This is a genomic window from Ahrensia sp. R2A130 (assembly GCF_000179775.1).
Classification (GTDB): Bacteria; Pseudomonadota; Alphaproteobacteria; order Rhizobiales; family Rhizobiaceae; genus Pseudahrensia.
This window is the reverse complement of sequence record NZ_AEEB01000001.1, coordinates 57,672-173,014: the sequence shown is the minus strand read 5'-3', so window position 1 is coordinate 173,014 and position 115,343 is coordinate 57,672. Positions and strand designations below refer to the sequence as shown.

The window sequence follows — 115,343 nt, the reverse complement described above, 5'->3', positions numbered from 1 at the left end:
ACCCAGCATACCGCCTGCGTCCGTCAGCGCCTTCAGCACCTCGTGCGATTTGTTGCGCAGTGCCGGATGCCAAGCGTGAGGGTTCGCATGGGTAATCGCGATGGGCCGCGCAGAGAGCTCGATCGCTTCCAGCGTTGAGCGGTCGGCGGAATGGCTCATGTCGATCACCATGCCGACACGGTTCATCTCGGCAATCGCCTGCTTGCCGAAGCGCGTAATGCCCGGGTCTTCCGCCTCGTAACATCCCGTCGCAAGCAGCGACTGATTGTTGTAGGATAGCTGCATGAACCGCCCGCCAAGCCGGTGCAGAATTTCGATCAACCCGATATCATCTTCCATCGGCGATGGGTTCTGAAATCCGAACAGAATCGCGGTCACGCCGTCGCGTTTTGCAGCGCAGACATCGTCTGCCGTGTAGGCCATGCGGATGAGATCGGGGTAGCACTCGAACCAGCCGTTCCACTGTTCGATATTCGAGACCGTCTCACGAAACTGCTCGTGGTAGGCGATGGTGACATGCACAGCATCCACCCCGCCCTCACGCATCTGACGGAAAATCTTTTCCGACCAGTTGGCATATTGTAGATTATCGATGGTGAAATGGCTGGTCATGGCAAATTTCTAGCACGGTTTTCGCCCGGCTTCGATACGCGATCACGACATGGCTTTGCCAGTCGCGACCCAACCCCTTATGTATAAATTCAATCGATACAAAGGAACCTTCGCCCCATGTCAGAAATGTCTAAAATCGCTCTCGTCACCGGCGCTTCATCCGGGATTGGCCGCAACGCAGCATTGAGCCTGTGCAAAGCAGGTTGGACCGTTATTGGCACGGGTCGTCGTCAGGATGCGCTGGATGAAACGGCAGCTCAAGCAAGCGGCGGCGAAATGGTCGGCATCGCAGCAGACGTGACCAACGAAGCCAGCGTGGACAATTTGTTCGCGGAAATCGCCAAGCGTTTTGGAAAGCTGGATTTCGTCTTCAACAATGCCGGCAACAACGTACCCGCCACCAATTTCGGCGATCTGACGCTGGATCAGTGGAACACTGTCATGTCGGTGAACCTCAACGGCGCATTCCTGATCGCCAACCGCGCCTACGCCATGATGCGCGACCAGAAGCCGAGCGGCGGCCGCATCGTCAATAACGGTTCGATTTCCGCCCATGTACCGCGCCCCGGCTCCGCGCCTTACACCGCGTCCAAGCACGCGATCACAGGCCTGACGCGATGCATCTCGCTGGACGGTCGCCCGCTGGGCATTTCCTGCGGCCAGATCGATATTGGCAACGCAGCGTCCGACATGACAGCGCGCATGAGCGGCGGTGTTCCACAGGCCGATGGAACCATGAAAAGCGAGCCAACAATGGATGTGCAAAATGTCGGCGACGCCGTCGTTCACATGGCAAGCCTTTCGCCAGACGCAAACATCCTGTTCATCACCGTAATGGCCAACGAAATGCCATTCGTCGGCCGTGGCTAACTTGTGGTGTTGTCCGTTCCGGGCTGGTGAGCGCAGCGAACGACGGCGAAAAGCCGTCCGGCGAGCAATCCCGCCGCCCTCGCGGAGCGATTGGCAACGCCAAACTGCGTGAGCGCAAGAAAATCCAATGGCCAAAGGCCATTGGTGGGTCTGGAGGGACTCGAACCCCCAACCAAGCGGTTATGAGCCGCTGGCTCTAACCATTGAGCTACAGACCCTGCACGGCTCCGATAGCGCACAGTGCAGGTTTCAACAAGCATCGGTTTGGACACATTTCAGCTTTGCCATATTTCGTGCGGCATTTTGCTCATTGATGCGCACAATTGAAAAACAGGAAATTTCTTATGCGCACACTTTCCATTGCAGCCATCATTCTGGCAGCGACCGCATCCATTCCAGCTATTGCCGAAGACACAACGCCTAAGCCCGGCGTGATTTCTGTATCCGCCACGGGCAATGCAGATGTAGCGCCAGACATGGCGATTTTGAATTTGATGGTTATGCGCGAAGCCGAAACCGCACGTGCAGCGCTTGATGCCAACACGCAGGCAATGGCAGCGGTGCTGACAGATATGAAGGCCGAAGGAATCGACGAGCGCGATTTGCAGACATCGAACTTCAACATAAATCCGCGCTATTTCTATCCGCCACGCAAGAATGACGGAACGCAAAAGCCGCCGCGCATTGTTGGCTATGTCGTGACCAACGGTTTGACGGTGCGCGTGCGTGATCTGGGCAAGCTTGGCACGATCCTTGATCGATCAGTGACGCTTGGCGTCAACAGCGGCGGTAACGTTCGGTTTGCGAACGATGATCCGGCAGAAGCCATCAATCAGGCCCGCAAGAACGCGATGGAAAATGCCATCGCTAAAGCCACGATGCTGACGGAAACCGCAGGCATTGGTCTGGCGCGCATCACGCAAATCAGCGAACAGAATCGCGGGCGTCCCCGGCCGCAGGCAATGGCCATGGCACGCTCTAAAATGGCTGCAGATGAAGCGGCACCTGTGCCGATCGCGGCAGGCGAAAACAGCTATAGCGTGACGGTGAATGTGACTTGGGAGTTGGCGCAGTAGGCCAAAGCCACACATTTCTGAGCGCCTGCAACCTAATTTCTCTAAGCGGGCAAAGCACCAACTCAGCTTCAGCACGAAGGGCACCGGCACCCAAGAAAAAGGGGCACCCTTTTTCCAAACAAAAAAAGTCCCGCCGGGCACGGCGGGACTCTCTTCGGGTGATGCTCGTCAGGCGGTCAGGCCGGGCGAATCGTTGTTGCCAGAGTTACCGGGCACGAACGAAACGCACCGGGCAAGACCGATGACGACCGAAGCCGATGACCACGCGGTCGCCCCACTGGCGGCCTGCAACCACAAGGCCACGACGGCCCTGACGGATGACATGTGCGCGGCGAATGCCGTTACGACGGGCCTTGCGCAGTGCGCGGGCCGGGCGGCAAGAACGAGCGTGGCGAGGACGGTAGCGATCATGGCGGTAGCCGCGATCGCGACGGAAACCGCGGTCGCGATTACCGACGTGAATGCCGACACCGGGACCACCGATGGAAACGCCGAAACGAACGTCGCCAGCCTGTGCTGCAGTAGTGGTTGCTGCCGTTGTTGTGATTGCGCCAAGCGCGATTGCACCGGCGACGAAAGCGGATTTCAAAGATGACATCATCATGGGAACTCTCCTCATTCAGTCGCCGCTGGGTGAATTTGAAGCGGGTGGGCAACCGATGAAGACAGGTTTAGAGGCGCAGCGCTGAACCGAACCGGAACAGCGCATTCATGTGACGTTCAGCTTGAGAGAAAGGCGGACTAACCGCCTCGCAATTAGCCCATAGGCGCGCGCAGAACCTTTGTCGGCACAGCGTCGAATACCTCATCAGGTACGAAGAAATCCGCCACCAACTGCCCGCCGGGCTCGTGGGCATAGATATCAAAATCGGAGACGCCTTCTTCGCGCAGCACTTGTTCATCGATGAAAAACTGGCCGGTGGTCTCTTTCGAATCGCGCGTCAGAACAGCGTGGGCAGCATCAGCCATAATCTCAGGCTTGCGGCTCATCTTCGCCATGGAGTCACCGCCCAACAGGTTGCGAACCGCTGCTGTGTCGATTGCCGTCAGCGGCCAAAGCGAGTTGACCGCGATACCCTGCTTGGCAAATTCTGCGGCCATGCCCAGTGTGCACATGGACATGCCGTATTTCGCCATCGTGTAGGCAACGTGCGGCGCGAACCATTTCGGGCTCATGTCCAATGGTGGCGCGAGGTTAAGGATATGCGGGTTAGTGCCCTTCGCCAGATGCGGCAAGCACAGTTTGGAAACGAGGAACGTGCCGCGCGTGTTGATCTGATGCATCAGATCGAAACGCTTCATGTCTGTCATCGGCGTGGGTGTCAGTTGAATAGCGGACGCATTGTTGATGCAAATATCAATGCCGCCAAATTTCTCAATCGTGGCATCCACCGCGGCCTGCACGATGGCTTCGTCACGAATATCGCAGACGACCGGCAGTGCTTTACCGCCAGCAGCCTCAATCTCTTCAGCAGCGGTATAAATTGTTCCCGGCAATTTTGGATGCGGCTCGGTCGTCTTCGCCGCGATCACCACATTCGCTCCGTCGCGGGCAGCACGCAGCGCAATTGCAAGGCCGATGCCACGCGAACCGCCGGACATGAAGATGGTTTTGTCTTTGAGATTGGCGGTCATAGCGGAACCTGAAGCGAAATGGATGGAACAGCGCTTTCGTAGCGGATCGGCACGGGCGGCGCACCCTTCATAAGCGCGGTTTTATGAAGCGCCGCAACGCCATTCGCGCATTCCAGCTCCAACCGCCAGTGACATGCATCACCAGCAAAATGATCAAAACCATCTCCAGCATCCGTGAAGAATGCAGATGAGCGCGTGACACCGTCTACGGGATAGCACCGCAGCAAAACCTCCGTCGCGTCGTGGGGTGAATTTATCTGCCATCCTACAGCTTGCGGCAGCACCGTGCCGCCACGAATGAAGACGGGTAAGAGGTCGAGTTGAACGGAAATAGTGATTGTCTCACCGCCCGTAAAATACTCGCCGGTCGCAAAATCAAACCAACCTTCTTCAACGGAAGGGAGATACACGTGCACTTGTCGAGCGCCCTCTTCCACCACTGGCGCCACTAGCACGTGTTCGCCAAGCATAAATGCATCATTGCCTGCACGACAGGCTTCATCGTTGAAATAGAAGAAGGTCGGCGCGATCATTGGCGCGCCTGTCGTGTGGCACTCGTAGGCCAGCGTGTAGAGCAACGGCATGAAGCGGGCACGCAGATCCATAGCGGCTTTGATCGCCGGAAACGCATCCTCATGCATCCAGGGCAAGTTTGGAATGTTGTCGAACTGCGCCTTCCATGAATTCATCACGCAACGCGGGTGCAGCGCCATCATTTGAAACCACCGTACCAACAATTCGGACTCAGGTGGAGGACCATCGAAACCACCAATATCATGGCCTGTGAACGGGAAGCCGGACAGCGACATCGAAAGCCCCTGTCGCAGGTTCCACTTCAGCGTGTGCCACGATGTGCGATTGTCACCGGACCAACTTTCTCCGTAGCGCGCTATGCCAATCGGTCCGGCTCGCGAAATTCCCCAAGGCCGCTGTGAAGGTGCATGGGCTGTCATTGCATCGCGGCTGGCGCGGGTCATAAGCAGTGCATGGACAGGCCGCGTTTCCATGCCAGGCAGCGGCGAGCTGAACCCATCAATAGTGGCAGTTTCGTCCCAGAGCTCGGCCTCGTTGTTATCGTTCCAGACGATGTCGAAACCCGGTCCCAGCACCTGCTCCGCGACATTGCGCTGCCACCATTGGGAAGCTTCCGAATTGGTGAAATCCAACTGCGCACCGTGTCCGCCCCAGAACATCTCGATTGCGGGCGATCCATCGTCGCGCTTTACAAACCAGCCGTCTGACGCTGCCTGTTCAAACGCATTATGGCCGGTCAACAGGACCGGCTTTACATTCGCCGCAGTGCGATAGCCCATGGCGCGAAGTTGTTTGAAAAATGCGAGCCGGTCGGGGAAACGTCCCTCATTCCAGTTGAAAACGTAACGCAGACCATCAGCACCAGCGGTGTAGCCAGACCCCAGATGTATCTGCGACAGCGACAGCCCGCGCTCGCGTGCCTCATGGGCAAAGTTGAGGATCACCTGCTGTGCCTGTGGGTGGTCGGCATGGTGCATGGTGGTGAAACCAAAACCCAATGCATGGCGCGGGGGCATGGCGGGCATGCCGGTAAGCCGGTGCAAGTTAGCTACCGCTTCCCCAACGCTCGGCCCCGCGAGCACGTAAAGCACGCAGCCCTTCTCGTTCATTTCCACATGGCGAAAGCGTTCGAAATAGTTGGAGTGTTCCGCCCCCAGATCGAACACTGTCTCGGCCATCGTGTCGTAAAGCAGTCCAGCGGAAGCATCTGGATTAGACACGATCACCCAAGGCGCATGTTTATAAAGCGGATCGGACGTCTCGGCGTTGTAGCCCAGCGCATCGCTTTGCAGGCATCTTAGGCGACGCCCCGTCCGGTCGAGCGGACCGGATTTATCGCCCAATCCGTAGTGGGCTTCGTCTTCGCCAAGAGCTTGAAAATGTTTGAGCTGACCGCTCTTTTCGAACCACTGCCAAGCCCCATTGGCGCGGTCGCGAAACAGGTTGCGCCACTCGACATCCACAAGTTGTTCCACCTGCATTTGCAGTGGACCATCGGTAGCAATCACAGACACTCTTAGTTGGCGCTTATCGGCTTCATGGGCGGGGTAACCGTAAGTTGAAAGCCGGTCCCGTCCTTCCACTTCAACATCGCCTTCGGGGGAGATCATCCATGTGCGATCCACGGTCAAACCTTCGCTGGGAATGACAGCAATGCGGACGATATCCGACGCAAGATAATCGACTGAAAGCCGAAATCCTTCGCTCAGTTCTGAGGTGAAACCTGCCGGTGTGGAAACCGGCTCGCCAATTGTTCGTAAAATACCCATGACCTTACGATTGCAGAGCAGAAGACCTCACGCAATCAGGGGGCTACGTCTTCTTCATCATCGCTGGACAGCGCCCTTGCTGTACCCCCGACTACGGCCTTGGTGCCGCGATAGGCCAGCTTGCCAGCGCCAACAGTGCCTTTAACGGCCAGCTTTGCTGCGCCGACAGTCGTGCCCACAACGGCGCCGGTGACGACGGCAGCCGCGCAACCGTGGAGCGCAAACGCGCTGCATAAAACGACCACTTTAATGATCACGTTGAAGTGTGATGATCTGCCTGCCATGGGGTGTTTCCTGTCGTGATCTTCCCCACCTTTACGCTTAGGGGTGAAGATCGCCTTAGCGAACCACAATCGAGCCCAAACTATGCCCACAGACCAAGCAGACGTAGCGATTATCGGTGCTGGCCTTAGCGGCTTAGCCTGCGCCTTACGGCTTCATCAGGCAGGGCTGAAAATCACCGTACTGGAAGCAGCATCACGCCCCGGTGGGCGCATCGGGGTCTTTGCGGACGCAGAAGGCACAACAATCGGCGATCTCGGTCCAACATGGGTCTGGCCGCGAGCCCAAGCGACCGTAAGTCGATGGGTAGACGAATTTCGTGTGCAACCTCTCCCCCAATATGAAACAGGCGATGCTGTCGTGGAAACCCGCCGCGATGAGCCGCCGCGCAAAACGCCACTACCGGGCCAATGGGGCATGACGCGGCTTGTGGGCGGGCCTTGGTCGTTGATCAGCGAGATTGTGAATTTGCTACCGCCGGAGACTGTTCGGACCAACGAACCAGTCACGGAATTCTGCGACATAGGCGGACATTTAGAAGTGAGCGGTAAAACAGGTTCCGTCGCGCAGGCGCGGCAAATTGTGGTGGCCACACCGTTGCGCATCGCAGCAGCAAACATGAAATTTCACGGCATGCTGGACAGCAGCACACTTCAGTTGATGGCCGCAGCACCCACTTGGATGGCCACGCAGGCCAAAGTGGTGATCGGCTACAAACAAGCGTTCTGGCGCGAGGCAGGTCTATCCGGACGCATAGCCAGCCATGTTGGACCAATGGTGGAAGTGCACGACCATTGCGGACCTGAAGCATCACCAGCAGCACTTTTCGGCTTTCTCGGCGTGCCGCCGGAAGCCAGGCAGAACAATCGCGACGAGTTGCGCACCGCAATAATCGATCAATTGATCAATTGCTTCGGCCCGGCCGCATCGGAACCAAAGCATTTGCATATCGAGGATTGGGCACAGAACCCGTTCATATGCGCCGATCAAGACGGGAATGGACCGGGCAATCATCCCAGCGTTTTGACACCTGCATTGCGTGGAGGCTTTGCAGGAAATCGTATTCGGTTCGCCGTGGCAGAGACAGCAACACAGTCGCCGGGACTGATTGATGGCGCACTTGAAGCTGGCCAAAGAGCAGCAGCGCAAGTACTGGAGCAGTTGGCTTAAGCCAAGTGCAAAACGATCCGCCTGCTATGCGGGCGGTGACGGTGTTCGAATAGAAACAGGCCCTGCCAGGTGCCGAGCATCATACGTTTGTCATTCACGGGCACCGTCAACGAAGTCTGGGTCAGCGCAGCACGAATATGGGCTGGCATGTCGTCCGGCCCTTCCATCGTGTGACGCATCCACGCCATCGACGGATCATCGCCGTCCGGTGCAATACGTCGGAAATACTCGTTGAGGTCCAACGGCACATCAGGGTCAGCATTTTCCTGAATGAGCAGCGAGCATGAGGTATGTTGGACAAATGCCGTAAGAAGCGCAGGGCCATCAGCGCTTTTGGCCACGAAATTGGCGGCGGCACGGGTGAACTCTATAAGCCCCGGGCCCTGCGTCGCGATTTCGATAGTGGTTTGCGATGCGGGCACGAAAGTAGCCTAGTTGCTCGCCAGAAATGCGCGGACCTCTGCCGCAAGCGCCCTCACCTCATCGGCACCTTTGGAACTTCGCTCACTTTCCGTAATCGTCAGTCCGCTGCCCATTGAGGATGCAAAACCTGTCCGGTTACCCAATCGCGTTTCGGCCAGGTTGGCAGATAGCTCCTGGAGTGCTTCGGCGATCTCGCCCGTCAGCTTCGCACGGGGCGGCACACGGGTCAGCACGATAAGCACCGGAACACGTTCCAGCTTGGCAATTTCCAGCGTGCGGCTGGTCGCCCAAAGGTCCACCGGCGTCGGTTGAACCGGCACGATGACGAGATCAGCAGCACCCAGCGCGGGCCGCACATCCATTTCCGCTTTCGGCGGCGTATCGACAACGACCATATCGTGATCACGGCCCAGCGCGCGTATTTCGCGCCGCACGCCCCAGCCGGAAGATGTGCGAAATCCAAGCCCGGCTTTTTCTTCGCCAAAGCGTTCTTCGCGGGCTTCGAACCATTCGCCGAGCGAACCCTGCGGGTCGGAATCGAGAAGCCCGACAGACGTCTTTCCGCCATCGGCCAGTGCAACGGCAAGATGGGCCGACAACGTAGTTTTGCCTGCTCCGCCCTTTTGTTGGGACACCGTGATGACGGTCGCTTCGTCGCTCATGTAAAAAATCTCCGCCGCTGGCCGCGATGCCGGAGCATCGTGGGCCAGTCAGCGAAAGAATCAAGGGGAGCAGATGGTTACCCGCAGGCAACATCAGGCGCGATTAGCTAAAAATCCGGTCGCCCTGCTCGTCGATCACCTGCCGTGCTTTGCGCGAAAAGGCGGCATTGCACTGGTCTTTATCGGGAAACAGGTCAGCGCGAATAAGCTGATGCGTCTTCTCACCCTTGCTGATTTTGCCGGCCAATCGAAACTGACCACCTTCCGGCATCGGCGCAGGACGCAGCTCGAAATCCTTGTAAATTTCGGCTTCTACTTCAGGCGCGGCGGCATCGCCGCCGCCCCCGAAAAGTTTGCTCCAGAACGACATATCGCCCCCTAGCTATCCAAGAACGAGCGCAGTTTGCGGCTGCGGCTTGGGTGCTTGAGCTTACGCAGCGCCTTAGCTTCGATCTGGCGAATACGCTCACGCGTCACCGAAAACTGCTGGCCAACTTCTTCCAGCGTGTGGTCGGTGTTCATGCCGATACCAAAGCGCATACGCAGCACGCGCTCTTCACGCGGGGTGAGAGATGCGAGCACGCGGGTGGTCGTTTCGCGCAGGTTCGACTGAATTGCCGCATCGATAGGCAAGATCGCATTCTTGTCCTCGATGAAATCGCCGAGATGCGAATCTTCCTCGTCGCCGATCGGCGTTTCGAGGGAAATCGGCTCCTTGGCGATTTTCAGCACCTTGCGAACTTTTTCCAGCGGCATGGCGAGTTTCGTCGACAGCTCTTCCGGTGTCGGCTCGCGGCCGATTTCGTGAAGCATCTGGCGCGATGTCCGAACGATCTTGTTGATCGTCTCGATCATGTGCACCGGGATACGGATGGTCCGCGCCTGATCGGCGATAGACCGCGTGATAGCCTGACGGATCCACCACGTTGCATAGGTCGAGAACTTATAACCACGGCGATATTCGAACTTATCGACCGCTTTCATCAGGCCGATATTGCCTTCCTGAATGAGGTCGAGGAACTGCAGACCGCGGTTCGTGTATTTCTTGGCGATGGAGATGACGAGGCGAAGGTTTGCTTCGACCATTTCCTTCTTGGCGATGCGGCTTTCGCGCTCGCCTTTTTGAACCTGATGCACGATGCGGCGGAATTCGCCAGTGTCGAGGCCAGTCTCATGCGACAGCATTTGAATGTCTGCGCGCAATTCCTTGATTTCAGGCTTTTCGTTGGCGCAGAATTCTTTCCAACCCTTGGCACCCAGATTGGCAATACGGCGGATCCAGTTGGGATCGAGTTCCGCACCGCGATATTCTTCGAGGAACAATTCGCGGGCAACACCGTGCTTTTCGGCAAGGCGCATCAAGCGGCCTTCCGACTGCACGAGGCGCTTGTTGATGTCGTAAAGCTGTTCGACCAATGCTTCGATACGGTTGAGGTTCAGTTCCAGTGATTTGACCGAAACGACAATCTCTTCCTTGAGCGCAACGAGGCGTTTTTCCTGGCTCGGCGACAGCTTCTCGTTGAGCATACGCTTTTCAACGTATGTGTCCTGAAGTTTCCGCAGCTTTTTGTAGTTGCCAGCGATGGAGTCGAAGATTTCAAGAACCTTCGGCTTCAGCTCGGCTTCCATCGCGGCAAGGGACAAAGCGGCTTCATCGTCCTCGTCGTCATCATCATCGTCGGTCTTGTTTTCGCTGGAGGTATCGTCGCCGGCTTCCGGACCTTTGAGCGCTTCGACAGCGGCTTCAGGATCGGTGCCGTCTTTTTCAGCTTTGCGACGCGCAATGGCTTCGGGCGAATGTTCGCCGCCGGAACCCTGGCGCACAGCTTCGGCAACAGATGCCGGAGCGTTCGGGTTCACCGGCACGTTCTGCTTGGCATCGGGGCCAGCATAGGTGGCTTCCAGGTCGATGATGTCGCGCAGAAGAATGTTCTCTTCCAGCAGCTCGTCGCGCCAGATGATGATCGCCTGGAACGTCAGCGGGCTTTCGCACAGGCCCGCAATCATGGTTTCGCGGCCAGCTTCGATGCGCTTGGCAATCGCGATCTCGCCTTCGCGGGACAGCAGTTCGACCGAGCCCATTTCGCGCAGATACATGCGGACGGGATCATCGGTGCGGTCCGTCGGCTCTTTCTTGGCGACAGTGGCGACGGCTTTCTTGCCGGCTTCAACGATTTCGGTAGAAACCTCTTCCGGTGCCTCTTCGCTTTCTTCTTCTTCCACCACGTTGATGCCCATTTCAGACAGCATGGACATGGTGTCTTCGATCTGGTCCGGCGACACTTCGTCGGACGGCATAACCGCGTTCAACTCATCGACCGTAACAAAGCCGCGCTTTTTGGCGGCCTTGATCATTTTCTTGACCTTGTCGTCGTTCAGGTCGAGCAATGGCCGGTCTGCTGCAGCCTGTTCAGGCGTTTGCGGGGTCGGCTTTTTGGCGGTGGCGGCTTTGGCCATGGATTGTATTCTCCGTTACATGCCGCGTGCAGCGCATCGAAACCGGACGTTCCGAAAGCCTGCGGCGGTACGAAAATCGGCGGACCGATACGCTAGAAATTTATTTTGATGAAACGCTGCGTTTCATTCGCGAATCGGCAAACCCTCTCGCGCTCATTATACAATGAACGGTGTAAACTTCCGATTAACCCTGTCTCGGTTCATGACCATGCAGGCGCTCAAGGCCTCGCGGGTGACAGCGGTTGCCGCAATATGTGATTCGATACCAATGACTTCAAGGGAAATTTGCAGGGTTTCCGCCCTGAAACGTTAAAAACTGCGCGATGGACGCCCTGAAGACAGTCCAAATCCCTCGATCAACGCTTCCGTGCCGGTTTCGCTCGCCAATTCCTGCTTCAGCGCCATCAAACGTTGAAGTGATTCTTCATCCCAATTCTCGGCAAATGTGCGCTCGACCGCCTTCAACCCAGCAGCTAACGAACGCGCGCGGTTGTGCAACGCGAGTCGAGAAGATCAGCCAAACTGTTGTCGTCCATGGAACGCTCTAATTTCGACGTCCAATTCCAAATCTTTTTGAGCGTTGTCATCTTTCATTTGATGAAAAATCTCAATTTTTCTTAGGTGTAACGCAACATCGGTTGCGGAGTCGTAAGTTTTCAACTCCAATTCCAGCCTTCCAATGACATACTGGTCCAGAAGCAACTGAAAAACCTCATGAACAAGCCTGAGTGGCATGTCGGGACTCCACATTGGAAAACGCTTTTTGAGATTGTGCCCCATCATACCCGAATAAGTGTAGTGTTGGGTAAGCGCCACTTCAAAAGGCTTTCCATGTACCTCCTCCAGAACGTCGTGAAAGTCCTCGGAAAGTAATTTGTAAATTTTCGCAACATCTAAATCGTCGAATTCATCGCTAAGTCGTAATAGTTCATGGCAGAACGTTTGATAGCGATCGTCCACCATAGCAATTTCTCCAATTGACTCGTAAAATTCATACAGGACACTAGGATGATGAACAGCTAACCCCAAAATAATAGCGTCGCGGGTCGCTGGTTGATTTTGAAATTCAGAAACTAAACTTGGAGCAGGCGGCAGCTTTGAGTCGGAATTATAAAAAACGTTTGCGAGATGAGTTCGCACATACATCCGCAAATGATGCTGCATTCCTTTATCTTCGATTGAATAAACATCGGCCAAAATTGCTCGCTCAATTGCTAACTTTTCTTCGGGCTTACCAATTGGCGCATTAAACAGTCGCCGACTTATCAGAAAATCACTAGACGGCATGGCATGTGTAATAAGAGTTTTGAAGGATTGAGCGCCACGCTTTTTAACGTAGTCATCGGGATCTAGTCCGCTTGGTAGGTTCACGAATTGCGCTGATTTTTCATCCGTTAGCGTTGGTAGAATTAAGTCCATTGATCTTGAAGCCGCGCGGATACCTGCTTCATCACCGTCGAAACAAAGAACGGGCTTTGGGCCAACCTTCCAAGCTAGACCAAGTTGCTGCTCCGTAAGCGCGGTCCCTAGCGGCGCAACTGCGTTTTCGATACCAGCAGCGTGGAGAGCAATAACATCCATATAGCCCTCGCAGACCAGTAAATTACCATCCCGAGGAACAGCCTTCCGCGCCTTCGCGTAATTGTAGAGTACATTGCTCTTCGAGAAGAGTTCGGTCTCGGGCGAGTTCAGATATTTCGCAGGCACATCAGCCGAAAGCGCCCTGCCCCCAAAAGCGATGGGACGCGAACGGGCATCGAGAATCGGGAACATGATGCGGTCGCGGAACCGGTCGTAGGACACCGGAATATCCGGCCCGTGCACCACAAGCCCGCAGGCTTCGATCTGGTCTTTCGGCACATCTTTTGACGCTAGATATTCCTTCAACGCAGACCGGCTCGAGGGCGCATATCCCAACCCGAATTCGTTTTGCACGGATGTCGAAAGCCCGCGATCCCGCAAATAGGCCCGCGCCTTCGCACCGCCCGCCTCCTGCAATTGCTGGCGGAAGAAATCGACGGCCAGCTGCATCACATCGTGCAGCGTCGCCTTTTCCTTGGCGCGTTCCGCCGCTTGCGGGTCGACGGCTGGCATCGGAACGCCAGCTTCATCAGCAAGCCGCTCCACCGCTTCGGGAAAGCTGAGACCGTCCAACTCTGTCAAAAACCGGAAATGATCGCCGGAAACGCCACAACCGAAGCAGTGATAGCGGCCCTTGGAATTCTCGCAGTGGAAGGACGGTGATTTTTCGCCGTGGAATGGGCAACAGGCCCAAAAATCGCCCTTCGCCTGATTGGACTTTTTGCGGTCGAACGTAACCCGACGGCCGATGATATCGGCAATCGGGATACGGTCACGGACCTCGTCCAGAAAGGCAGGGGTAAAACGCACGATTGGCCTTAGCTGTCAGCGTGAAACAAGCCATTTCAAGCTATAGACAATTTGTCTAGCCGTCACGAGGGAACATAACAGTTAGCGACTAACCCAGCAGTTCTTTGACCACCTTGCTCGCCTGACCAACATCGAGTTGGCCGGGATAGCGGGCTTTGAGCGCGTTCATGCACTTGCCCATGTCGCGCAGGCTTTCGCCGTTCACTTCGCCCACAACGTCCTTGCAGGCGGCACGAACTTCTTCCTCGCACATTTGCTGGGGCATATATTCGCGGATGATCTCCATCTCCTCGCGCTCTTGAGCGGCGAGTTCGAGACGGTTCGATTCTTCATATATGCGCGCAGATTCTTCGCGCTGTTTGATCATCTTACCGAGGATCTGCAGGATTTCGTCGTCGCCGACCCGTTCCTTGCCGCAACCACGGTTGGAAATATCACGGTCCTTGATCGCAGCATTGATAAGCCGCAGCGTGCCAAGCTTGCGCTTTTCACCGGCTTTCATAGCGGCCTTCATGCCGTCTGTAAGTTCGTTACGCATCATCATTCTCCTGCGTGTCGAGCCGGGGCATCACACCCATCGCGGCAGTCGGTTCAAAACGGGCAAATCACATGCCCATGCTACGCAAGTGGCCTGATCTATCTGATCAACCGCAAACGCGCAATTTGATTTAACGAAGCCGCAAAGGACATTTTGCTGCAGCAATCATGTGCAACAGCGCCACTGCTCTCTTGGTGAACCGCAAATGGGTGCTATATGCCGCCCATACAACAGTCGCGACCTGCAGCAGCTGCAACCCTGCCATTCGGGTGGGAATGATGCGCGACGCTTAAAAAGGTGACCGCCATGACGACCCCAGCCCCATGGACCAAAACCAAGACCACCGCACTTTTGGTGCTGGCAGATGGCACGGTGATCGAAGGCGTCGGCGCCGGCGCGACCGGCGCAGTGGAAGCCGAAGTCTGCTTCAACACTGCGATTACCGGCTATCAGGAAATCCTGACGGACCCGTCCTACGCGGGTCAAATCGTCACTTTCACCTTCCCCCACATCGGGAATGTCGGCGCGAACGACGATGACGTCGAAACGCTGGATATGGAAAAAACCGGCGGCGTAGCAGGCGCGATTTTCAAAGAACCGGTGACCGATCCATCAAATTATCGTTCAGCAAGCCATTTCAATGACTGGATGACATCACGCGGCATAATCGCGTTGCACGGTATCGATACACGGGCGCTCACCGCACATATTCGTGAAACAGGCCTCGCCAACGCAGTGATCGCGCACGAGCCTTCCGGCGAATTCGATATAGACGCGCTGAAAAAGCGCGCCGCGAACTGGTCGGGCCTAGAAGGCACCGACTTGGCCCCTGGCGTCACGTCATCAGCACAAAACGAATGGTCGCAAAAGCCGTGGGTTTGGGATGAAGGCTATTCCGACACAGATGGCAAAGCGCACCACATCGTCGCCATGGATTTCGGCGTGAAGCGCAACATCCTGCGTCTCTTCGCCGGTCTCGACTGCAAAGTGACCGTGGTGCCCGCCAGCACATCTGCTGACGATATTCTGGCGCTCAAGCCCGACGGCATCTTCCTGTCCAACGGACCGGGCGACCCTGCAGCCACCGGCGACTACGCGGTGCCCGCAATTCAAGGCTTCATCGAATCAGGTCTGCCGATCTTCGGCATCTGCCTAGGCCACCAGATGCTGGCGCTCGCGCTGGGCGGCAAAACCGTGAAAATGCACCAAGGTCACCACGGCGCGAACCACCCCGTGAAGGACCACACGACCGGCAAGGTTGAGATCGTGTCCATGAACCATGGCTTCGCGGTAGATGGAGAAAGCCTGCCCGCTGGCGTCGAAGAGACACATATCAGCCTCTTCGACGGCACGAATTGCGGCCTTCGCGTTACCGGCAAGCCGGTCTTCGGTGTTCAGCACCACCCCGAAGCCTCACCAGGCCCGCAGGACAGCCACTACCTGTTCCGTCGCTTCGTGAACCTCATCCGCCAAACGAAGGGCGAAGCGGCTCTTGCTGAAAGCGCCTGACGGCTAGGGCCAGAAAGCGCCTAACCTCTTATCCGAAAATCTGCGTGTCGCACTGGTTCAGCTTGCCGCTTTCGTAACCGCGGTTGAACCATGTGCGGCGCTGTTCAGAAGTGCCATGGCTGAAGCTTTCCGGCACCACATAGCCCTGCGTACGCTTTTGAATCGTGTCGTCACCGATTTGCTGTGCAGCATTCAAAGCTTCATCAATGTCGCCAGCTTCCAACAGTCCCTTTTGATCGGTGTAGTAAGCCCAAATACCGGCAAAGCAGTCGGCTTGCAGCTCCACCCGAACAGACATGGCGTTCGCTGCTTCTTTGCTCATCTGGCCGCGCTGACGGTTGAATTTCGGCAAAACGCCGATCACATTTTGAACGTGGTGCCCAACCTCATGCGCGATAACGTAGGCTTGAGCAAAATCACCGGACGCGCCGAAGCGTTTAGCCAGCGTGTCGAAGAATGATGTGTCCAAATAAATCTTGCTGTCACCGGGGCAGTAGAATGGGCCGGAGGCGGAACTGGCCGTTCCACAAGCCGAACGTACCGAGCCGGTAAACATCACAAGCTTCGGTTCAGGATAATCCCGTCCCTGCTGTTGGAAAATACCGTTCCAGACATTCTCGGTTTCCTGCAGAACGACACCAACGAACTGACCCATGTCGTCAGTCGCACCGCCGGTGCGCGGTGCCTGATTCTGTGTCGTTTGCGGCGCGATTTGCGGCTGTTGCCCACCGCCACCTGCTAGAATCGCCATCGGGTCGATCCCGCATGCTTTAAGCAGGAAGAACGCGACCACCAACAAAATTATCGTACCGAAGCCACCGCCGGAAGCACGACGTATGCCGCCACCGGGAATGCGGATGCCACCGCCACGCCCGAAACCCGTGTTGCGACGACCTGCACCACCTTGGCTGCGAATATCCTCGATATTCGAGCTTTCCTTACGACCGCGCCAGCGCATTGGCGTCTCCCTTGTATAAATCTAACGTTTTAGTGCAGCTTTTGCCGCGATTTAGTCTTTAACGACCAACCTACGCCGCCCGTTCCTTTCCGGCAACGTGTTGGCAATGCAACGCGATAACGAAATTCCTGTCAGCAACCTGCCAAGCCGCACCAATGGGGTTACGCAGCCGCCCGCCCTTCCCTATAGAAACGCTTTAAGCAGTCCTTTTCTCCCCAACGTCGGCACCCGCGAGAGTGACGACGCGCTTACCCGCGAGCCTCCCATGCCAAAACGCGACGATATAGACAGCATCCTCATCATCGGGGCCGGCCCCATCGTGATCGGTCAGGCTTGCGAGTTCGACTATTCCGGTACTCAGGCATGCAAGGCACTGCGGGCCGAAGGCTACCGCATCGTGCTGGTGAACTCGAACCCTGCCACGATCATGACCGACCCGGAATTGGCGGATGCGACCTATATCGAACCGATCACACCGGAAGTTGTCGCCAAGATCATCGCCCGCGAGCGCGCAGCCTTCCCCGACGAAAAAATGGTGCTTCTGCCCACCATGGGCGGGCAGACTGCCCTGAACACCGCGCTGTCGCTTGAGAAAATGGGCACGCTGGAAGAACACGACGTCGAAATGATCGGCGCAAAGGCCGAAGCCATCGACAAGGCGGAAGACCGCGAACTGTTCCGCAACGCCATGGACAAGATCGGCCTCGCCACCCCGCGCTCCGCTTTCGTGAACACGTCCGAATTGAAGAAGAAATTCGAAGCCACACAGAAAGAGCATTTCGCCAAAGGCAGTGACCGCGCGGCCTTGCAAAAAGAATGGGACGACGGCGAGGAAATGCGTGCCGAACGTCACCGCCTCGAAGCGAAAATTCAGGCGCTCGATGCGCTGGAACGCACCGGCCTACCCGCGATCATCCGCCCGTCCTTTACAATGGGCGGCCAAGGCGGCGGCATCGCTTATACAAAAGAAGAGCTCTACGAAATCGTGCTCTCCGGCGTCGACGCCTCACCCACCAACGAGGTGCTGGTGGAAGAAAGCGTGCTCGGCTGGAAAGAGTACGAGATGGAAGTCGTGCGCGATAAGGCCGACAACTGCATCATCATCTGCTCCATCGAAAACGTCGATCCCATGGGCGTCCACACGGGCGACTCCATCACAGTCGCACCGGCGCTTACGCTGACCGACAAAGAATACCAGATCATGCGGAACGCCAGCGTCGCTGTGCTGCGCGAAATCGGCGTAGAAACTGGCGGTTCCAATGTGCAATTCGCGGTGAACCCTGCTGACGGTCGGTTGGTCGTGATCGAAATGAACCCCCGCGTATCTCGGTCATCCGCACTGGCATCGAAAGCCACGGGCTTCCCGATTGCAAAGGTCGCAGCACGTCTGGCCGTCGGCTACACGCTGGACGAGCTGGACAACGACATCACCGGCGGCGCGACGCCTGCCTCGTTCGAACCCAGCATCGACTACGTGGTAACAAAAATCCCACGTTTCGCGTTTGAAAAATTCGGCGCAGCCTCCGACACGCTCACCACATCCATGAAATCCGTCGGCGAGGTCATGGCCATCGGCCGGACCTTCAACGAGAGCCTGCAAAAGGCCCTGCGCGGTTTAGAAACCGGGCTGTCCGGCCTCGACGATATCTGGATCGACGGCTTTGAAAAAGGCGGCAACGACAACGAAAACCGCGACGCCATCCGCGCCGCTCTCGGCACCCCGCGCCCCGACCGTTTGCTCAAGGTCGCACAAGCCATGCGGGTCGGCACGTCGCTGCAAGAAATTCACCAATACTGCCGCATCGACCCCTGGTTCCTGCGCGAGATGAAAAACATAATCGACGCAGAGGCTCGCGTCATCGCCCACGGCCTGCCTGATGATGTCGACAATATGCGGATGCTAAAAGCCATGGGCTTTTCCGACAAACGCCTCGGCGCACTGGCGAACATGGAAGAGCAAGCAGTCATGGACGCGCGCAAGGCGCTGAATGTCCATCCGGTGTTCAAACGCATCGACACATGCGCTGCCGAATTCGCCTCGCCCACCGCCTATATGTACTCGACCTACGAAGTGCCGTTTGCGGGCAAGCTGCACAGCGAGACGGAGGTTTCCGACCGCCGTAAGGTGATGATCCTCGGCGGCGGACCAAACCGTATCGGCCAAGGTATCGAGTTCGATTATTGCTGCTGCCACGCCGCATTTGCGCTTGCCGATGCGGGCATCGAAAGTATCATGGTGAACTGCAATCCCGAGACCGTTTCCACCGATTACGACACATCCGACCGCCTCTATTTCGAACCACTGACCGGCGAAGACGTGCTGGAAATTATCGCTGCTGAAAAAGCCAAAGGCGACTTTGCAGGCGTCATCGTTCAGTTCGGCGGGCAAACACCGCTCGGCCTAGCAGCACGGTTGGAATCCGCTGGCGTGCCCATTCTCGGTACCGAGCCGGACAAGATCGATCTCGCCGAAGACCGCGACCGTTTCCAACAATTCCTGAATGATCTCGACCTGAAACAACCCGTCAACGGAATCGCCCGGTCCGTTGAAAACGCACGGGAAATCGTAAAACAGGTCGGCTATCCCGTTGTCATCCGACCGTCCTACGTTCTCGGCGGTCGCGCCATGGAAATTGTGCGCGATGACAGCCAGTTCGAACGCTACATCACCGAAGCTGTCGTCGTATCCGGCGACACGCCGGTGCTCATCGACAGCTATCTGACCAACGCGGTCGAGGTCGATGTCGACTGCATCTGCGATGGCGAGACCGCCCACGTTTGCGGCATCATGGAACACATCGAAGAGGCAGGCATCCACTCCGGCGACTCTGCTTGCTCCCTGCCCACCTACACGCTCGACGACGACATGCTGGACGAGCTTGAACGCCAGTCGAAAGCCATGGCCATGGCGCTCGGCGTTGTCGGTTTGATGAACGTGCAGTTCGCCATCAAGGACAGCACAATCTACGTGCTGGAGGTTAACCCGCGTGCCAGCCGCACCGTGCCATTCGTTGCCAAAACCATCGGCGCGCAGATCGCCCGCATCGCTGCCCGTGTGATGGCTGGCGAGAAGATCGCAGCCGTCTGGCCGAACCGCCCCAACAGCCGCGACCTGAAACACGTCGCCGTAAAAGAAGCCGTCTTCCCCTTCGCCCGTTTCCCGGGTGTGGACACTTTGCTTGGCCCGGAAATGCGGTCCACTGGCGAGGTCATGGGTCTCGACGATACGTTCGCGCTGGCCTTCGCCAAGGCCCAGCTTGGCGCATCCAACGACCTGCCCAAACGCGGCACCGTGTTTATCTCGCTGAAACAGGGCGACAAAGAACGCATCATCCCGTCTGCCAAAAAGCTGACCGATCTCGGCTTCACCATTCTCGCCACCGGCGGCACCCAGCGCGTGCTGGAAGAAGCGGGCATAGCCTGCACCCGCATCAATAAGGTGCTGGAGGGCCGTCCCCACATCGAAGACGCCATCCGCAACCGGCAAGTGGACCTCATCTTCAACACCACAGAGGGCGCGAAAGCACTGTCCGACAGTCGCTCGCTGCGCCAGGCCGCGCTGATGAACAAGGTGCCGTACTACACCACAGTCTCCGGCAGCATCGCCGCCGTGGACGCAATCGAAGCGATGATAAACGGCGAGATCGACGTGCGGCCCCTGCAGGAATATTTCGCAGCGTGACCGCCGGTCCTACAGCATCGGAGATCGCAGCAGCCCGCGAACAACTCGGCAAACGCATTGTTGCAACGCCGACTTTGGAACTGAACGCTTCGCGACTGGAAGGCTGGTTGCCCGAAGGCGCGACTGTCTTCATGAAAATGGAGCTGTTCCAGCAGGCCGGTTCCTTCAAAGCCCGTGGCGCAACGCTGGCCGTCGACGCGCTGACGGACGATGAACGCACCCGCGGCGTCACTGCCGTATCAGCAGGCAACCACGCACTCGCCGTGTCTTGGGCAGCCGCTCAAGCGGGTGTGTCCGCGAAAGTCGTGATGCCGGAAACTGCCGATAATATCCGCGTCGATGGCTGCAAAGCGTTGGGTGCTGAAGTCGTTCTGGTTGCTAACGTCGAAGAAGCCTTCCGCGAAGTTGCCCGCCTTCGCGACGAAGAAGGCCGCGCTTACCTCCACCCGTTCGACAGTCCATTTATGACGCTTGGCGCTGCAACAATCGGCGATGAGCTGGCAACTGCAGCGGGTCATCTCGATGCAGCCATCATCCCCGTCGGCGGCGGTGGCCTCATCTCCGGCATGGCACCTGCCATCAAGGCGCTGAACCCCGATTGTGAGATTTTCGGCGTCGAGCCGGAAGGCGCGGATTCCATGCACCGCAGCTTTGCAGCAGGCGAAGCGGTGACATTGGAGAAGGTGAACACAATCGCCGACAGCCTTGGTGCGCCCATGGCAATGCCAGATACATTCGCCCTCACCCGCGCTCATGTGGATGAAATAATCCGCCTGCCAGACACGGCATTTCCGCCCGCGATGGAAGCGCTCTACCACGCGATGAAAATAATCGCCGAGCCTGCCTGCGCTGCAACCCTGGCAGCACTTGCCGGACCGTTGAAAACGCGGCTTACCGGCAAGCGTGTCGGCATCATCGCTTGCGGCTCCAATATCTCCCGCGCCAAATTCGAGCGATTGTGCAGCATATAAATCCTTGTTGACCGCAAGAATTTAGCCCCCATATACTTAGGCGAACCCGGAGGACCGGCGCGTTCCGCATTTCGGTTCGCCCGACGATCATCCGACACAACCTAACAATCTGCCCGGCACGTTGCGGCACACGTCGCGACCCGGTGGGCTTTTGTGCTTACGAAGGGAGAACCGCCATGGAAAAGGTTCCCATGACAAAACCCGGCCACGCCGCATTGGAAGCCGAATACAAGCGCCGCACCAGCGAAGACCGCCACCGCATCGTGGCCGCTATTTCCGAAGCACGCGAGCACGGCGATCTGTCGGAAAACGCCGAGTACCATGCTGCCAAAGAGCAGCAGAGCCACAACGAGGGCCGCATCATGGAACTCGAAGATGTTATCGCCCGTGCGGAAGTGATCGATATTTCCAAGATGTCCGGCGACACGATCCGCTTCGGCGCAACGGTGAAGCTCGAAGACGAGCAGAACGGTGAAGAGAAGCACTATCAGATCGTCGGCGATCAGGAAGCCGATGTGGCCTCCGGTAAAATCTCGATCTCGTCCCCCATCTCCCGCGCCCTCATCGGCAAGGAAGAAGGCGATTCAGTCGAGGTCGCAGCACCCGGCGGCGCACGCGCCTACGAAATTCTGTCGGTGCAATACGTCTGATAGCCTCACGGCAATCTTGTCAGCCAAACACTCCAAGCGCGCCTCCCCGGCGCGCTCCCTAGGCAAAACCGGCAAGCGAAGCGGCGTGTAAACAAACTCAAGCGAAGCGGCGTATAAACAAAACCGAACGCAGTGAGGCGAGGCAAAGCAATGATCGATTTTTATACGTTTGGCACGCCCAACGGCCGTAAGGTATCCATCGCGTTGGAAGAAATGGGGCTGGACTACGAAACCCGCTCCATCGATATCACCAAGGACGAGCAATTCGATCCGGCGTTTCTTGCCATTTCGCCAAATAACAAAATTCCCGCCATTTTCGACCGCGAGACAGGCGTGTCGATGATGGAGTCCGGCGCGATTCTTTACTATCTCGCCACCAAGACCGGCGATTTCCTTCCCAATGATGCCCATCATCACTGGCAGGCCATCGAATGGCTGAACTGGCAGATGGGCGGCTTTGGCCCGATGCTGGGTCAGGCGCACCATTTCCTCCATTTCAACCCCGGCAAATCCGACTACGCCGAACAGCGCTTCGGACAGGAAACCCGCAGGCTCTACGGTGTTCTCGACCGGCAGTTGTCCGACCGAGAATACGTCGCCGGCACTTACTCCATCGCCGATATGGCAATTTGGCCTTGGGTGTCACGCTACGAATTCCAAAAGGTCGATCTGACAGAATTCCCCAAAGTGTTACGCTGGTACCAAGCCATTGCCGCTCGGCCTGCGGTGATCGCTGGCTATTCGGTACCGAGTGCTAGCGACATCCCAATGCCAACGTCTGCATAGGCGACACGCGCCGTGCGGGTTCTCATCCTTACCGACGGCAAGGCAGGCGACGTGATGCAGTGCCGCGGCGTTGCGCTCAATCTGGCAAAGGAGAGCGGCACGGTAGAAGAGCGTGTTGTGGACTATCGCCCGTGGCACGCTCTGCCCTTCATGCGTCCATCCCCACCGCGGGACTTGAAAGAGTTCGATGTCGTCATCGCATCGGGCCGGCGAGCTGCGCCCATCTTGTGCAGCATTGCATGTGCGAAAGATGGCCCCTTCACCGTCTTCTTGAAAACACCGCCGTGGGGCCATCGCTCGATGGACATCATCTGGGTGCCGTCCCACGACGAGTTCCGCAGCCGCAGCGCCATCGACACCATTACCGGCCCCCACCCTATCACGGCTGATGCCCTTGCAGATGAAAGACCGTCCGCCCTGCGCCGTTTCGGCAATCCGACGAACGCCGTCGGTGTACTGCTCGGTGGCAATTCCGGTTCTGTCAGTTGGACAGCGGAGGCATCCGCCAAATTTGCAGAAGAGCTAAAAGCGCTGGTCTGCAACCGCCCCACCTTCATCGCCGCATCGCGCCGCACACCGCAAGTTCTTCTCGACGCGGTGGCGAACAACGGCTGGTGGATCTGGGACGGCACAGGCGACAACCCCTACCGTCAAATCCTCAGCGTCTGCGACACGCTGGTGGTCACAGGCGATAGTCACAATATGGTCTCCGAGGCGGTATCAGCAGCACAGCAAGTCCATGTTTTCCGCCCCCCCGGGTTGGCTACAAAATTTCAGAAGTTCCTCGATGCGCTCGACGCGAAGGGCGCAATTCGCCCGATGAATGATGAACGCCCCTTCGCGCAGGGCTTCGAGTGTGACGCTGCCGCCATCATTGCAGATGAAATCCGCAAACGGATGAAGTAGTCCCCGCCTAAGACGTTCAGCCATCTCGAAATTGCTCTCTCGAAGTGCCACGTTGTTTTCAACAAGACGAGGCGAACATTATGACCCATTACCACACCAAAGTTCTCATCATAGGCTCCGGCCCCGCCGGTTACACCGCAGCAATCTACGCAGCGCGCGCGCTGATGGAGCCCATTCTCGTGGCCGGCCTACAGCAAGGCGGGCAGCTTACGATCACGACGGACGTCGAAAACTACCCCGGCTACGCCGATCCCGTGCAGGGGCCGTGGATGATGGAGCAGATGCTCGCACAGGCGAAGAATGTCGGCACCGATGTCCGCAACGACATCATCACCAAAGCCGATTTGAACGCCCGCCCATTGCGCTTCGAAGCTGACAGCGGCGACGTTTATACCGCCGACACCGTCGTCATCTGCACCGGCGCTCAGGCCAAGTGGCTGGGCCTGGAGTCAGAAATGACGTTCCAGGGCTTCGGCGTTTCCGCCTGTGCCACCTGCGACGGCTTCTTTTACCGTGACAAACCGGTGGTCGTGGTCGGCGGTGGCAACACCGCAGTTGAAGAAGCGCTTTACCTGTCCGGCCTCGCTTCCAAAGTGACGCTCATCCACCGCCGTGATGAATTGCGCGCCGAAAAAATATTGCAGGACCGCCTCTTCAACAAGAAGAACGTCGAGATAATCTGGGATAGCGAAGTGACAGAGATCACCGGCAAAGTCGGCCTCATTTCGTCCGCCGACGGCGTGAATATTCGCAACCGCAAGACCGGCGAAGAAGGTCGTGTGGATGCGGAAGGCATCTTCATCGCAATCGGCCACTCGCCCGCGACAGAACTCTTCAAGGATCAATTGAAGCTGAAAGATTCCGGTTACCTTTGGACCGCACCCGACAGCACCGCGACCGAAATTCCAGGCGTTTATGCAGCAGGTGACGTGACCGACGATACCTACCGCCAGGCCGTCACCGCCGCCGGTATGGGTTGTATGGCGGCTTTGGAAGCGGAGCGTTTTGTGGCTGAAATGGAAACCGACGACGAAACCGAAGTCGCAGCATAAACCTACCACACCACTTCCGGGGCGCGGAAAAGGAACACTGCCATGCCCATGGATTGGGACAAGTTACGCATCTTCCACAAGGTCGCGAATGCCGGGTCGTTCACCCGTGCATCCGAGGTCTTGAACCTGTCGCAATCGGCTATCTCGCGCCAGATTTCCGCGCTGGAGGGTGAGGTCGGCGTTCCCCTGTTCAACCGCCATGCGCGTGGATTGATTCTCACCGAGCAGGGCGAAATTCTGTTCGGCGCGACGGAAGGCATCACCGGCACCTTGGAGAAGGTCCACGTCGAACTGACCGACTTCAAAGGCACTCCACAGGGACCGTTGCGGGTCACAACCACCGTGGGTCTTGGTTCTGCTTGGCTCGCCATTCGCATGCACGAATTTCTAGACAGCTATCCTGATATGCAGGTCGAATTGATGTTGGAAAACAACGAACTCGATTTAGGCATGCGGCAGGCGGACTGCGCTATCCGTCTGCAGCAACCACAGCAGGCAGACATTATCCAACGCCGTTTGTTCACCGTGCATTTTCATGTCTACGCTGCGCCGAATTATCTTGAATCGCACGGGACGCCGGAAAAAATCGAGGATTTGGACAACCACAGGCTTGTTGCATGGGGCGACGGAACACCTGCCTATCTAGGCGATCTCAATTGGTTGCTGAGCGCAGGCATGCCACTGGGCAAGCTGCGCACGCCTGCATTGAAGATAAATTCGATCCTCGCCATTCAACGCGCAGCGGTCAGAGGTGCAGGCGTTGCATTGCTTCCAGACTATGCTGTTGGCGTGAACTCACCGCTCGTCAAGGTAATGGAAGATGTCGAAATCCCGTCTTTCGACACATATTTCGCCTATTCGAGTGAACTGCGCCGCTCGGCGCGACTTGAGGCGTTCCGCGATTTTCTGTTGGAGAAGGCCAAGGAGTGGCGCTTTTAGGCAACGGTCGCCAAGTTTAGCCCTGCGTTAAACGCATAGCTGCTTTGATTGATGGCGCATTGTGCAGCGCACCAAAAAGACCAATATTAGACCAGACGGGCAGCGCGATAACCTCCTCCCAATCGCCCTGCTCATCCCAGTGACACAACGGGTCATCCTCCCAGACCCCTGTCATTCTGAGCCGGATCTTTTGATCCGGCTCTTTTTTTGTCCAAAATCCGTTCTTTCTTCAAAAGCAATCGGACGGCGAAACGGTCAATATTCCAAAGCGCCTACAACTGTATCTTTTGACGGTATCTAACAAAAAAGGCCGCGCTCTGGAGAGCACGGCCTCTTCAATAGTCGTTAGCAGCGGAAGCTAGCTCATATTACCGCAAAAGCGCTGAATGCGTTCACAAGCATTGCGCAGGGAGTCTGTGTCCGTTGCGTAGGAGATGCGGAAGTTGGGGCCGAGACCGAAGGCTGAACCGTGAACAACAGCGACGCCCTCTTCTTCCAACAATGCGGTGACGAAATCCTCGTCAGTTTCCAACAACTTGCCGCCTTTGGTGGTTTTGCCCAATAGCCCGGCGCATGACGGGAATACATAGAACGCCCCGTCCGGCTTTGGACAATGAAGCCCGCTGGCTTGATTGAGCATCGACACGACAAGGTCGCGGCGGTCTTCAAAAATCTTGCGGTTGTCAGCGAGAAAACCCTGAGGGCCGTTGAGCGCTTCCACAGCGGCCCACTGGGTGATCGAAGACGCACCGCTGGTCTGCTGCCCTTGGATCATGTCCATGGCCTTAATCAGCTCCAGCGGACCACCGGCGTAACCAAGACGCCAGCCGGTCATGGAATAAGCCTTGGAGACACCGTTCATCGTCAGCGTACGGTCGTAGAGGCCGGGTTCGACCTGAGCAGGCGTGCAGAATTCGAAATCACCATAAACGAGATGCTCGTACATATCGTCGGTCAGCACCCAAACGTGCGGGTGCTTCATCAGCACATCCGTCAACGCCTTAAGCTCGTCCCATGAATAGGCAGAACCCGATGGGTTGGAAGGCGAGTTGAACAGGAACCATTTGGTTTTCGGGGTGATCGCAGCTTCCAACGCTTCGGCTGTGACCTTGAATTCGCTTTCGGTCGACGTTTCGACGAAGACATTCTCACCGCCGCAGATCGCCACCATCTCCGGATAGCTCACCCAATAGGGAGCCGGGATGATGACCTCATCGCCCGGGTTCAACGTCGCCATGAAGGCGTTGAAGAGAATCTGCTTGCCACCAGTACCAGCGATGCACTGTGCCGGGGTGTAATTGAGACCATTCTCACGCTTGAACTTTTTCGAGATTGCCTCGCGCAATTCGGGAATACCAGCGACAGCGGTATACTTGGTCTCACCGCGATCAATCGCGTCCTTTGCAGCCTGTTTGATATGGTCAGGCGTATCGAAATCCGGCTCACCGGCACCGAGGCCTATAACATCGACACCCTTTGCTTTGAGCTCGCGAGCCTTCTGGCTCACAGCGATGGTTGCAGATGGTTTGACGCGCGAAAGACTATCGGCAAGGAACGCCATGGGTCCGGTCTCCTGATCGGGAAATGCGCCGGTAAACTGCCACCGGCAAGCGGCGCGACCGTAGTTTCGCAGCTATCGCAAAACAAGAGCGGAATGCGGTTTGTACCGTTGCCGTAAGAAGGTCGTCACCATGCTCACACTTTATTCGATGCCATCATCCGGAAATTCCTACAAAGTTCGGCTGACATTGGCCCATCTGGCCATTCCCTTTGAGCATGTGACAACCGAATGGGATGAGGGCCGCGAACTGACGAAACAGGCCGATTTTTTAAAGCTGAATCCAGCTGGCAAAGTGCCATTGTTGCGTTTGGAGGATGGTCGGACTTTGTCTGAGTCCAACGCCATCGTCCTCTATCTAGCGGAAGGTTCAGAACTCGTTCCCCATAACAGTTTCAATCGGGCAAAGATGTTCGAGTGGATGTTCTTCGAACAATACAGCCATGAACCCGCAGTCGCTGTGAGAACAGGAATTGTGCACACCTACAAGAGCCGCAATCCAAATCCTGACGCGGCCCTTTTGGCCGACTTGCTTACTCGCGGCGACAAAGCGCTGGACGTCATGGAAGCCCGCCTTTCGCAATCGCCATGGTTGGCTGGAGATCAGTTTTCAGCAGCAGATATTGTTCTGTACGGCTACACCCACAAGGCAAGCTTAGGCGGCTTCGACCTGAGCAAAAGGCCTGCAATATCTAAGTGGCTGGACCGCTTCGCAGCTCTTGATGGTCACGTTGACATGGGTTGGCCTGAAAACGCCCCAATCTGATCCAGATTGGAACATCCGTTAACCGCTCGTTTACCATAAATCTCCGTTCCGCCCCATTTCGCACCCAATTCCACCCCGTTGTGGCGGGATAAGGGAAGCATAAGGAAACCCGGGCAAGGGAGACGATTATGGCCTTCGACAATCAAACAACAGCAGATCAGATTCGCCGCCATACCCGTGCGCGTGCAGCTGGCGATATGCGGCTCATACTTTCCGTCGCTCTTTTCGCCGTTTTCGCATCTGCTGTGGCAGGTGTGATGGTGGTCACCACCACAATTTGAGCTTGCCATCTTCCGTGGGCGACCTGCGCTAACAGTTGACCTGACACCCATCAATCACATAACGCACGCTCATGATTTGGCTGCAGCGCATACTTGGGTTTTTCGTAGGTTTTGGCTGCCTTTTGGGAGTGGCATTTCTCGTGGCAACCACCTTTGGCTGGGATCGAATCTGGGAACAACTCGCAGGCCCTGCAGATCTTGGCATTGTAGAATTCGAGGGGCTGAGCAAAAACAGCTCACCCAATCAGGCTTTGATTTGCCCCGACGGTGTTTGCAAAGACGATGATCGCGATCTCGCCAGCCCGCTTTACTCAGTTGACGCACAACAATTGCGGGCACGCATGATTGATGCAGTGGCGCAAACCACAGATGTCGAACGATTGGACGATGACAGCGACCCGCTGCGTCTGCGTTATCTCGCACGCTCCCGCCTGATGCGCTTCCCCGACACCATCGATATGGCTTTCTACAATATGGGCGACAGTCGCTCGACACTGGCAATCTATTCCCGCGCCCAAGTCGGTAAAACGGATTTTGGGGCAAATCTGGCACGTGTGAAAAAATGGCTTGCAGCCATCCGCGACATCTCCATTGAAGAGACTGCGACCAAACCTGAGAAATAGGCTGCGATAAGCGCTAAGCTGGCAGCGTTACGGTGACCAGTAACCCACCCAGCATCTCGCTTCGTCCCAGTTCAATCGACCCGCCGTGCAGCAGTGCGATATCTCTTGCGATCGATAGCCCAAGGCCGGTTCCGGTCTCATCGAGATTGCGGGCTTCGTCCAAGCGCACAAAGGGTCGGAAGACCTCTTCATACTTATCCTTGGGAATACCTGTGCCGTCGTCATGAACTTCGATCACGACGTCACGAGCGCGCCGTTCGCCTACAACCTCAACGTTCTTGGCATAACGAAATCCGTTGTGAACAAGATTGCCTACAAGCCGCCCGAAACTTACGGGTCGCACTTGAATGATGGCCTCGCCATCAAAAAAATATGTGTAGCCACGGTTTTGCGCATCAGCTGCGCTTGAGAGCCCTGACAACACCTCAAGAATATCGGTATCGACGGCCTCTTCGCCAGCGTCTCCCTGAGCAAAATCAAGATAGCCTTGCAGCATGGACTGCATGTCATCCACGTCCCCGGACAGTGCTTCCAACTCTCTAGTTTGCGGCAGAAACGCAAGCTGCAGACGGAAACGCGTCAACACCGTGCGAAGGTCGTGAGACACTCCAGCCAGCATCGCAGTGCGCTGTTCGACCGTTCGTTCAATCCGCTCTCTCATTGCAAGGAAAGAGGCTGTCGCTTGACGAACCTCAGTCGCGCCTCTTGGCCGCAGCTCATCGCTGATCGAATGGCCTTTGCCAAAGCTTTCTGTAGCTTCGGCAAGTTTTTGAATTGGGCGAATTTGATTGCGCAGAAACGCAATCGCGATACCAATTAAAACCAGTGATGCACCTGCCATCCAAAGCAGGAATATATGTGTGTTGGACGCATAAGCCCGGTTACGTTTCACAAAGACACGCAACGCCTGTTCTTCCAGCCTGATGCGAATTTCCAGAAGTTTCGAATCTCCGACAGTATCTATCCAGAACGGCTTACCCACTTGGTCGGCAAGTTGGCGGGACAGTGCCGCATCAAGGATTGAAAAGAACGGCTTTGGCCGCGGTGGCGGAAGCTCGGTATCCGGCAGAAGCGAAATCGTCAGATTGAAACGTTCCCGCGCGATCCGCGTAATCGTCTGAAAATCTGCGTCCTGCGGGTAAGTCTCAATAACATCCACGATACCGGAAATATCGCGCACCACCGCTGCCGACAGACGGTCGGTTGTGCGCTGCCAGTGGCGCTCCATGAAAACGAACGCAACAACGAATTGCAGCAAGATCATAGGAGCGATGATGATGATGAGAGAACGGCCAAACAGGCCTGTTGGCATGGATTTGCCAACGCTGCGCGCAAAGCGGCGCCATGTTCGGCGGATGAGAGAGTAGCGTTTTCTGCGGGCGTAATCCGACGAACCGCCATCAGCGACCTCAAGCCCTTGCCCGGTTCCTGCAGTCTCTTCGCTCACCGTCGTCATACCCCGCTCACCGATTTGGCTCGAGCCGATACGGTACAGCTTGGCAGGCTATTCGATATGAAGTTTGTAGCCAATGCCTCGCACAGTCTGCAGCCAGTTTGGATTACCCGGGTCTGACTCGATTTTACGACGCAGACGGTTGATCTGGACATCAACCGTGCGTTCGTTGGCTCCTGTGTCTTCGCCAACGAGCTCCATTCTGGGCACCACGTCACCAGCAGATTGGGCAAACAGCACCATAATCTCGCGCTCACGGTCCGTCAGCTTCACCACCTCGCCTTTGCATTTCAGCTCACGCGATGGAATCGAGAACGTGTAGGGGCCAAACATCACCTGTTCTATGCCCGGCAACTCTTCGGTCTGCACACGCTTCAAAATAGCGTTGATACGCAACAGCAATTCGCGTGGGCTGAAAGGCTTGGCGAGATAGTCATCAGCCCCAGCCTCAAGTCCCGCAATGCGGCTGTCGGTTTCGCCCAAAGCTGTCAGCATCATAACCGGCACGTCGAGATCTTCGCGAATAGAACGGGTAAAGTCTGTGCCACGCTCGCCAGGCATCATGACATCGACGATCAGCAGATCGAACGACAGGCCCTGCAATTGCCGCCGCGCTTCAGAAGCATCAGAAGCCGATGACACACGGAAGCCCTGCTCAGCGAGATATCGCGTCAGCAGTTCACGAATGCGGCTATCGTCGTCGACCACCAGAATGTGCGGTGCATCGTCTGTGAGTGAAATCATATCGTCGTTGATGGGTCGTTCCGCCAAAGTCTCGAAGCGTTGCTGCATGATGATGCACCATCTGTTGGCCCAAGGGAATGAAGAGAAATTCAGTCCCGCTTCTGCATTAACTCGTCCACCACATCTCGTTCTTCCGGCTCGATCATGCCGAGCAGAAAGTCTTTGATGCTGTCACGGTCACGGTTTTGCAGGCCTTCAATGGCTCCCTTGATCCGTCGCGACTGAATGTGAGTTAATTCGATAGACAGATTGCGGCCCTTTTGGGTCGGGTAGAGAAGCCGTTGGCGTCGGTCGGAAGGTCCGGCCTGCTGCACCAACAACCCGCTATCCACCAATTGACGCAAAACAGGACCGAGTGATTGCTTGGTTATCCGCAGAATATCCAACAATTCCGCCACCACCATGCCGGGTTGGCGATTGACGAAATGCAGCACCCTGTGGTGCGCACGACCCATGCCATAGGCCTCCAGCACCTCGTCTGCATCAGCGATGAAATCGCGATAGGCAAAAAAGAACAGCTCGATAAGAGGAAAGTCGAGGCCCTCCTCTTCCACAAGAGGATCGGTGACGACAGCGCGTTCGTCCCCGCCCTGCATTTCAACCGTGGTGCCACCGCTCGCGGACATATGGTTCCAATTCCGGAAAATAGGTAAGGAGGGTTGACGTATTTTTTAGAGCAAGCCATGATTGCTCTCCCAACTGAATAGGACTGGCGGAAGCACAAGACAACCGCGGTCTTTTTCATCAACTCAAAGCAAAAGGTGCACCATGGCTGGCGTCCCCTTCGATCAACTGGATGGCGACATCTGGTATAACGGTGAATTCGTCGAATGGGGCAATGCGCAGGTGCATGTGCTGACCCACGGTCTTCACTATGCAAGCTCCGTTTTTGAAGGCGAGCGCGCCTATGGCGGCGAGATCTTCGAGCTGACCAAACACACCGAGCGTCTGTTCTTTTCTGCCGAGCAACTGGGCATGGAAATTCCTTACACCGTCGATGAAATTGACGAAGCGTGCCGCCAGACGCTTAAGCGTCAGGGGCTTTCCAACGCATATCTTCGTCCTATCGCATGGCGTGGTTCGGAAATGATGGGCGTCTCGGCACAGGCTAACCGCATCAACGTGGCCATCGCTTGCTGGGATTGGCCGTCCTATTTCGATCCCGAACAGAAGATGAAGGGCATCCGCCTCGACATTGCAGACTGGAAACGCCCTGCCCCGGATACGATACCGTGCAAAGCAAAGGCTGCCGGCCTCTACATGATCTGCACACTGTCGAAACACGCAGCAGAAGCCAAAGGCTATGCAGACGCACTTATGTTCGACTATCGCGGCCGCGTTGCAGAATGCACAGGCGCCAACGTCTTTTTCACCAAAGACGGAGTCATCCACACGCCCGATCCGGATTGTTTCCTCGACGGCATCACACGTCAGACAGTGATTGCGCTCGCTGAAAAGCGTGGCATGGAAGTTGTCGTTCGCACAATTATGCCGGAAGAAATGGCAGATTTCGAAGAATGCTTCATCACAGGTTCTGCTGCAGAAGTGACGCCGGTTTCGGAAATTGGCCCTTACAGTTTCGTGCCGGGCCCGATTTCGAAGGCGCTCGTTGATGATTATACAAAGGCCGTAACGCCTGGCGCTTGAAGGCATCTATTCCCCAGTCATACGCGCTAAGCTGTTGACTCATAAAGCTCTGACAAGCCAAATCGCGCGCGCCCGCAGCTAAAGCGGGCGCGGGGCATCGAGGAGAACAGAACCCATGGAAGCACTACTTCCCATCATTATTCAGGTCGTATCCGGCGTAGTCGGCGGCGGCGCTGTTGGATCAATAGTAAAAAGCGCAGCTATGGGTATGTTGCCCAAGCTTCTGGCTGGCGGCATCGGCGGTTTAGCGGGTGGCACAGCACTTGGCCCGATCATTGGCGGCCTCATGGGCGCAGCTGGTGGCGATGCCGCTGGCGGCCTCGACGTTGGCAGCTTGCTCGGTGACGCAGTCGGCGGCGGTGCCGGTGGCGCAGTCCTGACCGGCCTTGTCGGCATGGTCATGGGTAAAATGAAGGGCTGAAACTCAGCAATTCTTTAGGATTTCAGACGGGCGGTCTCTCATGGAGATCGCCCGTTTTTGCTTTCAATCGCGAACTGCGTCTGAAATGACCATCACAGCGAAAATTCCGCAACGCTGCAGGAGAAGACCTTGGGAAAACTGAACATCCAAATCGTACCCGTGACCGCGTTCCAACAGAACTGCACATTAATTTGGGATGCTGACACGAATACAGGCGTGGTTATCGATCCCGGCGGAGATGTTGGAAAAATTCGCAAAGCGATCGAGGACAGCGGCATAAAGGTGGAAGCGATCTGGCTGACCCATGGCCATATCGATCACGCCGGTGGCGCGATGGATCTGAAGGATGCTCTCGGCATCGACATTATCGGTCCCCACGAAGCCGATATACCGCTGCTGTCGCAGCTTGAGAAGCAAGCTCAAATGTTCGGTCTAGACGACGAAGTGCGCAACGTCACGCCTGATCGGTGGCTCACATCAGGTGAAACACTATCAATTGGCGAACACGATTTTACGGTTTCCCATTGCCCGGGTCATGCACCCGGCCATGTTGTCTTTTACAACGAAGCTAACGGCTTCGCTCATGTGGGGGATGTGCTGTTTGCCGGTTCAATCGGCCGCACCGATCTGCCCGGCGGCGACCACGAGACGCTGCTTAATTCAATCCGCACAGTGCTTATGGAATGGCCTGACGAAGTGCAGTTCATGTGCGGGCATGGCGCGCCCAGCACAATCGGTCAGGAACGAGCATCAAACCCATTCCTGACCTGATTTTTCGTCAGTAGTTAGTTCGCAACGTAAGCGCTGATAGCGCCATCAAGCAGCGCGTATTCGCGGCAAGCGATGCCGCACTGCTTTTCGATTGCAGCAAGTTGTTTGCGCGCTTCGCCAACACGGCCCTGCTGCAAAAACGCTTCGCCCATGTAGCTCATGACCAGCGTGTAATCAGGATCAGCCTTCAGCGCGGCGCGATAGTAGCCGAGCGCTTCATCCACGCGGCCCAGTTTACGGGTCGCGAAACCGCGATAATTGAGAATGCGTGGGTCGCTCTGATCGGCGGCAAGCGCCAGCAGTTCCAGCGTTTCGCCGTAACGGCCGTTATAGGCCAGATCGCGGGCACCCTCGTAAATGTTGTCATCAGAAAGACTGGAAGACTTCTTCACCTTCACGCATTTGCGCTTCTTCTTGTCCCAAACCATCGCCTTTTTGCACGTCGGTGTGGCGACCGTGGAGCCGCCATCGCTGGCCGCGTGAGCAGGGACAGACACTGCACCGGCGGTGAGCAACGTGGCAAAGGCTAGAGCCAGGGTGGTCTGGCGAGATCCGAGTGTCATTATGTAGTCTCCGTTGTTGCGTTTTGCCGATAATTTACGATGCCGTGGGACATGAAGTTTCAGGCGATTATATGTGCACGCGTTCATATGAACCGGCGATGAATAACAACTTGCAACCGATGCAATGCCACGCCAAGCCAATTTCGAACACCAGTGAGTGAATACACCATCTGAAAAGTTGCGTCTGAGATGAATCGCACAACCGCCAACCTCCTGCTTCTTTTCGCCGGCCTCATTTGGGGCGGCGGCTTCGTCGCCCAACAAACCGCAATGGAAGACATCGGCCCCTTCGCCTTCATGATGTTGCGCTTTGGTGTGGCGGGTTTGGCAGTTCTACCTTTCGCCATCTGGGAAGCACGCCGCCACAACGCCCGCCCGATCAATGCGAAAACATGGCGGAATGCCACCGCTGTTGGCCTGTTCTTTTTCGTAGCAATGGCATTGCAACAGATTGGCATTCTGGGAACCACCGTCACCAATGCAGGCATTCTCACCGGTCTTTACGTGGTTCTGACGCCCATCATTTTGCGCGTTCTGTTGGGCGAAACGCAGCAATGGATTATTTGGCCCGCGGCACTAATGGCGTTTTGTGGCATCTACCTTCTCGGCGGCGGCGGCTTGGGCGAACTCACTTGGGGTGATGGCGTCATTATCATCTCAGCAATCTTCGCGGCAGGCCACGTCATCGCAATGGACCGCGCTGTTACAGGCGCAGACAGACCAGGAGCGGTAGCCTGCGTCCAATTCGTTGTCAGTGCGGCGCTCTCTGCCGTGGGCTTTATAATTGCACGCGCGCTGAACTGGTGGGCTGAACCCGCGTTGAGCACACAAACACTTTGGAACGCAGCGCCCGAAATCGCCTATGCGGCACTGCTTGCAGGCGCACTCGCGTTCACGCTGATGGCAGTGTGCCAGCAATACACCCGCGCAGCAGATGCTGCAGTCCTGCTGTCATCAGAAGCGTTGTTCGCAGCCCTTGGCGGTGCGCTGCTTTTGGGCGAGCGGCTATCAATCATCGGTTATGCAGGCTGCGCACTGATGTTTGCTGCAATTATCGTCGTTAGCGTCGTTTCTGCGCGCCTTGAGGCCAAATCAGCGCCGAATTTCACCTGAAATTGAAAGAACCGCTTGATTACGCGGCACTTTGTCGCGCATATACAGCCCGTTCGGGTCGGAAACACCCGGAGACTGGAAACGCGCCAACCCCGTCACCGACGGATATGCGGCCGTTTCGGGAAGACTTTCGACCGCTATTGCGGGTCGGATGCGTGATGCCCTCCTTCCCGGCGGCTGAAGACCAATATGCATCACGTTCCATTCCCCGACCGATTCCCGAGACACACCGCACGGCGATGAACTGTGCTGCGCGGTCGAAATCACGGGATAAGGGGACCCATCCATGCAAGGCCACGTCAAATTCTTCAACGCTGCAAAGGGCTACGGCTTCATCACGCCCGACGATGGTGGCGCCGATATTTTCGTCCACATCTCAGCCGTTGAGCAGTCCGGACTGACCACCTTGAGCGAAGGCTCGGCGATCACCTTCGATGTGGAACCGGACAAGAAAGGCAAAGGTCCGAAAGCTATCGACCTGAAGGTCGAGTAGCGCCGGTCACATCAACCGCTCACCATCGGCGACGGGCTTGTCGATAGCAGCCAGCACGATGTCGCCGTTGGCATCCGCATAGCCGAGCGTCAACACTTCCGACATGAACGGACCGATCTGGCGCGGCGGAAAATTCGTCACGGCCATCACCTGCCGTCCGATAAGCTCGTCCGGCGTGTAATGGGCGACGATCTGAGCCGACGATTTTTTGCGTCCGATCTCCGGCCCGAAGTCGATCACCATCTTGATGGCGGGCTTCCGCGCTTCGGGAAACGGCTGCGCCTCTACGATGGTGCCTGCACGAATGTGCACGTCCATGAACTGGTCGAAACTGATCGTATCGGTCATCGGTTTATTCCTTCGACAACTCACGCGACCGGTCAGCCGCAGCTTTCACCGCGCGTGGCAAGAGATCAGGAAACCCGCCCTCGCCCATCAAGACTTCGAGCGCCGCTTGCGTGGTGCCGTTGGGCGACGTCACATTCTGGCGCAGTGTGGCTGGTGTATCCGACGATTGCGCGATCAATTCGCCAGCGCCGGAAACCGTCGCGCGGGCCAACTGGTCTGCCAGCTTAGCGTCCAACCCTGCGGCAACGCCGGCCTGCGCCAGCGCTTCGGCAAGATGAAACACATAGGCCGGACCGGAACCGGACACGCCGGTAACGGCATCCATCTGGCTTTCATCATCGATCCACGCCACCTCACCCACCGCAGTCATAAGTGTGTCGATGGAGGCGCTCTGGGCATCGCTGACGTGATCGTTGGCAAAGCAGACAGACATGCCACGCCCTACGAGAGCGGGCGTGTTTGGCATGACGCGAACGACGCGGGTGGCATCGCCGAAGGGTGCGGCAAGACTGGCGACCGACGTGCCAGCGGCCACGGATACAACCACCGTGTCAGCAGAAACGAGGGACGTGAGTTGCGGCAGAACCGCCGCCATCATCTGCGGCTTCACCGCGACCACAAGATAGTCGGCAACGGGCGCTTCACCAGCATTCATAAAATGCGCCACGCCGTGCGCGGCCATTTTCGCAGCCATGGCGTCGGACGGTTTCGGGTCCACCACCGCGATATCAAACCCGGCTTTCCCGTCCAGCCAACCGGCCAGCAGCGCACCGCCCATATTGCCTGCACCGACCAGAACGAGTTTGTCAGCCACGGCTTACGCCTCGCCGACGGTGTCGAACAAAACAGAGTCCAGCGCATCCGTCGCGCTGCGACCGCCCCACACGACGTATTGAAACGCCTGATAGTAACGCTCGCAGGATGCCGTTGCAGCATTCAGCATGCAGTCGATTTGCGCGTCGTTGGCATCAGCACCGCCGGAAAGCGGAATGCCGTGGCGGAACATCACCGAGCCGTCTTCCGTCCAAACCTCGAAATGCCCGAACAACATTTGCTCGTTGATGAGGCACAACAGACGACGCACTTCGGCAAGCCGTTTCTGTGGAACACGCATATCGAAGGCGCAGGAAATGTGCAGCGCTTCGAACGCCTCCACCCACGAGAACGACACGCTGTAGCCGGTCCAGATGCCCTGCGCGAGGATGACGATTTCGTCCTCGGCAGACCGCTCGAAAGACCATTCGTTCTCGTCGGCAAACGTCTCGACGACGTCCACCGGATGGCTGTCGCGCAGGCTATTTATTTGCAGCATGTCCATGGGACGACTGTCTCCGCATTCCATTCCGTTCGGTCGCTTCCGCATCGAAGCGAACCGAATCAATCAATAGATTCAGAATACTGACAGGCGTCCGCCGAACCACCCTGATTGATGCCGCGCCCACAGGCCTGTGGAATCAACGCTGAATCAAATGGTGGAGAAACCGGTGCAAGCGATTCAAAGGACTCGCATTTTACCGAATCCGCATGAGCAGATTTCACAGCCATTAGGCTGTGCACAACTTCCAGCGTTAGGCGTTCTGCAACTTACTTGTCGTCAGCTTTCGCCGCTTTTTTCGCAGGCGCTGCTTTTTTGGCCGCTGGTTTCGCACCGCCCATCTGCGCTTTCAGCGCTTCGATTTCCGCACGAAGCTCGTCATTCTCCATACGCGCTTTCGATGCCATTTCCTTCACGGCTTCGAACTCGTCGCGCTGAACGAGATCCATCTCGGACATGAGCCGCTCGGCCTGGCTTTTAACAACGGTCTCGACTTCGCGCCGCGCACCCTGCGCCATGCCTGCGGCATCGGTCATGAATTTTGCGAATTCGTCGAAGACGCGGTTGGGGCCTTGGCTTCCGGTGGACATAGCGGGGTTCCAATCATCTGTTCATTGTTGCCCATCACGTAAGCCCACCGGGCCGTTGGTTCAACCGAACAACTTGAAGCAGGACGCCGATGCGGGCATGGGTGCTTTATGTATCCGATTTCGCTCTCCGCCATCACCTTTCCCGCCATCGACCCGGTCGCCATTTCGCTCGGCCCATTGGAGGTCCACTGGTACGGCCTCATGTACGTGCTGGGCATTCTGGCAGGTTGGGCTTTCGTGCGCTTCGTCACCGCCCGCGACCATCTGTGGGGGCCGACCGGTTCGCCCATCCGCAAGGTAGAAGTGGACGATTTCGTGACATGGGCCGTTGTCGGCATCATCGCAGGCGGGCGGTTGGGCTACGTGCTGTTCTACAACCTCGGCTACTATCTGCAGAACCCGCTGGAAATTCCCGCGATCTGGGATGGCGGCATGAGCTTCCATGGTGGCGCGCTAGGGTCAATCATCGCCATGGTGCTGTTCGCCCGCTCGCGCGGTTTCTCGCCTTACAGCCTGTTGGACGTGGTGGCTGCCGCTTCCTGCTTCGGACTGTTTTTCGGGCGCATCGCAAATTTCATCAACTCCGAACTGTGGGGACGTCCGACGGATGTGGCCTGGGGTGTGATCTTCCCCAACGGCGGCCCTGAACCACGCCACCCGAGCCAGCTTTATGAAGCAGCGCTGGAAGGTGCGGTCGTCTTCGCCGTTCTGTGCGTTCTCATCTTCGCCTTCAAGAAGTTGCGGCACCCCGGCTTCATCGGTGGCGCTTGGGTTTTCGGCTACGGGGCGTCGCGCATTTTGGTCGAGTTCTTCCGCACTCCGGATGCCCATATCGGTTATTTGGCGGGCGGCTGGCTGACAATGGGCATGGTTCTGTCGCTGCCCATGCTGGCCATCGGTCTGTGGGGAATGCTCACCGCATCCAGCCGCACACCTTGGCGCACCGCACCCGATACGGATGAAGCGTGAGCCCACTGGAAACTGAAATCCGCTCGCGCATCGAGCAGGACGGACCGCTTTCGATTGCAGAATATATGGCGCTATGCCTGCTGCATCCGGAGTACGGATATTACACGACAGGCACTCCGGTGGGCGGGCGGGCATCTGCTTCGCGTGAAGGTGGAGACTTCATCACAGCGCCGGAAATTTCCCAGATGTTCGGCGAGATGATCGGCGTTTGGTGCATGGAGGTTTGGCAGGCGCTGGGCGAACCATCCCCCTTCGCGCTGGTGGAACTCGGCCCCGGTCGCGGCACGTTGATGGCAGACCTTTTGCGCGTGGCAAAAGCCCTGCCCGGGTTTGCAGCAGCTGCCGACATCTATCTGGTCGAGGTCAGCGGCACCTTGGCGGAACAGCAAAGCCTGACGTTGGAGAAGTCCGGCGCATCGTTGAAATGGCTGCGCGACACCGGCCAACTGCCGGACATGCCCGCGATCATCATCGGCAACGAATTTCTCGACGCCCTGCCCTTTCGCCAATGGGTGCGGCTGGAAGGGCAATGGCTAGAACGCGCCATCGGCATTCGTGATGACAAACTGGCCTTCGTCGCAAAAGCCAATGTGCTGCCGCAGGAGGACGAGCCGGAAGGAGAGCATGAAGACGGCACGATTTTTGAGACCGCACCGGCCCGCGAAGCGCAGATCGCGCAAATTGCGGCCCATCTCAAACAACACAATGGCGCGGCGCTTTTTATAGATTACGGACACCTGAAAAGCGGCACCGGCGACACGTTTCAAGCCGTCCGCGACCACGCCTATGCCGACCCGCTGGCCGCACCGGGGCAAAGCGATCTCACCAGCCACGTGGACTTTGAAACGCTGCTGGCGATTGCAAAAACTGCCGGTTGCGCCGTTCCGCCTGCCACCGCGCAGGGCAAATTTCTGGTCGAACTCGGCTTGCTGGAACGGGCGGGCACGCTTGGATCAGGCAAGAACGATCACATTCAGAACCAGTTACGGTCTGCCGTGGAGCGGTTGGCCGGACCGGATGCGATGGGCAATCTGTTCAAAGTCGCGGCCTTCGGTGCACCGGCCTCGCTGGGCAACCGCTGGCCCGGTTTTCGCAGCGCAGATGACGATATGACGGACGCGCTTTCGCAGGACCAGCCTTCGGGTTAGGCTAAACCGCTTCGCAACCGGCAACCCGAACAATGACCCACCCTCCCGCAATTCAGGACGAGAATTTCGCACAGCACCGAGGCTTGTCCCATGGCTGGTTCGGCCGCGAAGGCGGCGTCTCGACCGGCATATTCGCAGACTTGAATGCGGGCTTGGGTTCTGGCGATGATCGCGAAGCTGTGGTCGAAAACCGCAACCGCATTGCTGCCGCACTCGGCGTCGCTCCAGAGATGCTGGTGACACCCTATCAGGTGCACAGCGCAGATGCGGTTGTGGTGGACGCCCCCTTCCCCGGCGACCGTCCGAAAGCCGATGGCATCGTCACCGCAACCGAAGGTCTCGCCATTGGCATCGTGACAGCCGATTGCGGACCTGTGTTGTTCAGCGATTCCAAAAACCGCGTCATCGGCGCATGTCATGCCGGCTGGAAGGGCGCGCTGTCTGGCGTGATGGAAGCAACGATCGAGGCGATGGAAAAACTCGGCGCGAAGCGCGACAGCATCCGCGCAGTTCTCGGCCCCACCATCGGGCCTAAGAATTACGAAGTCGGACCTGAATTTCCAACACCATTTCTTCAAGAAGACACCGACAACGCACGCTTTTTCCGGCCATCGGAAAACGACGGCCATCATATGTTCGATCTGCCTGCCTATATCGTGGCACGCCTGAATCGGGCCGGGGTCGAAGGCAGTTCCGTCGGCCCCTGCACATATGAAGACGAAGCCGGCTTTTTCAGCTATCGCCGCACCACACATCGCGCTGAAAGCGACTATGGCAGGCAATTGTCTGCCATCGCCCTGCATTCCACCTGAGGAGACACAGCCATGCTGCACTTCACCGAAGACGAGTTCGCCCGCCGCCGCACCGCCACCATGGACGCCATGAAGGAGCGTAAACTCGATGCGATGCTGATGTTCGCGCAGGAAAGCATGTACTGGCTCACCGGCTACGACACGTTCGGCTTCTGCTTCTTCCAGTGTCTCGTCATGAAGGCCGACGGTGAAATGGCGCTGCTCACCCGCTCCGCCGATCTGCGGCAGGCGCGGCACACATCCAACATCGAGAACATCGTCATCTGGGGCGACCACGCCAACGCCGACCCGACGAAAGATCTCCGCAATTTGCTCGCAGACATGGGCCTTCTGGGCAGCAAGCTCGGCGTCGAATACGATACCCACGGCTTGACAGCCTACAACGGCCGCCGCCTCGACAACACGTTGAAGACCTTCGCCGATCTCGATGATGCATCATCCCTCGTCCACCTGCTGCGGCTGGTGAAAAGCGATGAGGAAATTGCCTATGTCCGCAAAGCAGCGAACCATGCAGACGCCGCCTTCGACGCAGCGTTGAAGACCACGAAGGCGGGTGTGAACGAAGCGAAAATCCTTGCCGCCATGCAGGGTGCCGTTCTGGAAGCTGGTGGCGACTATCCCGGCAATCCCTTCATTTTGGGTTCCGGCGATGACGCTCTGCTATGCCGCTACAAGGCTGGCCGTCGCAAACTATCTAAAAACGATCAGCTGACCATCGAGTGGGCAGGTGTCGAGGCGCAATATCATGTGGCGCAGATGCGAACGCTCGTTATCGGCAAGCCGCGCGAAAACCACGAGGCGATGTTCAAGGCAGCAAAAGCCGCGTTGGACGCGGTCGAAGGCGCGATGGTTGTTGGCAACACGTTCGGCGACGTTTTCACCGCCCACGCCAAAGCCATGGATGCACACCACCAGTCACGCAATCGCCTGAACGCCTGCGGTTATTCGCTCGGCGCACGTTACGCACCATGCTGGATGGACGGGCCGATGTTCTACGAAGGCAATCCAACCGTGATCGAGCCCAATCAGGTGCTGTTCGCCCACATGATTTTGATGGACAGCGAAACCAACACCGCGATGTGCCCCGGCCGCACATATCTGACCAGTGAAAAAGGCCCGAAAGCGCTCACCAAACACCCGATGGAGTTCGTTACGCTCTAGCGTATCGCCCACTTCACGACAGGACTGGGGATACAGGCAAAAAGCGACCGCCTTTTTCATGGCGGTTTCAACGCAGTGTTGATATGACACCGCCACCCGCGAAGCCCCGTCCACATTCAGGCCGCCATGAAGCTGTTTTCCGGAAACGCCAACAAAAGCCTGGCGGAAGATATCGCCAGATATCTCGACACCCAGCTCGGCAAGTGTGTCGTGCGCCGTTTCGCCGACCAGGAAATTTTCGTCGAGCTTCAGGAAAACGTGCGTGGCGAGGATGTTTTCATCCTCCAGTCCACGTCCTATCCGGCCAACGACCACCTGATGGAATTGCTGATCCTCATCGATGCGGCAAAACGATCTTCGGCCAAACGCATCACGGCTGTGTTGCCCTATTTCGGGTACGCCCGTCAGGATCGTAAACCCGGCCCACGCACCCCGATTTCAGCAAAGCTGGTGGCCAATCTGATAACAGAAGCCGGTGCCGACCGCGTGCTGACCATGGATCTTCACGCAGGACAGATTCAGGGCTTCTTCGATATTCCCACTGACAACCTGTACGCCGTGCCAGTCATGAGCCGCGATCTGCGCGCCAACTATGACATCGACAATCTTATGGTCGTTTCGCCTGACGTCGGCGGTGTCGTTCGCGCCCGCGCCCTGGCCCGTCGTGTGAATGCCCCACTGGCCATCGTGGACAAGCGCCGCGACAAGCCCGGCGAATCCGAGGTCATGAATGTCATCGGGGATGTTTCAGGCAAAGACTGCATCCTGATCGATGACATTATCGATTCCGGCGGCACCCTGTGCAACGCGGCAGAAGCACTGCTGAACAATGGCGCGCTTTCGGTCACGGCTTATATTTCCCACGGTGTATTGTCCGGTGGGGCGGTCGCCCGCATCACATCGTCGAAGCTGAAAGAACTGGTCATCACCTCGTCCATCGAGCCAACGACCGCCGTTCAGACCGCCCACAATATCCGCGTCATCTCGATTGCCGATCTAATTGGTGAAGCTGTCAGCCGCACCGCGCTCGAACAGTCGGTTTCCAGCCTGTTCGACTAGCTCTGAAGCCGGTTACAATGCTGGACAGACGGCCAAGTCTGCGCTAATCCCGCGCCACCACGTCGACACCCCTGGAGGGAACGTGGGTCGTCCGCACATGTGCCGCCGAATTCGCCCTGCTATTTGCAGCGCAAATCGGCATGTCATGGAACGGCCGAGCAGTGCGCCGCATGCGTTCTGCAACCTCTATATAACCGCTGAGGAGCGAACCAATGAGCGAAGATAATACGCTTACGGCCCAAGCGCGTGACCGTGTAGGCAAGGGGGCCGCACGCGAGCTGCGTAGAAATAACATGGTGCCAGCCGTCATTTATGGCGACAAAAAAGATCCCCTGTCCATTGCGCTGCCGCGCAAGGAAACCACGCTGGCTATCCACGCTGGTGGCTTCATGACGACCTTGCTCGACATCGAAGTCGACGGCAAGAAGCACAAGGTCCTGCCAAAGGACTATCAGTTGCACCCCGTCTCCGACGTTGTGATGCATGTGGACCTGCTGCGCGTTTCCGCGAAAACTGCAGTTACGGTAGAAATTCCGGTCGTCTTCCTGAACGAAGAAGAGTGCATCGGTCTGAAAGCCGGCGGTACGCTGAACGTTGTGCGCTTCACGGTCGAAGTGAACTGCCCGGCCAACTCGATCCCCGATAATTTCGAGATCGACCTGACGTCTTACGACATCGGCGACTCGGTCAATATTTCGGCTGTCGACATGCCGGAAGGTGCAGAACCAACCATCACAGACCGCGACTTCACCATCGCAACCATCGCAACCCCAGCCGGCCTCAAGTCGGACGAAGATGCTGACGGTGATGACGAGCCGGTCGAAACCGAAGTCATCAACCAGAAGGCCGACTCGGTCATGGGTGAAGGCGAAGATGGCTTGAAAGACAAAAGCTAAATCAGTCTGAAAAACATCGCGGGGCGGTTTTTTTAGCCGCCCCACGATGCAATACTTTAACGGGAACAAGCGCCATGCTCATCATAGCCGGCCTCGGCAATCCCGGCCCCACACATGAGCATCAACGGCATAATGTCGGCTTCGTGGCAGTAGATGCCATTGCAGCCGAACATAATTTCTCACCGTGGAAGCCACGCTTTCAGGCGCTTGCCTGCGAAGGTCGTATTGGCAACGAAAAAGTGCTGCTGCTCAAACCAACGACATTCATGAACGAAAGCGGCCGGTCCGTCGGTGAAGCTGCGCGTTTCTACAAGATCGACGAAGCTGCGGTGATCGCTCTTTACGACGAGCTTGATCTCGCCCCGGGCAAGCTGCGGATCAAGACCGGCGGTGGCGCTGGCGGCCACAACGGTATCCGGTCCATCGACGCCCATCTGGGTAAAAATTATCGCCGCGTTCGCATAGGCATCGGCCATCCCGGCCATAAGGATCGTGTGACCGGCCATGTGCTTGGCAACTTTGCCAAAGCAGACCATGACTGGCTCGATCCGCTGCTGGATGAAATCGCGCGCAATGCCGATATGCTGGTGTCAGGCGATGATGCAGGTTTCATGAACCGCATCGCGCTGCGAACACAAACCACCGAACCTTCCGGCGCGAAGGGTCAAAATTCCGCCAAGGCAAAGGGCGGCTCAGGCAAAGGCCAGAGCCACATTCGCCAAGCACGTGATAAGTCACGCAACACAAAACCAAATGTTCCGACCAGCGGCCCAATGGCCGACATGTTGTCGAAACTGTTTGGCAAAAAGGACTGAATCAATGGGTTTCAAATGCGGTATCGTTGGACTGCCGAATGTCGGCAAATCCACTCTCTTCAACGCGCTCACCCGCACGGCGTCCGCACAGGCGGCCAACTACCCGTTCTGCACCATCGAGCCGAACACCGGTGAGGTTGCCGTACCGGACGAGCGTATCGCCAAAGTCGCCGAGATCGCCAAGTCGAAGGAAATCATCCCGACCCGCATTTCCTTCGTCGATATTGCGGGCCTCGTGCGCGGTGCGTCTAAAGGCGAAGGCCTCGGCAACCAGTTCCTTGCCAACATCCGCGAGGTGGACGCGACGGTTCACGTTTTGCGTTGCTTCGAAGACGACGACATCACCCATGTCGAAGGCACGATCGACCCCATCGCCGACGCTGAAACTATCGAGACAGAGCTGATGCTCGCCGATCTGGATTCGCTGGAACGCCGGATCGAGAAAACCCGCAAAAGCGCAGCCAGCAAGGACAAGGAGTCCATGACCTTGCTGCCGATGATGGAAGCATCGCTGAAATTGCTGCAGGACGGCAAACCTGTTCGCCACCTGTTGGACGGCATCGAGCCGGACGATCTTGCGATCCTGCAAGGGTTGCAACTGCTGACCTCGAAGCCCGTGCTCTATGTCTGTAACGTTGCCGAAGAAGACGCTGCAGACGGCAACGACCTGTCAGCAAAGGTTGCTGAAATGGCCACGGCGCAGGGCGCAGGCACGGTCGTCATATCTGCCGCCATCGAAGAGGAAATCGCCCAGCTTCCCGATGAAGAACAAGGCGAATTTCTCGAGATGAACGGCCTCACCGAATCCGGCCTCTCCCGCCTCATCCAGGAAGGCTACAACCTTCTGGAACTCATCACCTATTTCACCGCAGGCCCGAAAGAGACCCGCGCCTGGACGATACCCAAAGGCACGAAAGCGCCGGGCGCTGCTGGCGTCATCCATTCCGATTTCGAACGTGGCTTCATCCGCGCCCAAACCATCGCGTATGACGATTACGTAACGCTGGGCGGCGAAGTGCCTGCCAAAGAAGCGGGTAAGGCGCGCGATGAAGGCAAGGAATATGTTGTGCACGATGGCGACGTGATGCTGTTCAAATTCAACACCTGACGAAATAGCCGCAGCGTTTGCGGCTTGAGGATGCGTGGCGTTCCGCCCAGTCTATCGCCACAATCTGATCCAATTTCGGGTTCGACGGAAGTTGGCCAATGACCGCAACCAAGATCGACACATCTCACCCGCCGGTGGACGTCGAACCGTTCCGGCCAAAGGTTCCTGTTCCACGGCCTACGCCGCCCAACAATTTCGTCCACCTTCGCACGCTTCAAGTGCTGCCGAAACTTCTCAGCAATCCGCTGGAGGCGTTGTCGGCAGATGCGTTTACGATGCCCATCACCTATTCGGCGATTTTCTCAAACCCCATTGCGCTGGTCCATGAACCGGCGGCTATCAAATATCTGTTCGTGGAACGCCCCGATTTGCTGCGGGCAGACCCTGTCAGACAGGCTGTGCTGAAACCGCCATTGCGCGAAGGCCTGCTGACGGCGGAGGGGGCAACATGGCGGCGTAGCCGTAAGCTGATCGCCCCGGTCTTTGCTCCGCGCCACATAGACAGCTTCGCCATTGCGATGCGGGAGCGCACCGAACACTACGTCGCTACGCTTCATCACCGCACCGATAACACCCTTCTCATAGCCGATGAGATGGCAGCACTCGCCTACAGCGTTTTATCGCAGACCCTGTTTACCGGCGATCTTGATGACGAGAGTGAGCAAGTGCTGGCCGATGTGGCATTCTTTCTGAAGCACCTGTCACAACCCGACCCACTCGATTTTCTCAACATGTCGGACCGCTGGCCGCGCCTGACGAAACTGCGCGGACAAAAAGCCCTTCGCCGTTTGCGCCAAGGCGTTAGGCGCACCGCGCAAAACAGGAAACAGCGCATCGACCAAGGCGCGGAGGTTCCGGACGACTTCCTCACGTTGCTGCTCAACACCACAGGCGATGATGATCGCGGGCTTTCACTCGATGAGGTCGAGGACAACATCATCACCTTCATCGCCGCAGGCCATGAGACGACGGCGCGCGCGCTGGCATGGACGCTGTACCTTCTTGCCAATGATGAAGACGCGCGGCAGCGTTGCGAAGCCGAGATCGACGCGTTGAAGACGGACGATCTCGACCCGCACCTTTGGGGCGATCATCTGCCCTTCACCACAGCCTGCTTCGAAGAAAGCATGCGGCTCTTCCCGCCGGCATCCATGATCGGGCGGCAAGCGGTAGAGGATGTCGACCACAACGGTCTCGTCATAAACAAAGACGCGACGGTGCTCGTCAGCCCTTGGGCGTTGCATCGGCATGAAACCTTGTGGGACGATCCAGCCGCTTTCAAGCCGCTACGTTTCCTGGGCGAAGCGCGCAAATCCATCGACCGCTTCGCTTACCTGCCTTTCGGCATGGGGCAGCGGGTTTGCATCGGGCAGCGGTTCGCCATGCAGGAAGCGCAGATTGCGCTGGCCATTTTGCTCCGCAATTTCCGTTTCGACTATGCAGGCGCAGAACCGCCATGGCCGGTGATGAAAATTACCATCCAGCCTCACAACGCCATGCCCATGAAAGTGACCGCCAGAACCTGACAGGCGCTTGGCGCGGTTAGCGCTGTCGCCTATGACGGTTGCATGAAAGCGCGCCGCACATGATGAGCCAGACCCATATTTTGCTGGCAGGAGCGCTGTTGGCAAAACCCGCGGACAGCGCCAACGGGCGGCTACGAAATGCGGCAATCGTGTTGGGTGCATTCCTGCCGGACGCTGCAATATATTTTCTGTTCGCATGGTCGAAAGTGGCGGGCATACCCGAACGAATAGTCTGGGACGAACTCTATTTTTCGGACATGTGGCAAGACTGGGTGGCCGCCGGAAATTCCGCCCCACTTTGGCTCGCTATGCTGATTATCGGCGTCGTGGCACTTCGCTCGGGCGGCTTGCACCGGCTCGGCATTTTGCTGTTCTTCATGGCGGCTGCTGCGCTTATCCACATCGCAGGTGATCTTCCGGTTCACGTCGATGATGCCCACAGGCATTTATGGCCGTTGTCCGACTTCCGCTTCGTCTCGCCGATTTCTTACTGGGACCCGGACCACCACGGACGCCAATTCATGTTCGTGGAAGCAGCCCTTGGCCTGGCTCTATGCGCAGTGCTGTTTCGGCGTTTCAAGGCGCTATGGGTGCGGGCCATTCTCGCATTGCTGTTGCTCGTCTATATCGCGGTGCCGGCCTACTTCCTTCTGGCGCTGGGCAGTTGATCAGTCACCATCGAAGCTGATCAGCGTTCTCACCGGAACGTCCATCGCTTCCAGTTTCGCCCGGCCGCCAAGGTCTGGCAGGTCTATGACGAAACACGCCGCGACCACCTCGGCACCCAATTCGCGCAACAGCTTTACGGCGGCTTCTGCGGTGCCACCCGTGGCGATCAGATCGTCCACCAGCAACACCCGGTCCCCCGGCTGTAGCGCATCGGAGTGCATCTCCATTTCATCGACACCGTATTCCAAGCTATAGGCGATATTCACCTTCTTGCCAGGCAGCTTGCCCTTCTTGCGAATAGGCACAAAACCGGCGGTGAGCTGATGGGCGATAGCTCCACCAAGAATGAAGCCACGAGCTTCGATACCGGCGATCTGGGCCAGATTGGTGCCGATATAGGGATGGACGAGCGCATCCACGGCACGACGAAAGGCACGCGGATTGCCGAGTAGTGTTGTGATGTCGCGAAAGACGATACCGGGCTTGGGATAGTCGGGAATTGCGCGGATAGCGGCGTCCAACTCGCGGGTCAGATTTTCTTCCATATCGCAGTTCTCCGCCATCGGTTCGGTTGCTTTTGGTCAAAGAAAAAGGCCACCGACACAAGTCGGCGGCCTTGATCGAAATAGTCGGTTCAAGAAACTCAGTGTGGGACGTTTGCCCAGACTTTTTTCTTGGTTGCGTAGAGCAAGCCCGCAAAACCCAGCAGAAACAGGACGACAATGAAGCCGCGCTGCTTGCGCTGTGGAAGATTGGGGTCTGCTGCCCACATCATGAACGCGGAGATGTCTTTGGCCTGCTGGTCCAGCGAAGCGACGGTGCCGTCGTCATATTCGACGCTCTCTTCATACAGTGGCTGCGCCATAGCCAACGCGCTACCTGCTACGAAGTAAGGATTGTAGTGAAGCCCCTCGGATACCTCGACGCCCTCCGGCGGCTCCTGATAACCAACCAGCAAGCTGTAGATATAGTCCGCACCGTTTTCGGCGTACATCGTGAAGATGTCGAAGATGAACGTTGGGAAACCACGCTCTGGCGCACGTGCTTTTGCGAGCAGCGAGAAGTCCGGCGGAAGTGCGCCATTGTTCGCGTAAGCGGCTTCTTTGACGTTCAAATACGGCCCTTTGAAACGGTCGGTCGCGCGTGCTGGACGCTCGAACATTTCGCCGTCGTCGTTAGGACCGTCCGTCACTTCATATTCAGCTGCGTAGTTCTTGATCTGCTCGTCGGTGTAACCAAGGTCGGCAAGGTTGCGGTAGAACAGCAGGTTCATGGAATGGCAGGCTGCACAGACCTCGGTGTATATTTTGAGGCCGCGCTGAAGCTGCGCTTTATCGTAAGTGCCGAATGGGCCGCTGAAGGACCAATCGACCTCACGTGGTTTGTTGATAGGATAGCCTGAGGCAGCGTTAGCCGGGGTGGCGAGGGACACACCCATCGCCACGAGAAGGCCTGCCGTCAAAACACGTATAGGGCTTAAAACTCGTGCGGTGATCGTCGTCATGCGGTTTAACTTTCGCTTTCGGCCAATCTCATACGAGACTCATGCGGCCAGTCTGACAAAGTAGAGGGCCGAGCGGTAAGCCCAGCCCTCGCAATTGATAAAGGGCTAGCCCTTTGTGTTTGGTTCCGAGGTTGCCGCCGATGGCGCAGAAGCACCTGCACCATCCGCCTTCGCCATTACCGCATCCATGATAGATGCAGGACGCGGCAGCGGTTTCTCGAACAGGCCGAGAGCAGGCATCACAACTAAGAAATGCGCGAAGTACCAGAAGGTCGAAGCCTTCGTCAGCGGGATCCAGATGCCTTCTGCAGGTCGCGAACCGAGGTAGCCTAGGAAGACGGCGTTGATCGCAAATAGCCAGAAGAAAATCTTGTAAAGTGGACGATAGTTTGTGGAACGCACGTCCGATGTGTCGAGCCAAGGCACGAAGAAAAGGATTGCGATCGCACCGAACATCGCCAACACGCCGCCAAGCTTGGAGTCGATCAATACGATTTCCGTAAACGGGATACCGATATTGAAATCGACAGCACGCAGCACCGCATAGAAAGGCAGGAAGTACCACTCAGGAACGATGTGAGCAGGCGTCACCAACGGGTTGGCTGGAATGTAGTTGTCCGCGTGACCCAGATAATCCGGCAGGAAGAACACAAAGTAGCTCATGATTGCCAGGAATATGACCAGAGCCAGAGCGTCCTTCACGGTTGCGTATGGCGTGAACGGGATAACATCCTGCTTTGACTTAACTTCCACACCGGTGGGGTTGGTCTGGCCTGTGACGTGCAGCGTCCATACGTGAAGAATGACGATACCCGCAATCATGAACGGCAGCAGATAGTGCAGCGAGAAGAAGCGGTTAAGCGTCGCGTTACCAACAGCGTAGCCGCCCAGCAAGAATTCACGAACAGTCTCACCCACCAGCGGTATCGCCGAGAAGAACGAGGTTATGACCTGCGCACCCCAGTAGGACATCTGGCCCCATGGAAGCACGTAACCCATGAATGCGGTCGCCATCATCAGCAGGTAGATGACAACACCCAGGATCCACAAAACTTCACGTGGCGCTTTGTAGGAGCCGTAATAGAGGCCGCGGAAAATATGGATGTAGACAGCAACGAAGAAAAACGACGCGCCAACTGTGTGCCAGCTCTGAAGTGTATTGCCGTAAGCAACGTCGCGGCGCAGATCCTGTACAGAGTTAAAGGCAAGGTTCGCATCCGGCACGTAATGCATCGCGATTACGATACCTGTGATGATCTGCGAAACCAGCATGATCATCAAAATGCCGCCGAACGTGTAAAAATTGTTCAGGTTGCGGGGCACGGGATAGGACACGAAGGAATCATGCATAAGGCGGGCCAGCGGAAGCCGGTCGTCCATCCATTTGCCGATACCGGGTCCCGGTTTGTATGTTGAATGTCCACTCATTTTCGAGTCTCCGTTCTACGCTTCGCCGATTACCAGCGATTCAGCGCTGGCAAACCGGTATGGCGGCAAGGGAAGATTAATTGCAGCAGGGCCTTTGGTCACACGGCCTGTGACATCGAATTTCGACCCGTGGCATGGGCAAACCCAGCCATCGAGCAAGTTGTCGCCATCAGGCTCCACTTTGGAAGGCACACACCCCAAATGGGTGCAGTTGGCTGCCATGACAGCCCAGCTCTTACCGGTATCATCGCCTTCGCCAGCGGCGGAGAGACGAATATCGGTGGTTTCAAAGTCGCGGAAAATATCCTGCGATGCATCTGCTGCAGCAGCAACTTCCTCTTCCGTCAGATGGCGGATGAAGTATGGCTTGCCGCGCCAAACAACGGTTACAACCATACCGGGCTCAATAGAGGAAACGTCAATTTCCTGCGGGGCGCCGGCAGCTTTCTCGCGGTCATTGGGTGCCATCTGGGCAACCAGTGGCCAAACCACACCACCCGCAGCAACAGCAGCGGCTGCACCGGTAGCGATATACAAAAAGTCGCGGCGCGTGGCGCCTTCTTCGTTGGAACTCATGGAGCTATCCTTCTCCAGCCTTCAATTTCGCAGCGTGCATTTTCATCCATGTCTGCGCCCCTCCAATCTTAGTGAAGGTAGAGCCGCAGGCATATGTGGACAGAAGTCGCGCGACAAATGTGACGCGCAAGCACAAGCCCTCACCGGCTTATTGGCCTTCAACCGGCCCGTTGTCCAGTTCGCAGAAGGTTGAACAACGAAAAGGTCGCGGAAAATCTGCCGGTTCGATGGATTGCACGATCTTACGTAGCGTTTTCGATAGCTGTGCGCTGTTGAAGCCGTTTCTGAAGCCTGTGCCGCTTGAAATTCAGAGCAGGAGCTTTCTCTCCCAAATCCGGCGAAACAGTCACTGATTCCACAATCACCTCATGTCGAAAATCAGTACGAGCACATTCGAAGGAATAGCAGGGCATCTACCTTAGATGAGCAACGACATTTTCAATCATCCGCATGCCCGCATCCTGCCCCAAACTCATTATGCTTTCAGGGTGAAACTGAACGGCAGCGACGGGTTCGGTCGCATGCTCAATACCCATTATGACTCCGTCGGAAGTCTTCGCCGTCACCCGCAGTTCGGACGGTAGAGAGGCAGGGTCGGCGTGAAGCGAATGATAGCGCCCAACGGTTACCTCACCGTCCAAGCCGGAAAAGACAATCGAGTTCTGCTCGACCTCGATACGCGATGGCTTGCCATGCATAGGCACTGCAAGCTGTGACAACTCTCCGCCATAGGCTTGTGCCAAGGCTTGCTGACCAAGACAGACGCCAAATAGTGCCCGCGATTGTTCCCGCGCTGTAGCGATGGTCGCGGCGCAATCGAAATCTTCCGGTCTGCCGGGCCCGGGCGACAACACCACGAGATCAGGATTAATCTTCTCCATCGCCTCCGGTGCGATCGGTGACCGCAAGGTGGTGACCTCGGCACCCGTCTGGCGAAAATAATTTGCCAGCGTGTGAACAAAGCTATCCTCGTGGTCGACCAATAGGATCGTCTTACCAATCCCCACTTTGGAACCAGCACGAACTGCTGCTGCATCATTGGCCAGCGATGTGTCACGAATGGCGGAAAGCATCGCTGACGCCTTCAGTTCGGTCTCCGCTTCTTCCTCATCAGGATTGCTGTCGAACAACAGCGTGGCACCGGCACGGACTTCCGCAATGCCGTCCTTGATGCGAACGGTGCGGAGCGTCAGGCCGGTGTTCATGTCTCCGTTGAAGCCGACCATGCCAACCGCGCCGCCATACCAAGCGCGCGGGCTGCGTTCATGTTCTTCGATAAAGCGCATCGCCCACAGCTTGGGCGCGCCGGTGACGGTCACAGCCCATGCGTGGGACAGGAAGGCATCGAACGCGTCCATATCGGACCTCAGGCGGCCCTCGATATGATCCACAGTGTGGATGAGGCGGGAATACATCTCGATCTGACGCCGCCCGATGACCTTGACCGAACCCGGCTCGCAAACGCGGCTTTTGTCGTTGCGATCCACGTCCGAACACATGGTCAATTCGGATTCATCTTTCGCCGAATTGAGCAGCTTGAGAATCTGTTCGCTGTCTTCAATCGGGTCGCGACCGCGTTTAATCGTGCCGGAAATCGGGCAGGTTTCCACCCGTCGGCCTTCCACACGCACGAACATTTCAGGGCTGGCACCCACCAGATATTCGTTGTCGCCCAGGTTGATGAAGAAGGAATAGGGAGATGGATTGATCTGCTTGAGCTTGCGCGAAATGGCAGATGGCGGGTTCACACAGCGTTCGGTAAACACCTGACCCGGCACCACCTCGAACAGATCGCCACGAATGAATTTCTCTTTCGCTTTGGCAACCAGCGCCGCATACTCGCCGGGCTCATGGTCACCGCGCCCGGGGTCAATCTCACCGGGAACGAACTCGGCGACCTGCCCACCGCGCTCGAGCCCGTCGGTGGTCGCTCCATCCGGCATGGTGAACTCATAGCGCTCCTGCCAGGCTTCGGCAGCGTGATGGTCCACGACCAGAATTTCGTCCGGCAAAAACATCACCATGTCGCGCTGGTCGTCAGGGCGTTTCTGGCTCAGGTCGATGGCATCAAACTGGAAACAGAGATCGTAACCAAAGGCGCCGTAAAGCGCGAAATTGGGGTCGGCATCAGTGCGAAACAGATCCTGAACCACACGTAAAACTGAGAAAACCGTAGGCGCACGTGACCGCATTTCTTCGCTGACCATACCGTCAGGCTCTCTTACCTGAACCAGCAAAACATCGTTTTGAGCCTCTACGCTTTCGATATGCTCGTGCGCTTCAAGCACCTTGGCGAATGAGGGCAGCATCACGCGGCCGCGCGAATTGTAGGCCTCGACCCTTACCGCCCTGCCCTTCGATATGATCCCCAACGGCGGATCGATCATCGCCGTATCCCAGCGGGTGTAACGGCCAGGATATTCATAGTTGGATGAAAACACCGCACCGCGGCGGCTATCGAGGCAATCAACATAGGACTGCACTGCGTTTTCGTAGCCCATATCAAAGCGTGTACGGGTAATCCGCACGCCGCCTTCAGTGGTAAATTCGAACGGTTCAATATCGCTCATGGTGTCGTTATCCGTGTTTGCCCCATATTTGCGGGCATAAAAAAACCGCCCGGTTTCGGGGCGGTTTCGAGTTGCCGCAAGACGCGACCAATTCCTCGCCCGCCTTAACGTGCGTGCCACCAATTTGCGGAAGCGATGGAAATGATAGTGTTGATGCAGTTCATGTTCATATCGTTAGCCGCGCACCACGGAGCCCGCAAGCGAAAGATTCAACTGAAGCAGGAAGAGGGTTCGCGGCTTGGGACAACAGATCAATCGGAGGCACGGACCGGGCGGATTGATCCGTGCCTCCGAAAGACCCGCATAAGCGGGCCAAACACAAGCCCCGAGGAAAGCAGGGGATCGGCGCTTGCGTATCTGAACCGGCACTTCGTTAGAAGCGCCGATACAGATATACAATCATAGGTTGTGTTTTTAAGCAATACACCAAATTGAATATAGTGAAGAAACTTTAGATCACCGGTCCAGCACGTCGCGGATTTCCACCAGGTTGGAGCGCACACGCAGCACATAAAAACCCATGGTCGCTAGATGGGTTGGCATAATCCAACTGGCCTCGCCGCCATTGGAAATGATGGCTGGCTGCATACCCAGCGCCGCCCTCAACTGCTCCTCAACACGCACCCACAAAGCTTCGAGATTGCGGTTTGCGGACACGTCGGAGAAGTCGGCACGAGCGGCGGTCAGAATGCCGGAATAGGCATAGAGTTGGCCGTAACTGAACCAGAAACGATCATCTGCGCGCACGTCGAACCAACCGGCGTTCGACGCTTCCATCCGCGACCGCAGAATTTCCGACGTCGCACCGATATCCGATGTCACACGGTCGAGAAACTGCAGCAGATTGTCGTTGCGCGCATCAAAGGACGAGGTGCAGGACGAAAGGTCCGTGTTGAAAGCGCGAAAGCGCTCGATGGCCGTGCGATAATTGCCCTGCGTCGTGGTGCGAAAACCGAACGGGTCCATGGAGATATACCAAGCGGCTTCATCATAGGCGAGACGCTCCCGCGCCGTTTGCAAATTCTGGTCGATGCCGGACGTTCCGCGCACGCGGCCCAACCGGTCAACGAGTTCGATTGATGTCCGACGGACCGCAGAGTTGATGCCAAGCTGGAACGCCGCCTTGTTGTCGAACCAAGGCGTGTTCTTCCAATCCATGCCGAACAGACCGATCTTCGACAGGAACATAGACGGCACCCACGCATTTTGATTGACGTTGAAATCGATCAAATCAGCAGTCGCTTCAACTATACGCGACGGTCTGCAACGCTGACCGCCATCAGCAGGGGCGGATTGCCCCTCGGACGAAAGCCCGGTGGTGGAAGCAACTGCAGGCTCAGGCGAACCGGCTGATATTGCGGCAGCTACAGTAGTCTCGTTGCGATATTTTGCGGCGTAATCAATATCGAAACCGCGCCACCACTGGGTCGTGACGATGTAGTAGCCATAGGTCGCAATCAGCAGCAGCGCTAAGCCGCCGAAGATGGATTTGATGATGAAACCACGCTTGCGGACCCAGCGGGTGAAGGCAACGAAGGGCCACAGCAGAATCGCAATAATCCAGCCGATACCGCGACCTATGCGATCAAAAACCCATTCGACGAAATCCACGACCGGATCGAGCATATCAGTCCCCTTGCTGTTAAATCATAGCGGTTGCGGTGCAGATCAGTCCGGAAACCCGAACAGCCGCTCACGAAACCCGCGCTTGTTCCCTAGATAGGTCTTCGCGACCACATCCACCACATGTTCGCGTTGGTCATCCCCAAAGGCTTCGTAGTCTTTGTAGAAAGCGGGCTTGTTGAACACGTAGCGCGACAGGAAATCGAAGGGCAGCCGCTCGGAAATCAACCGGTTCACCAACCAGGCATCAGCATGTTCCGGCTTGCCACGCGACAGCAGGAAGCGGCCCCGCGTGTCGATCTCCCGCAAATCGAAATTTTCGAACTCGGCAACCGCCCGCTGCGCCCAGCGCAGGAACTTATACGTTCCCTCGCGGTCCACCATCTTCTGGTTCTTGGCCAGAAAATTGCGCTGCCAACGGCTGTCGAAAGCATCCGGTTCGGCGTCATCATCCGCATGAAAAGCCAACCGCGTCAGCAACATCGCAATGCGGTGTTCCACGTAACCGGACCGTGCCAACCAACCGGGCCGTGGCAACTCCACCCTGCCCGATCGCATGAGGAACTCATAAATCCGCTCGTCGTCCTTGGCATCTATATAAGACACCTGCCATGGGCGCGAACGACGAAAGCCGGGCGCTTCGGAATCGCCGATCACCGTCGTACCGTCATCATCCATGAACACATAAACACCGCCAAAATGGCTGGACCAGAACGTGTTGTGTCGAAACACCATCTCTTCCGGCACCAGCGCATTGGCGCGAATGTCACCCGTGCTGCGCGCCAGATCGACCATGCGGTTGAGCATGTCGTCATCGCGCCACGCATCCGGCTGCTTCAACAACCGGTCGGTCAGCGTTCGCAATTCCACCGCCTGGCCGGAAAGATCGGCACCGGTGAAAACCTTGAACTCCACCTGTTCGATGGCGAGCAAATCTTCGATGTCCCGCGCTTCAGCAATCGGATCATCGATCTCGCCATAGACCACATCCTTCACCGTCAACGCATTGATGACGCGAGCATTGGCATCGAAAAACTGGTGCATCAGCTGCCCGGTGTTGGAGAACGCGGAGTTCACCACGGGCAACGACATCTGCTGCGGTGACAGGATGATGAACCGCCGGTTCACTCCGTTAGGGTCGAGATAAAGCGGGTCGTTCAATAGCTCCGCAATCTCTGGCGAGAACCCCACCATATCGATGCGGAAACTATCCGGCGCGATCGCCTTCAGTCCAAACCCCGTGAGCGCCTGATTATACCGCTCCACAAGGTGCGGCTCCGCAACCCGCATCATGCGGCCATAGATCAGTTCTGATTGCTCGAGGCGTTTCATTGATTTATTGCGCCCACCGACCGTCGGCTTTCATCGCGGCGATCTCGGCCACGGCCCGTTCGTGCTGGCGTTCGCGGCGGATGATGTCTTCTACGGCGCTGGCATCGCTACGCGCCGAGTAACGGAATTCGCTGTCCGCGTAGCGGTTGATTTCCTGCATCACCATGTCCATCGAAAACGGCCCGCGCAGCTCTTCGATCATTGATTTTTTTGTGTCGTAAGGCTGGTGCATGAAGGTCGCGGCGTCGTCGAACCACTCGTCCGGCAGATCGATATCCATCGCACGCATCTTGATCGCATCGGTGATGTTCTTGATCGCACGTCCTGTGAAACGCGGCTCGGCCAGTTTGATGCGGTGCAGATAATCGCCCACATCTTCCATGGTCTTCGGCTCGCCGACATCGTTCAGATAACGCTCGTAAACCGTGGCCAGCCCCTCTTCCTGCGGCTTGGTGTAATCCGCATAAGCCTCGTCGACCGCCTTCTGTATTTGCTGCGCCGCAAACGGCTCGTGGTCGCCCGGCGCGATGTCGTGGTTCTTGCCGGCCAGCAGCATGAAGATGTCGATATAATCATCCCGCGTTTGCGGCCCGTCCACCAGCCAGCGGGCACCGGCTCGTTGGCGCAGGGCATCATCGACGTTTTCGGGATAGTTGGAGAACATGCCGAAGGAACAGTTGCCGCGCACTACGGTAGTCGCACCGGCGAAACTCTCCATCAGCACCGCCGTCACCTCCTGCTGACCGGCGGATGCGCGGTCGTCGGAGCGTTTGGCAGCGACCTGGTCGATATCGTCCACCGTGCCGAAACCGATGGTGCGCGGGGCCAAGACGTTCTGAACGAACTGCTTGCAATTCTGGCCGGACTTACCCTGATAAGACGAGATTTGGTCAACGCCGAAATTCTCATAAACGAAGCCGTATCCCGCACGCTCGCAATAGTCGTTGATAAGACCTGCAATCATCTGGATCAGGATCGTTTTACCCGTGCCGGGCGCACCGTCCCCGATGAAGGTGAACAGGAAACCGCCCAGTTCCACAAACGGGTTGAGCTGCCGGTCGAAATCGTAAGCCACCAGCATTTTCGCCAGTTTCATCGCCTGATACTTCGCGATGTGGTTGCCGATGATTTCGTTGGGTTGCTTGAACTGCATCACCAACGGCTTGCGCGAGCCACCGCCGGCGGCGTCGAACCCGTTCAGCTCGAAACCATCCGCTTCCAGTTTGAGATGCAGCGTTTCGAACACATCGAGCGAAGCGAACCGCCCGCGCCGTGTTGCCAGTTCCTCCAGCGCAAGACTGGCGGCAGCGCGAACCCGTGAGGTGAGCACTTTGTCATCCGCCGCGCCTTCAGCCGCATCGTGCAGATTGGCGACCAGACTTTTAAGCGCATCTTGCGGGCTGTCGAAGCTGAACTCGGCAGGCTCCACATCGCTGGCAGGTTCGCCTTCGTCCGGCAGCATCTGCTTGATATAGGCGGCAGCGGTGAAGGCGGCGATATAGGCCGCGCTTTCCACCAGCCCGCGAAAGCGCTCGGCGTCAGAACCATCCAACGTGCCGCCAGCGTTGCGCTTGGCCAGCGCATCCAGGCCGGTGCGTTCGCCGAAAACATCAGCAACGGCAAGCGCCACAGCAATGGCGCGGCGGGTCCGGAATACGACCGTGTGCTGGGCGAGCGACAACATGGTGTCACCCGAATTCACTGCGGAAACCGTGTCGCTGAAGCGAATGTCAGACGTCGATTTCGAACCCGATGTCGACACGGTGGATACGAACCGCCGACGCGTTCCCGCAATTTCCGTATTGCTGCGCCCGCCACCAGTCGTCACGTGGGTGAACCGTGTCACCAAAGTCTGCGCGGCACTTAAGTGCTTGGCGATATCGTCTTCGCGCAACGCTGTCAGGGAAGGAGCTTGTTCGGACATCTCGTTCGTTCCTCAAAAATCGCGCAACACGGCATCGCCGCTTACAACGTGGGTCTTGTAACCGCCGAAAACCTCGTCGCGTTTTCCGCTGGCGTAGATCGCCTGATATGCCTCGTGCGGCACGAGCGCATGGCGCTCATAGGCACTGACGCCCTGACGCACAGCGTCGAGATCAGCCGTATCGATGTGATAGGTTTGCTTGGCGGGCGTGGAGCCGAACAGGCCCCATTTGGCCGCCGTTTCGGAAATCGAAAACAGCTCCTGCACGGTCCATGTCAGCAGCCAGGCATTGTCGCGATTGCTGACGTTTTCCAGCACCTTCTCCACAACGCGCCCGTGGCTGGTCAGCCCTGTAGAATAGAACGGCCCCATCACAATACGCCGCAGTTGCACCGGATGAAGCGATGGAAAATCACGGTCCATGTTGTCGGCAATGGTGGTGAGCGTCAGCCCGTAGCTGGAATTCTTTTCGCAGAAATCATCGAACTGGTGCGCGTATTCTGGATTCAGCAGGCCATCTATCGGTAGGCCGATGTCGAGGCCCGGCTTGATGCCTTTGCCGTCGAGCAACAATTTCGCCAGCGCGTCGGACGAGTCTTCGATGACCGCAGAATAGACCAGCGGCAGATTGGCGGTCCCGTCGAAAGCCCCCCAATGCACCACGTAGAGCGGGCGTTTGGTTTTTTCGTTGAAGGACACCTTCACCGTCATTGGCAGAATGAACGACTGAAAAACACTGCCCTCCTGAACACTCTCAAGATACAGCCTGCGCGCCAAAGACTTCTGCGCGTCGGTAGGAAATTTCCGTGTCAGCAAAATGCAATCGACCATCTCGCGGCGAAGCGCTTCACCATCGGGTAATTGCGACAACTGCTTTTCAGCATCGCGGGCATCGCGTTCCAGTTCCAGCACCGCACGGTGAAGCGGGTACCCGCTTTCGGCGCGGTTGATGCGAAAGCTGTCCGCAAACGAAAGCCGGTTTTCCCACGCCTCGAAAGAGTGAGCCAAGCGGTCGATGTAGCCAGTCAGGATTCGCCCTGTCAGTTGGTGTCGGTAAAGCGGTGAATCCTGCTCATCGGTCAGATAGACATCGAGCGCTTTGAGCGCTGCGGCGATAGCATCGAAATAGCGCGCGGCGATTGCGCCGGTGGCTGCGTTATCCGGCTCCAACACAGTCTTCGACGTGGCAGCTTGCGTGGTTTGATCGCTCACTTTTTATAGTCCGCTAACCGGCACCTTAACCCGCCACGTAGTCCGCCTTGTTGTGCTTATCCATCACCTCTTGGAAGCGACGGGCAAAAGCATCATCGGCAAGCTGTTTACGGCGCTGAATGTCCTTCGACGACACCATGTTCTTTTCGTGCATTTCCAGCAGATCACCGATGTGGCTCTGCGAGGCTGCACCGATACCGGCCATCGTGGTCTCGGCGGCTTCATCCACCTGCGTACCAAGGGTGTTGATGCGGTGCGCGACTTCCTGCTGCGCTGCCGTTTTCAACGAATCTTCCAGCGCTTTATAGAGGACGATGCGTTGCTCGGTATCGATGGTCAGCTTGTTGATGAGCGTTGCTTGCGCGGCCTTCTGGTTGTTCAGCGAGTCCACGAAAGTCTGGAACATCGACGTATAGCGTTCCAGCGTCTGGCTTTCCGCCAGCAGCTCCTGCTCTTTGGCTTGGGCCGCATTATACTCCGTCGCCAGCAGCGAGCGCTTGCTTTCAAGGTCAGCACGTTGCGACTGGTCCGTGGTCAAGGCGATCTGGTTTTCCAGATCCATCAGTTCCGGGTTCAACTCTTCGATACGTTCTTGAATCTCTTCAAGCTGCCCGATGGTGCCTTTGCGACGGTCGATTACCTCACGAAGGCTCGACTCTGACTGGTCGTAGCGCTCGTTCAGAATGTTTTCCTGCTCTTTCAAAATGCCGGTGATCGTGTCCGACTTGGCGAGCAGTTCCTGCAAATTTCCGGCAAGCGACATGTTGCGAACGCGCTCGGTCCGCATGCGCTGGGCGCGTTGTTTGGAGAACACGTTGATGAAGTTCTCCCAACCGGTGAAGCTCTTCATGGATTCGAATTCGGAGCCGAACACGTTGGTCGCGTCTTCCAACCCGATGATGAGATCGGCGATATTGCCTTCCATCACCTTCTGCTGGTTCAGCACGTCTTGAATGCGGGCGTTTTCGATATCGAAGCCCGAGTCGGAAATGCTGTCGGCCTTGGCCATCTGATCCAACACCATTCCGCTTTCGCGGATTTTGGTTCGCATCGAATCCACCGTCTCCTTGGTGCGTGCGATTTCAGCGTCGAATTTGGCAAGGTTGGCCATATGCATCTCCCGGCTTGCCGCTACAGGCGAGCGACTTCTCATCACTAGAGTATAAGAGAGATCAAAAGGATTTAAAGCGGTTGTATGTGCACAGTGTGCAATTAAACACCCATCTCGCGAACCAGAACTTTCAGCACTTGACGTTTTGCACGCGCGTAAAAGCTCTGCGGCTCACCCTTGATGATCGCCACACCGCGCACCGCCATTTGAGGAGCGACACTGCTTGTTGATAACGGCACCAGCGCCAGCGCATAGCGCGCTTCGGTCGGGCGCAGCGTTTCGGTGCTGGCCTCTTCAACTGCGATCGGGCCACCGAACGGTAAGGCGAGATAAGGCTCGTCCAACTCTTCGGAAGCCGCTGTAGCGATTTCAGAGACGGTAGCATCGATTTTTGGAAGCTCAGGATTATCAGGCACAAAGGTGGCCGTTGCCTGCACACCGACGCGGAAAATATTGCGTTCGCTGACGTAACCTTTGATCCTGCTACCGCCTTCTTCTTGAAGCAACGCTAGTGATGTCTTCGGGTTGATCCACATACCTTCGTGCAGTTCAGGATCCATATCCGTAACACGACCAGAAAACGGTGCACGCACTGTAAGGCGTTCTTCAACACGGCGCAGACCCAGCAGTTTCTCACGCACCTCTTCCAATTCGTTTTGCAGCACGATTAATGATGCACGGTCGGTCTCGTCCGACCCCGTGCGGTCGATACGGGACTCGATAAGGGTGGCCTGCTCTTGTGCCAGTTTCAGATCCAGCCGCAGTTGCGGTGCGTCGAGAACAAACACCACATCGCCCTGCGCCACTACGTCTCCCTCGCGGGCAGTAACCCTTTGGACAACGGCTGGAAATGGTGCGTAGAGCGCCTGCTCATGACCAGCGGTCATCAATGATGGAACGCGAATTTGCGTCGACCAGGGTATGATCGCAGCGATGGTAAGCCCGGCCAAAACCGACCCCGTGATAAGGATGCGTTTTGCAGCCATGATCTTACTCCTGATGGACCACCAATGGGCCATTTCTTTCGCCACCGGTTTGGCGATGAACCAGACGATTTCGACGATGAAAAGAAGAATGCCGACGATCTTAATGAAGAAGGCATAGACGAGAATTGCGATGCCGAGAAAAAGGAAAAACCGGTAAATCCATGTCGCCCATGCGTGGACGATGATGAGGCGGCGCAGCTTCGGCGTGAGCGGTTCGGGCGCATCGTCGCCAAGCCCGAACAGCATTTCCCGCATGCGCCAACGCGCCATCTCAAAGCCACGGTTTTGCAGGTTCTGAAAACCCAAACCGTCGGACAAAATATAGTAACCATCGAACCGCATCAGCGGATTGAGGTTCACCGCCAAAGACGTGATCCACGAGGTCGTCGCCATTGCGAAAAATACAAGACGCAACGGCCCGTCAGGTAGAAACGCCCATGTCAGCGTCGCCACCGCAGCGATGGCAAGTTCAGTGAAGATACCTGCACCATCGATCATCAAACGGGGCTTGCGCGAACGCAGCCGCCACGCGCCGGACGTGTCAGTGTAGAGCACCGGCATCAGCACCATAAAAGCGATGCCAATGGTCGGCACCCGCAACCCGTAACGCACCGCCATATAGGCGTGGCCAAGTTCGTGAAGCGACTTCACGATGACCAGACTGAGGCCGTAAAAGGCGGCCCCTTTCCACGACAGCATGTACTGGAAAGTGCCGGTGAATTGCTCCCACTGGCGCGACACCAGATAAAGCCCGGCTACGGCCATCACCACGAACAACCAAACGGCTATGCGCGTAAAAAGAATTTGCACCACAGGCCATGTGGCGCGCAGAAATCTGTCGGGACGGAACAGCGGAATGCGGAAAAACAGATAGGAGTGCATCGCAGTTGAAAACCACGACTTTTTCTCTGCTGCAGCCTTCGCCGCCATGCCCCGAAAATCGTTTCCCGCAATATCACGAACCAGCGCATTGGAGATGAGGAAGTGGATCACTTCCGCAACGTCATCCTTATCGATAGTCCGTCCGAATTCGGTGTTCACACGCCGAACAAGCGTCTCCACCGTGCCCACACGCCAGAGGCGCAGAAGATCGAGCGTCTCCCGACCGATCTCGAAGTAGCGGTTTGCTGCGGGATCGAAAATCACCCATGCAGGCGCGCCGTTCGGCTGCGGTGCGGTCGGGACAATCTCCAGATCATCGCGCAGAACCGGGAGCGGAACGTCTTCACGTTCCTCTTCGTTCAGTACCCCGTCCATTGCCGGATCGCCGAAAGCGGTTTGCGGAACAGATAGTATGCGAGGAAGACCCGCTCGCCATAAACTTTGGCCGTGCCGCGAAGACCAATGCGCGGCAGATCTGCCTCAGCAAAATCTGCCCGGACATTATAAGACAAGACGTTGTCGCCATTGGGCTGCGCGTGGAACGATGCGGATGTCAGCCTAGCTTCGACCGCATTGAGCGGATCACTATCGAGGTAGAGCTGAACGCGCGCGCCCTCTTCCAGCACGATGGCATCCGCCACAGGCAAATCGATTGCGATCTCAACGGAGTTCGGATCAGCAATGCGCATGATGCGTTCGCCGGTCGCTACAGGGCGTCCTGTCCAACTGTCCTTGTCGGAAAACAGAACAAGCCCATCACGCGGCGCACCGACTTCCGTCTTCTTCATCAGCTCGCTAGCGTAATCGTATTCGCCAGCTTTCAAGTTCAGTTCAGACTTTGCGATGGACAATTCACGCTTGGCGCGGTTGTCGGAAAATGATGTGCGCAGGCTCTGGTCATAACGTGCCTCGGCAACACTAACCGCCTGCCCTGCTAACTGGAGGCGGTTGCGCAGATCGGTGTCGGAATAGCGGAACAATAGTTCGCCAGCCTTCACCCGGGTGTTAGGCGAAATTTCAACGCTTTCGATCACACCATCCATGGGCGCGGCCACGACGTAAGCATCCGAGGGTGCAACACGCGCAGGCGCCAGAACGGACAGCGGCATAGGAATAAAGCCGGCCAACAAAACAGTAGCAGCAGCCGCGAAGCCTAGCGCCTGACGGGACCGCAATTTCCGCTTTGTTCGTTTGGGACCAACCAATGCTTCCCATGCATGCGAATATGTTTCGCAAAGACGCGCAGCAGCAACCAGGCTGCGCTCGTCCCACTCCGCTTCACGGGTGAACAGCAGATGAGCGAACACCGTGCCATCGCGAAGCTGCAAAGGCAGCAATGCCATGTGCGCAAAAGGATAAGCGGAAGCATCTGGATCACCCGCTTTCGCATCGCGGCGCGCATCGAACGACATCACTTTCTCGCGGTCACCCTCGCCGACACGACGTGCGACGAGACGTTCGATCCAGCGGATGAACGTTGAATTGCGATCCACCGCTGAAAGAGATGAAACGGAGACAACCCGCTGCTTGCTGGGACCGGACCGCAGAAGCAACATCGCTTGGCGGTATTGGACCGCAACCCGTGATCCATTGACCATTAAGTAGCCAAGTTCGGCTTCGCTTTGGGAGCGACGCGCCTCACGTTCGAGGTTCAAGAGCGCGTTGGCCACTTCGACCTCACGACCCTTTACGGCGCGAGGTCCAGTCGCTTGCGAAGACTGCTGTTTTTGTGGGGCAGCTGCCTGTTTGTGCGCGGCCGCAGCACCTGCCTGCGGCTCGCCAGTACGGGCCGTTACACTGCGCTGTGGCATTGGTCTCGCAGGCTTTTGCATGTCATTCCGATCAAGTGCCCGCCCTGGCGGCGGCTGCGAGGTCTTGTTTTAGTTTGTAGGCGGCGGTGCGAATTTTGCCGTGCCGCTCATGCCAGCCAGCACGTTTTGCGGGCGCTTGATGAAGGTTCCGGTCAGCTTGATTGTCTGCGAAACAGCGTCGACTTTGGCACCCAGACGAGCGACCTTGGCTCGGAAACTTGTACCCAACTCATCGACCGCGAAATCAAAGGTCGTGCCGGGCTTCACCCAGCGCAGCCATTTTGAAGATACGATAAGATCGAGCTCCAAAGCGCTGTCATCGACGACAGTGAGAATAGGAGCGTTTGCCGCTGGAATTTCAAAAGTCTCAGCGTGGCGCTCCACGACGCGACCGTTAAACGGTGCATCGATACGGCAAAGCGAAATAACCTGCGCCAGACCGTCAGCGTTGGCTTTGGCAGCCGCCACATCAGCGGCGGCATCCTTGACCTCCTGCGAACCGGCGGCACCGCGTGACTTCAGGCGTTTCTTTGATGAGTAGATTGAGGCAGCCTTACCCAGACCGGCCTTCGCACCGCGCAAATCAGCTTCCTGACGACCGCAATCGAAGGTTACGAGATTGTCGCCCTGACGGAATGTCGAGCCTTCCTTAAAAGGCATGGATTTGATCGATGCCGCGATGCCAGCGCCAAGCGTGACTTCCGCATTCGGCATAACCACACCGCGCGCATCGTACTGCGCGTCGGAGGCAACAGAACCCGTCGTGGTCCGGTCGATAGTTGGTTCGCTTTCGCTTGCCATACGTTCCACAGCATCAACTGCCGAGCCGGCAAACGCCGCTTGCGACAGTGTGAGCGAGAGAATGGCTGCAGTGGCCAAAAGACCTTTTTTCATCGTGACCATATTGGCCTCCCGTTTGTGGGATGATCCGGTGGGATCATCGAGCGTTCATGTGCGGGCGCTTGCCCGGAAGTGTCAGTTGCTGTTTGTCAAAAAGACAAAACAGAAATTAGCGGTCGCTTAGCGGCATCCCCACCGGCGCTTTGAGCGCACGACGAACACGAGCCTTGAAGGAACTTGTTTTCTTGGCCGTTTTGATTGGCTGCGCTACCGGCGTATCACTCGCATGCATCGGATGTTGTTTGATGGAAGACGTAACCAACGCATCCAACTTCTGATTGCGCGTAAGCTTCTTGCCTGTCGGCGCAATCGAACCCGTTACCATGTGACGAGACGCGGAGCGTTTGGCACGATGGATACCGGAACGATCACCCCGTTCGATCCAGACTTCTTTCAATCTGCCAGCCATGGTCGCAATGGAGTCGTTACGGGCCAAATCATCTGCGTAAGGGTCGATACCCATCGATGCATAGACGTTGGCATAGGCGTTCTGAAGATCAGCGTAAGCGATGTCCGACTGCACACGGCTGGCCAGAGTGTTCATCTCTTCACGGATAAGCGTCTGTTCGGAAGCTGCGCCCTCGCCGAAGCTGATACGGATTTGCTTCACGATACCATTTTGAACGTTCGTGTGGCGCTGCGCCGTACGGAACAATTTCTTGGCATGGCCATAGCGAACACGTGAAACGTGAACCTGCGTCATGATCGCCATTGTGACGGCCAATGCACGGGCATCAAGAACTTCATCCTTGGCACCGATTAGGCGCTTTTTGGCAGGGTATTTGAACACATTGAGGAGATTGAAGGTCGCCTTCGCGCCCCAACCGATCCAATTCGAGTTGAACAAATATTGGTCACTGTCAAAGTTGGAGCCTGCAAAGAGGTTTACACCGGGAAGCAGTTCCAGAAGAGCCTTCTTGGATTCCTGCGAGTTGATGCGAAGTTTGTACTGCACATCCCTAATTTCAGGACGGTTTTCCAGCGCTGCAAACACCATCTCTTCGCCACCCATGACGAGCTTGGTGTTGTCGGCGCGGCGTGATGGCTGGGCCAGCGTGAAGTGCTCACCAGGACGAACATTCATCAGTGCGGCCAGCTGAATTTTGGCCAGCGACAGGTCTTTCTGCAAACGCTGTATGCGCTGCTGAATTTCCACTAATTCACGCTGATAGGTGAGCGCTGTCAGCGGTGAAGTTTGCCCACCCTTCTGAAGCGCCTTGGAATTGCTCAGCGCTTTTTGAGTCCGACCTTCAAGAGCACGAAGCCCCTTTACCAGACGGTCTGCAGAAACTGCTCGCCAATATGCTGTGCGCACATCTTCGATAATGCGGTTGATAATTTTGCGGCGCTGTTCGCGGGCAATCAGAACTTCGTCGGCGGCCTGTTCAGCACGCACTTTCGACAGACCGAAGTCGAGAATGTTCCAAGACAACTGAATGTCTTCTTCGAACTTGCGGCGATCAGGATAGATGGTCGAGGTCGCAGAGCCGGCGTCGTTGTTTCGGCCGGTGTAACCTGCGGAAGCTACAATTTTGGGCAACGTTTCCAAGCGCGCATTCGCTAGCGTCTGGCTAGCAAGGGCCTCGTTGTACAACTCGACATGGAAATCGAGATTGTATTTGAGAGCACGCGCCATCGCTTCGTAGAGCGTGATGGCATTTTCCACCGGCTCCTGATCGGCGGTCACACGGGACAGCTTTTCACTGGCGAACTGGGAAATGGAACCCGTCGTCAGAGGCTTCGGTGTAACCGTGCAGGCCGTGACGCTGAGCGCCATGATGGATGTTAGAAGAATACGCTTCACTGGATAATTTCCTCGAACTCAAACGCTTCCGAGCTGCCTCATCACTGTGATGTATAACCGCCCGGTTCCTCATCACTATCGCCAATCATGCCTAATGAACGCTTAATAGGGGGGCAGATTTTTCAATTTCATTTACCATGCTAATTTCACGCTAACAGACTGTATTAACTAAAAAAGCGCGCCCACATGAGGCACGCTTTCCTTGATAGGAACCAATATTTAACAGGCGCAGGCGTTTTGGCCGTTCACGCCCAACACGACAGAATTGCGCTACAGATCAAGCGACGTGAGGCGCAGGTTTGCATCGGCAACCGGAGCTTTTCGATCATCGGTCAGCTGAACGTTGACGGTTTTTACAAGAACCTCACCCGACGCCATGAAGACCCGAACCTCGATGCTCAATCTGGCTTCGCCAACAGGCGGAGTGGCCGACAGGAAATCGCCCCGCACCGGGTTAACCCAAGCAGGCCAGTCGCCACCGCCAACAGGTGTTGCGGCAACGCCGGTTATGCGGCCGTCGCGTGTCTCGGTGAAATCAGTCTTCAAAGCTATGAACACTGTCCCGCCGCGATAAACCACTGCGACATCGACCCGATCCAACCTTGGGTCCGAGTTCACGTTTACGCCCTCAGAAGAAACACCGGCATCGAGGCTTCCAGATTCTCCGTCACGATCCAAACTGGTCGCAAATGGTGACGGCTCCGAGAGTCCTTGCGTGGAGTTACGCACCGTCAATCTGTCGATGCTTGATGCGCTGGAGATAGACTGAAGCGATCCAATTTCCGAGATTGCATTACCAATCGTCAGGTCGGCGAGTGCAGGCGCATCGCTGCCAAAATCAACAAGCTGATCGAAGCGCAGTCCGGCGGAGAACGTGTCACCCGCTTCATCCTCGTCTTCGTCGTCATCATCAACAGGCGCCAGGAAGGTATCGTTCGTCACCCGAATATCGAAGCTCTCCAGCAGCACACCGCCCTGCCCGTCATCGACGGTCACCATCACGGTATAAGGTGCAACCGAGCCGGTTCCTGCAGTGAATGTTCCCGAAATAATGCCGGTTGCAGCATTGTACTCCAACCCATTCGGAAGACCTGTGACAGCGATGGTCAACGCATCTCCATCATTGCCACCGTCTACAAATAGTGTGGTGACATTGAGCGTAAACGCGGCTTCTTCTGCAACGACGAAGTCAGGCAGTGCATTGATAGCGACGGGCGCAGGATTGACCGGAACCAGGGTCAACGTGGTGTTCGTCGTGCCGCCCTGTTGATCGTCGGCGGAAGCGTTCAGAATAACCGAACCATTGCCTTCTGCATCAAACGGCACAGTGCCTGTGATAAGTTGGGTGCCAGCGTCGTAGCTCGCCCAGACAGGCAAGCCGGTGACCGCAATGGTCAATGCATCACCATCTACATCATTGAACAAATCAGCAGCCGAAATTGAGAAACTATCACCTTCACGCAACGTGACATCGCTGGTTGGGACAACGACTGGCGCAACGTTTGTGACGCCAATTTCAAATGTCTGTGTCGCAATCGGCGACATACCATCCGTTGCCGAAACCGTCACATTGTAAGGCCCACCTTGGGAAGCGTCGGATGCTACCTGACCGGATATGATGCCGGTCGAGGCATTAATGGAGAGTCCCAATGGCAGACCGGTGGCAGTGAATGACAACGCATCACCGTCAACATCAAGGAAGAAGCCGGCCAATGGAAGATTGACAATTTCGCCATCCGTCAAAGCAGCGTTTGCGATTATCCCAGCAGCGACGGTTGCATCGTTCACTGCGACTACATCGAATGTAATATTGGCTTCGCTGACCGAGTTTCCATCGCTCACACCATAACCTACAACCACAGCACCATTTACGTCTGCGCCCGGCGCGAACGTCACGGTGCGGCCGTCAGCAGCTAACGAAAGTCTGCCTTCCGGAACGTCTACGAATCCGCCGGGAATGACCGGCTGACCGCCCAAAGTGACGATGGAAAGCGCATCACCTTCCACGTCGCTATCGACCCCAATGCCAGCAAGGCTGCCCGCAATGGGATCGAATGTGATGCTCGTGTCTTCATCAAAACCGAGTGGTCCGTCATCGACAGCAATGGGTGCGTCGTTGACTGCGGCGAAGTCGATATGGACGGTCGCTGTATCGATGAGATCACCATCGCTAATGGAATAGGTGAATGAAACCAGACCGGTGAAGTTACTTGCTGGCGTAACGGTAAGCGTCACGCCATCCGCGGCAAGAGCGACAATAGCTCCTGCAATATTCAAAGAACCACCAGGCGCGATGCCGAAACCGTCAATCTCGCTGATGATGATCACATCACCGTCAGGGTCCACGTCATTGCCCAACGGCTGGACGATAAGGGGTACATCTTCGACACCGGCAAGAGGCACCGGCGCACCGTCATCATTAGCAATCGGCGCGTCGTTAACGGCGGTCACCGCTATGGACGTCAACGCAGTGTTGGAGTCGATCTGACCATCATTCAGCGTAAAGCTAATGATACGAACGCCCTCGACCACTTGATCGGAGCCGTTAGAGAAGCCCAACGCTTGAAGCGCTGCCATAAAATCAGCCTGGCTTGCCGGACCTTGCAACACGAGATCAAGTGATCCGGCGGCGGCAAGAGCAGCGGGCGCGCCGCCGACAACCGTAATGCTTGGTGGCAATGCGCCGACTTCGATCAGATCACCGGCCTCACCATTGGTCAGAGTAACCGTAACCGAAGCCAAGTCCGGGTCGTCGACATCGATAATCGCAAGATCAGCCGTCACCAGCGGCACTTGCGGTGCCTGCTCGGAATAACTGGCGGAAGTATCTGTACCTATTGCACCGCCGTTGAGATCGATCTCCGGGCTGTCATTGACCGGAGCCACCTCGACGGTCGCGCTGAGCGTTACCGGCGCTGAAAGATTGTCCGTCACCTCATAATCGAAGCTCGCCGTACCGCTGAATTCCGGGTCCGGCTGGAAGAAGACCTGGCCGCCTGAAAGTGTGACCGTGCCATTCGTGGCAGGGCCAACATTCAATACGGTCACGGGGTCACCTTCAGGATCGTTGATCGTGGCCAGAAGGTCAGAAAATTCAATGGTCAGCTGCGTATCTTCGGTAGCTGCAAATGGCGCAACACCTGCAGAAGTCGGCTGGTCGTTCACCGCTTCCACTGCGATACGGGTGATCGCTACGGGTGAGTCGCTGGTGCCATCATTGACCTGAATAACAATCGTGCGCTGCGCCTCGCTTGGGTCTTCCGACGCTGAAGAATAGCTGATCGCTGCAAGTGCCAGTTCAAAATCAGCAGCCGAGGCAGGCCCGCTGATCGTAAGCGTCACAGCGCCTGCAGCCGAGATAGGGAATGTTTCCGAAGCGGTAAACGCCATTCCCACGGGCAGTGGGCCGACTGTTAGCACATCTCCGATACTCGCGTTTGTCAGCACGATTGTCGCGCTATCAAGCATCGGGCTATCCGGATCGAAGACCGACAACGCACCGCTGACGATCGAAACCCCGGGATCGTTTTCACGATAGGCCGTTGCAAAATCGACGGTACCAATCTGTGCGGTATCGAGATCGAGAGTTGGTGCATCATCGACTGACTGAACGGTGAGATCAGCTGTCACGTCCACAGTGCCCCCTTGCCCGTCACTCACGGTGTAAGCGAAGGTTGCTGGGCCAAAATAGTCAGCCAGCGGTGTGAAACGCACGCTACCATCCGGCAAAAGTTCGACGGTTCCGTTCGTCGCAACACCGACCGCAGATATGAAGAGCGTATCGCCTTCAGCGTCCGTATCGTTTGCAAGCAGGTCAGCGGGTAGCAGCAGCAGCGGCGTATCTTCCAAGGTGGTCAGTCCTGTATCGGCAACAGATACCGGCGCATCATTGACAGCGGTTACAAGAATACGACCACCAGCGGTCAGCGAGTTATCTGAACCGTCATTGCCCTGCACGACTAGCAGGCGGATCGCTTCGTTGATGTTGTCAGAGTTCGAAGCGAATTGCAGCGCCTGAAGTGCGGTCTCGAATTCGGAAAGCAGAGCAGGTCCGCGCAACACAACTTGGATTGTGCCATCAGCAGTCACAGGCCCAACCGGTGTGATTTCAGCGGTGATGCCGAGGGGAAGAACACCGACTGTGATGGCGTCGCCAACAAAGGCATTCGATAGCGTAACCGTGAGATCATCAAGCTCGGTATCATCAACATCGCTGATCGAAATCAGACCGTCGAAAATCGTAACCGGCAGATCATTTTCCACATACGGCACTTGGCTCGGGGAACCGACGATTGCACCTTGGATAGTCACAACAGGCCTGTCGTTTACCGATGTCACATCAATAGTGACGGTGGCCGTGCTGGTAACGCCAGCACCGTCTTCCACGGTATATGTGAAACTTGCCGGACCGAAATAATCTGCCGGCGGCGTGAATGTGAACGTGGAGCCTGCCTGCGATACCGTGCCGATAGACGCGGCACCGACACCAATGATGGTGAGAGGTTCGTTGTCCAGATCAACGTCGTTGGACAGCAGTTCAGCAATCGTAAACTGAGCGGTTCCATCCTCTAATATGGTAGCGGAGTCGTTGCCAGCCACAGGAGCATCGTTGACCGCAACAATCGCAATTGTGGTGGTCGCCACTGGAGATGGGCCGTCTCCATCATCGATTTGGAGTTCGATACTACGTTGCCCGTCTACCAGCGCGTCGGAGGTCGACATATAAGTGATGGCTTGGAAAGCAAGAGCGTAATCGCTGGCGCTGGCACTACCTGAAAGCTGGATTGTCACCGGTTGCGCGGACGTCAACGCACCAGCCGGAGTGATGGTCACCGATATGGCAGACGGCAAAGTACCGACCGCCAAAAAATCGCCGATCTGACCATCGCTCAAGACAATCGTAGCACCCTCAAAGAGCGCATCATCAACATCTGTGATCTCTACGCTGGGGTGTACGATAGCGATGCTGACGTCGTTCTCGCGGTAGCTCGTGGCGTAGTCCACGCCGCCGCCATCGATACGGTTCAGGTCGAGGAATGGCGCGTCGTTAATAGCGGTCACATTGACCGTGGCGGTGCGCGTGGCTTCACCACCCTGCCCGTCCAAAACGCGATAAGTGAAGGTATCCTGGCCAAAGAAATCAGGGTTTGGCACGTATGTGATCTGCGAACCAACCAAGGTGACCGTGCCGTTAGACGCTGCACCAAGACTAATTACGTTCAGTGAATCGCCTTCAGGATCGCTATCATTGGCCAGCAAATCTGCTGTTGAGTATACGCCTGTCGTGTCTTCGTCGATTGTTGCCAATGTATCATCAAGTGCCACTGGCGCATCATTTGTGCCTTGAACGGTTAGACTGCTAACCCGCTGAACGGAAACATCGAAACCATCATTGGCGGTAACCACGATCGTGCGTACGCCTTCGACCGGATTATCAGAAACCGTCGAAAACTCGAAACCGCGCAACGCAGTTTGATAGTCATCAGCTAACGCCGTACCAGACAACGTGATCGTCACCGAACCTGGCGCAAGCAAGCCTGTAGTTGCAGCCGTTGGCGAGAAGGTTGCAGATATTCCGCCGGGCAAAGCACCTGCAACGATACGGTCACCGATTTCGCCATTGTTGACGACAATTTCCAAACCAACAAGTTGCGTGCTGTCGACATCTGACAGCGTGGCGTCAGCGGCGACCAGCGGTCTGGGTGCGAAGTCTTCCACATAGGTATCAGCGTGATCTTCAAGCGCACCTGCGCCGTTGAGATCGAGATCGGGCGCATCGTTCACGGGAATGACGTTGATCGACACGCGGGCAGTGTCGCTGCCACCAAATCCGTCGCCAATAGTGTAAGAGAATTCTGTGATGCCGGAGAAGTTCGCGGCAGGTTCAAAAACCACATTGCCCAAACCATCAAGGTAGGCAGTGCCATCCAGCAATCCATCGACCGAGATAATAGTCAGCGTATCGCCTTCGGGGTCGTCATCATTTGCAAGAAGGTCGACCTCTGAAATGATCAGCTGGCCATCTTCCAGCACCGTGTAGGGCAAACCACCATTGGAATCGTCGCGCGCGGTAGGCGCTTCATTGTCGCCCCGCACATTGATGGTCACTACGGACGCAGCACCGGGCGCGGAGCCATCGTTGACTGCAAAAGTAACCGTTCGGTCGCCGCGCTGATCAGTGGCAGATTCGTTGGAATACTGGATCAACCGCACGAAGGAGTTCATGTCGGCAGATGGCAAAACCCCACCTCCAGACCTGGTCACCGCTATGGAGTTGACGCCATCATAGGAGACCTCAAACGTAGTGGTACCAACGAAAACCGATTGTACCGACGGTGTGCCAAAGCGAACCTGCGTGGCACCGATAGCGAGAATCTCATCACCAGGTTGAAGGAAGCCGCCAAACTCCATTGTCAGACCAGTAACTTCGACATCATCGGGGTCAAACACAGAGGCATTTGCAGCAGCAATCGGTATCGACGTATCGGTTGGCAAATAAATCACGCCGATATTGCGTTCAGGCGTTGTCCCGTCATCCTCAAGGTCAAGCACGGCTCTGGTGTTCACACCTGTGATGGTAACCGTAACCGTAGCGGTACCGGACAGTTCACCCAACCCATCAACGATGACATAGGTGAAGGTATCGGTTGTGCTTTGCGTCTCGTCCAAATGGTCAAACTGACCGTTAGGATCGTAGAGCGCCAAACCCGTCGGTGACATCGTGACGGTTGCGCCAGAAGCAAGCGTAACCATGCTGCCGTCAGTTAGAAGCTGACCTTCCACGGAGTACACCTCGAGCACGAAGCCTTCAGGATCGACGTCAGCACCAGCGGGGTTGGTCAGCACGTTGATCGAACGCACTGTCGTCTCTGGCGTGCTTGTTGCATCGTCATTGGCAATCGGTGCCTGGTTGTCACTGGCTTCGATGGTCACTGTGGCAGCGGCATCTGAACTCAACGCGGCATTGGTAGGGTTGGTAAGACGGATTTGAAAATCTTCAGAAAATTCGAAATCAGGGTCGTCGACGATACCCAGAGGCACCGATAGGCCTGGCGACTGCACGGCAGCCGGATTGAACGTGATCGACATCCCATCGGTAACGGTCGCAGCATTATGAGACACGTTGTTAAAGATGCCGCCTGAACCTTGCAGGCCAATGCTTGCGCCTGCGCCACCATCTGCGCTGCCAGCAAACGTAACGTCCTGATAGTTGAAAATGACCTGACCTGTAGCCTCCACGAGAACCACTTGGAACGAGCCAGTCGCCGGTCCGTCGGACACAGCCGTCACGTCAGACCACTGAATAATAAATGTACGCGAGCCCGGTTCGGTGCCGATAGTCTCCGCATAAACGTTGCCGCCGCCCTGATCGAGATCATCGAAGAACGGAGCAATGATCGGGCGACCTAGAAGAGCAGAACCGTCCAGTTCAACATTGCCTGATGATGCAGAGGGGCTACCGAATGTCAGATAGCCGTTGGCTGAGATGAAAGCTTCATCGAAGGTGTCGCCAAAAAAGTCGAAATCAAAGCCGAGGCTACGAACGGCCAAGCCGTCGTTACCAAGGTTCAGCGCCGTTGCCGTCGCGGAAATGTCATTGAATACGCCTGATGCAGGGTTGGTTTCGACTTCATAAGGTATAGACGGCGCGGTATAGCTCAGTGTTGTCCCATCAAACAAATAAGCGCCCGTCCCATCGGCCGCGATAGCGTCTGCAAAGGCGGTTGTCAGATTGTCGAAATCAGTAGAGTCGGCTGTATTGTCGATGGTGCCAACATCAACGCTAACAGTTCCGCCCTGCCCCACAGCGCCTGTCAGACCAATGGTTACGTCAGCATTTCCACCTTCAACAGCGGTACCGTTTACGGTGACGGCCCATATGGGTTTAACGTCGACAATCACCGTTGCGACGTCAGAATCATCGTCACCATCTCTGGCTGTGTATTCGAACAGGACATCACCAAATGCGTTCGGCCCCGGCGTGTACCGCACCTGATTAAATGCGTTTACAGTGACGCTGCCCAGGCCTGCAGGAAGGTCGATTGGGTTGTTAAGGGTAACGGGAATCCCATTGATATGAGTCACCTGCGCACCACCATCAGGAATGATGTCGTTGGCCAGCACGTCGATGTTGACCATCTCGTTGGACACTGTTTCAGCGGAATCGGTATTGGCAACGACTGCGGCATCGTCATTGTTGAGATCAATGCGCAAAACGAGCGGACCAACGCTGGCGTTGGAAACATCCACTCCGTTCTCCGGGGAAACCTCGGATGAAGTTGCCGACATTTCCAGCAGATAGATCGCCGGACCACCGATTTGTGGAGGCGTAAATGCAAGCGAGAAAATATCGATCTGCTGCAATTGAGCTGTGCCGCCCACAATGGCAATCGGCCCGTTATCGCTGAACAGCGTTGAGCCGGCAGGCAAATTGCTCAACTCGATCGACGTAAATTCTTCCGATCCATCAAAGTCAAACAATTGCAGATTGATAACCTCGAACAACGCGACGGTAGCGTCGACATTTGCTGTTATTTCATCGACTTCCAGCAATGGCGCGTCAGCAACAGCATTGATTTCGAAAGTGACAACCTGACTGTCAAAACTCACCGAACCGTCGATTTCGTAGTTCTCAACGCTAATCACGATCTCAATATCGCGGTCATCGTTTTGCACCGGCAAAGCCCGAATCTGCGACCGGTCCCAGTTTGTGATATCGACATTCACTTCCCCATCGATCCCGGAACGGAAGCTGTTGATGCCATCGGTCAAGATGACACCAATAGGGACATCCTCAGCAAAGATGATCTGTGTTTCCGAAACATCCGGCGTCGATACCGTAAGCGAAATCGCACCGGTCGCAGCATCCTCTGCCGTCACCGGCGTGGGCTGGCTTATCGCGAGGGTAACATCATCGACCACAGGCTGAATGTCGAATGTCGCGTAAGACATATCCGTCCCACCGCCACCACTAACAGTATAGGCAATACTTTCACGACCAGAGACATGTGCTGGCGGCACGTATTCGAAGCTGCCGTCTGCATAAAGCGTAAGCTCTGCACCACCGGGCGTTGTATGAACTACAGGTGCAGGAGCACCGACCGCGTTGATCGGTATCGAGGCATTCAGACTATCACGCGCATCGGTAATTGTGAGCGTTGCGCCGCCAACGATTGCATCATTGCCCAGCAGTCCGTCTGCAAAGCCGGTGATGATCGATTGATCTTCATCTTCCACGTAAATGTTGGCTGCAGCTACTGGAGCTGCGCCCTGCGTTTGAATGTTGATTTGTGTCTGAACGCCGGTCGTCGAAATGACACCGTCCGTCAGTTCGAATTCAACGATGCGGGGAGTGGTGGTGTTGAGATCGACATCATCAGCATTGTTGTCGAATGTCAGCGACTGCAAAGCGGTTTCATAGTCAGCAATCTGCGCAATACCGCTCAACGTCACTTCGATGACAGCGGGAGTGCCCATGGTGGCAACGCCAGTGGTGACGCTATCAACGGTAATACCAAACTCACCAAGCATTGAGAGCAAGGTTTCGTCGTAGTTAATACGGTCGCCCAGATATGCGTTCGTCAGTCTGATGGTGACAGCATCGAGAGTTTCAGAATCGAACTCGAAGATCTCTACATTTTGCGAAACCAGAGAAACAGGAACATCGACGCCCGACACATTGTTGTAGGTAACGACACGGCTATTACCCGGCTGTGTCGTATCTAAATCGAGCGACTGTGTAGCCTGCGTGTCCGGCGTCGCAAAACCTGCGAGAGCAGCATCGCCATCAACATCGAAGTTTGCGACCTGACTGGTGGAGCCATAGGTCACAAGAAAAGCATTACTCTCTTGGAAAGAAAGCGAAATATTGGAATTCGAGCCATTGACGGCTTGCGTGCCTCTAGCAACCAGATCACCGAAATCGTCGGTAACCACCACGTCGCTTCCGGTCTCGCGGGTGTAGCTCCACAATTCGGTCGCATCCACGATAATTGTGTCACCAGCCGCGGGTTGTCCGGCGATCCCTTCCAAATCGTCAAAACCGATATCGAAGGCATCCAAAGGCGCAGGATCGCCCGTTGCCGGATCAATGATCTGCCACTGGATCGTGACAAAACCGGCTTCACGGATGCCCGGCTGCGTTTCTGGGTTCACGTTGGTCACAACCACGCGGAAATCATCCATCGAACCATCGCCCGATGCAGCTGTTTCAAACGTGGCAAATGTGTTGGGCGTCAGACCGACAAGCGTTGCCTGAATATCGTAGGCCTGCTCCTGCGGGCCGCCCTTGTCAAAAATGGCAGCGCCTTCCCAAAGCGCAGTCGTGTTCGCGGTACCGATGATGCCACCATCAAGGTGCCCTACCGTCGGCGGAGTGGAAGCTTCAAGCGTATAACCATCAAGAATGTGGTTCCAGTTCGGCGCACTCCAAGCCTGCGTTTCAACCTCACCCAGTTCGAGTTCCAAGTCCCAGTCGCCAGCGAGTGATTCAGAACCCGTCAGATCGTCTGAAGCGGCAATGTCTGCGCCGGTGACAGAGGCCAAACGGCCAGCCGCTTCACGACCGATTTCACCTTGACCGAAGTTACAGCCATAGATCAGCAGATCACCATTTTCTGTGAGCGCATCGCCGATCGCAGCGAGTGCACCACGGTGAATGCCCAACGTGCTTTCAGCGTTCAGCGTGGCCGTACCAAGCTGCAAAGCACCCGGTTCGCCATGGGAGAAAATGTGGATGGCTTCAAAGCCGGTTTCTTCTTCCAGCAATTCCGCCATCTGCAGAACACCGTCTTGTTCGGGATCAAGCACATGCACCACAACACCCGGCTCAAGGGAGGCGAGCAACCCGTCAATATCAGGCAGGCTTCCATCAATAAAAACGATCTCGTGGTCGGTGCGGCGTGGTTCTGAATTGAGTGCTATCTCTTCGTCAACAACCAGCGGTTCAGCTAGCGGCGCGTCGATCATATCGAGACTATCGGCCTGTTCCACCATGCCGGTGTTTGCCAGATAATCGTCTGCCAGTTGGTTGTGAACAGCTTGGCCCGCTATATCCAACGCGGTCTCCACCGCAGCAGCGTCCAACAGAATTCGTGGCTCCAGAACCCGCATCATGGGCTTGTCCGCAGCTGGCATTTCCAGCTTTGTTTGGCCGTGACTTGATCGCTTGAAGATCGACTGAAACGTGGAGGTCATACTCTGATTTCCGCAACTGAGCCCGTAAGGATCGAGCGCGCAAAACACGCCCGACCTTGAAATGCCGATGCACCGGAATGGAATTCCGGCGCAGCAGCCCCCCTCAGCTTTGGGTGGTTATGGTTAGCATGATGTTAATTCGATGCCATAGACTGGCCGTGTGCTTGGCCAATCGTGCCACAATTTCAGACATTTTGAGGCAAAGGCGAAGCGTACTTCACGCCTCCCGGCCATACGCTTTCAGCGATGAATACAATTGTTCGGCAATTGGTGAACCGCATTCCAAGGCGAAAACGTAGGCTTGAACCATGAGAAATACCTGCGCTTCCTCATCGCCCTGCGCCTGCTTGCGTTTGGATGCATCAAGATACAGCCGTGCCAACTGCTCCGCGTCACTTGCAGCATGGGCCTGCAGGATAGCGGCATCCAGTTCAGTATCGGTCACCCGCTCGCCTTTCAGGTCGCAGCCGCCACCATCTGCGAAGCAATCCAGTGGTGGAACATCCATGTGGGTTCATCCATGGCAGGTGAGAACTTGCCGCCATCAAAGAATCGTCCATGCCGTCCGGCCTGCATGCCTTCGACAACGAAAATGTCCTCCTCAAAAACCTCCTTCCATTGCGCCGCGTGCTTCGCACGCAGGTCAGCAAAGTCCGGACCGGTCATTTTTTCATCGGCATAATACAGCGAAATGCGTTCCACCGTGCGATCCATCCCCTGCGGCACGAGCACGATTGCAAAACGATGATCGCGATGAACGCCCAACAGAACATTTGGGAAAAGCGAGATATATTCCGCTTGTTTTGCCCATTTTTTGGAAAGATCGGGATAATTTGTAAAAGCCTGATCCTTCGACAAATCGGGATTGTAGACCCGAGTACCCTGCCCGGAGAATTCACCAGCTTTCATGATGTGGTAGTGGTCTTCCAGCTTGGAATAGGCGTTCAGACCGGGGTGTATCCAAGGCAGATGATAGCTCTCGCAATAGTTCTCCACCGCGAGTTTCCAGTTGGAGTTCACTTCCAACTCAAAGGCAGATTCAGCACCACCGAAATGCGCTGGACGTTCGAATTCCTTCCACCGCTCCAACACGCCCGACGCAGCTTCTTCGAATGGCGGTGCCTGACCTGAAACATTGATGAAGATAATATCCTGCCAGACGTGGCTGCGGATCTCGATTAGGCCCAGATCATCACGATCAATGTCGTCGTGAGTGTTCTGCCCCGGCCCACCGACATGGGGCGTCGTCTTCAACTTACCCGTAAGATCGTAACACCATGAATGGTAGGGGCAGCGTATTACGCCCCTCACCTTCTTCGGCTCGTCGATCAAAATCATCCCACGATGGCGACAGGTATTCTGGAAAACCCGAACCTGCCCGTCGCGTCCGCGCACCAGCAGCAGTGGTAATCCGAGAAATTCGACAGGCTTCGCATCCGCCTCTTCGGGCACGTCCATGCCAAAACCAATCGCTGCCCAATTAGCGAAGAAGACAGCTTCGCGCTCGGCATCATATGTCGATTGCTCGGTGTAGAAGTCGTTGGGCAGGCCGCGTGCAGAACCGACAGGCTGCAACACGTCGTTCAATGCTTCGATATCGTAACCCATGGAACACTCCTGCGCTGCCAATCTGAATTTTCAGAGTAGGCTCAACGAAACGAGTGAGACAGCGACGGAATGCGGCAAGGTCGTGCAGCTAGTGTTCCGTTTGCGCCAGTAGCGCTTCGGCGGCTCAGATTTTCAGCTGCAATTGATGGTGGGGGCCGATGTCCTTGTCGGCCCAGTGGGTGCGGCACAGCGAAACGTAGCTCTCTTCGCCACCGATGGAGACCTGATCGCCCTCCTCCAGCACAGCGCCCTCACTGTCCATCCGCCGAACCATGGTCGCCTTGCGCCCGCACCAGCAGATGGTTCGGATTTCCCGCATGGAATCAGCAATCGCCAGCAGCGCTTCGCTGCCGGGAAAGAGCTTGCCCTGAAAATCGGTCCGTAGGCCGTAGCACATGACCGGAATGCGATCCCGGTCCGCCAAGGTTGCCAATTGCCAAGCCTGTTTCTCGGTCATGAACTGCGCTTCATCCACCAGAATGCAATCCGGCTTCTTGTCCTCCGGCAAATCGCGAACCAACGCCAACAGATCATCGTCGGCGCGGAAAATTTCCGCCCGTGCTTCAAGGCCAATACGTGAACCGATAACGCCGACACCCCGCCGGTCGTCAACAGCAGCAGTCAGCAAAAGCGTGCGCATCCCGCGCTCGCGGTAGTTGTGCGACGCCTGCAGCAGCGCGGTGGATTTGCCCGCGTTCATGGTCGAGTAGTTGAAATAGAGCTTGGCCATCAGCCGTTACAAATTTTGATCCGGAAGTCGGTTTGTTTGCTTTGCTAGCGGGCAGGCGTCGCTACGCCAACCACCAACATGTCACTATCCCCGATGGACACAGGCGCTCGCGCCCACTCACTCTGGCAAGCCACCCTCTTCCAGCTTGGCAAGATAGGCCGCCAGCAGAACATCGTGGCCAGCGCCAAGGCGGTGCAACACCTCCCAAGAGAAAATGCCGGTGTTGTGTCCGTCATCAAAAATCAGCCGCACAGCGTAATTGCCCACTGGTTCAATGCCTGAGATCGTCACATCACGTTTGCCCGGCACGATGGTTTTCTGGCTGGGGTCGTGCCCCTGCACTTCTGCCGAGGGCGACTCGACCCGCAGCAAACGCGCGGTTGGCGCAAATTTATCGCCATTGTCGAAAGCTATGGTGAGAATACGCTTATCAGGAGACAGCCGTATCTCGGTCACTGTCGGATTGCTGGTTGTCATAAATGAATGCCCGAAAATGAATGCCCGAAGGTGGCAGAAGATATGCCCATGTCGATTGCCCAATGGGGAACTGTCAACGTATCAATCACCCATGACCCAGCCTTCTTCCGATCCAATCGGCGCTCTGCGCGAATTATTCGATACCGCCGTTCGACACGCAGCACCTGCTGAAACGCTCACGCAATATCTGCCAGAGCCTCCCAAAGGCAGAACTCTCGTGGTAGCTGCGGGCAAGGCAGCGGCCAGCATGGCGGCAGCAACGGAGGCTGCTTGGCCGAAAGATTCGAACCTCTCCGGCATTGCCCTTACCCGCTACGGCCATGGGCAAATCTGCGACCACATCGAAGTGTTAGAAGCCGCTCATCCGGTGCCTGATGATAGCGGTTTTCACGCCGCCCAACGCATCCTCGCTGATGTGGCAGAACTTGGTGAGGATGACCTTTTGCTCTGCCTTATCTCTGGCGGCGGATCATCACTGCTGGTCGCTCCGTCTGAAGGCATCACACTGGAAGAGAAAAAGACGCTCAACAAAGCGCTGCTCATGAGTGGCGCACCGATTGGTGAAATGAATGCAGTGCGCAAACATATCTCCGCCATCAAAGGCGGTCGTCTCGCGCAACTCGCAGCACCCGCCCGCGTCGTGACGCTGGCAATTTCCGATGTACCCCACGATGACCCCAGCACCATCGCGTCCGGCCCAACAGTACCGGACCCAACAACTTTGGCCGACGCTCGTGGGATCGTGACCCGCTACGGAATGAAACTCCCAGCATCGATTACAGCACGGCTGGAAGACCATTCCGCAGAAACGCCGAAGCAGGAAAATCCAATTTTCCAGAACACCACGCTGCAGATGATCGCAACGCCCGGTTCCGTCTTACGCAAGACCGTCGATGGCATGGGCAAAGCTTGGGGCAGCGTCGCCTCATTGGGCGCTGATCTTGAAGGAGAAGCCCGCGACATGGGCCGCGCCCACGCGATGATGGCCGTGACCGCGAATGGCCCAACAACCATCGTTTCAGGTGGTGAAAGCACTGTCACCGTAGAAGCAGGTACACCCTGCGGGCGCGGCGGGCGCAACTGCGAATATCTTCTGGCACTCGCCATCGCACTTGATGGCGCAGAGGATATATGGGCCATCGCGGCTGATACAGACGGGATCGACGGCAGCGAAGACAATGCCGGAGCAGTGGTTACACCGGACACGCTCGCCCGCGCCAAGGCGCTGGGAATGGACGCCCAAGCCATGCTTGACGGTCACGATGCCTACACGTTCTTCCAGCGATTGGGCGATCTGGTGATGACCGGCCCTACGAGAACCAACATCAACGACTTTAGGGCGATTTGGATCGCATGAAGGTCGCTATACTCATGCTAGCAGTAACGTTGGCACTCCCCGTCACGCCTTCATTCGCGGCAGACACCGTCCCCTCTATCGGACGCCTCAACTACGCAGGCTTCCGCACCAAACGGCACTGTACCGTATCGCTGGTCGGGCGACAGATGGCGCTGACCGCCAAGCACTGCGTAGAGGGCTTACCGCGCGACCGCCTGCGCATCGTGCTCGGCTACGAGCGCGGCAATTGGAAAGAATTGCACGAGGTAAGCAGAATTATTCGAGTGGAAAAGCAAGACGTCGCTTGGCTTTGCCTTGCCAAACCTTCGCGTCTGAAACCGCTAAGAGTGCAGTCGAACAGCCGTGAAAAGGCCATTGCTACCGCAACAGGCTACCCCCGCTCGGCAGCGCATTTGCAGAACCCGCAGCAGTGCCACTTGCAGGCTGGCAGCCCCCGAGCGCGTTTTCTGTGCCCAATGGAACCTGGCATGTCCGGCGCGCCGGTGGTCCAAGAGACAAACGAAGGCCGCCAGATCGTTGCCGTCGTCAGTGGAAATTCAGGTTCCAGCAGCGTGGTGGAACGCGTTCCTACGCCGCCGGAGTGCTGAGCTGCTACATGAACGCCTGAAGGCCGGTCTGCGCACGACCCAAAATCAGCGCATGCACATCATGGGTGCCTTCATAGGTGTTCACAGCTTCAAGGTTCATAACGTGGCGAATGACGCCGTACTCGTCAGAAACACCATTCCCGCCATGCATGTCGCGGGCATTACGGGCGACATCGAGCGCCTTACCGCAATTGTTGCGCTTCATCAGCGAGATCAATTCCACCGGTGCCGCATGATCATCAATCAAACGTCCGAGACGCAGTGAACCTTGAAGGCCGAGAGAAATCTCGGTCTGCATATCTGCCAGCTTCTTCTGGATAAGTTGGGTCTGCGCCAGAGGACGACCGAACTGCTTGCGCTCCAGCGTGTAGGTGCGCGCGGCATGCCAGCAGAATTCAGCAGCGCCCATCGCACCCCATGAAATGCCGTAGCGCGCTTTATTCAGGCAACCGAACGGGCCGGCAAGACCGGACACATGTGGCAGCAGGTTTGCTTCGGGTACGAAGACCTCATCCATCTGGATCATACCGGTGACGGAAGCGCGCAGTGAAAACTTGCCTTCGATCTTCGGCGTCTCCAGCCCCTTCATACCGCGCTCTAAAATGAAGCCGCGAATCTTGTCGCCATTGCCATCATCGAGTTTTGCCCACACCACCATCACATCGGCGATGGGCGAGTTTGTGATCCAGTTTTTGGCGCCGGACAGGCTGTAACCACCTGCGACAGGCTTCGCGCGGGTCAACATACCGCCAGCGTCGGAACCGTGGTCTGGTTCGGTCAAGCCGAAGCAGCCAACCATGCGACCTGAAGCCAGTTCAGGTAGAAATTTCGACCGCTGTTCGTCTGTGCCGTAAGCAAAGATCGGATGCATCACGAGAGAAGATTGTACCGACATCGCAGAGCGGTAACCACTGTCGACGCGCTCCACTTCACGCGCCACAAGACCGTAGGATACATAGCTCGCACCAGACCCACCGAACTCTTCCGGAAGGGTTGCGCCAAGCAGACCGAGATCTCCCATTTCAGACATAATCTCACGATCAAACGTCTCGTTGCGGTTGGCCATCAACACGCGCGAAGCCAGTTTGTCTTGTGCATAACCGTGAGCGGTATCGCGGATCAGCCTTTCGTCTTCATCCAATTGGGCGTCGAGACCGAAAGGGTCTGCCCAGTCCAGCGGTGCAGCTTTCGCACGCGCCTGTTCCGGCGTGTTTGCATGGGCATGATGCAATTCAGCGCCATCGGTTTTCGTCAGCATGGTCTCACCTCGTGTTAGGTTCGGAGCATCATCAGCGCTTGAACTGCGCTACATCTCCGATCAGTCTCTCCTCCACAACCTACACGTCAAGCCAGAGACTGTCATGGAAGACCTTCGCACAATTATCGCACTAAACTGTCGGAACGAAGATGCGCCCAACGCATCCGAAATCACGGCAAACGTGCCAATCTATGATTGTAACAAGCTTGCCGACTGGCCAACTGATGCAGGTCAGGCTGATACCCTGCGCAGGGAACTTGCAGACGTTTTGCTCAATGGTCCCGGCGTTTTCGTGCTTCGCAGTGCATTCGCCGATACAACGCCAATCGATGCTGCAACGGACGTTTTCAACACGATCATCGAGCGTGAAAAGACGGCAAGTTCTGGCGGCGGCGACCACTTTGCAGCATCCGGTGCCAATGACCGCATCTGGAATAGCCTAGAAAAACTGGGCCGCGAAGCACCCGACGTCTTCGTGCAATACCACTCCAATCCATGGCTGGAACTTGCCAGCCGCGCATGGCTAGGACCGGCATTTCAAATGACAGCGCAGGTCAATCTCGTGCACCCCGGCGGCAAGGCCCAGACCGGTCACTGCGACTATCATCTGGGCTTCATGACCAAAAATCAGGTCTCGCAATATCCCGCACATGTTCACGCAGTAGGCGCTCAACTCACACTTCAAGGGGCCGTGGCGCATTGCGATATGCCGGTGGAAAGCGGAACAACGAAGCTGCTGCCCTTCTCGCAAACGTGGCCGCAGAACTATCTTCGTTTCCGCGATGATGACGTCTCGGAAGTCTTTGAGGATAACTATGTCCAACTGCCGCTACAGAAAGGTGACGCACTATTTTTCTCACCGGGCCTGATGCACGCAGCGGGCGAAAATAGCACCAGCGATATCCACCGCATGGCCAATCTGCTTCAGGTTTCCAGCCCTCTTGGGCGCGCGATGGAGACTATCCGCCGGCGGGAATTGTGCCTTTGTGTCTATCGCGCAGCGGTGGAGGCGGGCTTGCCACACATAGAGCAGGAAGCTCTTCTGGCAAGCACTGCGGAAGGCTATCCCTTCCCTACCGATCTGGAGCGCGACCCGCCTGTGGACGGCTTGGCCCCTGTCACCCAACGAGACCTGATGCGCTCTGCGCTGCGTGAAAACTGGCCGTTCGACAAATTGTCAGCCGAGTTAGCAGCCTACGAAAATCGCCGCAGCCCTGCGTAAAGAAATCCAATTCGCAATAACTCAAAACAATTTGAGCGAATGAATTGAGAAAAATTCTCTTCGTAATATCAACGTCCTATTGTGGAAAACACACTGATATTACAGGGGGAATTAGGTTGCGACGCATTTACGCACTAGGGTAACGTCACAAGATAGTCGAAGGTTTCATCTGATGGCACATAGTGTTGACCACTCGCCGAGAGAGATCCTGCGAAATGTTGTCAGGGCCGCTCGTCGAAAAGCGGACATGACTCAGGGCGAACTGGCAGGCGCAATCGGTCGTACCCAAGGGTACGTTTCAAAGTTCGAAAATGGGCAGACCCGCGCTGAGATGATCGACGTCATCCAGTTTTGCGTTGCACTCGAAATTGACCATCACAAATTGATGGACCAGCTTGTGGATGCTTATCGCGCCGCACGCTGATCCTACGTTAGACGCTCTTGCGCATATGCGCCTCCAACCATACGGATAAATGGTTGACCGGGCACATTTTCAGCCCATTTCTTCGAGGCTGAGCATGTTCGATAAAATTCTGATCGCAAACCGTGGCGAAATTGCCTGCCGTGTCATCAAGACCGCAAGGCGAATGGGTATCAAAACGGTAGCGGTCTACTCGGATGCAGACGCAAACGCATTGCACGTGCGCATGGCTGATGAAGCCATCCATATCGGCCCGCCAGCCGCCAACCAATCCTATATCGTCATCGACAAAATCATGGCCGCTATTCGCGAAAGCGGGGCGCAAGCCGTTCACCCCGGTTACGGTTTCCTGTCGGAAAATCCGCTATTCGCTAAAGCTCTCGATGAAGCTGGCATTGCCTTTATTGGCCCGCCCGTCGGCGCAATCGAAGCCATGGGCGACAAAATCACCTCGAAGAAACTCGCCTCTGAAGCAGGTGTTTCAACCGTTCCCGGCCACATGGATTTGATTGCAGACGCCGAAGAGGCTGTGAAAATCTCCGGCCAGATCGGCTACCCCGTGATGATCAAGGCCAGCGCTGGTGGTGGCGGCAAAGGCATGCGGATCGCTTGGAACGATGACGACGCCCGCGAAGGCTTTCAGTCGTCGAAAAACGAAGCGGCCAACTCCTTCGGCGACGACCGCATCTTCATCGAAAAATTCGTCACCCAACCCCGCCATATCGAAATTCAGGTGCTGGCAGACAGCCATGGCAACTGCATTTATCTGGGCGAACGCGAATGCTCCATCCAGCGCCGCAACCAGAAGGTCATCGAAGAAGCGCCCTCGCCTTTCCTCGATGAAAAAACCCGCAAGGCCATGGGCGAACAGGCCGTCGCACTTTCCCAAGCCGTCGATTATGCCAGCGCAGGCACGGTGGAGTTCATCGTCGATGGCGACCGTAATTTCTACTTCCTCGAAATGAACACCCGCCTTCAGGTGGAGCATCCGGTGACCGAACTCATCACCGGCATCGATCTGGTGGAGCAGATGATCCGCGTCGCTGCTGGCGAAAAACTATCCATCAAACAGGACGACGTGAAGTTGAACGGCTGGGCGATGGAAAGCCGCCTCTACGCCGAAGATCCCTATCGCAACTTCCTGCCCTCCATCGGTCGCCTAACCCGCTATGCCCCGCCGGCTGAAGGTGTGCGCGATGACGGCACCATCATTCGCAACGATACCGGCGTTTACGATGGCGGGGAGATCTCCATGTTCTACGACCCGATGATCGCCAAGCTTTGCACATGGGGGCCGGACCGCGAAAGCGCAATCGACACGATGGCGGAGGCACTGGACACGTTTGAGGTCGACGGCATCGGCCACAACCTGCCGTTCCTTTCCGCCGTGATGGACCATCCCCGTTTCCGCTCTGGCAACATCACCACCGCATTTATCGAAGAAGAGTATCCCGAGGGTTTTGTGGGCGTCGAAGCTGACGAGCAAACGTCCCGCAAATTGGCGGCGCTCGCCGCCGTTATGAACATGATCGCCCAGCTACGCCGCACGCGTATTTCCGGGGCCATGAACAACCACAAGCGCCGCGTCGGCAAACGCTGGGTCGTCAAGATCGGCGACCACGACCTCGCCCTGAAACTTAAGGCGCGCAACGAAGGCGCGAAGATCAAATTCGCCGACGGAACCAAGATGGATGTCGAAACGGACTGGCGCCCTGGCAAAGCGCTGATCGAAGCGACTATCGACGGCAAGCCTGTCGCGGTGAAAGTGAAGGCCAGCGCGGGCGGTTACACAATGCGTTATCGCGGCATCGAGTGCGACGTGCAGGTTCTGCGCCCTCGCGTGGCAGAGCTTTCCCGCCACATGATAGAGAAAGTGCCCGCCGACACATCCAAACAGCTGCTTTGCCCCATGCCCGGTCTTATCGTGTCCATCACGGTCGCTGCGGGGGACACCGTAGAAGAAGGTCAGGCACTTGCCACTGTAGAAGCCATGAAGATGGAAAACATCCTGCGCGCTGAACGCAAAGCGACGGTTGCAACAGTTGAGGCTGAAGCCGGTGACAGTCTTGCTGTCGATGCCGTCATCATGACGTTCGAGTAGAACCTTCCTGCGTGAGGCCAACGACTGTTTAGTTTTGCTTTTCCTAATCCACCGTTGTCTTCCCCGCGAAGGCGGGGAAGACAACGGTGGGAATGGGGTTAGGACGTGCAGAAATATCGACCCGCCTCACGACGTCCGAGCGATAGGCAAGCGCGAATAGCTGCCCGGCGCTAGTTGCGCCGCGCCCGCGCAGCGAAGGCCACTTATGGCCGACAGCGTGAGCGCAAAAATGAGCCAGCGGGACGAAGAAGTCTGCCGTTAGCCTGTAGTCTCAGGCGAAAAGGCATGACGCCTTCGCCCCGCTCGATCCTGCTGCAGATGTGTCTCAACACCATTCCCGTCACCTCCCCGAACATGAGCCGCGATAATCTGCGGTTCATCGGCCTTGCCCTCGGCCCGCCATTGCTGACGTTCGACGTCCGGTCCCGAAGCTGTTGTGGCAGCTCTGCCGGTGCAACATAGAGCTCCGCCCGCTTGCGACCGTTAAGCGCGCGCGACGGAAGGATCGCTTCCACGCAACGATCAGGACGGTCCGGACCGTCGGCTCATGCGCTAAAGAACAGGCAGTATGCAGGCGGTGCAATGATGCGGGGAGAGATTTTGTCTGGCGGCCAGCGTCGCAGCATCACCAACGAACGCATGTATGGATGGAGCAGCGTGGAAACCCATACAGCACGATGTTTCTACCAGCTCTGCTCCTGCAACGGGAACTGCCGCAGATAAGTAGGGTCATCGCTACAAGAGATGAAAATCATACCCGGGCTAGCACTAAGACCGCCCCGCGCAACACCGGTGCATTCGCCATTGTTCAACAAACCAAGCGCGTAGTGGCGGAGCGCGATCACTACCTCTTTAGGCATTTTGCTCTTTCTTCCTGGCAGCTTGCTAAGGCGCTTATCCAACAGTTTTTTCGTCAGGCTCTTTGGCCGCGAACCAAAGTCCATCGGATCAGGTTCTGCCGTTGCGTAAGTCGGTTCCGGACCGGAGAACTGCGGTTTCTCGACTGACACCGGTGCTTCTGGAGCAGCTGCAGGTGCGGGGGTTGGCGCAACCGGAGGAAGTTTGACTGCAGCGACTTGGGTGGTTTCAGCTTTCGATTCCACTTTCGCTTCAGGCAGGGTCACCACCGGCTCCGCAATAGCTGCAACCTCGGATTCTGCTGGCGCAGCGTCCGGCTGCGGTGGCGTATATCCTACTGAACCAGCCGTTTTTGGCGCTGCTTGTTTGGCAGCAATCTTGGCAGCTTCTGCCTCGGCTTCCCGGCGCTTCTGTTCTGCTATCTTCTGCTGTTCCGCTTTAGCTAATACATCTGCCTCCGCCTTCTGGCGCGCAGCTTCATCTGCCTCAGCCTTAACGCGGGCAACTTCATCGGCTTCCGCTTTCTGACGGGCCAGTTCATCCGCCTCCGCCTTTTCACGGGCCTGCTTTGCGGCAAGCTCATCGGAACGGGCTTTCGCCTCTGCAATCTTGCGAGCTTCAGCTTCACGTGCAGCTTTAGCTGCCTCGGCCTGCCGTGCAGCTTCCGCAGCCTGTCGAGCTTCCTGTTCTTGCGCTACGCGGGCAGCTTCCGCTTTAGCGGCTTCCAATTCTTTTTGGGCGTTTGCAGCCTCTGAAGCGTTCGCAGATTTTGCAGCCTCGCTCTTCTGGGCCGCCAATCGTTCTTGAAGCTGCTCCCATGTCAGCGCCTCGCCGGTAGTCGAAACCGCAGCAGGGGCAACCGGTTCAACAATGGCGGGGGTTTCCACAACCTGTGGAGCCTCTGGCACCTCTTCAACAATCGGGGCCGGCTCAACAACAGCAGCGGGCGGGATTGGTTCTACAGGTTCTGCAACAGCAATCTCTTGGGGTTTCTCAGGCTCCGAAGGTGTTTCAACCGCGACAGCTTCCGGAGTTGCAGGCGGTTCAACAGCAACAACTGCAACCTCGGTGTCCGGCCTGAACGAGGGTATGGACGGATTACGCAAACGGGCAAGCCGCGTGACCACATCCACGCGCCGCGGTTTCTTCGCTTCAGCCTTTTTCTCGCGCGGCGCTGCGGTTGGGGCGGCAGCGGTAGGAGCCGGAGCTGTCTTTAACGACGATAGAGCAACCCAAAGGGCAGGCTTGCGTGGAACGGCCCGCCAACCGAAAGCAGAAACCAGCTGACGGCGGGGCAGAAAACTGGACACGCGAGCCCAACCATCTCTGGTTTCAAGAACCTGAGCGGGCGCACCGGATTTATAGCCATGGCCATTCACCGCCTGACAGGTCGCAGGGCATAGCCGAACTGTAATGGGGCCATCGCCAAAGACGCGAGCCTCTTGCGCGTAGGATGACGAGAGCATCAACAGACAGCCCAGCGCAGCGAAAAACGCTTTCGCAATACTCATTCTTGAAAAACCGACCACCGCCACAGCCCTCGCACGACAGGCCCAATACAGGCCACACAAACTTTCATCTCGTGACAGATTAGTCGATTGCTGCGGTCAATGGGAAGTTCCCAAACCCACTCCCCTGTTGAGTGACGTATCGTTGCAACGCGTTTTGCGTCCAAAACCAACCAGACTCGACCAAGTGCTCCCTTGGCGGAGTGCCTTTCCCTCCGCTAGATTGCCATTTCCACTGCCTTGCGGAGCAAGACCATGCCGAACAAAACCGAATTGCCCCGCGACTGGCTGGATATCGCCACCAAAGAGATGAAGGGCGCAGACCCGAAAACGCTCGTGTGGCAAACGCCAGAGGGCATTGCCGTCAAACCGATCTATACCGCAGCCGATTTGGACGGCCTCGAGCATCTCGGTTCAACGCCCGGCCAAGCGCCCTATACCCGCGGCCCAAAGGCCACGATGTATGCGGGCAGACCGTGGACAATCCGGCAGTATGCGGGTTTTTCAACGGCTGAGGAATCCAACAAATTTTACCACGCCAATTTGAAAGCCGGACAAAAAGGCCTGTCCGTCGCCTTCGATCTGGCGACCCATCGCGGCTATGACAGCGATCATCCCCGCGTCGTCGGCGATGTGGGTAAGGCAGGCGTGGCCATCGATTCCGTCGAGGACATGAAACTGCTATTCGACGGCATTCCGCTCGATGAAATGTCGGTTTCCATGACCATGAACGGCGCTGTGATTCCCGTTCTCGCCTCCTTCATCGTGGCTGGCGAAGAACAGGGCGTGGATCGCGCGAAACTGTCCGGCACCATCCAGAACGACATTTTGAAGGAGTTCATGGTCCGCAACACCTATATCTATCCGCCGAAGCCTTCGATGCGGATCGTGGCGGACATCATCGAATATACCGCAAACGAGATGCCGAAATTCAACTCGATCTCGATCTCCGGCTACCACATGCAAGAGGCCGGTTCGACGCTGGTGCAGGAACTGGCGTTCACGCTGGCCGATGGCCGGGACTACGTGCGCGCCGCCTTGGACAAGGGCATGGATGTGGATGCGTTTGCGGGGCGTCTGTCCTTCTTCTTCTGCATCGGCATGAACTTCTTCATGGAGTCCGCCAAGCTGCGGGCTGCCCGCTTTTTGTGGGACCGCATTATGAGCGAATTCGGCGCGAACGAACGGTCACGCACGTTGCGTACCCATTGCCAGACATCCGGCGTCTCACTCCAAGAACAAGACCCTTACAACAATGTCGTCCGCACCGCTTATGAAGCCATGTCTGCGGTACTGGGCGGAACGCAGTCGCTGCACACGAATTCCTTCGATGAAGCCATCGCACTACCCTCGGATTTCGCAGCCCGCATTGCCCGCAACACGCAGTTGATGCTGCAGCACGAAACCGGCGTCACCAACGTCGTCGATCCACTCGCCGGCTCTTACTATGTTGAAAAACTCACCGCCGATCTGATCGAAGAAGCATGGGCGCTGATCGAAGAGGTGGAGGCGCTGGGCGGCATGACGAAGGCTATCGAAACCGGCATGCCCAAGGCCCGCATCGAGGCAGCAGCAGCGGCCAAACAGGCACGTATCGACAGTGGGCAAGAGGTCATCGTCGGCGTGAACAAGTACACCTCCGGCGCACAGGACCCTGTCGAAGTTCGTGACATCGACAATGCCGCCGTTCGCGACGCGCAAATTCGCCGTCTGAAACGCATCCGCGAAACCCGCGATGCCGACGCTAACGCAGCTTCGCTTGCCGCGCTGGAAGAGGTGTGCCGCAGCGGAGAAGGCAACATTTTGGAAGCCGCCGTTACGGCTGCCCGCGCCCGCGCTTCGGTGGGCGAAATTTCATGGGCCATGGAAAACGCATTCGGCCGCCACGTCGCAGACGTTGCCACCATCGAAGGCGTTTACGAAGATGCTTGGGGCGACGACCCAGCCTACAAGAAAACCAAGGCAACGCTGACAAATTTTGCCGAAAAGCTGGGCCGTAAACCCCGCGTTCTCGTCGCCAAGATGGGACAGGACGGTCACGACCGTGGGGCAAAAGTCATCGCTACAGCGTTCGGTGATCTAGGCTTCGAGGTCACGGTGGGACCGTTGTTTCAGACACCTGCGGAAGCCGCACAATTAGCGGTCGATGAGGACGTTGATGTGGTGGGAATTTCCAGCCTTGCCGCTGGCCACAAAACGCTGTCACCCATGGTTCTGGCCGAACTGGCATCGCGCGACGCGGCAGACAAAATCGTCATCTGCGGCGGCGTCATTCCCTCGCAGGATTACGACATGCTGAAAGAGGCTGGGGTGAAACAGATTTTCGGCCCCGGCACCAACGTGCTTAAGGCCGTTGAAGATCTGGTGGCACTGTTGGAAGAGCAGATGCGTGGTCGCAACCGCTAGCGTTTACGCTGCATTTTCCACCAAACGCGGCATTGGCGTTTCCATAGACGCAACATCGTCAACCATACCCAACTGTACGCGGTTACGACCATTGTTCTTACCGCTATAGAGCGCGCGGTCGGCCCGACGATAAACCTCAAGTACGGGTTCTCCCGGCATCCAGCAGGCCAAGCCGAAAGTCATGCTCACTTCGCCGGGCGACAGATCATTCACATGCCCTTGAAAACTCACAGCTTCGCGCAAACGGTTCATTGCGTTTACCGCTTCGGCTTCAGAGGTACCAACGAGCGCCACAAGGAATTCTTCGCCACCAAATCGGCAAACAAGGTCATTGGAACGCGTACCATCGCTCAAAATATCTGCAACGCCCTTCAATACCGCATCGCCCACCGGGTGGCCGTGACGGTCGTTCAGGCGTTTGAAGTGATCAAGATCGCCGATAGCAATCCACACAGTGCCAGGTTTAGCTTCGATTTTAGCGGATAATTCCTCGAAACCGCGACGGTTATAGAGGCCGGTCAGCGGGTCAATGAACGAGGCCATGCGTGCACGATCAATCAAACCGGTAGCGTAGGCAGCAAACAGCAACAGCGCCGCGATACCAGCCAGCACATTCACACTCATCTGCACGATGGTCATGATGCCATCATAAACGATCGCACCTTCTCCAATACCGTGGTGACCAGCAAGAACGCCAACCCCGTTGGCCATGAATGCGATGGCCATAAGTACGACAATCAGCCCCAAAGGACGATAGACTGCGCGTACACGAAGCCAGCGCTTTGACGTCATAGGAATAAGTAAAATCAGCGCTGCTCCCATTAGCAACAGCGCAAGGCGTTGGGGATCGGCTGCAGAGCTCGCCCAAAGCGTAAGATTGGTGGCCGATACGCCTAGTGCAGCGAGCGCAACGAACAATCGGGGTTTCGAAATATTCAGGTTCTCGGTAAGCGCGAGTGCGAAAATGGCCGTGCCAAAAATGAGGCACTGTTCCGCCAGCACCATACTCGCAAGGACATCGCGACCGATGCCAAAAGCAACGCCGGAAGCAAAGCTGACAGCCAGACCAAGATACGCGATTGCGTAAAGCAAGGCACTGGTGAACAGCCGTTCTTTGCACCACACCATCACGAAGCCGCACGAAAAAACGCACAACATGATGGGCGTCAACCACGGTAGAATAACTGTAGGATCTAACATTTTAGGAGCTCTTCCCTGCGAGTGCCGGATGATGCGGTGTCGCCCAACACCAAACATCCGCCAAAGCCCAACCCACGTCAGGATGGAAGAATAGAAGACCTAACGCCTTTAACGTCGCGTGAAAATCAGCGGAAAGTCGGGGAGCTAGGTTAACGTAGAGTTACCGATAAAGCTGCCGACAAGCGCAAAATGCAGTTGGTGTATTGGCCTGTCACTTGATGCTGGCACTGCCAAATGTCGAGCTGAAGCGCTTGCAGTGAATGTGAACACTCGTCCAATTACCAGCGGGCAACGTGTAGGTCTGGGTGCCGCTGTTGGCCTTCAATTTGGCCACCCGTTTAGAGGCACTGCCCTTCCCGACATAAACGTAAAGATCAGGACCGGACGACGTGCGGAAACCGCTAAGTGTGAGCTTTTTACCCTTCACCTTCGCTGTGCCAGAGACCTTGTAGTTTTTGTGGCTGGAGAATCGCCCTGCCCCATCCTTTGCCCATGCAGGTGCAAAACTTACCGCGGTGGCCAGAGCCAGAATTGCAGCAGCGGCAGTGGTGAGAGGGCGGTTCATGGCGATGTCTCCAAATATCAATTGCCGCAACTCAACCACTTGATCCAATAACCGGCAAATCACAGATGCGCGGGGTAAATGTGAACTTGGCGTGAGCGGCCTGCCCGCCTATGCTGAGCCCATGGAACAGAACCTCACCAAACCGCAGATGATCGATCCCTTTGGACGCACTGTAGATTATCTGCGTGTATCGGTTACCGACCGCTGCGATTTCCGCTGCGTATATTGCATGGCAGAGGACATGACGTTCCTTCCAAAGCGCGATTTGCTCACGCTGGAAGAACTTGACCGCATGTGCAGCGCATTTGTCGACAAAGGCGTGCGCAAGCTTCGCCTAACAGGCGGTGAGCCGCTGGTTCGCAAAGGCATTATGGGCCTGTTCCGTTCACTGTCGCGCCATCGCACTTCAGGTGCACTGGATGAATTGACGCTCACGACCAATGGTTCGCAGCTGGCAAAATACGCATCAGAGTTGGTGGATTGTGGTGTGGAGCGGGTAAACGTGTCCATCGACACGCTGGACCACGCCAAGTTTCGCGAGATTACCCGATGGGGTGATCTTGGCCGCGTTATGGAAGGCTTAGAAGCTGCTCGTGCCGCTGGCCTTGCGGTTAAAATCAATGCGGTGGCCCTTAAGGGCGTCAACGAATTTGAAATCACCGATATGATGAGTTGGGCGCACGGCGAGGGTTTCGACTTAACGCTGATCGAAACCATGCCCTTGGGCGATATCGAAGGCGACCGGACTGACCAGTATCTACCACTGTCTCTGGTTCGCCAGCGATTGGAAGAAACGCACACCCTGACGCCGATACCTCACAAGACCGGCGGCCCTGCCCGCTATGTAGAGGTGGCTGAGACCGGTGGTCGCTTGGGCTTTATCACGCCGCTGACGCATAATTTCTGCGAAAGCTGCAATCGCGTGCGCATCACATGCACCGGTACAATTTATATGTGTCTCGGTCAGGACGATGCGGCGGACCTTCGCGAACCTCTTCGCGCATCAGAAAGTGACGAACTGCTTCACGCTGCTATCGATGAAGCCATTGGCCGCAAGCCAAAGGGACATGACTTCGTTATTGAACGCGCAGGTGCAGCACCATCCGTTTCCCGCCATATGAGCATGACTGGCGGTTAACAAATTTTTCCAGGCTTACAAATCAAAACGGGGCCCGTAGGCCCCGTCGTCAATCTTGTCCTGATAGCCGAACCATCAGTTCATGCGGGCCTTAACCTCAGCCAAGCTCTGCTTGAACATGTCTGTGCTGGCTTTGCCTGTCACCTTCGATGAGATGATATCGCGAGCCGCATCCATAGCGAGATCGACGGCAGTGGATTTGACTTCTGCCATCGCCTGACTTTCGGCTTGAGCGATCTTCTGCTCGGCCTGCGCAGTGCGGCGCGTCACGTAGTCTGCAGTCTTGAGCTCAGCTTCTTCACGAAGCGCATCGGCTTCACGCTTTGCAGCAGCAACGATTTCGGACGCCTCAGCTTCGGCATCTTTACGTTTGCGCTGGTATTCAGCGAGCAACTGCTGAGCCTCTTCGCGAAGCTTACGGGCTTCTTCGAGGTCAGACTTGATTTTGTCAGCGCGCCCGTCGAGCGCCTTGCTGACCACTCCCGGAACCTTGAGGTACACCAGCAATGCGAAGAAGAGAATAAGGGCAACAAGCGCCCAGAATGATGCGTCGAAACTCATCGGATCAACCCTTCACATTGGAGACGGCTTTTGCCACCTCGGCTTTGGTCACCTTGGAACCGAGCAACTGGCTAACCAGCGTTTCAGCGGTCTCTGTGGCGATCGACCCGACATCGGACATGGCGTCCGACTTGATCTTTGCGATACGGGCTTCTGCATCAGCTACGCGCGCGGTCATATCGGCTTCGACTTCTGCACGTTTTACATCCGCCTCAGCTTTACCGGCGTCACGCGCTTCTTGCGCGATCTTATGCGCATTGGTTTTGGCCGTCGCCAAATCCTGCTCGTAAGCGGCAATAGCAGCGTCGGACTCATCTTTGAGGCGATTGGCCTCATCGAGATCTTGGGCTATGCGGCCGCTGCGCGTTTCCAGAATGCCGGAAATGCGCGGAAGCACCACGCGAGACATGATGTAATAAAACAGACCGAATGACAGCACCAACCAGAGTATCTGGGAGGTGAAGGTGGACGTATCGAAGGGCGGAAAAACGCCCGCAGCAGCGCCGGGTTCTGTCGTAGGAGTAGCCATGTCTTGCTCGAACGGTTCGGTTCAAAAAACAGGCACGGGAATTCTATCCCCATGCCCGATAAGCGGCGGCGCATCCAAAAATGCGCCGCCTGCAATGTCAGTTCACTGTATTAGACAGCGAAGAGCAGCAGAAGCGCGATCAGCAGCGAGAAAATGCCGAGAGCTTCGGTAACAGCGAAGCCGAGGATCAAACGACCGAACTGGCCGTCAGCTGCAGATGGGTTGCGCAGAGCGCCCGACAGGAAGTTGCCGAAGATCGAGCCAAGGCCGATTGCTGCGCCAGCCATGCCGATGCAAGCCAGACCAGCGCCGATGTATTTGCCCATTTCGGGAAGAGCTGTTTCCATGATGTTTCTCCTGGTTGAGATATTGGCCGGGCGATGATGCCCGACAATGGGTGGGATAGGGGTTGAGTGGTTCGCCGCCTCTAGTGAGACGGGTGAATGGCGTCGTTGAGATACATGCAGGTCAGGATCGCGAAAACATAGGCCTGCAGGAATGCAACGAGGAATTCGAGAGCGGTGATGGCAACGCCCAACACCAATGGCAAGATACCACCGACGACGCCGACAACGCCGAGGCTACCGATAAGCATCGGGATGAAGCCGGTAAACACTTTCAGTGTGATGTGGCCTGCCAGCATGTTGGCGAACAGTCGAATGGACAGGCTGACCGGGCGGGATACGAAGGACAGCACTTCGATGAAAACGATCAGCGGCATGATAATGCCCGGCACGCCAGACGGCACAAACAGCTTCAGGAATCCAAAGCCATTTTTATAAAAACCGTAGCCGATGACGGTGCCGATAACGAGCAAAGCAAGACACAGCGTCACGATGAGATGACTGGTGACCGTGAAGAAGTAGGGGAACATGCCGATCATGTTGGCAACGAGAATGAACACGAAGAGCGAGAACACCAGTGGGAAGAAACGCATGCCCTCTGAACCTGCGCTTGAGCGCAACATATCGGCGACGAATTCGTAGATGATCTCTGAGATCGACTGCCCGCGTGACGGAATAAGGCCTCGACCAGACGTGGTCAGAACCAGGAAACCTGCAGCAACGCCGACGGTTGCCAGCATGAACAGCGAAGAGTTGGTGAACGAGATATCATAGCCCAACGCTTCAAGCGGCAGGATCTTCTCGATCTTGAACTGGGAAATCGGATCGTTGGCCAAGTCTTACCTCGTGGCAATCAGGTTCGCATCGGGAATAGGCCCCCGATAGCTCCGCGGACCATCTGCACGAATGTGAGAGCAGTCTCAAGACCCCCCATCGTCGTATGGGTGCGGTTTTTTGTGCTTCGCGGCGTTCAAGCGCAACTTTTTGCACCGCATCACGAATTCAATCTGGGTCTTTAGAGGTGCCAGATGCAGCATCATCGCTATTATTTCCGGATTTTCTGGCCATTTCCTGCGCTGGACGCAGCCTCATCTCCGATTCGGCCACCATTCCGGCCGACCGCAACACATTGAGTATGCCTGCACAAAAACCCAGCAGAAGTAGAATAATCATGCCCCATGGCGTCGTATCGAAGAACTGATCGAACAAATAGCCCAGGCCTGCGCCCACCACGATACCCGCAATGAACTCGGAACTGAGCTTCATAGCCTGACCGATTCCCCCTGCCCCGACCTTTTCAGCAGCCACGCGACCGTTGTCATCCGTCTTCGGGCGCTTGGTGTCGATGCGGGAGCGCAGAGAATCCAGCCGCGCATCGAGATCGGTATCATCGGGTTTCTCGGAGTCGGACAAAGGTGGCGCTCACATAACGGTTTCACGAATGCTGTAACGCAAAGCGCCGCCGGTGGAAAACCGGCGGCGCTTGATAAGTTTTAATATGTCGCGAAGCCTAGCTCCAGCCGCCGCCATAGGTGCGGTAGAAGATGTGGCGACCGATCTTGGTCATCTTGCGCATATTCTTGCGCCATTTCGGCCAGACGTAATCAGCGTGGTAATGGCTGGAGGAACCGATGCTGGTGAGCCAGAATTTTCCGTCGATAGCATCATTTGCAACATTGACGGATTTTTTCCAATGCTTGCGCGAACCAACCTTGTCGCGAATGCCATCGCAGGCGAACGAGAACTGGCAGGCGTTACGCTTGTGCTTGTTCTGGTAAACGACGCCGCAGATCGAATTGGGGTAGGCTGGGTTTTTGACGCGGTTCAAAATCACCTGCGCCACGGCCTTTTGTCCGTTCTTGGATTCGCCACGGGCCTCGAAATAGATGCCGGTCGCAAGACAACGGCGCTCACTCTTGCCAAATGATTTTTTTGGCAGCGGCTTCGCGGCCCACTTGTGATCGCCCTTTGCGAGACGAATGACGGAACGCTTGGTTTTACGCGCAGTCGGCACAGCGGCCTTTACAATTGGCGATGTCTTTTTAGCTGCAGCCTTCGGAAGACCAGGGCGAAGCACGGCATCAAATGCGCTTGCCGCTGGCGTTGCCGATGGAGCGTAGGCTGCAACGATCACATCACCTGCGATCTCTTCCAGTGGTTGAGCTTTCGCCATTTGACGCGCAGCGGAACGGGCCTGCAACATGGCCGTCTTTGGCATGATCGAATTTGTGTTGGTTGCCGCTTCTTTTGCCGCAGCTTCAGCGCGCTGGAATGCCGCTGTCAAAACCTTGGTTTCTTTTTGAAGGCTTTTTGTCAGAAGTGCGGTTGCAGGGGCGGCATAGCCGTGAGTAACAGCTTCCAGCTTAACAGAAGCGACCTGGGACGGTGTTGGTTTATAGACACGACCACCTTTGAGCGAATTTTTGTCAGCACCCAGCTGGGCAAGGTCGATGTGCGAATTGCGGTCAAGCAGATGCAAACGCTCGGTGGTGCGAACGCCAAGCACTTTACGTTCACTGATAGGGCTTGCAGCAAGGCCTGCTTTTTCATCGCCTATCATTGCGACATCGGAGCCTGTCGGCACAGCAACGAGGCGGGACATCCAACGGCCAGCACTGGCTGTTTCCGTGCCCGTCATCTCGGCAATATCTTGATGTGCAGTGGAAGTGGTTACAGAAACCACCAGTGATGCGGCAATGACGGAACAGGCCGTCGTAGTTGTAAGCAGTCGGCCCATTGCAGAGGCTCCCCTAGATGCAAAACCCATAATCACTCCATACAAATCCAGGGCGCAGCATCGCGAAGCGAAGCGGCTCGTTGGATACAATATGAAGGATTAACCTTGATGTGTGGTTAACCGACCCCCCGGATCGGCTCACGCGCTTGTGACCGTGCAAAAGGGCAGCACCATGGGCGCATCGTGACGCGAATATGACGATTATCGGGAGGTTTCGTGACGGGGTTTGTCACGTTAACTTCTGCTTAACGTTTTGTTATTTCGACGTGTTGCGCTTGCGGTTCCCGTAAGGGTTTTCACCCTTACGCAAATACAGGCGCAGCGGCACGCCGGGCAGCTTGAACGTCGCGCGCAGATCGTTGAGCAGATAGCGCTCATAGCTCGCGGGCAAGCCTTCGGGTCGGGTGCATTGCGCCACGAATGTCGGTGGGCGGGTTTTCGCCTGCGTGATGTATTTGAAACGGATACGACGACCGGAAACGGCTGGCGGCGGATGGTGCGCCTGCACATCATCGAGCCACTGGTTCAGTTTCGAAGTCGCCACGCGACGGTTCCACGTCTTATCGGCGTCGATCACCGCTTCCATCAACCTGTCGAGACCTTTGCCGCTCTGACCGGACAGCGTGACCGTGCGAAGACCGCGAAGCTGCGGCAGCAAGCGCTCCGTCTTTTCGTGCAATTCTTTAAGTGCCGCCTGCTTGTCCGGCACCAGATCCCACTTGTTGAAGGCCAGCACGGGCGCCCTGCCCTCGCGGTGGATCAGGTCGACGATATGCAGGTCCTGTTTTTCAAACGGAATCGTGGCATCGAACATGATGACCACGACCTCGGCATATTGGATCGCGCGCAGAGCATCGTGGACGGAAAGCTTCTCCAGCTTTTCCTGCACCCGCGCCTTGCGCCGCATACCGGCGGTATCGAACAGCTTGATGGAACGGCCCTGCCATTCCCAATCGACCGAAATCGAATCGCGGGTAATGCCCGCTTCCGGTCCGGTCAGCAGGCGGTCCTCACCCAGCATCCGGTTGATGAGCGTGGACTTGCCCGCATTGGGGCGGCCAACGATGCAGATTTTCAGCGGACGGGTGTTGTCGTATTCCGGCTCTGTCTCGTCTTCTTCGGCTTCGAAAGCTTCCAGATCGAAACTGGCTTCTTCTTTTTCGTCTTCAGTCGGTTCGTTCTTGCCGAAGGCCACATCTTCACCAACGGCTTCCACCAGCGCGTTCCGCAAGTCGGCCATACCCTCGCCGTGCTCGGCAGAAATCGGCACAGGCTCACCGAAGCCCATCTCGAAGGCTTCGTAAAAACCATCATCGCCTTTGCGGCCTTCGACCTTGTTGGCCACAAGAATGACAGGCTTACCGGCGCGGCGCAGCATCGTGGCGAAGGACTTATCCATCGGCGTAACGCCAGCGCGGGCATCGATGAGAAACAACGTCACGTTCGCGTCGATAATCGCCTGCTCGGTTTGCGCGCGCATGCGGCCTTCGAGCGACGCCTGATCGGCCTCTTCCAGTCCTGCGGTGTCGATAACTTCGAATTTGATATCGCCGATACGGGCATTGCCCGAACGACGATCGCGCGTCACGCCGGGTTGATCATCGACCAGCGCAAGACGCTTGCCCACCAACCGGTTGAACAGTGTCGATTTGCCGACATTGGGACGGCCTGCAACGGCAACCGTAAATGTCATTGTGCAGACGCTTCATCGCGGGTTGGACCACCGCGGGCAGCGATGACGTCCAACATGATAGTAACACGCTGGCCGATAGACGCAGGCGCGTTTGCATCTTTTGCGATTTCATCGAACTGGGCGAATGCCTTGTCCAAATCACCAGCCTTGAAATAGGCAAGGCCCAGCGCTTCCAGCGCGGACGAACGGTAAGGCGCGCCGGGCGCGGAAAGCGATGTCACGCGGGAGCTAACATCTTCGACAGTGCCCTCGTCCACCATCAAATACCCAGCACGCAGGCGCGCGATAGAACGCAGATCCTCATCAGCCATATTATCAGCCACGACCACATCGTAGGCAGCAATCGCCTCTTTTTTCTGGCCCTGCTTGGCAAGCTCGGAGGCTGCCCGCAGCTGCGCCATGGCACCATAAGCGCCACCGTGTTCGGCTTCGAGTTTTTCAAGTGCCGCGATGGCCTCTTCGGTCTTACCATCTTCCGCCAGCGCAACAGCACTCATGAATGCATCACCGGACGCGGCAGCTTCTTTTGCAGCACTGTATTCCATGTAACGCCAGACACTCACAGCCAACACGATGGCCACGGCAAGAGCGATGATGATCGTGCCAAAGCGCTTCCAAAACTCGCTGGCTCGTTCCGAGCGCAGTTCGTCATTGACCTCGCGGATAAAGGAATCGTCGGACATTGAAAGCTCCTGAGAGGCGAAGAAACGTGACCAGCCGCAAGCGCAGCTCTTGCGGTGCGTTCTACATCATCACGTGGTGAGAGAAAGGCGTAAAAGCAATGAGGCGGTTAAACGATGCCGACGCCGATCAACCATTCGTGGGCGAATGATATAAAGGCCACCGTAAGAGCGAGGCCCACCACCACGGAAACAAGGTCAGCCCAGATTGCCGTTTTAGCTGGCGCAACCCACGGACGGCGGTAGCTGTCGAACGTCGTCACCACCGACCAAACGAGGAACGAGCCGAACAATAAAACGCTCGCGGTATCGCCATTGGCCGTGAGGTGTGCAGCCGACCAGATGACGACCGCCAGCACCATCGGATGCCGCACAGCGCGCTTGATGTATCCAGCAGGAATTTGCGAGGCGACCAACAAGACAAATGCCAGCGGCATGGCCAGCAACAACAATGACCTCCCATAGGGCGCAGCATCATAAAGCTGCCCTGCCTCACCACGCGCCAGACCGTAGCCCCAGATCAACAGGCCAAGCCCTATGATCGACACCACCGAATAGATGCCCTTCCACGGCCCATCACCCTTATCAGCAATAACAGCCGCGCGTTTCGCGGGCGCAATAACTTTGGCAAAATGAACGCCGAGAAACAGCACGAGGCCGATGATGAGAACGATCATATCCTACTCCCACTCGATGGTGCCGGGAGGCTTCGACGTCACGTCGTAGACCACGCGGTTGATACCCTGCACTTCGTTGATGATGCGGGTCGCAGCGCGACCAAGGAAATTCATGTCGAAGTGATAGAAATCGGCTGTCATGCCGTCGATGGAGGTGACAGCGCGCAGCGCACAGACGAATTCATAGGTGCGGCCATCGCCCATCACGCCAACCGTTTGCACAGGTAGCAGCACAGCAAAGGCCTGCCAGATCGTGTCGTAGAGACCCGCCTTGCGAATTTCGTCGAGATAGATCGCGTCGGCCTTGCGGAGAATTTCCAGCTTGTCGCGGCTGATGCCACCGGGGCAGCGAATGGCGAGGCCCGGACCGGGGAACGGATGACGACCGATAAAGCTGTCCGGCAAGCCGAGTTCGTGGCCAAGCACCCGAACCTCATCCTTGAACAATTCCCGCAGCGGTTCCACCAACTGCATGTTCATTCGCTCCGGTAGGCCACCAACATTGTGGTGGCTCTTTATCGTCACGGACGGTCCTCCGGTAAACGACACGCTTTCGATCACGTCCGGATACAGCGTGCCCTGTGCAAGAAATTCAGCCCCGCCAATCTTGCGCGCCTCTTCCTCGAACACGTCGATGAACAGCTTGCCGATGGTCTTGCGTTTGGTCTCGGGGTCCGACTCGCCCTCCAGCGCGTCGATGAACATATCGGCAGCATCAACATGGATGAGTTTGATGTCGTAATGTTCATTGAACATGGCAACGACCTGCGCCGCCTCATCCATCCGCATCAAGCCGTGGTCCACCAGAATACATGTCAGCTGATCGCCGATGGCTTCGTGGATGAGCAGCGCTGCAACCGAGGAATCGACACCGCCGGACAATCCGCAGATCACCTTGCCGTCGCCAACCTGCGCGCGGATCGCTTCGATGGCCTGCGCTTTGTAGGCCGCCATAGTCCAGTCGCCGGTAAGGCCCGCAATGTTGTGAACGAAGTTGGCAATCAGCTTCGCGCCGTCCGGCGTGTGAACCACCTCGGGGTGGAACATGGTGGTGTAATATTTCCGCGCCTCATCCGCCGCGATAGCGAATGGCGCGTTGGGCGATTGGCCCAGCACCTCGAACCCATCAGGCAATTCCGTCACGCGGTCACCGTGGCTCATCCAGACCGGATAGCTGCCGCCAGCTTCCCAAAGTCCTTCAAAAAGCGGGCTGGCCTTTTTGATATCCACATCAGCACGACCGAACTCGCGGTGGTGGCCACCTTCGACCACGCCACCCAGTTGAGTGCACAAAGTCTGCTGGCCGTAGCAGATCGCCATGATGGGAACGCCACTGTCGATCACCGCTTGCGGCGCGCGCGGGCTGTCTTCATCGGTTACGGATGCCGGACCACCGGAGAAGATAACCGCTTCTGGTGACAGGCGCTCGAAAGCCTCTTGCGCGGAGTTGAACGGCGCGATCTCGCAATAGACACCGCTTTCCCGCACACGCCGCGCGATCAGCTGCGTGACCTGTGACCCGAAGTCGATCACCAGCACGCTCTGGTCAGGAACGGGAATGAGGCCGGCTTCTGTCATGTCGTCGCTCATAGAATTCGCCTTATCTTCAACTGAACCGACAAACTTGCCGTGGGCTTGGGCGTGGCTTACGCCGGGTCCGTGACCTGTGCAACGCGAAGCCGCCCTGGCACGACGATTGCCCACACCTGCTGACCTGAATGTCGAACCGGAATTGCCACCCATGCACCCTGCCTGCGGTATCTATCTCATCAATCTAGACCGGTCGCCCGACAGGTTGGAGACCCAGCGTGAGCAATTTGCAAAACTGGGTTTGAGCTTTGAACGGGTGGAGGCTGTTGACGGCAGCGGCCTTACATTTCCGCATCCCGACCTCGATGAAAAAGGCTTCCTGCGTCGCCACGGAAAGACGATCAATCCGAACGAATTGGGATGCACCTTATCTCACATGCGGGCCATCCGGATGTTTGGGGACAGCAACAACGACTTCGCGGTCATACTGGAAGACGATGCCGATCTCGCAGATGATTTCGAACAGGTTGTAGAAGCGGCCATCGCGCAAGCGAACCGCTGGGACATGGTGAAACTCAATCAGCGCCATTCCGGCATGCCGCTGACAGTCTCACAGCTAACGCCCGACTATAGTTTGGTCACCTATCTAGCAAAACAATCCGGCGCAGTCGGCTATCTCATCAACCGCAAAGCGGCACAGCAATATATCAAAAACCTACTGCCCATGCGGGTGCCATACGATCACGAATTCGACCGCGGCCACGCCTACGGCTTGCGCGTTTTCGGCGTATTGCCGCCAGTGGTGAAAGACAATCTCGCAGCAGGCTCCACCATCGGCTACGGCTACGTCAGCGACACGACCGGAGAAAAGCCCGTCACCAAGCCGCGCAAATTGCCAAGGTACAAACGCATTCCGGCCTACATTTATCGTTCAAGCGAAGCGCTGCTTCGCTTTTTTACAGCAGGCAAAAATGCAATAGCGGCAAGGTTCGGATAACGCGGCTTTAGGTGTTCAGCCACCAGACCGAAACGTTCAGCACCAGCGCAAACGATAGCCATGCCACGTAAGGAATGAAGCAGAAGGCAGCGAGCTTATCGCGCGTCCAAGTCGTGCTGATGAACGCCAGCGACAGAACCAGCACGCCCAGGATGATCCAGATCGCCCAGAACATTTCCTGCATGCCGAAGAACACCGGCGACCAAGCGAAATTAAGCACCAACTGGCCCAGCCACAGCCCCCAACCCGGTGTCTCGCCATTGCTGGTGAAAACACGCCAACCGGCTATCGCAATCAAAACATAAAGGATCGGCCACACGATACCGAACAGGTAGCCGGGAGGATCGAAGAATGGTTTGTTCAAGCCCTCGTACCACTCACCCGCCGGGAACGAGAGACCGATGGCAGCACCAACGCCGTTCACAAAGAGAATAAAAACAATGAGGGTGATGAAGCGTGCCATGGGACCGACCGAAATTATGTTGTGGGAAGTGATTACTGAAATAACGTGGAAGCGACCGTTTGGTTCGACCGCTCAATGAGCGACAGATTAGCCGCGATGGCCCATCACCGCAAAGTAGAAGCCGTCTGTTCCGGTCGAGGCTGGGGTCAAAGTGATCGACTTCATGTCGGATGACCACGGCTGCGGTTTGTCGAAACCGAACAAATCCTGCCAGACCTCACCGGAGGACAGCAGTTCGAATTGCGGATTGTCGGTGGTGAAGGCCACGATCTGGTTCTCGTTTTCCTCCGGCAACACCGAGCACGTTATGTAGATGAGGAACCCGCCCGGCTTCACGAAAGGCACGGCCTGTGACAGCACCTCTTCCTGCTCGGTCAGGCGGTTCTCCAGCATCTCGCGGGAAAGTTTCCACTTTGCGTGGGGGTGCCGCCGCCAAGTGCCGGTACCTGTGCACGGCGCATCGATGACAACGCGATCCATCTTGCCAACGAGATCGGAAATATCATCATCCGGACCGTGCACCTGTGCATTGTGAACACCAGCCCGTTTGAGCCGGTCGTAGATTGGTTTAAGCCGCTGCTTGTTGGAATCGTAGGCGTGGATTTGCCCCTTGTTTTCCATCACCGCAGCCAAAGCCAATGTCTTGCCACCGGCACCGGCGCAGAGGTCGAGAACCTGCTCGCCGGGACGTGCGAAAACAAGATCGGAGACGATCTGGCTGCCAGCGTCCTGAATTTCAAATTGTCCGCGCTGAAACGCACCTTCGGACTGCACATTGGGCTGCCGCGACGGCCCCTCACCTGCCGCAACACGAAGGCCGAAACGCGTCAGTGGGTCTGGCACGGCACCAGCCTTGGCTAGCGCCTTGGCAACCTTATCGCGGCTGGCCTTCAGAGTATTCGCCCGCATATCGACGGGAGGACGTTGCGAAAAAGCCTTCGCCTCTTCCATCCATTCATCGGCAAAATTTGCCTCGAAAGACGGCACCAACCAGTCCGGCAAGTCGGCTTGCACGGCGGGCGGTGCATCGGCCAGTTTGCGGCTGGTCCATTTTGCGATCTCATCATCCGTCAGCAGATCGGGGGCGAACTTATCGCCATCGAAAGCTGCGTTTAGGGTCTCTGGCGAAAAGCCCCAACTGTCCAGCAGCACAGCCAGCACCAGCTTGCGCGTGCTGTCGCTGTCCATGCGCCACTGCAACGAACGTTTCGAACGCAGCGCGTCATAAACGATATTGCCGATGGCAGCGCGGTCGCCGGAACCGGCAAACCTGTGGTCCAGACCCCAGCCCTTCAGCGCTTCCGACACCGGTCGGCTGCGTTTGTCGATGTCGTTGAGAACTTCGATTGCCGCGTTTGCGCGCCCGCCCAATCTCATCGACTTAAGCCCAGATCATGGCTGAGACGGTGACCTCGGCCATCAGCGCGACGAGCACTTTTATAGACGTGAGAAATATCTTGCGGCGGCGCATAACATCGTGGGCACCGATCATCTCGTTACCGTGCATCCAGCGCAGAGCGACAAAAGCGATGGCAAACACGACCGTCAGCCAGCTTGCGGTGCCGAGAGCCAGCGCCATAATGACCAGCGTGTAGAATATGACAGGCGCTTCGAACTGGTTGGTAACCGCGCGGCTATAGACCGCGAGGTCTTCCGGTTCGGACTGCGTGGCGCGATAGGTTTCGGCGGTGATACGCCCCTCCTTACCAGCTTTCATACGCGCTGCCGACATGACGCCATAAAGGCGAAAAACCAGCAGCATTTGGCCCACCACAGCCAGTACGAGCAGGCGCAGTTTCCACTCAGCTCCAGCGGTCCACAGAAGTTCGAAAGTTTCCATAGGTCAAAGCGCTCCCAGCGCAAGCCGTAGCCACAATGCGAGCAACAGCAAAAGTGAAAGACCGAACACCGGCGCGCGATGGCGGATACGGTTTCCGGTAATGTGAATGCCGATGTGGGCGCATTTCGCCAGCACAAAACCCCACGCAAGAACCAGCGTTATCGCATCGTTCATGCCCATCAGCATCGCAAAGCCGCAGGCTGCATAGAACAGGACCGGCGTCTCGAACTGGTTGGCAATCGCGTTGTGCCACAAGCGGCTTTCCGGCACCTCGTTTTCATAGGTGCGGTAGTCGGACATCTTAGCTGTTCCCACCTCGACCAGCTTTTTGCGGGCAAGAAATGTGAGAATGTATAGTCCAACTGTCGCCATCGCCATGACGAAAGCAGGCCAGAAAAGTGCGGTTGAGATCATAATCTATCGCCCGGAATAGTTCGGGCTCTCCCGTGTGATGGACACCGAATGGGCGTGGCTTTCAGACAGTCCAGCCGTCGAAATGCGAACGAATTTCGCGCGGTCAACGAAGTCGGTCAACGTAGCAGCGCCGACATAGCCCATGGACGCTTTCAAGCCACCTGCGAGCTGGTGCAACACGGAACCGACCGGGCCCTTGTATGGCACCTGCCCCTCGATACCCTCAGGCACCAGCTTCAACTCGTCCGTCACTTCCGACTGGAAATAGCGGTCCGCAGATCCGCGAGCCATGGCACCGACAGACCCCATGCCGCGATAGGCTTTGAACGAACGGCCCTGATGCAAATACACCTCACCGGGGGATTCGTCGGTACCCGCGAGCAGCGAACCGACCATGGCAACGGAAGCACCTGCGGCCAACGCTTTGGCAAGGTCGCCGGAATATTTGATGCCGCCATCGGCGATGATGGGAATGCCCGCATCGTGAGCAGCTTCGACAGCCGACATGATTGCAGAAAGCTGCGGCATGCCAACGCCTGCCACCATGCGGGTTGTGCAGATGGACCCCGGCCCGATGCCGACTTTAACGGTGTCCGCACCGGCGTCGATGAGCGCTTTGGTGCCATCTGCCGTTGCCACGTTGCCCGCAGCAATCCGTACCGTGTTCGACATTTTCTTCACGGCTGTAACCGCATCCAGCACGCGCTGCGAATGGCCGTGTGCGGTGTCGATAACCAACAGATCGACACCCGCCGCGATCAACCGTTCAGCACGTTCCATGCCATCTGGACCGACTGTGGTTGCCGCGCCCACACGCAATGAACCGGCAGCGTCCTTGGTGGCGCTGGGGTTCAGTTTTGAATTTTCCATATCCTTGACGGTGATGAGACCGGTGCAGTTGCCCTTTTTGTCCACCACCAACAGCTTCTCGATACGGTGCTGGTGCAGCAGTTTCTTGGCATCTTCCTGGCTCACACCTTCACGAACGGTCACAAGGTCTTCGCGCGTCATCAGCTCGTAGATGTGCTGGCTTGGGTCATCGGCAAACCGAACATCGCGGTTGGTCAAAATACCCACCAGACGCCCCGTCTTGTGGCCGCCGGTTCCGCCGTTTTCGACAACCGGAATACCGGAGATGCGGTGCGTCGCCATCAGCGCCAGCGCGTCTTCAAGCGTCGCTTCCGGCCCGATGACCAACGGGTTCACCACCATACCGCTTTCGAACTTCTTCACCTGCCGCACTTCTTCGGCCTGTTCGATGGGCGTGAGGTTGCGGTGGATGATGCCCATGCCACCGGCCTGTGCCATCGCAATGGCGAGGCGGCTTTCCGTAACCGTATCCATAGCAGCGGAAAGGATCGGCAGGTTGAGCGTAATATCCTTGGTCAGGCGCGTACCGACATTCACCTCGCCCGGCATAACTTCGGAATGGCCGGGTTGAAGCAGCACGTCATCAAAAGTGAGTGCCTGCTCGCCGGTAGCAGTTTGTATGATTTGCGCCATAGGAACGTTCCTGAACGAGGAAGTAAGAGGGGAAGTGCAGCCAACTCCCGCAGCACCCCTTAATGACGGCTCCCGCTAACACGGCCATCGGGCAAGGCATAGGCCATGAGACGATATGCCAACAGCAATTCCAGATATTCTCAGTCGTCGGAAAAACCGGCGCATCCGGCAATACGAGTCTTTACTGCAACACTGTTCAGTCATGCCGCGCGATCAGATGATTAACCCCTTCTTAACCACGCAGTCTTCAGGTTAATTTTGCGTCGGGGAAGACGCCGGTCGATTCGTAGTCAGTACGTCCGCTTACTGATCGAAAAGGTCCGGGATCAATGTTCAAGAAATATTTGCGCGCCGCTGCTGTGGGGGTGGCTACGCTTCTGTTGGGCGTACAGGCAGCACATGCCTGCATGGGTGTGTCACGCACCATTACTGTCAATTCATTCAAAACCCATATGGGCACAGGTGCATCCGGTGGAATCGGTTTGCGTCGTGGCGAGGTCGTTTTGACATTCGACGATGGCCCTGCCGGCAGCCGTACCGACCGAATCCTGTCGACGTTGAAACGTGAATGCGTCAAAGCGACATTCTTTCCGGTTGGCACCATGGCACGCGCCAACCCGCGCATGTTGCAAAAGGTCGCCCGCGCCGGTCACACAATCGCGCACCACACCCATTCCCACGCCAATCTGCGCCGTTTGTCGCCCCAGGCCGCCGGTCGTCAGATTGATAATGGCATCCGCGCAGTCAACAAAGCGCTTGGCTCCTATCGCGGTCGCTCCACAAAGCTGTTCCGCTATCCTTATCTCGCACGCTCTGCGGCGTTGGATCGCGTTTTGAAGAACCGTGGCCTGATACCATTCTCAGCCGGCATCATGAGCCAGGACTGGAAAGGTGGAAGCGCCACGAGTTGGGTCAACCGAGTGATGACGCAGCTCGCCCGTAAGGGTTCAGGCGTCATCCTCATGCATGACATTCAGGGCCGCACAGCAGCAGGGCTTCCCATTCTGTTGAAGCGCCTGAAAGCTGGTGGCTACCGCGTCGTCCATATTCGCGGTCGTGGTTCGGTCAAGCCACCGCGCTCCACCCCGCGCAATGCAGAGAAACCGCAATTGTTGGCAAAGGCCAGTTCTCGCAACCGCAGGAACGCCCGTAAAAGCACCAAGAAAGTCGTCGGCGAGCGCCGTTCGCTGTTCTCCTTCCTGTTCCGCAGCAACGATGTAGATCGCACAACCACAGGCTCCATCAAGAAGGCTGAAAAATCGAAGGCTGCCAAACGCCGCGCTGCCCTGCTCGCCAAGCGCAAGGCACAGAAAGGTCGCAAAGTCGCAAAAGCACAAAAGAGCGGTGGTCTGGCAGCGTGGTTCAAAAAGCGCCGCGAAGCACGTGAAGAACGTCGCGAAGTCCGCCTTGCAGAGCTGGCAGCCAAGCGAAGCAAATCCGGCCCATCGAAATCCATCCGCCGCACCGCCAGCGCTTTCGCCAAAACAAACGCTGCAAAGACTGATGAGGCAGATGCCGACAAAAAACCACGCCGCGTGATCTGGTGGCTTAAAAAGCGCAATGAAGGCGAAACCATCGCCGCATTCAAGGCGCGCGTTCAGGGCAAAACCTGAACGATCCAGAACGGATAGCTTTACGATACGGCGGGGCGAAAGCTCCGCCGTTTTTCGTTCAACTCTTACGATCCAACGCCAGCAGATAAAGCTCCACCGAACCATCACGGCTGGCCGGTGGCTTCACATGGTGGATCGATTTGAAGTTCTTCTTCATCAAATCCAGCAGCGCTTGTTCCGTACCGCCCTGAAATGTCTTGGTCAGAAAATGACCGCCCGGTTTCACAACCTCCAGCGCAAAGTCGAACGCGACCTCCACCAAAGCCATGGTACGCATGTGATCCGTCTTGCGGTGCCCGATTGTGGGCGCCGCCATATCGGACATGACCAGATCAATCGGATGCCCGCCCAGTGCTTCGCGCAACATATCCGGCGCATCATCGTCGAGAAAATCCTTCTTAATTATAGTCGCCCCCGGCACCGGGTCCATATCGAGATAGTCGATGCCCACAACGCGAATATCATCAATGGATGAGCCAACCTCGCGGGCCGCCACCTGACACCACCCACCTGGCGCAGCACCCAGATCGACCACACGATATCCAGGCTTCAAAATGTTGTAGCGGTCGTTCATCTCGATCAGCTTGTAGGCCGCGCGGGAAGCGTACCCCTCGGCGCGTGCTTTCTGCACATAAGGATCGTTCAACTGCCGCTGGAGCCAAAGCGTAGAGGACAGTTTGCGCCCCCGCGCCGTCTTCACCTTGGTGTGCATATTGCGCGGATTAACGCCGCGACCACCGGCTGAACCCGTACCGCTGCCGCGACCGCCTGCTCCACCATGACTGACCTTACGCGCCATCAGCGACGACCTCCTGGTTTGCCCGACGATTTGTCGGCTCTGCGGGTTTGTTGTGGTCGCGGGCCGCGCTGCCACGCATCATCAGCGTTCATCATCTGCGTCAAAAGTCCTTCGCGCAAACCACGGTCGGCAACGCGCAGCCGTGTGCACGGCCAAAGCTGTTGAATGGCCACCAATATAGCGCAGCCCGCCAGCACAAGGTCGGCGCGGTCTTTACCGATACAAGGATTCTGCACACGCTGTTCGAAGCTCATGTCCACCAGCCCCTGCACCATCTGCTCCACCTTACGCGAATCCATCCAGATACCATCGACGAGACGGCGTTCGTAGCGGGGCAGTTTCAGGTGAATGCCAGCCAGCGTTGTCACTGTGCCGGACGTGCCGAGCAGGTGAATATCATCTTCCGCCAAGGCTTCCGCCAACGCATCACGGCCTTCGAAATTTTGCAGGTGCTCCGCCACTTCATCCACCATGGCGTCGAAGACAGGCCGCGTGACGAGCTTACCGCCACCATGCTTTTCAGACAGCGTAACGACTCCCATAGGCAGCGACGTCCAAGCGACCATCGCCGGTCCAAGATCGTGGCGATTGCGCTTGGATAAATCGAGCAGCGCCAGTTCCGAAGAGCCTCCACCGATATCGAACAGCACCGCCCCTTTGGACTTGCGGTCAACAAGGGAAGAACAACCCGCCACCGCTAGCCGGGCTTCGGTTTCGCGGTCAATAATTTCCAGCTTGAGGCCAGCCTCTTGCTCAACTCTGGCAAGGAATTCTTCGCCATTTTCTGCCCGCCGACAGGCTTCTGTTGCGATCAACCTGACGCCTGCAACCTCGCGGTTTTCCAATTTGGCAGCACATGCCTTTAACGCGCCCACAGCCCTATCCATCGCGCCTTCTGATAAACGTCCGCTTGCGCCCAAACCTTCGCCCAACCGCACAATGCGGGAAAACGCGTCAATCACCCGGAAGCGACCAGGTTGCTGCGGGACAGCCACCAGCAGACGACAATTGTTGGTGCCAAGATCAAGCGCGGCGTAGGCAGGCAAATTGCCCATGACCCGCGGCGCTGTCTGCAAATGCGGACGGTCATTGCCCATTGCAGCCCCGCTATTGGCAGAGTGGTTTTTACGTCCATTTGCAGAATGAAGGGTAGAATGATTGTCGCCGCGCGGCCGCTTCGCCCGTTTTCCGGTTTTCGGCGCTACCGGCGCAGAAGGTACCTCACCTACCGGAACTTCGTTTGAAACCGCACCGTCACGGCGTCCACGCCTTCGCGTCCGCCGTCGGCCACCTCGTCCTGCACCATTTTGGTTGGCACTATCGCCTGCTGCCCCGCGTTGTGGGGACTGTTGAGCCGCACCATCCGGCACGCTCAAATTGCCGTCATTGTCCGTGGATAAGGGTGGCGCTTCCCGCGCGGACGTCTCATCTATCGGCCGGACCGCATGTCCTGCCTCCGCGACCGCGGGCGATTTCTTTCGCCGCCGTCTGCGATGACGCCGTCTGCGCTTGCCCTCACCGGTCTCGCGTGATCCCTGATCACGCCCCTCGGCTGCTTGCGCTGACGGTGCAGCTTGATCCGGACCGTCCGGGGCGTTTCGCCCATCGCGACTGTCGGACACCGTATTTCCTCTGCCCAAAATCCGTCGCGATCATAAGATCAGCCACAAGGATCAGAGCCTGTTTCAAGTTACCGCAAGCCTAACCGCAAAAACCGTTCCTCCACAAGCGAAGGCTGAACGGATTACCAAAACAGCAACGAAGAATTTGCGCGTAAAAGCCCTATGCCAACGCCTTGACCCATCACCACCATCGCTCTAAACCCCGCCTATCGGCAGCATAATATGCAACCGACCAGCCGCGCCAAAAACGAAAAACCGGCACAGCACATTGGGGAATAGGTTAACGGTAGACCCACGGACTCTGACTCCGTTAGTCCTGGTTCGA

General features: G+C 56.8%; 100 protein-coding genes and 2 tRNA genes (2 of these 102 cut by a window edge). 40 read left to right on the top strand and 62 right to left on the bottom strand.

Annotation, left to right across the window (positions count from 1 at the left end; all coding sequences use genetic code 11):
• Positions 1-612, bottom strand: partial view of a membrane dipeptidase gene (locus R2A130_RS00770; RefSeq protein ID WP_009462901.1) — the 5' portion only. 378 nt of this gene lie to the left of the window's left edge; only the first 612 of its 990 coding nucleotides appear in the window; its start codon is at positions 610-612; the stop codon falls past the left edge of the window.
• 117 nt (positions 613-729) lie between these two features.
• Between R2A130_RS00770 and R2A130_RS00765 the strand changes: the two genes are divergently transcribed.
• On the top strand, positions 730-1,482 hold the full coding sequence (locus tag R2A130_RS00765; RefSeq protein WP_009462900.1) for an SDR family oxidoreductase: 753 nt from the start codon (positions 730-732) through the stop codon (positions 1,480-1,482).
• A gap of 142 nt (positions 1,483-1,624) precedes the next feature.
• Here the strand turns inward: R2A130_RS00765 and R2A130_RS00760 are convergent.
• Positions 1,625-1,700 (bottom strand) — tRNA-Ile (locus tag R2A130_RS00760).
• Between the two features lie 126 nt (positions 1,701-1,826).
• On the opposite strand from R2A130_RS00760, the gene R2A130_RS00755 reads away from it, so the two are divergent.
• Complete coding sequence (locus R2A130_RS00755; RefSeq protein ID WP_009462899.1) at positions 1,827-2,558, top strand: SIMPL domain-containing protein; 732 nt, start codon at positions 1,827-1,829, stop codon at positions 2,556-2,558.
• A gap of 205 nt (positions 2,559-2,763) precedes the next feature.
• On the opposite strand, the gene R2A130_RS00750 is transcribed toward R2A130_RS00755, so the two are convergent.
• The 4 genes from R2A130_RS00750 to R2A130_RS00735 form a co-directional block, all read right to left on the bottom strand.
• Entirely contained in the window at positions 2,764-3,162 is a 399-nt protein-coding gene (locus R2A130_RS00750) for a hypothetical protein (RefSeq protein WP_009462898.1), read from the bottom strand.
• A gap of 152 nt (positions 3,163-3,314) precedes the next feature.
• Entirely contained in the window at positions 3,315-4,193 is an 879-nt protein-coding gene (locus tag R2A130_RS00745; RefSeq protein ID WP_009462897.1) for an NAD(P)-dependent oxidoreductase, read from the bottom strand.
• Positions 4,190-6,496 carry a TIM-barrel domain-containing protein gene (locus R2A130_RS00740; RefSeq protein ID WP_009462896.1) on the bottom strand — a complete coding sequence of 769 codons (2,307 nt, stop codon included), beginning with the start codon at positions 6,494-6,496 and terminating at the stop codon, positions 4,190-4,192. Before R2A130_RS00740 ends, R2A130_RS00745 begins: the two co-directional genes overlap by 4 nt.
• Before the next feature lie 35 nt (positions 6,497-6,531).
• Positions 6,532-6,780 carry a hypothetical protein gene (locus R2A130_RS00735; RefSeq protein WP_009462895.1) on the bottom strand — a complete coding sequence of 83 codons (249 nt, stop codon included), beginning with the start codon at positions 6,778-6,780 and terminating at the stop codon, positions 6,532-6,534.
• An 82-nt stretch (positions 6,781-6,862) separates the two neighbouring features.
• Between R2A130_RS00735 and R2A130_RS00730 the strand changes: the two genes are divergently transcribed.
• Positions 6,863-7,948 carry an FAD-dependent oxidoreductase gene (locus tag R2A130_RS00730; RefSeq protein ID WP_009462894.1) on the top strand — a complete coding sequence of 362 codons (1,086 nt, stop codon included), beginning with the start codon at positions 6,863-6,865 and terminating at the stop codon, positions 7,946-7,948.
• On the opposite strand, the gene R2A130_RS00725 is transcribed toward R2A130_RS00730, so the two are convergent.
• The 6 genes from R2A130_RS00725 to R2A130_RS00700 all read right to left on the bottom strand — a co-directional run bounded on the left by R2A130_RS00725 (position 7,945) and on the right by R2A130_RS00700 (position 14,422).
• A complete protein-coding gene (locus R2A130_RS00725; RefSeq protein WP_009462893.1) occupies positions 7,945-8,370 on the bottom strand; it encodes a secondary thiamine-phosphate synthase enzyme YjbQ in 426 nt (141 codons plus the stop codon). The two genes, R2A130_RS00730 and R2A130_RS00725, sit on opposite strands and share 4 nt — an antisense overlap.
• A gap of 9 nt (positions 8,371-8,379) precedes the next feature.
• A complete protein-coding gene (gene parA, locus R2A130_RS00720) occupies positions 8,380-9,033 on the bottom strand; it encodes a ParA family partition ATPase (RefSeq protein WP_009462892.1) in 654 nt (217 codons plus the stop codon).
• Positions 9,034-9,136: 103 nt separating this feature from the next.
• Positions 9,137-9,403 carry an HlyU family transcriptional regulator gene (locus R2A130_RS00715; RefSeq protein ID WP_009462891.1) on the bottom strand — a complete coding sequence of 89 codons (267 nt, stop codon included), beginning with the start codon at positions 9,401-9,403 and terminating at the stop codon, positions 9,137-9,139.
• Between the two features lie 8 nt (positions 9,404-9,411).
• Entirely contained in the window at positions 9,412-11,490 is a 2,079-nt protein-coding gene (rpoD, locus tag R2A130_RS00710) for an RNA polymerase sigma factor RpoD (RefSeq protein ID WP_009462890.1), read from the bottom strand.
• 513 nt (positions 11,491-12,003) lie between these two features.
• Positions 12,004-13,881: a DNA primase gene (dnaG, locus tag R2A130_RS17310; RefSeq protein WP_009462887.1), complete on the bottom strand. Its 1,878-nt coding sequence runs from the start codon at positions 13,879-13,881 to the stop codon at positions 12,004-12,006.
• A gap of 88 nt (positions 13,882-13,969) precedes the next feature.
• Positions 13,970-14,422 (bottom strand): GatB/YqeY domain-containing protein, encoded by a 453-nt coding sequence (locus R2A130_RS00700; RefSeq protein ID WP_040304325.1) that lies wholly within the window; start codon positions 14,420-14,422, stop codon positions 13,970-13,972.
• Positions 14,423-14,725: 303 nt separating this feature from the next.
• Between R2A130_RS00700 and carA the strand changes: the two genes are divergently transcribed.
• Positions 14,726-15,928 carry a glutamine-hydrolyzing carbamoyl-phosphate synthase small subunit gene (carA, locus tag R2A130_RS00695; RefSeq protein ID WP_009462884.1) on the top strand — a complete coding sequence of 401 codons (1,203 nt, stop codon included), beginning with the start codon at positions 14,726-14,728 and terminating at the stop codon, positions 15,926-15,928.
• 28 nt (positions 15,929-15,956) lie between these two features.
• Here the strand turns inward: carA and R2A130_RS00690 are convergent, their stop codons facing one another.
• Positions 15,957-16,886: a neutral zinc metallopeptidase gene (locus R2A130_RS00690; protein WP_009462883.1), complete on the bottom strand. Its 930-nt coding sequence runs from the start codon at positions 16,884-16,886 to the stop codon at positions 15,957-15,959.
• Between the two features lie 265 nt (positions 16,887-17,151).
• Here R2A130_RS00690 and carB point away from each other — a divergent pair, with 265 nt between their 5' ends.
• The 7 genes from carB (at position 17,152) to R2A130_RS00655 (ending at position 25,872) form a co-directional block, all read left to right on the top strand.
• Positions 17,152-20,568 (top strand): carbamoyl-phosphate synthase large subunit, encoded by a 3,417-nt coding sequence (carB, locus tag R2A130_RS00685; protein WP_040304429.1) that lies wholly within the window; start codon positions 17,152-17,154, stop codon positions 20,566-20,568.
• On the top strand, positions 20,565-21,539 hold the full coding sequence (locus R2A130_RS00680; RefSeq protein WP_009462881.1) for a threonine/serine dehydratase: 975 nt from the start codon (positions 20,565-20,567) through the stop codon (positions 21,537-21,539). The genes carB and R2A130_RS00680 overlap by 4 nt, the downstream gene beginning before the upstream one ends.
• Positions 21,540-21,715: 176 nt before the next feature.
• Positions 21,716-22,189 carry a transcription elongation factor GreA gene (gene greA, locus R2A130_RS00675; RefSeq protein ID WP_009462880.1) on the top strand — a complete coding sequence of 158 codons (474 nt, stop codon included), beginning with the start codon at positions 21,716-21,718 and terminating at the stop codon, positions 22,187-22,189.
• A gap of 150 nt (positions 22,190-22,339) precedes the next feature.
• Positions 22,340-22,975: a glutathione S-transferase family protein gene (locus R2A130_RS00670; RefSeq protein ID WP_009462879.1), complete on the top strand. Its 636-nt coding sequence runs from the start codon at positions 22,340-22,342 to the stop codon at positions 22,973-22,975.
• 12 nt (positions 22,976-22,987) lie between these two features.
• The gene (locus R2A130_RS17305; protein ID WP_009462878.1) at positions 22,988-23,881 is read left to right on the top strand and encodes a mitochondrial fission ELM1 family protein; all 894 of its coding nucleotides are present in this window, start codon (positions 22,988-22,990) and stop codon (positions 23,879-23,881) included.
• 80 nt (positions 23,882-23,961) lie between these two features.
• A complete protein-coding gene (gene trxB, locus R2A130_RS00660; RefSeq protein WP_009462877.1) occupies positions 23,962-24,933 on the top strand; it encodes a thioredoxin-disulfide reductase in 972 nt (323 codons plus the stop codon).
• 42 nt (positions 24,934-24,975) lie between these two features.
• A complete protein-coding gene (locus R2A130_RS00655; RefSeq protein WP_009462876.1) occupies positions 24,976-25,872 on the top strand; it encodes a LysR family transcriptional regulator in 897 nt (298 codons plus the stop codon).
• A gap of 358 nt (positions 25,873-26,230) precedes the next feature.
• On the opposite strand, the gene R2A130_RS00650 is transcribed toward R2A130_RS00655, so the two are convergent.
• Positions 26,231-27,433 (bottom strand): pyridoxal phosphate-dependent aminotransferase, encoded by a 1,203-nt coding sequence (locus R2A130_RS00650; protein WP_009462874.1) that lies wholly within the window; start codon positions 27,431-27,433, stop codon positions 26,231-26,233.
• Between the two features lie 130 nt (positions 27,434-27,563).
• Here R2A130_RS00650 and R2A130_RS00645 point away from each other — a divergent pair, with 130 nt between their 5' ends.
• From R2A130_RS00645 to R2A130_RS00640, 3 genes are all read left to right on the top strand, one after another.
• Positions 27,564-28,196 (top strand): glutathione S-transferase family protein, encoded by a 633-nt coding sequence (locus R2A130_RS00645; RefSeq protein WP_040304420.1) that lies wholly within the window; start codon positions 27,564-27,566, stop codon positions 28,194-28,196.
• A gap of 128 nt (positions 28,197-28,324) precedes the next feature.
• The gene (locus R2A130_RS18325) at positions 28,325-28,477 is read left to right on the top strand and encodes a hypothetical protein (RefSeq protein WP_009462872.1); all 153 of its coding nucleotides are present in this window, start codon (positions 28,325-28,327) and stop codon (positions 28,475-28,477) included.
• A 140-nt stretch (positions 28,478-28,617) separates the two neighbouring features.
• Positions 28,618-29,100 carry a DUF1499 domain-containing protein gene (locus R2A130_RS00640; protein ID WP_198008596.1) on the top strand — a complete coding sequence of 161 codons (483 nt, stop codon included), beginning with the start codon at positions 28,618-28,620 and terminating at the stop codon, positions 29,098-29,100.
• Positions 29,101-29,113: 13 nt separating this feature from the next.
• On the opposite strand, the gene R2A130_RS00635 is transcribed toward R2A130_RS00640, so the two are convergent.
• From R2A130_RS00635 to R2A130_RS00625, 3 genes are all read right to left on the bottom strand, one after another.
• Positions 29,114-30,556: an ATP-binding protein gene (locus R2A130_RS00635; RefSeq protein ID WP_009462870.1), complete on the bottom strand. Its 1,443-nt coding sequence runs from the start codon at positions 30,554-30,556 to the stop codon at positions 29,114-29,116.
• 48 nt (positions 30,557-30,604) lie between these two features.
• Positions 30,605-31,297 (bottom strand): response regulator, encoded by a 693-nt coding sequence (locus tag R2A130_RS00630; protein ID WP_040304416.1) that lies wholly within the window; start codon positions 31,295-31,297, stop codon positions 30,605-30,607.
• A gap of 89 nt (positions 31,298-31,386) precedes the next feature.
• Positions 31,387-31,893 (bottom strand): MarR family winged helix-turn-helix transcriptional regulator, encoded by a 507-nt coding sequence (locus R2A130_RS00625; RefSeq protein WP_040304415.1) that lies wholly within the window; start codon positions 31,891-31,893, stop codon positions 31,387-31,389.
• A gap of 172 nt (positions 31,894-32,065) precedes the next feature.
• Between R2A130_RS00625 and R2A130_RS00620 the strand changes: the two genes are divergently transcribed.
• The 3 genes from R2A130_RS00620 (at position 32,066) to R2A130_RS00610 (ending at position 34,136) form a co-directional block, all read left to right on the top strand.
• Entirely contained in the window at positions 32,066-32,944 is an 879-nt protein-coding gene (locus R2A130_RS00620; protein ID WP_009462867.1) for a branched-chain amino acid aminotransferase, read from the top strand.
• Positions 32,945-33,059: 115 nt separating this feature from the next.
• Entirely contained in the window at positions 33,060-33,365 is a 306-nt protein-coding gene (locus tag R2A130_RS00615; protein WP_009462866.1) for a hypothetical protein, read from the top strand.
• A gap of 129 nt (positions 33,366-33,494) precedes the next feature.
• Positions 33,495-34,136, top strand: a complete 642-nt coding sequence (locus R2A130_RS00610) for an MBL fold metallo-hydrolase (RefSeq protein ID WP_009462864.1) — start codon at positions 33,495-33,497, stop codon at positions 34,134-34,136.
• Positions 34,137-34,150: 14 nt separating this feature from the next.
• On the opposite strand, the gene R2A130_RS00605 is transcribed toward R2A130_RS00610, so the two are convergent.
• A complete protein-coding gene (locus R2A130_RS00605) occupies positions 34,151-34,699 on the bottom strand; it encodes a tetratricopeptide repeat protein (protein ID WP_083804152.1) in 549 nt (182 codons plus the stop codon).
• A 189-nt stretch (positions 34,700-34,888) separates the two neighbouring features.
• On the opposite strand from R2A130_RS00605, the gene R2A130_RS00600 reads away from it, so the two are divergent.
• Both R2A130_RS00600 and R2A130_RS00595 read left to right on the top strand, forming a co-directional pair.
• Entirely contained in the window at positions 34,889-35,812 is a 924-nt protein-coding gene (locus tag R2A130_RS00600; RefSeq protein ID WP_009462860.1) for a DMT family transporter, read from the top strand.
• Positions 35,813-36,098: 286 nt separating this feature from the next.
• Positions 36,099-36,305: a cold-shock protein gene (locus tag R2A130_RS00595; protein ID WP_009462858.1), complete on the top strand. Its 207-nt coding sequence runs from the start codon at positions 36,099-36,101 to the stop codon at positions 36,303-36,305.
• Positions 36,306-36,311: 6 nt separating this feature from the next.
• On the opposite strand, the gene R2A130_RS00590 is transcribed toward R2A130_RS00595, so the two are convergent.
• The 4 genes from R2A130_RS00590 to R2A130_RS00575 all read right to left on the bottom strand — a co-directional run bounded on the left by R2A130_RS00590 (position 36,312) and on the right by R2A130_RS00575 (position 38,558).
• Positions 36,312-36,653 carry a tRNA-binding protein gene (locus R2A130_RS00590; RefSeq protein WP_009462857.1) on the bottom strand — a complete coding sequence of 114 codons (342 nt, stop codon included), beginning with the start codon at positions 36,651-36,653 and terminating at the stop codon, positions 36,312-36,314.
• Between the two features lie 4 nt (positions 36,654-36,657).
• Entirely contained in the window at positions 36,658-37,467 is an 810-nt protein-coding gene (proC, locus tag R2A130_RS00585; RefSeq protein ID WP_009462856.1) for a pyrroline-5-carboxylate reductase, read from the bottom strand.
• A gap of 3 nt (positions 37,468-37,470) precedes the next feature.
• Complete coding sequence (locus R2A130_RS00580) at positions 37,471-37,971, bottom strand: YbjN domain-containing protein (RefSeq protein WP_009462855.1); 501 nt, start codon at positions 37,969-37,971, stop codon at positions 37,471-37,473.
• A gap of 266 nt (positions 37,972-38,237) precedes the next feature.
• Positions 38,238-38,558 (bottom strand): accessory factor UbiK family protein, encoded by a 321-nt coding sequence (locus R2A130_RS00575; RefSeq protein ID WP_009462850.1) that lies wholly within the window; start codon positions 38,556-38,558, stop codon positions 38,238-38,240.
• A gap of 108 nt (positions 38,559-38,666) precedes the next feature.
• Between R2A130_RS00575 and lgt the strand changes: the two genes are divergently transcribed.
• The 10 genes from lgt to R2A130_RS00525 all read left to right on the top strand — a co-directional run bounded on the left by lgt (position 38,667) and on the right by R2A130_RS00525 (position 48,720).
• Positions 38,667-39,527: a prolipoprotein diacylglyceryl transferase gene (lgt, locus tag R2A130_RS00570; protein WP_009462848.1), complete on the top strand. Its 861-nt coding sequence runs from the start codon at positions 38,667-38,669 to the stop codon at positions 39,525-39,527.
• Complete coding sequence (locus R2A130_RS00565) at positions 39,524-40,675, top strand: class I SAM-dependent methyltransferase (RefSeq protein WP_009462847.1); 1,152 nt, start codon at positions 39,524-39,526, stop codon at positions 40,673-40,675. Before lgt ends, R2A130_RS00565 begins: the two co-directional genes overlap by 4 nt.
• Before the next feature lie 32 nt (positions 40,676-40,707).
• The gene (pgeF, locus tag R2A130_RS00560) at positions 40,708-41,487 is read left to right on the top strand and encodes a peptidoglycan editing factor PgeF (protein WP_009462845.1); all 780 of its coding nucleotides are present in this window, start codon (positions 40,708-40,710) and stop codon (positions 41,485-41,487) included.
• Positions 41,488-41,499: 12 nt separating this feature from the next.
• Positions 41,500-42,648: a Xaa-Pro peptidase family protein gene (locus tag R2A130_RS00555; protein WP_009462842.1), complete on the top strand. Its 1,149-nt coding sequence runs from the start codon at positions 41,500-41,502 to the stop codon at positions 42,646-42,648.
• A gap of 126 nt (positions 42,649-42,774) precedes the next feature.
• Positions 42,775-43,707 (top strand): ribose-phosphate pyrophosphokinase, encoded by a 933-nt coding sequence (locus tag R2A130_RS00550; RefSeq protein ID WP_009462837.1) that lies wholly within the window; start codon positions 42,775-42,777, stop codon positions 43,705-43,707.
• Positions 43,708-43,919: 212 nt separating this feature from the next.
• Complete coding sequence (locus R2A130_RS00545; protein ID WP_009462835.1) at positions 43,920-44,603, top strand: 50S ribosomal protein L25/general stress protein Ctc; 684 nt, start codon at positions 43,920-43,922, stop codon at positions 44,601-44,603.
• A 74-nt stretch (positions 44,604-44,677) separates the two neighbouring features.
• Positions 44,678-45,418, top strand: coding sequence for an aminoacyl-tRNA hydrolase (gene pth / locus R2A130_RS00540; RefSeq protein WP_009462833.1), 741 nt, complete (start codon positions 44,678-44,680; stop codon positions 45,416-45,418).
• A 4-nt stretch (positions 45,419-45,422) separates the two neighbouring features.
• Entirely contained in the window at positions 45,423-46,526 is a 1,104-nt protein-coding gene (gene ychF, locus R2A130_RS00535; protein WP_009462831.1) for a redox-regulated ATPase YchF, read from the top strand.
• Positions 46,527-46,624: 98 nt separating this feature from the next.
• Complete coding sequence (locus tag R2A130_RS00530; protein ID WP_009462829.1) at positions 46,625-48,052, top strand: cytochrome P450; 1,428 nt, start codon at positions 46,625-46,627, stop codon at positions 48,050-48,052.
• A gap of 59 nt (positions 48,053-48,111) precedes the next feature.
• Positions 48,112-48,720 (top strand): hypothetical protein, encoded by a 609-nt coding sequence (locus tag R2A130_RS00525; protein WP_009462828.1) that lies wholly within the window; start codon positions 48,112-48,114, stop codon positions 48,718-48,720.
• On the opposite strand, the gene R2A130_RS00520 is transcribed toward R2A130_RS00525, so the two are convergent.
• From R2A130_RS00520 to R2A130_RS00425, 19 genes are all read right to left on the bottom strand, one after another.
• Positions 48,721-49,266 (bottom strand): adenine phosphoribosyltransferase, encoded by a 546-nt coding sequence (locus tag R2A130_RS00520; protein WP_009462827.1) that lies wholly within the window; start codon positions 49,264-49,266, stop codon positions 48,721-48,723.
• Positions 49,267-49,364: 98 nt separating this feature from the next.
• Positions 49,365-50,225 (bottom strand): cytochrome c1, encoded by an 861-nt coding sequence (locus R2A130_RS00515; RefSeq protein WP_009462826.1) that lies wholly within the window; start codon positions 50,223-50,225, stop codon positions 49,365-49,367.
• Positions 50,226-50,330: 105 nt separating this feature from the next.
• The gene (locus R2A130_RS00510) at positions 50,331-51,653 is read right to left on the bottom strand and encodes a cytochrome b N-terminal domain-containing protein (RefSeq protein WP_009462825.1); all 1,323 of its coding nucleotides are present in this window, start codon (positions 51,651-51,653) and stop codon (positions 50,331-50,333) included.
• Positions 51,654-51,668: 15 nt separating this feature from the next.
• Complete coding sequence (petA, locus tag R2A130_RS00505) at positions 51,669-52,229, bottom strand: ubiquinol-cytochrome c reductase iron-sulfur subunit (protein WP_009462824.1); 561 nt, start codon at positions 52,227-52,229, stop codon at positions 51,669-51,671.
• Between the two features lie 413 nt (positions 52,230-52,642).
• On the bottom strand, positions 52,643-54,799 hold the full coding sequence (locus R2A130_RS00500; RefSeq protein WP_009462820.1) for an anthranilate synthase: 2,157 nt from the start codon (positions 54,797-54,799) through the stop codon (positions 52,643-52,645).
• Positions 54,800-55,255: 456 nt separating this feature from the next.
• On the bottom strand, positions 55,256-56,425 hold the full coding sequence (locus R2A130_RS00490) for a DUF2333 family protein (RefSeq protein WP_009462819.1): 1,170 nt from the start codon (positions 56,423-56,425) through the stop codon (positions 55,256-55,258).
• A gap of 42 nt (positions 56,426-56,467) precedes the next feature.
• Entirely contained in the window at positions 56,468-57,754 is a 1,287-nt protein-coding gene (locus R2A130_RS00485) for a DUF6638 family protein (RefSeq protein ID WP_009462818.1), read from the bottom strand.
• A gap of 4 nt (positions 57,755-57,758) precedes the next feature.
• The gene (locus R2A130_RS00480; protein WP_009462816.1) at positions 57,759-59,678 is read right to left on the bottom strand and encodes an AAA family ATPase; all 1,920 of its coding nucleotides are present in this window, start codon (positions 59,676-59,678) and stop codon (positions 57,759-57,761) included.
• Positions 59,679-59,690: 12 nt separating this feature from the next.
• The gene (locus tag R2A130_RS00475; RefSeq protein WP_009462814.1) at positions 59,691-60,890 is read right to left on the bottom strand and encodes a hypothetical protein; all 1,200 of its coding nucleotides are present in this window, start codon (positions 60,888-60,890) and stop codon (positions 59,691-59,693) included.
• A gap of 25 nt (positions 60,891-60,915) precedes the next feature.
• A complete protein-coding gene (locus R2A130_RS00470; protein ID WP_009462812.1) occupies positions 60,916-62,001 on the bottom strand; it encodes a hypothetical protein in 1,086 nt (361 codons plus the stop codon).
• 101 nt (positions 62,002-62,102) lie between these two features.
• Positions 62,103-64,244, bottom strand: coding sequence for an HlyD family efflux transporter periplasmic adaptor subunit (locus R2A130_RS00465; RefSeq protein WP_009462810.1), 2,142 nt, complete (start codon positions 64,242-64,244; stop codon positions 62,103-62,105).
• Positions 64,229-65,680, bottom strand: coding sequence for an efflux RND transporter periplasmic adaptor subunit (locus tag R2A130_RS00460; RefSeq protein ID WP_050786019.1), 1,452 nt, complete (start codon positions 65,678-65,680; stop codon positions 64,229-64,231). The genes R2A130_RS00465 and R2A130_RS00460 overlap by 16 nt, the downstream gene beginning before the upstream one ends.
• 69 nt (positions 65,681-65,749) lie before the next feature.
• Complete coding sequence (locus tag R2A130_RS00455) at positions 65,750-66,583, bottom strand: efflux RND transporter periplasmic adaptor subunit (protein ID WP_009462807.1); 834 nt, start codon at positions 66,581-66,583, stop codon at positions 65,750-65,752.
• 106 nt (positions 66,584-66,689) lie between these two features.
• The gene (locus R2A130_RS00450; protein ID WP_009462805.1) at positions 66,690-68,384 is read right to left on the bottom strand and encodes a TolC family protein; all 1,695 of its coding nucleotides are present in this window, start codon (positions 68,382-68,384) and stop codon (positions 66,690-66,692) included.
• 270 nt (positions 68,385-68,654) lie between these two features.
• Positions 68,655-79,580, bottom strand: a complete 10,926-nt coding sequence (locus tag R2A130_RS00445) for a tandem-95 repeat protein (protein WP_009462803.1) — start codon at positions 79,578-79,580, stop codon at positions 68,655-68,657.
• A 217-nt stretch (positions 79,581-79,797) separates the two neighbouring features.
• Positions 79,798-80,088, bottom strand: coding sequence for a hypothetical protein (locus R2A130_RS00440; RefSeq protein WP_211098019.1), 291 nt, complete (start codon positions 80,086-80,088; stop codon positions 79,798-79,800).
• On the bottom strand, positions 80,037-81,188 hold the full coding sequence (locus R2A130_RS00435; protein ID WP_009462801.1) for an aromatic ring-hydroxylating dioxygenase subunit alpha: 1,152 nt from the start codon (positions 81,186-81,188) through the stop codon (positions 80,037-80,039). The genes R2A130_RS00440 and R2A130_RS00435 overlap by 52 nt, the downstream gene beginning before the upstream one ends.
• Before the next feature lie 124 nt (positions 81,189-81,312).
• Complete coding sequence (locus R2A130_RS00430; protein ID WP_009462799.1) at positions 81,313-81,918, bottom strand: thymidine kinase; 606 nt, start codon at positions 81,916-81,918, stop codon at positions 81,313-81,315.
• Positions 81,919-82,035: 117 nt separating this feature from the next.
• The gene (locus R2A130_RS00425) at positions 82,036-82,395 is read right to left on the bottom strand and encodes a gamma-butyrobetaine hydroxylase-like domain-containing protein (protein WP_009462798.1); all 360 of its coding nucleotides are present in this window, start codon (positions 82,393-82,395) and stop codon (positions 82,036-82,038) included.
• 91 nt (positions 82,396-82,486) lie between these two features.
• Between R2A130_RS00425 and R2A130_RS00420 the strand changes: the two genes are divergently transcribed.
• Both R2A130_RS00420 and R2A130_RS00415 read left to right on the top strand, forming a co-directional pair.
• Entirely contained in the window at positions 82,487-83,752 is a 1,266-nt protein-coding gene (locus R2A130_RS00420; RefSeq protein ID WP_009462797.1) for a glycerate kinase, read from the top strand.
• Between the two features lie 14 nt (positions 83,753-83,766).
• Positions 83,767-84,339: a serine protease gene (locus R2A130_RS00415; RefSeq protein ID WP_009462796.1), complete on the top strand. Its 573-nt coding sequence runs from the start codon at positions 83,767-83,769 to the stop codon at positions 84,337-84,339.
• A gap of 4 nt (positions 84,340-84,343) precedes the next feature.
• Here the strand turns inward: R2A130_RS00415 and R2A130_RS00410 are convergent, their stop codons facing one another.
• Complete coding sequence (locus R2A130_RS00410; protein ID WP_009462794.1) at positions 84,344-85,597, bottom strand: acyl-CoA dehydrogenase; 1,254 nt, start codon at positions 85,595-85,597, stop codon at positions 84,344-84,346.
• A gap of 103 nt (positions 85,598-85,700) precedes the next feature.
• Here R2A130_RS00410 and R2A130_RS00405 point away from each other — a divergent pair, with 103 nt between their 5' ends.
• The 4 genes from R2A130_RS00405 to R2A130_RS18320 all read left to right on the top strand — a co-directional run bounded on the left by R2A130_RS00405 (position 85,701) and on the right by R2A130_RS18320 (position 89,803).
• The gene (locus tag R2A130_RS00405) at positions 85,701-86,819 is read left to right on the top strand and encodes a phytanoyl-CoA dioxygenase family protein (RefSeq protein WP_009462792.1); all 1,119 of its coding nucleotides are present in this window, start codon (positions 85,701-85,703) and stop codon (positions 86,817-86,819) included.
• A gap of 172 nt (positions 86,820-86,991) precedes the next feature.
• A complete protein-coding gene (locus R2A130_RS17935) occupies positions 86,992-87,243 on the top strand; it encodes a helix-turn-helix transcriptional regulator (RefSeq protein WP_083804151.1) in 252 nt (83 codons plus the stop codon).
• 94 nt (positions 87,244-87,337) lie between these two features.
• Complete coding sequence (locus tag R2A130_RS00395) at positions 87,338-89,341, top strand: acetyl/propionyl/methylcrotonyl-CoA carboxylase subunit alpha (RefSeq protein WP_009462788.1); 2,004 nt, start codon at positions 87,338-87,340, stop codon at positions 89,339-89,341.
• A 285-nt stretch (positions 89,342-89,626) separates the two neighbouring features.
• Positions 89,627-89,803 (top strand): hypothetical protein, encoded by a 177-nt coding sequence (locus R2A130_RS18320; RefSeq protein WP_009462786.1) that lies wholly within the window; start codon positions 89,627-89,629, stop codon positions 89,801-89,803.
• A gap of 221 nt (positions 89,804-90,024) precedes the next feature.
• On the opposite strand, the gene R2A130_RS17300 is transcribed toward R2A130_RS18320, so the two are convergent.
• The gene (locus tag R2A130_RS17300; RefSeq protein WP_050786018.1) at positions 90,025-91,710 is read right to left on the bottom strand and encodes a hypothetical protein; all 1,686 of its coding nucleotides are present in this window, start codon (positions 91,708-91,710) and stop codon (positions 90,025-90,027) included.
• A 252-nt stretch (positions 91,711-91,962) separates the two neighbouring features.
• Between R2A130_RS17300 and scpA the strand changes: the two genes are divergently transcribed.
• Positions 91,963-94,113, top strand: coding sequence for a methylmalonyl-CoA mutase (gene scpA / locus R2A130_RS00385; protein ID WP_009462782.1), 2,151 nt, complete (start codon positions 91,963-91,965; stop codon positions 94,111-94,113).
• A 3-nt stretch (positions 94,114-94,116) separates the two neighbouring features.
• On the opposite strand, the gene R2A130_RS00380 is transcribed toward scpA, so the two are convergent.
• Together R2A130_RS00380 and R2A130_RS00375 are read right to left on the bottom strand one after the other, a co-directional pair.
• The gene (locus R2A130_RS00380; RefSeq protein ID WP_009462780.1) at positions 94,117-95,313 is read right to left on the bottom strand and encodes a diguanylate cyclase; all 1,197 of its coding nucleotides are present in this window, start codon (positions 95,311-95,313) and stop codon (positions 94,117-94,119) included.
• Positions 95,314-95,524: 211 nt separating this feature from the next.
• Positions 95,525-95,878, bottom strand: a complete 354-nt coding sequence (locus R2A130_RS00375; protein WP_009462776.1) for a DM13 domain-containing protein — start codon at positions 95,876-95,878, stop codon at positions 95,525-95,527.
• A gap of 121 nt (positions 95,879-95,999) precedes the next feature.
• Between R2A130_RS00375 and moaA the strand changes: the two genes are divergently transcribed.
• On the top strand, positions 96,000-97,016 hold the full coding sequence (moaA, locus tag R2A130_RS00370) for a GTP 3',8-cyclase MoaA (protein WP_040304381.1): 1,017 nt from the start codon (positions 96,000-96,002) through the stop codon (positions 97,014-97,016).
• 75 nt (positions 97,017-97,091) lie between these two features.
• Here moaA and R2A130_RS00365 read toward each other — a convergent pair whose 3' ends face one another.
• The 10 genes from R2A130_RS00365 to guaA all read right to left on the bottom strand — a co-directional run bounded on the left by R2A130_RS00365 (position 97,092) and on the right by guaA (position 105,827).
• Positions 97,092-97,577, bottom strand: coding sequence for a F0F1 ATP synthase subunit B (locus R2A130_RS00365; RefSeq protein WP_009462772.1), 486 nt, complete (start codon positions 97,575-97,577; stop codon positions 97,092-97,094).
• Between the two features lie 4 nt (positions 97,578-97,581).
• Entirely contained in the window at positions 97,582-98,106 is a 525-nt protein-coding gene (locus tag R2A130_RS00360) for a F0F1 ATP synthase subunit B (RefSeq protein ID WP_009462770.1), read from the bottom strand.
• Between the two features lie 110 nt (positions 98,107-98,216).
• Positions 98,217-98,453 carry a F0F1 ATP synthase subunit C gene (locus R2A130_RS00355; protein WP_009462768.1) on the bottom strand — a complete coding sequence of 79 codons (237 nt, stop codon included), beginning with the start codon at positions 98,451-98,453 and terminating at the stop codon, positions 98,217-98,219.
• Between the two features lie 80 nt (positions 98,454-98,533).
• On the bottom strand, positions 98,534-99,286 hold the full coding sequence (locus R2A130_RS00350; RefSeq protein ID WP_009462766.1) for a F0F1 ATP synthase subunit A: 753 nt from the start codon (positions 99,284-99,286) through the stop codon (positions 98,534-98,536).
• A gap of 166 nt (positions 99,287-99,452) precedes the next feature.
• Positions 99,453-99,863 (bottom strand): AtpZ/AtpI family protein, encoded by a 411-nt coding sequence (locus tag R2A130_RS18870; protein WP_009462764.1) that lies wholly within the window; start codon positions 99,861-99,863, stop codon positions 99,453-99,455.
• A gap of 97 nt (positions 99,864-99,960) precedes the next feature.
• The gene (locus tag R2A130_RS17295; protein WP_009462762.1) at positions 99,961-101,187 is read right to left on the bottom strand and encodes a cell wall hydrolase; all 1,227 of its coding nucleotides are present in this window, start codon (positions 101,185-101,187) and stop codon (positions 99,961-99,963) included.
• 256 nt (positions 101,188-101,443) lie between these two features.
• Positions 101,444-102,880, bottom strand: coding sequence for a ribosome biogenesis GTPase Der (gene der, locus R2A130_RS00335; RefSeq protein WP_009462760.1), 1,437 nt, complete (start codon positions 102,878-102,880; stop codon positions 101,444-101,446).
• Positions 102,877-103,563: a tetratricopeptide repeat protein gene (locus R2A130_RS00330; protein ID WP_009462758.1), complete on the bottom strand. Its 687-nt coding sequence runs from the start codon at positions 103,561-103,563 to the stop codon at positions 102,877-102,879. The genes der and R2A130_RS00330 overlap by 4 nt, the downstream gene beginning before the upstream one ends.
• Positions 103,564-103,670: 107 nt before the next feature.
• Complete coding sequence (locus tag R2A130_RS00325; protein ID WP_009462756.1) at positions 103,671-104,237, bottom strand: NnrU family protein; 567 nt, start codon at positions 104,235-104,237, stop codon at positions 103,671-103,673.
• A gap of 3 nt (positions 104,238-104,240) precedes the next feature.
• Positions 104,241-105,827, bottom strand: coding sequence for a glutamine-hydrolyzing GMP synthase (guaA, locus tag R2A130_RS00320; RefSeq protein WP_009462754.1), 1,587 nt, complete (start codon positions 105,825-105,827; stop codon positions 104,241-104,243).
• A gap of 106 nt (positions 105,828-105,933) precedes the next feature.
• Between guaA and R2A130_RS00315 the strand changes: the two genes are divergently transcribed.
• Entirely contained in the window at positions 105,934-106,764 is an 831-nt protein-coding gene (locus R2A130_RS00315; protein ID WP_009462752.1) for a glycosyltransferase family 25 protein, read from the top strand.
• A gap of 7 nt (positions 106,765-106,771) precedes the next feature.
• Here the strand turns inward: R2A130_RS00315 and R2A130_RS00310 are convergent, their stop codons facing one another.
• The 5 genes from R2A130_RS00310 to guaB all read right to left on the bottom strand — a co-directional run bounded on the left by R2A130_RS00310 (position 106,772) and on the right by guaB (position 110,984).
• Positions 106,772-107,227, bottom strand: coding sequence for a TspO/MBR family protein (locus R2A130_RS00310; protein ID WP_009462750.1), 456 nt, complete (start codon positions 107,225-107,227; stop codon positions 106,772-106,774).
• Between the two features lie 87 nt (positions 107,228-107,314).
• Positions 107,315-108,604 carry an RsmB/NOP family class I SAM-dependent RNA methyltransferase gene (locus tag R2A130_RS00305; RefSeq protein ID WP_009462746.1) on the bottom strand — a complete coding sequence of 430 codons (1,290 nt, stop codon included), beginning with the start codon at positions 108,602-108,604 and terminating at the stop codon, positions 107,315-107,317.
• 4 nt (positions 108,605-108,608) lie between these two features.
• Entirely contained in the window at positions 108,609-109,067 is a 459-nt protein-coding gene (locus tag R2A130_RS00300) for an MAPEG family protein (RefSeq protein WP_009462744.1), read from the bottom strand.
• Positions 109,068-109,070: 3 nt separating this feature from the next.
• Positions 109,071-109,481: an MAPEG family protein gene (locus tag R2A130_RS00295; RefSeq protein ID WP_009462742.1), complete on the bottom strand. Its 411-nt coding sequence runs from the start codon at positions 109,479-109,481 to the stop codon at positions 109,071-109,073.
• Positions 109,482-109,484: 3 nt separating this feature from the next.
• On the bottom strand, positions 109,485-110,984 hold the full coding sequence (gene guaB / locus R2A130_RS00290; protein WP_009462740.1) for an IMP dehydrogenase: 1,500 nt from the start codon (positions 110,982-110,984) through the stop codon (positions 109,485-109,487).
• 329 nt (positions 110,985-111,313) lie between these two features.
• Here guaB and R2A130_RS17290 point away from each other — a divergent pair, with 329 nt between their 5' ends.
• Positions 111,314-112,597: a polysaccharide deacetylase family protein gene (locus R2A130_RS17290; protein ID WP_009462738.1), complete on the top strand. Its 1,284-nt coding sequence runs from the start codon at positions 111,314-111,316 to the stop codon at positions 112,595-112,597.
• Between the two features lie 58 nt (positions 112,598-112,655).
• Here R2A130_RS17290 and R2A130_RS00280 read toward each other — a convergent pair whose 3' ends face one another.
• Entirely contained in the window at positions 112,656-113,396 is a 741-nt protein-coding gene (locus tag R2A130_RS00280) for an RlmE family RNA methyltransferase (RefSeq protein WP_009462737.1), read from the bottom strand.
• Entirely contained in the window at positions 113,396-114,451 is a 1,056-nt protein-coding gene (locus R2A130_RS00275) for a Ppx/GppA phosphatase family protein (protein ID WP_371179340.1), read from the bottom strand. Before R2A130_RS00275 ends, R2A130_RS00280 begins: the two co-directional genes overlap by 1 nt.
• Before the next feature lie 836 nt (positions 114,452-115,287).
• On the opposite strand from R2A130_RS00275, the gene R2A130_RS00270 reads away from it, so the two are divergent.
• Positions 115,288-115,343: transfer RNA gene (locus R2A130_RS00270), tRNA-Gln, on the top strand (it continues 18 nt past the right edge of the window).

Excerpts from the sequence above, each read along its gene's own strand:
- R2A130_RS00765 (WP_009462900.1), top strand. The coding sequence starts at position 730 with ATGTCAGAAATGTCTAAAATCGCTCTCGTCACCGGCGCTTCATCCGGG.
- R2A130_RS00755 (WP_009462899.1), top strand. The coding sequence starts at position 1,827 with ATGCGCACACTTTCCATTGCAGCCATCATTCTGGCAGCGACCGCATCC.
- R2A130_RS00750 (WP_009462898.1), bottom strand. The coding sequence starts at position 3,162 with ATGATGATGTCATCTTTGAAATCCGCTTTCGTCGCCGGTGCAATCGCG.
- R2A130_RS00745 (WP_009462897.1), bottom strand. The coding sequence starts at position 4,193 with ATGACCGCCAATCTCAAAGACAAAACCATCTTCATGTCCGGCGGTTCG.
- R2A130_RS00740 (WP_009462896.1), bottom strand. The coding sequence starts at position 6,496 with ATGGGTATTTTACGAACAATTGGCGAGCCGGTTTCCACACCGGCAGGT.
- R2A130_RS00735 (WP_009462895.1), bottom strand. The coding sequence starts at position 6,780 with ATGGCAGGCAGATCATCACACTTCAACGTGATCATTAAAGTGGTCGTT.
- R2A130_RS00730 (WP_009462894.1), top strand. The coding sequence starts at position 6,863 with ATGCCCACAGACCAAGCAGACGTAGCGATTATCGGTGCTGGCCTTAGC.
- parA (WP_009462892.1), bottom strand. The coding sequence starts at position 9,033 with ATGAGCGACGAAGCGACCGTCATCACGGTGTCCCAACAAAAGGGCGGA.
- R2A130_RS00715 (WP_009462891.1), bottom strand. The coding sequence starts at position 9,403 with ATGTCGTTCTGGAGCAAACTTTTCGGGGGCGGCGGCGATGCCGCCGCG.
- rpoD (WP_009462890.1), bottom strand. The coding sequence starts at position 11,490 with ATGGCCAAAGCCGCCACCGCCAAAAAGCCGACCCCGCAAACGCCTGAA.
- R2A130_RS00700 (WP_040304325.1), bottom strand. The coding sequence starts at position 14,422 with ATGATGCGTAACGAACTTACAGACGGCATGAAGGCCGCTATGAAAGCC.
- carA (WP_009462884.1), top strand. The coding sequence starts at position 14,726 with ATGACGACCCCAGCCCCATGGACCAAAACCAAGACCACCGCACTTTTG.
- R2A130_RS00690 (WP_009462883.1), bottom strand. The coding sequence starts at position 16,886 with ATGCGCTGGCGCGGTCGTAAGGAAAGCTCGAATATCGAGGATATTCGC.
- carB (WP_040304429.1), top strand. The coding sequence starts at position 17,152 with ATGCCAAAACGCGACGATATAGACAGCATCCTCATCATCGGGGCCGGC.
- greA (WP_009462880.1), top strand. The coding sequence starts at position 21,716 with ATGGAAAAGGTTCCCATGACAAAACCCGGCCACGCCGCATTGGAAGCC.
- R2A130_RS00670 (WP_009462879.1), top strand. The coding sequence starts at position 22,340 with ATGATCGATTTTTATACGTTTGGCACGCCCAACGGCCGTAAGGTATCC.
- trxB (WP_009462877.1), top strand. The coding sequence starts at position 23,962 with ATGACCCATTACCACACCAAAGTTCTCATCATAGGCTCCGGCCCCGCC.
- R2A130_RS00655 (WP_009462876.1), top strand. The coding sequence starts at position 24,976 with ATGCCCATGGATTGGGACAAGTTACGCATCTTCCACAAGGTCGCGAAT.
- R2A130_RS00650 (WP_009462874.1), bottom strand. The coding sequence starts at position 27,433 with ATGGCGTTCCTTGCCGATAGTCTTTCGCGCGTCAAACCATCTGCAACC.
- R2A130_RS00645 (WP_040304420.1), top strand. The coding sequence starts at position 27,564 with ATGCTCACACTTTATTCGATGCCATCATCCGGAAATTCCTACAAAGTT.
- R2A130_RS18325 (WP_009462872.1), top strand. The coding sequence starts at position 28,325 with ATGGCCTTCGACAATCAAACAACAGCAGATCAGATTCGCCGCCATACC.
- R2A130_RS00635 (WP_009462870.1), bottom strand. The coding sequence starts at position 30,556 with ATGACGACGGTGAGCGAAGAGACTGCAGGAACCGGGCAAGGGCTTGAG.
- R2A130_RS00630 (WP_040304416.1), bottom strand. The coding sequence starts at position 31,297 with ATGATTTCACTCACAGACGATGCACCGCACATTCTGGTGGTCGACGAC.
- R2A130_RS00625 (WP_040304415.1), bottom strand. The coding sequence starts at position 31,893 with ATGCAGGGCGGGGACGAACGCGCTGTCGTCACCGATCCTCTTGTGGAA.
- R2A130_RS00620 (WP_009462867.1), top strand. The coding sequence starts at position 32,066 with ATGGCTGGCGTCCCCTTCGATCAACTGGATGGCGACATCTGGTATAAC.
- R2A130_RS00615 (WP_009462866.1), top strand. The coding sequence starts at position 33,060 with ATGGAAGCACTACTTCCCATCATTATTCAGGTCGTATCCGGCGTAGTC.
- R2A130_RS00605 (WP_083804152.1), bottom strand. The coding sequence starts at position 34,699 with ATGACACTCGGATCTCGCCAGACCACCCTGGCTCTAGCCTTTGCCACG.
- R2A130_RS00600 (WP_009462860.1), top strand. The coding sequence starts at position 34,889 with ATGAATCGCACAACCGCCAACCTCCTGCTTCTTTTCGCCGGCCTCATT.
- R2A130_RS00595 (WP_009462858.1), top strand. The coding sequence starts at position 36,099 with ATGCAAGGCCACGTCAAATTCTTCAACGCTGCAAAGGGCTACGGCTTC.
- R2A130_RS00590 (WP_009462857.1), bottom strand. The coding sequence starts at position 36,653 with ATGACCGATACGATCAGTTTCGACCAGTTCATGGACGTGCACATTCGT.
- R2A130_RS00580 (WP_009462855.1), bottom strand. The coding sequence starts at position 37,971 with ATGGACATGCTGCAAATAAATAGCCTGCGCGACAGCCATCCGGTGGAC.
- R2A130_RS00575 (WP_009462850.1), bottom strand. The coding sequence starts at position 38,558 with ATGTCCACCGGAAGCCAAGGCCCCAACCGCGTCTTCGACGAATTCGCA.
- lgt (WP_009462848.1), top strand. The coding sequence starts at position 38,667 with ATGTATCCGATTTCGCTCTCCGCCATCACCTTTCCCGCCATCGACCCG.
- pgeF (WP_009462845.1), top strand. The coding sequence starts at position 40,708 with ATGACCCACCCTCCCGCAATTCAGGACGAGAATTTCGCACAGCACCGA.
- R2A130_RS00555 (WP_009462842.1), top strand. The coding sequence starts at position 41,500 with ATGCTGCACTTCACCGAAGACGAGTTCGCCCGCCGCCGCACCGCCACC.
- R2A130_RS00550 (WP_009462837.1), top strand. The coding sequence starts at position 42,775 with ATGAAGCTGTTTTCCGGAAACGCCAACAAAAGCCTGGCGGAAGATATC.
- R2A130_RS00545 (WP_009462835.1), top strand. The coding sequence starts at position 43,920 with ATGAGCGAAGATAATACGCTTACGGCCCAAGCGCGTGACCGTGTAGGC.
- pth (WP_009462833.1), top strand. The coding sequence starts at position 44,678 with ATGCTCATCATAGCCGGCCTCGGCAATCCCGGCCCCACACATGAGCAT.
- ychF (WP_009462831.1), top strand. The coding sequence starts at position 45,423 with ATGGGTTTCAAATGCGGTATCGTTGGACTGCCGAATGTCGGCAAATCC.
- R2A130_RS00530 (WP_009462829.1), top strand. The coding sequence starts at position 46,625 with ATGACCGCAACCAAGATCGACACATCTCACCCGCCGGTGGACGTCGAA.
- R2A130_RS00525 (WP_009462828.1), top strand. The coding sequence starts at position 48,112 with ATGATGAGCCAGACCCATATTTTGCTGGCAGGAGCGCTGTTGGCAAAA.
- R2A130_RS00520 (WP_009462827.1), bottom strand. The coding sequence starts at position 49,266 with ATGGAAGAAAATCTGACCCGCGAGTTGGACGCCGCTATCCGCGCAATT.
- R2A130_RS00515 (WP_009462826.1), bottom strand. The coding sequence starts at position 50,225 with ATGACGACGATCACCGCACGAGTTTTAAGCCCTATACGTGTTTTGACG.
- R2A130_RS00510 (WP_009462825.1), bottom strand. The coding sequence starts at position 51,653 with ATGAGTGGACATTCAACATACAAACCGGGACCCGGTATCGGCAAATGG.
- petA (WP_009462824.1), bottom strand. The coding sequence starts at position 52,229 with ATGAGTTCCAACGAAGAAGGCGCCACGCGCCGCGACTTTTTGTATATC.
- R2A130_RS00500 (WP_009462820.1), bottom strand. The coding sequence starts at position 54,799 with ATGAGCGATATTGAACCGTTCGAATTTACCACTGAAGGCGGCGTGCGG.
- R2A130_RS00490 (WP_009462819.1), bottom strand. The coding sequence starts at position 56,425 with ATGCTCGATCCGGTCGTGGATTTCGTCGAATGGGTTTTTGATCGCATA.
- R2A130_RS00485 (WP_009462818.1), bottom strand. The coding sequence starts at position 57,754 with ATGAAACGCCTCGAGCAATCAGAACTGATCTATGGCCGCATGATGCGG.
- R2A130_RS00480 (WP_009462816.1), bottom strand. The coding sequence starts at position 59,678 with ATGTCCGAACAAGCTCCTTCCCTGACAGCGTTGCGCGAAGACGATATC.
- R2A130_RS00470 (WP_009462812.1), bottom strand. The coding sequence starts at position 62,001 with ATGGCCAACCTTGCCAAATTCGACGCTGAAATCGCACGCACCAAGGAG.
- R2A130_RS00465 (WP_009462810.1), bottom strand. The coding sequence starts at position 64,244 with ATGGACGGGGTACTGAACGAAGAGGAACGTGAAGACGTTCCGCTCCCG.
- R2A130_RS00460 (WP_050786019.1), bottom strand. The coding sequence starts at position 65,680 with ATGCCACAGCGCAGTGTAACGGCCCGTACTGGCGAGCCGCAGGCAGGT.
- R2A130_RS00455 (WP_009462807.1), bottom strand. The coding sequence starts at position 66,583 with ATGGTCACGATGAAAAAAGGTCTTTTGGCCACTGCAGCCATTCTCTCG.
- R2A130_RS00445 (WP_009462803.1), bottom strand. The coding sequence starts at position 79,580 with ATGACCTCCACGTTTCAGTCGATCTTCAAGCGATCAAGTCACGGCCAA.
- R2A130_RS00440 (WP_211098019.1), bottom strand. The coding sequence starts at position 80,088 with ATGGATGTTCCACCACTGGATTGCTTCGCAGATGGTGGCGGCTGCGAC.
- R2A130_RS00435 (WP_009462801.1), bottom strand. The coding sequence starts at position 81,188 with ATGGGTTACGATATCGAAGCATTGAACGACGTGTTGCAGCCTGTCGGT.
- R2A130_RS00430 (WP_009462799.1), bottom strand. The coding sequence starts at position 81,918 with ATGGCCAAGCTCTATTTCAACTACTCGACCATGAACGCGGGCAAATCC.
- R2A130_RS00425 (WP_009462798.1), bottom strand. The coding sequence starts at position 82,395 with ATGACAACCAGCAATCCGACAGTGACCGAGATACGGCTGTCTCCTGAT.
- R2A130_RS00420 (WP_009462797.1), top strand. The coding sequence starts at position 82,487 with ATGACCCAGCCTTCTTCCGATCCAATCGGCGCTCTGCGCGAATTATTC.
- R2A130_RS00415 (WP_009462796.1), top strand. The coding sequence starts at position 83,767 with ATGCTAGCAGTAACGTTGGCACTCCCCGTCACGCCTTCATTCGCGGCA.
- R2A130_RS00410 (WP_009462794.1), bottom strand. The coding sequence starts at position 85,597 with ATGCTGACGAAAACCGATGGCGCTGAATTGCATCATGCCCATGCAAAC.
- R2A130_RS00405 (WP_009462792.1), top strand. The coding sequence starts at position 85,701 with ATGGAAGACCTTCGCACAATTATCGCACTAAACTGTCGGAACGAAGAT.
- R2A130_RS17935 (WP_083804151.1), top strand. The coding sequence starts at position 86,992 with ATGGCACATAGTGTTGACCACTCGCCGAGAGAGATCCTGCGAAATGTT.
- R2A130_RS00395 (WP_009462788.1), top strand. The coding sequence starts at position 87,338 with ATGTTCGATAAAATTCTGATCGCAAACCGTGGCGAAATTGCCTGCCGT.
- R2A130_RS18320 (WP_009462786.1), top strand. The coding sequence starts at position 89,627 with ATGACGCCTTCGCCCCGCTCGATCCTGCTGCAGATGTGTCTCAACACC.
- R2A130_RS17300 (WP_050786018.1), bottom strand. The coding sequence starts at position 91,710 with ATGAGTATTGCGAAAGCGTTTTTCGCTGCGCTGGGCTGTCTGTTGATG.
- scpA (WP_009462782.1), top strand. The coding sequence starts at position 91,963 with ATGCCGAACAAAACCGAATTGCCCCGCGACTGGCTGGATATCGCCACC.
- R2A130_RS00380 (WP_009462780.1), bottom strand. The coding sequence starts at position 95,313 with ATGTTAGATCCTACAGTTATTCTACCGTGGTTGACGCCCATCATGTTG.
- R2A130_RS00375 (WP_009462776.1), bottom strand. The coding sequence starts at position 95,878 with ATGAACCGCCCTCTCACCACTGCCGCTGCTGCAATTCTGGCTCTGGCC.
- moaA (WP_040304381.1), top strand. The coding sequence starts at position 96,000 with ATGGAACAGAACCTCACCAAACCGCAGATGATCGATCCCTTTGGACGC.
- R2A130_RS00365 (WP_009462772.1), bottom strand. The coding sequence starts at position 97,577 with ATGAGTTTCGACGCATCATTCTGGGCGCTTGTTGCCCTTATTCTCTTC.
- R2A130_RS00360 (WP_009462770.1), bottom strand. The coding sequence starts at position 98,106 with ATGGCTACTCCTACGACAGAACCCGGCGCTGCTGCGGGCGTTTTTCCG.
- R2A130_RS00355 (WP_009462768.1), bottom strand. The coding sequence starts at position 98,453 with ATGGAAACAGCTCTTCCCGAAATGGGCAAATACATCGGCGCTGGTCTG.
- R2A130_RS17295 (WP_009462762.1), bottom strand. The coding sequence starts at position 101,187 with ATGGGCCGACTGCTTACAACTACGACGGCCTGTTCCGTCATTGCCGCA.
- der (WP_009462760.1), bottom strand. The coding sequence starts at position 102,880 with ATGACATTTACGGTTGCCGTTGCAGGCCGTCCCAATGTCGGCAAATCG.
- R2A130_RS00330 (WP_009462758.1), bottom strand. The coding sequence starts at position 103,563 with ATGTCCGACGATTCCTTTATCCGCGAGGTCAATGACGAACTGCGCTCG.
- R2A130_RS00325 (WP_009462756.1), bottom strand. The coding sequence starts at position 104,237 with ATGATCGTTCTCATCATCGGCCTCGTGCTGTTTCTCGGCGTTCATTTT.
- guaA (WP_009462754.1), bottom strand. The coding sequence starts at position 105,827 with ATGAGCGACGACATGACAGAAGCCGGCCTCATTCCCGTTCCTGACCAG.
- R2A130_RS00310 (WP_009462750.1), bottom strand. The coding sequence starts at position 107,227 with ATGGCACGCTTCATCACCCTCATTGTTTTTATTCTCTTTGTGAACGGC.
- R2A130_RS00305 (WP_009462746.1), bottom strand. The coding sequence starts at position 108,604 with ATGAGATTGGGCGGGCGCGCAAACGCGGCAATCGAAGTTCTCAACGAC.
- R2A130_RS00300 (WP_009462744.1), bottom strand. The coding sequence starts at position 109,067 with ATGGAAACTTTCGAACTTCTGTGGACCGCTGGAGCTGAGTGGAAACTG.
- R2A130_RS00295 (WP_009462742.1), bottom strand. The coding sequence starts at position 109,481 with ATGATCTCAACCGCACTTTTCTGGCCTGCTTTCGTCATGGCGATGGCG.
- guaB (WP_009462740.1), bottom strand. The coding sequence starts at position 110,984 with ATGGCGCAAATCATACAAACTGCTACCGGCGAGCAGGCACTCACTTTT.
- R2A130_RS17290 (WP_009462738.1), top strand. The coding sequence starts at position 111,314 with ATGTTCAAGAAATATTTGCGCGCCGCTGCTGTGGGGGTGGCTACGCTT.
- R2A130_RS00280 (WP_009462737.1), bottom strand. The coding sequence starts at position 113,396 with ATGGCGCGTAAGGTCAGTCATGGTGGAGCAGGCGGTCGCGGCAGCGGT.
- R2A130_RS00275 (WP_371179340.1), bottom strand. The coding sequence starts at position 114,451 with ATGGGCAATTTGCCTGCCTACGCCGCGCTTGATCTTGGCACCAACAAT.